Origin of the sequence: Bacillus salacetis (genome assembly GCF_003581585.1) — a bacterium.
In the GTDB taxonomy this organism is placed as follows: Bacteria; Bacillota; Bacilli; order Bacillales; family Bacillaceae_B; genus Rossellomorea; species Rossellomorea salacetis.
The window spans coordinates 1-107,170 of the sequence record NZ_QXIR01000015.1; the positions used below are offsets into that span (position 1 = coordinate 1).

Annotated in this window: 113 protein-coding genes, 1 other RNA gene and 1 riboswitch; of the genes, 16 read left to right on the plus strand and 98 right to left on the minus strand. The window is 43.2% G+C overall.

The window, feature by feature from the left end; translation table 11 throughout:
• Positions 1-6: 6 nt before the first annotated feature.
• The 10 genes from D3H55_RS11805 to D3H55_RS11850 form a co-directional block, all read right to left on the minus strand.
• A complete protein-coding gene (locus D3H55_RS11805; RefSeq protein ID WP_119547122.1) occupies positions 7-780 on the minus strand; it encodes a class I SAM-dependent methyltransferase in 774 nt (257 codons plus the stop codon).
• Positions 781-863: 83 nt separating this feature from the next.
• Positions 864-1,298, minus strand: a complete 435-nt coding sequence (locus D3H55_RS11810) for a BrxA/BrxB family bacilliredoxin (protein WP_119547123.1) — start codon at positions 1,296-1,298, stop codon at positions 864-866.
• Between the two features lie 176 nt (positions 1,299-1,474).
• Positions 1,475-2,599, minus strand: coding sequence for a conserved virulence factor C family protein (locus tag D3H55_RS11815; RefSeq protein ID WP_119547124.1), 1,125 nt, complete (start codon positions 2,597-2,599; stop codon positions 1,475-1,477).
• A 76-nt stretch (positions 2,600-2,675) separates the two neighbouring features.
• Positions 2,676-4,568, minus strand: coding sequence for an ABC-F family ATP-binding cassette domain-containing protein (locus D3H55_RS11820; protein WP_119547125.1), 1,893 nt, complete (start codon positions 4,566-4,568; stop codon positions 2,676-2,678).
• Positions 4,568-5,212, minus strand: a complete 645-nt coding sequence (locus tag D3H55_RS11825) for an HD domain-containing protein (protein ID WP_119547126.1) — start codon at positions 5,210-5,212, stop codon at positions 4,568-4,570. The genes D3H55_RS11820 and D3H55_RS11825 overlap by 1 nt, the downstream gene beginning before the upstream one ends.
• Before the next feature lie 235 nt (positions 5,213-5,447).
• Positions 5,448-6,287: a DegV family protein gene (locus tag D3H55_RS11830; protein ID WP_338067937.1), complete on the minus strand. Its 840-nt coding sequence runs from the start codon at positions 6,285-6,287 to the stop codon at positions 5,448-5,450.
• A 63-nt stretch (positions 6,288-6,350) separates the two neighbouring features.
• Complete coding sequence (locus D3H55_RS11835; protein WP_119547128.1) at positions 6,351-6,836, minus strand: hypothetical protein; 486 nt, start codon at positions 6,834-6,836, stop codon at positions 6,351-6,353.
• A gap of 27 nt (positions 6,837-6,863) precedes the next feature.
• The gene (locus D3H55_RS11840; protein WP_119547129.1) at positions 6,864-8,549 is read right to left on the minus strand and encodes a formate--tetrahydrofolate ligase; all 1,686 of its coding nucleotides are present in this window, start codon (positions 8,547-8,549) and stop codon (positions 6,864-6,866) included.
• A 525-nt stretch (positions 8,550-9,074) separates the two neighbouring features.
• Positions 9,075-9,773 carry an AIM24 family protein gene (locus D3H55_RS11845; RefSeq protein WP_119547130.1) on the minus strand — a complete coding sequence of 233 codons (699 nt, stop codon included), beginning with the start codon at positions 9,771-9,773 and terminating at the stop codon, positions 9,075-9,077.
• Positions 9,770-10,465 carry a class I SAM-dependent methyltransferase gene (locus D3H55_RS11850; protein ID WP_119547131.1) on the minus strand — a complete coding sequence of 232 codons (696 nt, stop codon included), beginning with the start codon at positions 10,463-10,465 and terminating at the stop codon, positions 9,770-9,772. Before D3H55_RS11850 ends, D3H55_RS11845 begins: the two co-directional genes overlap by 4 nt.
• Before the next feature lie 186 nt (positions 10,466-10,651).
• On the opposite strand from D3H55_RS11850, the gene D3H55_RS11855 reads away from it, so the two are divergent.
• Entirely contained in the window at positions 10,652-10,870 is a 219-nt protein-coding gene (locus D3H55_RS11855) for a DUF3892 domain-containing protein (protein ID WP_168413055.1), read from the plus strand.
• 255 nt (positions 10,871-11,125) lie between these two features.
• On the opposite strand, the gene mntR is transcribed toward D3H55_RS11855, so the two are convergent.
• The gene (gene mntR, locus D3H55_RS11860) at positions 11,126-11,548 is read right to left on the minus strand and encodes a transcriptional regulator MntR (RefSeq protein ID WP_119547133.1); all 423 of its coding nucleotides are present in this window, start codon (positions 11,546-11,548) and stop codon (positions 11,126-11,128) included.
• 330 nt (positions 11,549-11,878) lie between these two features.
• Here mntR and cspD point away from each other — a divergent pair, with 330 nt between their 5' ends.
• The gene (gene cspD, locus D3H55_RS11865; RefSeq protein ID WP_119547134.1) at positions 11,879-12,079 is read left to right on the plus strand and encodes a cold-shock protein CspD; all 201 of its coding nucleotides are present in this window, start codon (positions 11,879-11,881) and stop codon (positions 12,077-12,079) included.
• Between the two features lie 478 nt (positions 12,080-12,557).
• Here the strand turns inward: cspD and D3H55_RS11870 are convergent, their stop codons facing one another.
• Both D3H55_RS11870 and D3H55_RS11875 read right to left on the minus strand, forming a co-directional pair.
• Positions 12,558-12,725, minus strand: a complete 168-nt coding sequence (locus D3H55_RS11870) for a zinc-finger domain-containing protein (protein ID WP_420808750.1) — start codon at positions 12,723-12,725, stop codon at positions 12,558-12,560.
• A 41-nt stretch (positions 12,726-12,766) separates the two neighbouring features.
• Positions 12,767-13,420 carry a reverse transcriptase-like protein gene (locus tag D3H55_RS11875; RefSeq protein WP_119547136.1) on the minus strand — a complete coding sequence of 218 codons (654 nt, stop codon included), beginning with the start codon at positions 13,418-13,420 and terminating at the stop codon, positions 12,767-12,769.
• A 246-nt stretch (positions 13,421-13,666) separates the two neighbouring features.
• On the opposite strand from D3H55_RS11875, the gene D3H55_RS11880 reads away from it, so the two are divergent.
• The 3 genes from D3H55_RS11880 (at position 13,667) to D3H55_RS11890 (ending at position 15,977) form a co-directional block, all read left to right on the plus strand.
• On the plus strand, positions 13,667-14,344 hold the full coding sequence (locus D3H55_RS11880; protein WP_119547137.1) for a queuosine precursor transporter: 678 nt from the start codon (positions 13,667-13,669) through the stop codon (positions 14,342-14,344).
• A gap of 333 nt (positions 14,345-14,677) precedes the next feature.
• Entirely contained in the window at positions 14,678-15,076 is a 399-nt protein-coding gene (locus D3H55_RS11885; protein ID WP_119547138.1) for a reverse transcriptase-like protein, read from the plus strand.
• Positions 15,069-15,977 carry a DMT family transporter gene (locus tag D3H55_RS11890; protein ID WP_119547139.1) on the plus strand — a complete coding sequence of 303 codons (909 nt, stop codon included), beginning with the start codon at positions 15,069-15,071 and terminating at the stop codon, positions 15,975-15,977. Before D3H55_RS11885 ends, D3H55_RS11890 begins: the two co-directional genes overlap by 8 nt.
• A gap of 194 nt (positions 15,978-16,171) precedes the next feature.
• Here the strand turns inward: D3H55_RS11890 and D3H55_RS11895 are convergent, their stop codons facing one another.
• Positions 16,172-16,450 carry a DUF6123 family protein gene (locus D3H55_RS11895; protein WP_276310235.1) on the minus strand — a complete coding sequence of 93 codons (279 nt, stop codon included), beginning with the start codon at positions 16,448-16,450 and terminating at the stop codon, positions 16,172-16,174.
• 272 nt (positions 16,451-16,722) lie between these two features.
• Positions 16,723-17,208: a divergent PAP2 family protein gene (locus D3H55_RS11900; protein WP_119547140.1), complete on the minus strand. Its 486-nt coding sequence runs from the start codon at positions 17,206-17,208 to the stop codon at positions 16,723-16,725.
• A 313-nt stretch (positions 17,209-17,521) separates the two neighbouring features.
• On the opposite strand from D3H55_RS11900, the gene sspL reads away from it, so the two are divergent.
• A complete protein-coding gene (sspL, locus tag D3H55_RS11910) occupies positions 17,522-17,662 on the plus strand; it encodes a small, acid-soluble spore protein L (protein ID WP_119547142.1) in 141 nt (46 codons plus the stop codon).
• Between the two features lie 73 nt (positions 17,663-17,735).
• Here the strand turns inward: sspL and D3H55_RS11915 are convergent, their stop codons facing one another.
• The 7 genes from D3H55_RS11915 to D3H55_RS11940 all read right to left on the minus strand — a co-directional run bounded on the left by D3H55_RS11915 (position 17,736) and on the right by D3H55_RS11940 (position 25,805).
• On the minus strand, positions 17,736-18,644 hold the full coding sequence (locus tag D3H55_RS11915) for a 5'-3' exonuclease (RefSeq protein ID WP_119547143.1): 909 nt from the start codon (positions 18,642-18,644) through the stop codon (positions 17,736-17,738).
• A 207-nt stretch (positions 18,645-18,851) separates the two neighbouring features.
• Positions 18,852-19,688, minus strand: a complete 837-nt coding sequence (locus D3H55_RS11920; protein ID WP_119547144.1) for a sulfurtransferase — start codon at positions 19,686-19,688, stop codon at positions 18,852-18,854.
• On the minus strand, positions 19,675-19,884 hold the full coding sequence (locus D3H55_RS11925) for a hypothetical protein (RefSeq protein WP_240628558.1): 210 nt from the start codon (positions 19,882-19,884) through the stop codon (positions 19,675-19,677). Before D3H55_RS11925 ends, D3H55_RS11920 begins: the two co-directional genes overlap by 14 nt.
• A 5-nt stretch (positions 19,885-19,889) precedes the next feature.
• Positions 19,890-23,540, minus strand: a complete 3,651-nt coding sequence (locus D3H55_RS11930) for a dynamin family protein (RefSeq protein WP_119547145.1) — start codon at positions 23,538-23,540, stop codon at positions 19,890-19,892.
• A 178-nt stretch (positions 23,541-23,718) separates the two neighbouring features.
• The gene (locus tag D3H55_RS24270; RefSeq protein ID WP_168413057.1) at positions 23,719-23,883 is read right to left on the minus strand and encodes a hypothetical protein; all 165 of its coding nucleotides are present in this window, start codon (positions 23,881-23,883) and stop codon (positions 23,719-23,721) included.
• Positions 23,884-24,165: 282 nt separating this feature from the next.
• Positions 24,166-24,735 (minus strand): isoprenylcysteine carboxyl methyltransferase family protein, encoded by a 570-nt coding sequence (locus D3H55_RS11935; protein WP_119547146.1) that lies wholly within the window; start codon positions 24,733-24,735, stop codon positions 24,166-24,168.
• Positions 24,732-25,805, minus strand: a complete 1,074-nt coding sequence (locus D3H55_RS11940) for a type III polyketide synthase (protein WP_119547147.1) — start codon at positions 25,803-25,805, stop codon at positions 24,732-24,734. Before D3H55_RS11940 ends, D3H55_RS11935 begins: the two co-directional genes overlap by 4 nt.
• 256 nt (positions 25,806-26,061) lie before the next feature.
• Between D3H55_RS11940 and D3H55_RS11945 the strand changes: the two genes are divergently transcribed.
• Positions 26,062-26,520, plus strand: a complete 459-nt coding sequence (locus D3H55_RS11945) for a chemotaxis protein CheX (RefSeq protein ID WP_119547148.1) — start codon at positions 26,062-26,064, stop codon at positions 26,518-26,520.
• 68 nt (positions 26,521-26,588) lie between these two features.
• Here the strand turns inward: D3H55_RS11945 and D3H55_RS11950 are convergent, their stop codons facing one another.
• The 3 genes from D3H55_RS11950 to D3H55_RS11960 form a co-directional block, all read right to left on the minus strand.
• A complete protein-coding gene (locus D3H55_RS11950; RefSeq protein ID WP_119547149.1) occupies positions 26,589-27,359 on the minus strand; it encodes an SDR family NAD(P)-dependent oxidoreductase in 771 nt (256 codons plus the stop codon).
• A 1,278-nt stretch (positions 27,360-28,637) separates the two neighbouring features.
• A complete protein-coding gene (locus D3H55_RS11955) occupies positions 28,638-29,933 on the minus strand; it encodes a nucleobase:cation symporter-2 family protein (protein WP_136035691.1) in 1,296 nt (431 codons plus the stop codon).
• On the minus strand, positions 29,930-30,514 hold the full coding sequence (locus tag D3H55_RS11960) for a xanthine phosphoribosyltransferase (RefSeq protein WP_119547228.1): 585 nt from the start codon (positions 30,512-30,514) through the stop codon (positions 29,930-29,932). The genes D3H55_RS11955 and D3H55_RS11960 overlap by 4 nt, the downstream gene beginning before the upstream one ends.
• A 122-nt stretch (positions 30,515-30,636) precedes the next feature.
• Positions 30,637-30,738, minus strand: a riboswitch (purine riboswitch).
• A 255-nt stretch (positions 30,739-30,993) separates the two neighbouring features.
• Between D3H55_RS11960 and D3H55_RS11965 the strand changes: the two genes are divergently transcribed.
• Genes D3H55_RS11965 through D3H55_RS11975 form a run of 3 tightly spaced genes read left to right on the plus strand, consistent with a single transcriptional unit; the run spans position 30,994 to position 33,284 of the window.
• Positions 30,994-31,143, plus strand: coding sequence for a cytochrome c oxidase subunit 2A (locus tag D3H55_RS11965; protein WP_119547151.1), 150 nt, complete (start codon positions 30,994-30,996; stop codon positions 31,141-31,143).
• A 19-nt stretch (positions 31,144-31,162) separates the two neighbouring features.
• Positions 31,163-31,642, plus strand: a complete 480-nt coding sequence (locus tag D3H55_RS11970; RefSeq protein ID WP_119547152.1) for a cupredoxin domain-containing protein — start codon at positions 31,163-31,165, stop codon at positions 31,640-31,642.
• A 1-nt stretch (position 31,643) separates the two neighbouring features.
• A complete protein-coding gene (locus D3H55_RS11975; protein ID WP_119547153.1) occupies positions 31,644-33,284 on the plus strand; it encodes a b(o/a)3-type cytochrome-c oxidase subunit 1 in 1,641 nt (546 codons plus the stop codon).
• An 88-nt stretch (positions 33,285-33,372) separates the two neighbouring features.
• Here D3H55_RS11975 and D3H55_RS11980 read toward each other — a convergent pair whose 3' ends face one another.
• The 15 genes from D3H55_RS11980 to D3H55_RS12045 all read right to left on the minus strand — a co-directional run bounded on the left by D3H55_RS11980 (position 33,373) and on the right by D3H55_RS12045 (position 47,109).
• On the minus strand, positions 33,373-34,887 hold the full coding sequence (locus D3H55_RS11980) for a carboxypeptidase M32 (protein WP_119547154.1): 1,515 nt from the start codon (positions 34,885-34,887) through the stop codon (positions 33,373-33,375).
• Between the two features lie 526 nt (positions 34,888-35,413).
• The gene (locus D3H55_RS11985; protein WP_119547155.1) at positions 35,414-37,318 is read right to left on the minus strand and encodes an ATP-dependent DNA helicase; all 1,905 of its coding nucleotides are present in this window, start codon (positions 37,316-37,318) and stop codon (positions 35,414-35,416) included.
• A gap of 238 nt (positions 37,319-37,556) precedes the next feature.
• Positions 37,557-37,742, minus strand: a complete 186-nt coding sequence (locus D3H55_RS23840; RefSeq protein WP_136035693.1) for a hypothetical protein — start codon at positions 37,740-37,742, stop codon at positions 37,557-37,559.
• 129 nt (positions 37,743-37,871) lie between these two features.
• Positions 37,872-38,045, minus strand: a complete 174-nt coding sequence (locus D3H55_RS11990) for a DUF3976 domain-containing protein (RefSeq protein ID WP_119547156.1) — start codon at positions 38,043-38,045, stop codon at positions 37,872-37,874.
• Between the two features lie 45 nt (positions 38,046-38,090).
• On the minus strand, positions 38,091-38,468 hold the full coding sequence (locus D3H55_RS11995) for a permease (RefSeq protein ID WP_119547157.1): 378 nt from the start codon (positions 38,466-38,468) through the stop codon (positions 38,091-38,093).
• 18 nt (positions 38,469-38,486) lie between these two features.
• A complete protein-coding gene (locus D3H55_RS12000) occupies positions 38,487-38,690 on the minus strand; it encodes a helix-turn-helix transcriptional regulator (RefSeq protein ID WP_119547158.1) in 204 nt (67 codons plus the stop codon).
• A gap of 299 nt (positions 38,691-38,989) precedes the next feature.
• Positions 38,990-40,129 carry a THUMP domain-containing class I SAM-dependent RNA methyltransferase gene (locus tag D3H55_RS12010; protein ID WP_119547160.1) on the minus strand — a complete coding sequence of 380 codons (1,140 nt, stop codon included), beginning with the start codon at positions 40,127-40,129 and terminating at the stop codon, positions 38,990-38,992.
• A gap of 340 nt (positions 40,130-40,469) precedes the next feature.
• Positions 40,470-40,853: RNase P RNA component class B (rnpB, locus tag D3H55_RS12015), an RNA gene on the minus strand.
• A 72-nt stretch (positions 40,854-40,925) separates the two neighbouring features.
• The gene (gene gpsB, locus D3H55_RS12020) at positions 40,926-41,234 is read right to left on the minus strand and encodes a cell division regulator GpsB (protein WP_119547229.1); all 309 of its coding nucleotides are present in this window, start codon (positions 41,232-41,234) and stop codon (positions 40,926-40,928) included.
• A gap of 71 nt (positions 41,235-41,305) precedes the next feature.
• The gene (locus tag D3H55_RS12025; protein ID WP_119547161.1) at positions 41,306-41,863 is read right to left on the minus strand and encodes an SLOG family protein; all 558 of its coding nucleotides are present in this window, start codon (positions 41,861-41,863) and stop codon (positions 41,306-41,308) included.
• A 105-nt stretch (positions 41,864-41,968) separates the two neighbouring features.
• A complete protein-coding gene (locus tag D3H55_RS12030) occupies positions 41,969-42,277 on the minus strand; it encodes a CotD family spore coat protein (protein WP_119547162.1) in 309 nt (102 codons plus the stop codon).
• 79 nt (positions 42,278-42,356) lie between these two features.
• Positions 42,357-42,506, minus strand: coding sequence for a hypothetical protein (locus tag D3H55_RS24275; RefSeq protein ID WP_168413056.1), 150 nt, complete (start codon positions 42,504-42,506; stop codon positions 42,357-42,359).
• 169 nt (positions 42,507-42,675) lie between these two features.
• Complete coding sequence (locus tag D3H55_RS12035; protein ID WP_119547163.1) at positions 42,676-43,923, minus strand: ribonuclease H-like domain-containing protein; 1,248 nt, start codon at positions 43,921-43,923, stop codon at positions 42,676-42,678.
• A gap of 17 nt (positions 43,924-43,940) precedes the next feature.
• A complete protein-coding gene (locus tag D3H55_RS12040; RefSeq protein ID WP_420808748.1) occupies positions 43,941-46,187 on the minus strand; it encodes a DEAD/DEAH box helicase in 2,247 nt (748 codons plus the stop codon).
• Between the two features lie 136 nt (positions 46,188-46,323).
• Positions 46,324-47,109, minus strand: coding sequence for an alpha/beta fold hydrolase (locus D3H55_RS12045; protein ID WP_119547165.1), 786 nt, complete (start codon positions 47,107-47,109; stop codon positions 46,324-46,326).
• A gap of 139 nt (positions 47,110-47,248) precedes the next feature.
• Here D3H55_RS12045 and D3H55_RS12050 point away from each other — a divergent pair, with 139 nt between their 5' ends.
• The gene (locus D3H55_RS12050) at positions 47,249-47,692 is read left to right on the plus strand and encodes an Hsp20/alpha crystallin family protein (RefSeq protein ID WP_240628559.1); all 444 of its coding nucleotides are present in this window, start codon (positions 47,249-47,251) and stop codon (positions 47,690-47,692) included.
• A 422-nt stretch (positions 47,693-48,114) separates the two neighbouring features.
• Here the strand turns inward: D3H55_RS12050 and D3H55_RS12055 are convergent, their stop codons facing one another.
• Positions 48,115-48,603, minus strand: a complete 489-nt coding sequence (locus D3H55_RS12055) for a YppG family protein (RefSeq protein WP_240628560.1) — start codon at positions 48,601-48,603, stop codon at positions 48,115-48,117.
• Between the two features lie 244 nt (positions 48,604-48,847).
• Here D3H55_RS12055 and yppF point away from each other — a divergent pair, with 244 nt between their 5' ends.
• A complete protein-coding gene (gene yppF, locus D3H55_RS12060; RefSeq protein WP_119547167.1) occupies positions 48,848-49,039 on the plus strand; it encodes a YppF family protein in 192 nt (63 codons plus the stop codon).
• A gap of 77 nt (positions 49,040-49,116) precedes the next feature.
• Here yppF and D3H55_RS12065 read toward each other — a convergent pair whose 3' ends face one another.
• From D3H55_RS12065 to D3H55_RS12075, 3 genes are all read right to left on the minus strand, one after another.
• A complete protein-coding gene (locus D3H55_RS12065; protein ID WP_119547168.1) occupies positions 49,117-49,470 on the minus strand; it encodes a YppE family protein in 354 nt (117 codons plus the stop codon).
• A gap of 67 nt (positions 49,471-49,537) precedes the next feature.
• Entirely contained in the window at positions 49,538-49,795 is a 258-nt protein-coding gene (locus tag D3H55_RS12070) for a hypothetical protein (protein WP_119547169.1), read from the minus strand.
• 414 nt (positions 49,796-50,209) lie between these two features.
• Positions 50,210-51,232: a DUF2515 family protein gene (locus tag D3H55_RS12075; RefSeq protein ID WP_119547231.1), complete on the minus strand. Its 1,023-nt coding sequence runs from the start codon at positions 51,230-51,232 to the stop codon at positions 50,210-50,212.
• Between the two features lie 92 nt (positions 51,233-51,324).
• Between D3H55_RS12075 and recU the strand changes: the two genes are divergently transcribed.
• Together recU and D3H55_RS12085 are read left to right on the plus strand one after the other, a co-directional pair.
• Complete coding sequence (gene recU / locus D3H55_RS12080) at positions 51,325-51,930, plus strand: Holliday junction resolvase RecU (protein WP_119547170.1); 606 nt, start codon at positions 51,325-51,327, stop codon at positions 51,928-51,930.
• 102 nt (positions 51,931-52,032) lie between these two features.
• Positions 52,033-54,699: a PBP1A family penicillin-binding protein gene (locus D3H55_RS12085; RefSeq protein WP_119547171.1), complete on the plus strand. Its 2,667-nt coding sequence runs from the start codon at positions 52,033-52,035 to the stop codon at positions 54,697-54,699.
• A gap of 44 nt (positions 54,700-54,743) precedes the next feature.
• On the opposite strand, the gene D3H55_RS12090 is transcribed toward D3H55_RS12085, so the two are convergent.
• From D3H55_RS12090 to D3H55_RS12180, 19 genes are all read right to left on the minus strand, one after another.
• Entirely contained in the window at positions 54,744-55,256 is a 513-nt protein-coding gene (locus D3H55_RS12090; RefSeq protein WP_119547172.1) for a YpoC family protein, read from the minus strand.
• Entirely contained in the window at positions 55,256-55,906 is a 651-nt protein-coding gene (gene nth, locus D3H55_RS12095; protein ID WP_119547173.1) for an endonuclease III, read from the minus strand. Before nth ends, D3H55_RS12090 begins: the two co-directional genes overlap by 1 nt.
• A 144-nt stretch (positions 55,907-56,050) precedes the next feature.
• Positions 56,051-56,758 carry a DnaD domain-containing protein gene (locus D3H55_RS12100; RefSeq protein WP_119547174.1) on the minus strand — a complete coding sequence of 236 codons (708 nt, stop codon included), beginning with the start codon at positions 56,756-56,758 and terminating at the stop codon, positions 56,051-56,053.
• A gap of 158 nt (positions 56,759-56,916) precedes the next feature.
• Entirely contained in the window at positions 56,917-58,209 is a 1,293-nt protein-coding gene (gene asnS, locus D3H55_RS12105) for an asparagine--tRNA ligase (RefSeq protein WP_119547175.1), read from the minus strand.
• A gap of 146 nt (positions 58,210-58,355) precedes the next feature.
• Positions 58,356-59,555, minus strand: a complete 1,200-nt coding sequence (locus D3H55_RS12110) for a pyridoxal phosphate-dependent aminotransferase (RefSeq protein WP_119547176.1) — start codon at positions 59,553-59,555, stop codon at positions 58,356-58,358.
• Positions 59,556-59,571: 16 nt separating this feature from the next.
• Positions 59,572-60,045 carry a cell wall elongation regulator TseB-like domain-containing protein gene (locus tag D3H55_RS12115; protein ID WP_119547177.1) on the minus strand — a complete coding sequence of 158 codons (474 nt, stop codon included), beginning with the start codon at positions 60,043-60,045 and terminating at the stop codon, positions 59,572-59,574.
• A gap of 12 nt (positions 60,046-60,057) precedes the next feature.
• Positions 60,058-60,228 (minus strand): YpmA family protein, encoded by a 171-nt coding sequence (locus tag D3H55_RS12120; protein WP_113928625.1) that lies wholly within the window; start codon positions 60,226-60,228, stop codon positions 60,058-60,060.
• A gap of 191 nt (positions 60,229-60,419) precedes the next feature.
• Positions 60,420-61,250: a ComEC/Rec2 family competence protein gene (locus D3H55_RS12125; RefSeq protein ID WP_119547178.1), complete on the minus strand. Its 831-nt coding sequence runs from the start codon at positions 61,248-61,250 to the stop codon at positions 60,420-60,422.
• A gap of 91 nt (positions 61,251-61,341) precedes the next feature.
• Positions 61,342-64,143 (minus strand): ATP-dependent DNA helicase DinG, encoded by a 2,802-nt coding sequence (gene dinG, locus D3H55_RS12130; RefSeq protein WP_119547179.1) that lies wholly within the window; start codon positions 64,141-64,143, stop codon positions 61,342-61,344.
• A gap of 330 nt (positions 64,144-64,473) precedes the next feature.
• Entirely contained in the window at positions 64,474-64,857 is a 384-nt protein-coding gene (panD, locus tag D3H55_RS12135; RefSeq protein ID WP_119547180.1) for an aspartate 1-decarboxylase, read from the minus strand.
• On the minus strand, positions 64,850-65,716 hold the full coding sequence (panC, locus tag D3H55_RS12140; protein WP_119547181.1) for a pantoate--beta-alanine ligase: 867 nt from the start codon (positions 65,714-65,716) through the stop codon (positions 64,850-64,852). Before panC ends, panD begins: the two co-directional genes overlap by 8 nt.
• Before the next feature lies 1 nt (position 65,717).
• The gene (panB, locus tag D3H55_RS12145) at positions 65,718-66,554 is read right to left on the minus strand and encodes a 3-methyl-2-oxobutanoate hydroxymethyltransferase (protein ID WP_119547182.1); all 837 of its coding nucleotides are present in this window, start codon (positions 66,552-66,554) and stop codon (positions 65,718-65,720) included.
• Between the two features lie 448 nt (positions 66,555-67,002).
• Entirely contained in the window at positions 67,003-67,983 is a 981-nt protein-coding gene (locus D3H55_RS12150) for a biotin--[acetyl-CoA-carboxylase] ligase (protein WP_119547183.1), read from the minus strand.
• Positions 67,968-69,149 carry a CCA tRNA nucleotidyltransferase gene (locus D3H55_RS12155; protein ID WP_119547184.1) on the minus strand — a complete coding sequence of 394 codons (1,182 nt, stop codon included), beginning with the start codon at positions 69,147-69,149 and terminating at the stop codon, positions 67,968-67,970. Before D3H55_RS12155 ends, D3H55_RS12150 begins: the two co-directional genes overlap by 16 nt.
• Positions 69,150-69,161: 12 nt before the next feature.
• A complete protein-coding gene (gene bshA / locus D3H55_RS12160) occupies positions 69,162-70,292 on the minus strand; it encodes an N-acetyl-alpha-D-glucosaminyl L-malate synthase BshA (protein WP_119547185.1) in 1,131 nt (376 codons plus the stop codon).
• A gap of 3 nt (positions 70,293-70,295) precedes the next feature.
• Entirely contained in the window at positions 70,296-70,997 is a 702-nt protein-coding gene (gene bshB1 / locus D3H55_RS12165; RefSeq protein ID WP_119547186.1) for a bacillithiol biosynthesis deacetylase BshB1, read from the minus strand.
• Positions 70,987-71,409 carry a methylglyoxal synthase gene (gene mgsA, locus D3H55_RS12170; protein ID WP_119547187.1) on the minus strand — a complete coding sequence of 141 codons (423 nt, stop codon included), beginning with the start codon at positions 71,407-71,409 and terminating at the stop codon, positions 70,987-70,989. The genes bshB1 and mgsA overlap by 11 nt, the downstream gene beginning before the upstream one ends.
• A 215-nt stretch (positions 71,410-71,624) precedes the next feature.
• Entirely contained in the window at positions 71,625-72,425 is an 801-nt protein-coding gene (gene dapB / locus D3H55_RS12175) for a 4-hydroxy-tetrahydrodipicolinate reductase (RefSeq protein WP_119547188.1), read from the minus strand.
• The gene (locus D3H55_RS12180) at positions 72,412-72,765 is read right to left on the minus strand and encodes a nucleotide pyrophosphohydrolase (RefSeq protein ID WP_119547189.1); all 354 of its coding nucleotides are present in this window, start codon (positions 72,763-72,765) and stop codon (positions 72,412-72,414) included. Before D3H55_RS12180 ends, dapB begins: the two co-directional genes overlap by 14 nt.
• A gap of 643 nt (positions 72,766-73,408) precedes the next feature.
• Here D3H55_RS12180 and D3H55_RS12185 point away from each other — a divergent pair.
• On the plus strand, positions 73,409-74,281 hold the full coding sequence (locus tag D3H55_RS12185; RefSeq protein WP_119547190.1) for a YitT family protein: 873 nt from the start codon (positions 73,409-73,411) through the stop codon (positions 74,279-74,281).
• Between the two features lie 43 nt (positions 74,282-74,324).
• Here D3H55_RS12185 and D3H55_RS12190 read toward each other — a convergent pair whose 3' ends face one another.
• The 30 genes from D3H55_RS12190 to D3H55_RS12340 all read right to left on the minus strand — a co-directional run bounded on the left by D3H55_RS12190 (position 74,325) and on the right by D3H55_RS12340 (position 102,677).
• Positions 74,325-75,005, minus strand: coding sequence for a zinc metallopeptidase (locus D3H55_RS12190; RefSeq protein ID WP_119547191.1), 681 nt, complete (start codon positions 75,003-75,005; stop codon positions 74,325-74,327).
• Between the two features lie 56 nt (positions 75,006-75,061).
• Positions 75,062-75,853, minus strand: a complete 792-nt coding sequence (gene ypjB, locus D3H55_RS12195; RefSeq protein WP_119547192.1) for a sporulation protein YpjB — start codon at positions 75,851-75,853, stop codon at positions 75,062-75,064.
• A gap of 85 nt (positions 75,854-75,938) precedes the next feature.
• On the minus strand, positions 75,939-76,526 hold the full coding sequence (gene lhaT / locus D3H55_RS12200) for a lipoprotein heptaprenylglyceryl N-acetyltransferase LhaT (protein WP_119547193.1): 588 nt from the start codon (positions 76,524-76,526) through the stop codon (positions 75,939-75,941).
• A gap of 129 nt (positions 76,527-76,655) precedes the next feature.
• Positions 76,656-77,426, minus strand: coding sequence for a menaquinol-cytochrome c reductase cytochrome b/c subunit (locus D3H55_RS12205; protein ID WP_119547194.1), 771 nt, complete (start codon positions 77,424-77,426; stop codon positions 76,656-76,658).
• 58 nt (positions 77,427-77,484) lie between these two features.
• Entirely contained in the window at positions 77,485-78,159 is a 675-nt protein-coding gene (gene qcrB, locus D3H55_RS12210; protein WP_119547195.1) for a menaquinol-cytochrome c reductase cytochrome b subunit, read from the minus strand.
• Between the two features lie 14 nt (positions 78,160-78,173).
• A complete protein-coding gene (locus D3H55_RS12215) occupies positions 78,174-78,683 on the minus strand; it encodes a QcrA and Rieske domain-containing protein (RefSeq protein WP_119547196.1) in 510 nt (169 codons plus the stop codon).
• Positions 78,684-78,828: 145 nt separating this feature from the next.
• Entirely contained in the window at positions 78,829-79,293 is a 465-nt protein-coding gene (locus tag D3H55_RS12220) for a YpiF family protein (RefSeq protein ID WP_119547197.1), read from the minus strand.
• Between the two features lie 482 nt (positions 79,294-79,775).
• Positions 79,776-80,318 (minus strand): ReoY family proteolytic degradation factor, encoded by a 543-nt coding sequence (locus tag D3H55_RS12225; protein ID WP_119547198.1) that lies wholly within the window; start codon positions 80,316-80,318, stop codon positions 79,776-79,778.
• A gap of 45 nt (positions 80,319-80,363) precedes the next feature.
• A complete protein-coding gene (locus D3H55_RS12230; RefSeq protein ID WP_119547199.1) occupies positions 80,364-81,623 on the minus strand; it encodes a tetratricopeptide repeat protein in 1,260 nt (419 codons plus the stop codon).
• 68 nt (positions 81,624-81,691) lie between these two features.
• The gene (locus tag D3H55_RS12235; RefSeq protein WP_136035696.1) at positions 81,692-82,423 is read right to left on the minus strand and encodes a hypothetical protein; all 732 of its coding nucleotides are present in this window, start codon (positions 82,421-82,423) and stop codon (positions 81,692-81,694) included.
• Positions 82,424-82,715: 292 nt separating this feature from the next.
• Positions 82,716-84,005, minus strand: a complete 1,290-nt coding sequence (aroA, locus tag D3H55_RS12240; RefSeq protein WP_420808749.1) for a 3-phosphoshikimate 1-carboxyvinyltransferase — start codon at positions 84,003-84,005, stop codon at positions 82,716-82,718.
• Positions 84,006-84,298: 293 nt separating this feature from the next.
• Positions 84,299-85,396: a prephenate dehydrogenase gene (locus tag D3H55_RS12245; protein ID WP_119547202.1), complete on the minus strand. Its 1,098-nt coding sequence runs from the start codon at positions 85,394-85,396 to the stop codon at positions 84,299-84,301.
• A 60-nt stretch (positions 85,397-85,456) separates the two neighbouring features.
• Positions 85,457-86,548: a histidinol-phosphate transaminase gene (gene hisC, locus D3H55_RS12250; protein ID WP_119547203.1), complete on the minus strand. Its 1,092-nt coding sequence runs from the start codon at positions 86,546-86,548 to the stop codon at positions 85,457-85,459.
• 260 nt (positions 86,549-86,808) lie between these two features.
• Entirely contained in the window at positions 86,809-87,894 is a 1,086-nt protein-coding gene (gene aroB, locus D3H55_RS12255) for a 3-dehydroquinate synthase (protein ID WP_119547204.1), read from the minus strand.
• Between the two features lie 5 nt (positions 87,895-87,899).
• Positions 87,900-89,072 (minus strand): chorismate synthase, encoded by a 1,173-nt coding sequence (aroC, locus tag D3H55_RS12260; protein ID WP_119547205.1) that lies wholly within the window; start codon positions 89,070-89,072, stop codon positions 87,900-87,902.
• A gap of 133 nt (positions 89,073-89,205) precedes the next feature.
• Positions 89,206-89,979, minus strand: coding sequence for a CheR family methyltransferase (locus D3H55_RS12265; protein ID WP_119547206.1), 774 nt, complete (start codon positions 89,977-89,979; stop codon positions 89,206-89,208).
• A gap of 684 nt (positions 89,980-90,663) precedes the next feature.
• Complete coding sequence (ndk, locus tag D3H55_RS12270) at positions 90,664-91,110, minus strand: nucleoside-diphosphate kinase (RefSeq protein WP_119547207.1); 447 nt, start codon at positions 91,108-91,110, stop codon at positions 90,664-90,666.
• 102 nt (positions 91,111-91,212) lie between these two features.
• Complete coding sequence (gene hepT, locus D3H55_RS12275) at positions 91,213-92,175, minus strand: heptaprenyl diphosphate synthase component II (protein ID WP_119547208.1); 963 nt, start codon at positions 92,173-92,175, stop codon at positions 91,213-91,215.
• A gap of 33 nt (positions 92,176-92,208) precedes the next feature.
• Complete coding sequence (locus tag D3H55_RS12280; RefSeq protein ID WP_119547209.1) at positions 92,209-92,916, minus strand: demethylmenaquinone methyltransferase; 708 nt, start codon at positions 92,914-92,916, stop codon at positions 92,209-92,211.
• Between the two features lie 3 nt (positions 92,917-92,919).
• Positions 92,920-93,738: a heptaprenyl diphosphate synthase component 1 gene (locus tag D3H55_RS12285; protein WP_119547210.1), complete on the minus strand. Its 819-nt coding sequence runs from the start codon at positions 93,736-93,738 to the stop codon at positions 92,920-92,922.
• Between the two features lie 161 nt (positions 93,739-93,899).
• A complete protein-coding gene (gene mtrB / locus D3H55_RS12290) occupies positions 93,900-94,130 on the minus strand; it encodes a trp RNA-binding attenuation protein MtrB (RefSeq protein ID WP_168413058.1) in 231 nt (76 codons plus the stop codon).
• Positions 94,131-94,437: 307 nt separating this feature from the next.
• The gene (locus tag D3H55_RS12295; RefSeq protein ID WP_113928653.1) at positions 94,438-94,710 is read right to left on the minus strand and encodes an HU family DNA-binding protein; all 273 of its coding nucleotides are present in this window, start codon (positions 94,708-94,710) and stop codon (positions 94,438-94,440) included.
• 431 nt (positions 94,711-95,141) lie between these two features.
• A complete protein-coding gene (gene spoIVA, locus D3H55_RS12305) occupies positions 95,142-96,620 on the minus strand; it encodes a stage IV sporulation protein A (RefSeq protein ID WP_119547212.1) in 1,479 nt (492 codons plus the stop codon).
• A gap of 233 nt (positions 96,621-96,853) precedes the next feature.
• Positions 96,854-97,561, minus strand: a complete 708-nt coding sequence (locus tag D3H55_RS12310) for a YphF family lipoprotein (RefSeq protein WP_119547213.1) — start codon at positions 97,559-97,561, stop codon at positions 96,854-96,856.
• 29 nt (positions 97,562-97,590) lie between these two features.
• On the minus strand, positions 97,591-97,788 hold the full coding sequence (locus D3H55_RS12315; RefSeq protein ID WP_119547214.1) for a DUF2768 domain-containing protein: 198 nt from the start codon (positions 97,786-97,788) through the stop codon (positions 97,591-97,593).
• Positions 97,789-98,203: 415 nt separating this feature from the next.
• Positions 98,204-99,244: an NAD(P)H-dependent glycerol-3-phosphate dehydrogenase gene (locus D3H55_RS12320; RefSeq protein WP_136035698.1), complete on the minus strand. Its 1,041-nt coding sequence runs from the start codon at positions 99,242-99,244 to the stop codon at positions 98,204-98,206.
• 18 nt (positions 99,245-99,262) lie between these two features.
• Positions 99,263-100,573: a ribosome biogenesis GTPase Der gene (gene der, locus D3H55_RS12325; RefSeq protein ID WP_119547216.1), complete on the minus strand. Its 1,311-nt coding sequence runs from the start codon at positions 100,571-100,573 to the stop codon at positions 99,263-99,265.
• 405 nt (positions 100,574-100,978) lie between these two features.
• Entirely contained in the window at positions 100,979-101,167 is a 189-nt protein-coding gene (locus D3H55_RS12330) for a capping complex subunit for YIEGIA (protein WP_119547217.1), read from the minus strand.
• Positions 101,164-102,060 carry a YIEGIA family protein gene (locus D3H55_RS12335; protein ID WP_119547218.1) on the minus strand — a complete coding sequence of 299 codons (897 nt, stop codon included), beginning with the start codon at positions 102,058-102,060 and terminating at the stop codon, positions 101,164-101,166. Before D3H55_RS12335 ends, D3H55_RS12330 begins: the two co-directional genes overlap by 4 nt.
• Entirely contained in the window at positions 102,057-102,677 is a 621-nt protein-coding gene (locus tag D3H55_RS12340; protein ID WP_119547219.1) for a YphA family membrane protein, read from the minus strand. Before D3H55_RS12340 ends, D3H55_RS12335 begins: the two co-directional genes overlap by 4 nt.
• 104 nt (positions 102,678-102,781) lie before the next feature.
• Here D3H55_RS12340 and D3H55_RS12345 point away from each other — a divergent pair, with 104 nt between their 5' ends.
• Entirely contained in the window at positions 102,782-102,913 is a 132-nt protein-coding gene (locus D3H55_RS12345; RefSeq protein ID WP_119547220.1) for a YpzI family protein, read from the plus strand.
• Between the two features lie 302 nt (positions 102,914-103,215).
• Here D3H55_RS12345 and rpsA read toward each other — a convergent pair whose 3' ends face one another.
• The 5 genes from rpsA to D3H55_RS12370 all read right to left on the minus strand — a co-directional run bounded on the left by rpsA (position 103,216) and on the right by D3H55_RS12370 (position 106,822).
• The gene (rpsA, locus tag D3H55_RS12350; protein ID WP_119547221.1) at positions 103,216-104,355 is read right to left on the minus strand and encodes a 30S ribosomal protein S1; all 1,140 of its coding nucleotides are present in this window, start codon (positions 104,353-104,355) and stop codon (positions 103,216-103,218) included.
• Positions 104,356-104,474: 119 nt separating this feature from the next.
• Positions 104,475-105,056, minus strand: a complete 582-nt coding sequence (locus D3H55_RS12355; RefSeq protein WP_119547222.1) for a lysophospholipid acyltransferase family protein — start codon at positions 105,054-105,056, stop codon at positions 104,475-104,477.
• Positions 105,056-105,733, minus strand: a complete 678-nt coding sequence (cmk, locus tag D3H55_RS12360) for a (d)CMP kinase (RefSeq protein ID WP_119547223.1) — start codon at positions 105,731-105,733, stop codon at positions 105,056-105,058. Before cmk ends, D3H55_RS12355 begins: the two co-directional genes overlap by 1 nt.
• A gap of 166 nt (positions 105,734-105,899) precedes the next feature.
• Complete coding sequence (locus D3H55_RS12365) at positions 105,900-106,082, minus strand: YpfB family protein (protein WP_240628562.1); 183 nt, start codon at positions 106,080-106,082, stop codon at positions 105,900-105,902.
• Between the two features lie 92 nt (positions 106,083-106,174).
• Positions 106,175-106,822: a flagellar brake protein gene (locus tag D3H55_RS12370; protein ID WP_119547225.1), complete on the minus strand. Its 648-nt coding sequence runs from the start codon at positions 106,820-106,822 to the stop codon at positions 106,175-106,177.
• Positions 106,823-107,170: the final 348 nt, after the last annotated feature.

The following is a 107,170-nucleotide window of genomic DNA, read 5'->3' on the forward strand; positions in this document are numbered from 1 at the left end:
GTTTTTTTAAATTTCTATAGATCCATAATGGAATTTAGCTGAGGGCCTTCTTTTGACATCAAAACCCAATTCTTCAAACAGAGGAGAGTTAAAGTGCTCCTTTAAGATCACTCTGCGCTTCGATACCCTCTTCGCTTCATCGATCGTATCTTGGTCAATAGACTCGTAAACAGCCCATTTCCGCATCGGGTTAATCCCAGCTGATGATTCGATCGGATCACCAAACATCGGATCAAAATATACTACATCATAGCTGTCATCCTCTGCTTGTCGCAGGAAGTCCAATGCATTATTATGGATGATTTCAATCCTATTCATGGCTTCATTCATCTCCCTGATACCTGAATCCCATTTTTTCAATCCGTCTTTTATGACATAGGATACAGCCTTGCTTGCTTCGATGCCTGTCACCTTCCCGTCAGCTCCTGCCACATGGCTTGCCACTATGCTGTCGGAAGCCATGCCCGCTGTACAATCAAGAAGGGACATACCAGCCATTAAGCCTGCAGCTTCAATGAAAGGATCTTCTTCATTTTGCATAATCCTTTTCAGCCGGAAGGAAGCAGAATTGGGATGAAAGAAAAAGGGTTCATCAGAATCAATCGAAAACAATTCCAGCCGTTCCTTGCCTACTACCAGGAAATCTTCTGAGTAAAGCTCCCTCAACCCTTTAACCGTTCTTTTTTTCCTGTCAATATAGGACACCCCCAACTCATCGGCAATGTCCATTGCTTTCTCAATCATTGTTTGATTTGTTCTGCCGGCTGTGGTTACTAACAAATTGCCGCCTCCATCCCTTTGTACGGAAAAAAATCCAGGGAGACAGACTGATCAGTCTGTCTCCCTGAAATCAGAGCTTAGGATTATTTAGTCTTTTCCAGTCCTTCTTTGATTTCCGCCATGATTTCTTCAATTGAATGATCTTCGATGTTTTCTCTAGGAATGAAATGTACCACTTCTTTCCCTTTCATGATTGCCATTGAAGGGGAAGAAGGTTCATATCCCTTAAAATATTCACGCATCTTCGCAGTTGCCTCGCGATCCTGACCTGCAAAAACTGTCAGAAGCTGATCAGGCTCGACTTCCGTGTTCAATACAGATTGAGTGGCAGCGGGTCTGGCCAATCCGGCTGCACAGCCGCATACAGAATTCACGACTACGAATGAAATGCCTTCAGCATTTTCCATTGTGTCCTCGACTTCTTCTTCTGTTACCAGCTCTTTAAATCCGGCTTGAGTCAATTCCGCTCTCATCGGTTTTACGACCTGTCTCATATATTCCTCATATGCCATTGACATGAATAACCATCTCCTTTTTACTGATTGTATTTAATTGTTTGCTTGAAAACCATTTCAGGCGCGCGCCTTCGCTGGTCCGACAGGAGGTAAGTCCACCTTCAACTCCAATCAAACAAAATGAAGTTCTCATGTAAAAGAAGGACAATGTTGACTCCCTCGAAGTTAAATAACCATTTCTACTGCTTTCTTGCTTCTGTCATCTGCTTCCACACGGAGCCTTTTGCTTCTTCTCCGCCTTCGATTCTTTCAATAGCCATTTTCACCTGGAGTTTAACTTCGAATTCAGAATCGTCCCCGGCTTGTTTCAAAGCAGGCAGCACGCTTTCGTCCCCTTCTTCATAAAGGAACATGGCTGCCCGCCAGCGGACTAATTTGCTTTTGTCGGATAAGGCTTCTGCCATTTCACCCATCGCTTCTTTAAATCCAAGGTCTGACAGGCAGTCCCCTGCTGTTCTTCTGACCGTCACGGTTTTATCTTTCAGCCCTTTATATAATAAAGGCAGCACTTTCTTGTCCTCGATCATTCCGATATAAACCACTGCTAGCCTGCGGATCGATGCTTTTTCATCCTCCAAAGCCTTTTCGAGAAGCGGAAGGTCATCAATATCAGGATCTTTCATGCTGTCCAGCAGCTGATATCTTGTTTGCCAATCCGGAGCGTTGAACTCTTCCAAAGTTAGTTTTTTGCCTGATTTAGCTGCTTTTTCTTCGATCCGTTCAGGGTTCCGGGCTTTTTTCACAAGTGTGTCTATCCGTTCCGGGGGATAGGCTGCCATCAGCTCTTCAACAACGACTTGACCGATTTCCTCCAATTCGCCATAACGAGCTCCCTGATCCTTCCACTTCCGCAGGAGTACAATATTGTCTCCTTCAAGCTGTGCTTCCCCTATTGCCTTTACAAATCTCTCCGGGAGGGAGAACCTTTTTTCTTCGGACTCGGTCGCCAACTTCACCTGCATCGGAATTCCCTTGAATTCCTGAACGCTTACAGCCACTTCGCCAAAATGTTCATCCGCCTGGACTGACCGGCCCCCTGCTTCTCCTTCTTCCCCAAACGCTTTCCGTACTCTTGCCAGAAGTTCCTGCCAGTCAAACTTTGCATTTCGTTCGACAGCGAGGAAATCAGCTACATGATACACGCCTTTGATTCCTTCAATCTCCAAGATGTCTTTTATTCGCTTTGGTGCTGACGCTGCATCTTCTTTTTTATAATTGTTGCTTTTTCCGCCAGCCATTTCTTCATCTAATATGATTTTCATTGTATTAGGACTTGGCGTTGGTTCGATTGATTTGATTTTCATATCTCTGACCCCTTTCTAGTCCCTTGATTTCTTACTTCATTTTAACATAGACGGCATTCGAACCTAATCTATGTGCTTAGCTCTCTGCAATTTCAGATAAATACGACCAGCGTTCAATCAATGTTTCCAAATCCGTATTATATTCTTCGATCTGCTCCATCAGCTTTTGTGCTTTTTCAAAATCGCTTCCTACCGATTCAAGATCAGCCTGTGCACTTTCCAGCTTATCTTCGGTATCAGCGATTTTTTCATCAATTGCTTCCCATTCCCTTTTCTCGTTATACGTCATGCGTTTTTTCTTTTCCTGTACAGCAGGCTTGGGAGCAGCTGATTTTTCAGCCAGTTTCTTTTCTTTTGGTACACTCTCTTCTTCCGCCTTTAGGGCAAGGTATTCGGTATATTCCCCTAAGTATCTTCCTATACGGCCTCCGCCTTCAAGCACAAGAAGCTGGGAAGCCGTTTTATCGAGGAAATAGCGATCATGTGAGACAGTGATGACAACCCCTGAGAATTCGGAGATATAATCCTCCAGTACTGTCAGCGTTTCCGTATCAAGATCATTGGTCGGCTCATCCAATAGAAGGACATTCGGCTTTGTCATCAACAATTTCAAGAGAAACAGCCTTCTTTTTTCACCGCCTGAAAGCTTTCTGATCAATGTTCCGTGAGATTGCGGAGGAAACAGAAAACGCTCAAGCATGCTTGCTGCAGATATTTGGTCCCCGCTGTCTGTTGTGATCATTTCAGCTGATTCCCTTATATACTCGATCATCCTTTTATTTTCATCCATCTCTTCATGCCCTTGTGTATAGTAAGCAATCTTTACAGTCTGCCCCTGGTTGAATTCTCCTGAATCGAGAATGTCATTTCCGGCAAGGATGTTCAGGAACGTCGATTTTCCGCTTCCGTTCCTCCCAACCACTCCAATCCTGTCTCCAGGCTTGATGAGGTAACTGAATTCATCAAGTATCACCTGACCGGGATAGCTCTTGCATGCATCTTTAAATTCAAAAACCTGTTTGCCGAGACGGCTGCCTGAGAGGGACATTTCGATGCCCGCGGAAGCAGAGGATGATCCCATATTCTCCTCTAGGTCTTCAAAACGTTGGATCCTGGCCTTTTGCTTGGTGCTTCTTGCTTTGGCACCCCGCCTCATCCAGGCAAGTTCCCTCCGGTATAAATTCCTTTGCTTCTCGGCCATTTGTTTTTCCTGCACATTTCTCTCTGCCTTGGACTCAATGAATGCCTGATAATTCCCTTTGTAGGAGTAAAGGTTACCTCCATCCAATTCAAAGATTCTATTTGTGACCCGGTCAAGGAAATATCTGTCATGAGTGACCAGAAGTACAGCACCCTGATATTTTGAAAGATAGTCCTCAAGCCATTTAATGGATTGATAATCAAGATGGTTGGTTGGTTCATCAAGGATGAGTAGATCCGGCGTCTCAATCAGAACCTGGGCAAGCGCGACACGTTTTTTCTGGCCGCCGGATAGTTCGCCCACCTTCCTGGAGAATTGAGAAATCCCTAGTTTCGTCAACACTGCTTTGGCATTCGCATTGGCATCCCAAGCGTTGTGGATGTCCATCTGCCTTTGTGTTTCAAATAGTTTTTCCTGGTTCACCACATTCTCAGGATCCGCCTCTAAATCAAGCAGTGCAGTTTCATATTCACGCATGACCTTGATCACTTCCGCATCGCTTTGAAACACCTGGTTGATGACTGTCAATTCAGGATGGATTTCAGGCTCTTGAGCAAGATAGGAGATGACATAATCATTCGGTTTGGTCATCTCTCCTCTGTCTGCATCATCCAGGCCTGCGATGATTTTCAGCAGGCTTGATTTCCCTGTCCCGTTGACCCCGATCAGGCCGGCTCTCTCCTTCTCTGTAATCGTGAAGCCGATATCTTTAAAAAGGGTCTTTTCCCCATATGATTTTGTAATATTTTCTACTGTTAACATTCTCATTACTGACCATTCCATTCTTTATAAAATTGCTTTAGAAACAGTTCCATGAACTTATGGCGTTCTTCTGCAAGTTCCCGCCCTGTCCTTGTACACATCAAATCCTTGAGCAATAACAATTTTTCATAAAAGTGGTGTATAGTGGAGGACCTGCCATGACGGTACTCTTCCCTGGTCATATTTTCCCTGACCTGCAATGAAGGATCGAACATGGGGTTTCCTTTCATCCCGCCGTAAGCGAATGTGCGCGCAACTCCAATCGCTCCCATGGCGTCCAACCTGTCAGCATCCCTGACTGCCATTGCCTCCAATGTATCCAGTCCTGCTTCATTTCCTCCATGGTAGGAAACCTTTGCTGCAATATCGAGAATCTTTTCTTTTTCTTCATTATGTAATCCTAAACTATTTATTATTTTTTCCAGCTTCTCCTGTCCTTCACGTTCACTTTCATTTAACTTCTCATCCGATATATCGTGAAGGAGCGCAGCAGCTTCAATTCTTCCCAAGTGAGGGCTTCCTTCATTTTTCCCAATATAAACGGCAAGGTTACGGACCCTGTCAATATGATACCAGTCATGTCCGCTTGGATCATTTGAATGGACATCCTTGACAAGCTTCTCAATCTTTTGGATCATCCGTGTATCCATACCAACGTCCCCCTTTTTCTTTATTTTAACAGAATCCTGGTGGATATGGTGCTAGACGGGAGAAGTATCCGCTGGCTTCTGCAATAGCGACCCTTCTTTTCTAATCCCCGGTAGAGGGCAGTATGTCATATCCATACCGTTTTCAAGCTCATACTCTGTTCCAACAGATATGTTCTTTTACAATTGTCGAGATTTCACATTCAAAACAGCAAAAAAAGAGGGAAACAACCCTCTTTCATTCCGCAAACCAGCTGATTCCCAATGTATTCTCCCCGGCATGAACCCCTATCACCGCTCCCAGCTCGTGTGAAGAAAAGGAAATTTCCGGATATTTACCTGACAAATCTGCCACCCACGCATCTGCTTCTTCTTTGTTTAAGCCGTAAAGGATATAGACTTCTTTTATATTTTTGCTTTGCAGTGCATGGTCTAAATAGTCCCTCATCCGGCTGTATCCTTTCGGGATGCTCCTTACTTTCTCTTCGACTTGAAGTTTGCCGTCCTCTATAAGCAGGATCGGTTTGATTTTCAACATCGACCCAAGAAAGAAGGAGAGGCCGTTCATCCTGCCGCTTTTGTGCAGCTGCTCCAGGCTGCCTACCATGACGAAGGTTTTTCCGGTATTTAATTTCGCCTCCAGAAATTTCTCTATCTCAGCCGGGTCCAGCCCTTTCTCAGCTGCCTCCATTCCATCCAGGATCAATTTGGTCAAGGGATAAGATAATATCTTCGAATCTATAACTGTTACCGGGATATCGACCAGCTGGGCAGCCTGCTGAGCAGAGGAAAACGTTCCGCTGAATGCTAGCGAGACATGGATGGAAAAGATATGGTCATATTCTTCCTGAAGATTGGTATAGAGTTCTTGAAAAATGCCAATTGACGGCTGGGATGTCTTGGCGTCTGCACCGTTTCCTTTTAATAACCGGAACATTTCCTCTGGAAAAAGATCCACTCCATCCTTAAATTCCTTATTTCCGATCAGTATATTCATTGGAACAATATAAACGTCTTCGTTGTTTCTGATACCTTCCGACCGGCAGGCTGTACTATCTGTCACCCAAGCTATCTTCAAGTCGCTCAACCCCTTTTTTACTATATGTATGTCCAAATCTATGAGCTCTATGATTCATGCCAATTATATTTTTAATAAAGAATTGCCTATATGTACCGCTACTTCTTCCAGTTCATCAACCATATCCTCTGTTATGATCCGGTTGAAATCAATTATTGCCTGGTGACGGAAGGGTACACTTGTTGAAGAGATTTCCCGCCACTCTATAGATCGCCGGGGACCCCACCACTCTGCCAATTCTGATACGAAGTCCTGCCGGAACCGGCTCCCCTCAGATTGATAAACAACCCCAAGAATTGCACCCGGTTCTCTTCCGGGTTCTGGATATGCTTCAGCGTTCCACTCTCTTATGCCGGCACTCAAGGTGACCATGGCTGTGAGATCAGCTTTGTCCGGGTTGCAGAGAGTCAGGGCAAACCTTCTATCAAGACTAGCAAGATCTACAATATCTTCTCTCCTGGTTATCTTTAAAGATCCCATCAAGTCCAGCTCATAAAGCGCACCTTGCAGAACGACTTTCAGATTTTCATATGCTGTAGGATCAAACATGTCCGCCATCCTCCCTTCAGAATCTACCTAGTACAATCCACTTACATTCCCGTTTTCATCCACATCCATCCCATAGGCTGCCGGTTTCTTCGGCAGACCCGGCATTGTCATGACTTCACCTGTCAGCGCGACGATAAAGCCAGCGCCAATCTTTGGCCTTAGTTCTCTAATATGAATTGTGAATCCCTTCGGCCTGCCCAGTTTTTTCGCATCATCCGATAGTGAATATTGCGTTTTTTCCATGCATACAGGCAGCTCACCCCATCCAAAGTTTTCAACCTCCATCAATTGCCTTTCTGCTTTGCTTGAGAACTTCACATCTCCGGCTCCATAGACATTGTAAGCAATTGTCCTGATTTTATCTTCAAGTGAAACATTTTGATCATAAAGCCTTCTAAAAGACTTCTCCCCTTTTTCAATTACGGCTGTTACTTTTTCCGCAAGTTCGACTCCGCCTTTTCCGCCATGTTCCCAGACTTCTGTAAGGGCGACTTCCGCCCCGTTGCTTTCACACCAATTGGTCAGGTATGCCAGTTCAGGTTCAGTATCTGTGACGAACTTATTTATCGCTATAACAAGAGGAACACCAAACAATCCAATCGTCTCCATATGCTTCTGAAGGTTTTCCAGACCCTTTTCAAGGGCGGGCAGATTTTCAGCAGCCAGATCCGTTTTCTTCTGTCCGCCATGCATCTTCAGCGCTCGCACCGTCGCTACCAATACAACTGCATCAGGACTTGCTCCCAATGCTTCAGTTTTGATATTGAGAAACTTTTCTGCACCAAGGTCAGCACCAAATCCAGATTCTGTTACAACATAATCTGAAAGTTTCAAAGCGGTGCGTGTTGCAATAACCGAATTACACCCATGAGCAATATTTGCAAAGGGTCCCCCATGTATCAGTGCCGGAGTATGCTCGATGGTTTGGACGAGATTCGGCTTGAGCGCGTCTTTCAATAACATTGCCAGTGCTCCTTGGGCCCCGATGTCCTGCACTGTAACCGGAGCTTTTGTTATGTCATAGGCAACAACCATCCTTGACAGGCGTTTCTTTAAATCGTCCAGGCCGTCAGCCAGACACAGCACCGCCATGATTTCGGATGCGACGGTAATATCAAACCCGTCTTCCCTAGGTACTCCCTGTACCGGGCCTCCCAATCCAATGACGATCTGCCTAAGTGCCCTGTCATTCATGTCCAATGCACGCTTCCATATTATCCTCCGCTGATCTATACAGAGTTCATTCCCCTGATGGATATGATTGTCTACCATTGCCGCCAATGCATTATTTGCTGTGGTGATGGCATGGATATCCCCTGTGAAATGCAAATTGATTTCTTCCATAGGCAGAACTTGGGCATAACCTCCCCCTGCTGCTCCGCCTTTCACTCCCATAGTAGGTCCAAGTGAAGGTTCCCTTAGAGCAATCATGGCTTGTTTCCCGATTGAATTCAATGCATCCCCCAAGCCTACTGTGACAGTAGATTTCCCTTCTCCTGCGGGAGTGGGATTAATGGAAGTGACGAGGATCAACTTTCCACTCTTTCTTTCTTCGAGTTTTTTCAATGAGTCATATGACAATTTAGCTTTATACTTTCCATATAACTCAATGTCTTCGTCTTCAAGGCCCAACTTTTCAGCTATACTTGTGATGGGAAGCATTTCAGCCTTCTGGGCAATTTCGATATCTGCCGGTACTTTTTTCTGATTCATATGTAACTCCTCCTAACGAATAAGGAACTTGTGATTTTACTATGTAAACGGCCGTTTATTCTTGTGGCAACATCCTTAGATACATTTATACAGAATGGCCATTCAAAAGTCCATCTATTATCAGGTGCATAGGGTTATACCATTTAGAACACGGCAAAAAATCCCTCCCTAAAAAGGAAGGGCAACTTTAGGAAGAGGAAGCCTGATGTACTGTCATTTCATCCGCTGAACCTTCCTCCCCGCTGGTATAGTTGGAGTTTCTCCCAGGCTGATTTTTTTTTGCAGATTCTGCAGCTATTTAAGAAATGCCTGAATATCCCAAGGTTTACTACCTTGTAAAAGAAAGAGCAGCTCTTTTCTTTCCTGCTTACAGGATTTTTCCGGCGAACTACCAGAATATTAATTGAAATTCATATTGAATAGCAACAAAGTTTGCGAAAGTGCTTAATAAAGAGAAAAACCTGCTCATTTCAAGGAAATTAGAATTCGGTGATATTCTTGAAAAAGTGCAGCCTTTTCTTAAGATTATGATTGCTGTTCGCTGTAATACACTTCTTCAAACGGCTGAACGACTACAAATCCTTCGCCTTCAAATTTCATTTGTACAGATTCGCCGCTTCCCCGGCCAAAAAATGTTTTGAGGGACACATCGGTAACAAAGTCAGGCTGCAAATTCCCGGACCATGCCACTGTGGCATTTGGATCGGTATAAACCGGGCTTCCCGGCTTTACTAAAAGTGTCAATGGTTCATAGTGGGAAGTAATTGCTGCCATTCCTGTTCCTTCTATCCGGACATTGAACAGGCCACCCGCCATCATTCCGGCAACCCTTCTCATCAATTTAATATCCCAGTCCAAACCAGGCTGAAATGCAAGCAGATCATTGCCATTAACATAAATCGCTTCATTGTTAAGATGAAGGATGGATATCTTCTTTCCTTGATCGGCCAAGTATAGTTTTCCTTCGCCGTTGGCTTTCATTAAAGCAGTACCCTCTCCGGTCAGGGCTTTTTTAAACAACTTGCCCAATCCGTGCTCGAGGACTCCTTCTCTTTCAAACTTGATAGCACCCCGATAAGAAACCATAGAGCCCATCTTTGCCCACACTTCTCCATCCAGGTTCACTTCCAGCATCCTTGGCGTTTCCAACTCAAATAAACCTTCGCCTTTATCTTCCTGCTGAGTCTGTTTAATGAATTCATCAATTGAAAAACGTTGATTCATCTTACCCCTCCATTCAGTGTTTTTCTGAACATGAACAGCGTCATGAAAGTCAGTGCCTGCTTCAGCTCCAGAGATAAATTCTCTATAAGTTTGGAAGGGACACCCTTCTTGAATACCCATGCTTCGTCCTCTTTCACCATTCCATTGTCAGCTGCCAATTTCTCCAGTTCCCAAGGCATCATTGTATTGCATATTACATCTTCCCCATGCAGCCTCGGTAATGAATTCTCCCGCGGATGGGCCGTTGGGCCAAGAATACCGATACATAATCTGCCATCCACTTTAATGATGTCTGATGCTTTCCTTAAGGCTTCCAATGGATCCTGTGTCCACTCCAGGGAATTGATCATCATAACTGCATCGAATTCACCTTTTTCAAACGGTGGTGATGAAAGATCGCCTTGAAGGAAGTTCAACCCTTTCCGTTCTTGCTTCTTTGCAAACTCAACCATTTTTTCAGACAAGTCCATACCTGTCACATCATACCCTTTACTGTTCAGTAAAAAGGAGCCGAATCCATCACCGCAGCCCAGGTCTGCCAGGCTGCTTCCGGACGGGACATTGCGCATGATGAATGGTACAATATCCTTCCTGCTCCCCTCTGTCCACATCTGTACACTTCTGCTGTGCCAGCTGCCCGCGTTATCATCCCAACGCTCCCGGGCGCTGTCATGCCATTTCCTGCCAGTCATATGCCACCTTCTTTGCACTACCTTATGTAGTAATTATAGTAATTCCGTATATGTAATCATTTCTCAATTAACAGGGCAAAGTCCTTCTTATTTCCCGGAGATAATAGCGAAAGTTTGTAAATCCGCTGTTAAAATCTGCTTTTTTGACCATACTAGGGATGAGAAAATTTGTAAAGGGGTATGCAGATGGAGGAAATCACTAAGATACAACGTCATCCGAACGGGCAGATCATCAGTTTTCAAACTTCCACGGGGAGAATCATTTCTTATCAAAAAGCGGTTATGGAAGCTAATGAAGGTTTGTTGGCAGGTGTGAGTGTGGATTTCGACGAAGAGGGATTTTCCCAGCTCGCAGACAATTATAATCAAGGCAGCGCTTTTTCAGATCTTCCTGAAATATTTTGAGCTTCTAAATCAGTTTTTAATACAAGGCTGTGTTCGCATATTTTGTGGCTTTCGGAAAAATCCCAGGCACCGGATTTTCCCCTTGTATCCAAAGGTTTTACGTTCAAAAAAATGAGCAGCTCTTTACCCTGCTCACCGGAATTTTTACGAAGATCTACAGAATATTAATTGAAAGTTATATTGAATAGCAACAAAGTTTGCAAAAAGATCCTGATACAAACATATAAAAGGACGATTGTACCCCAATCGTCCTTTTTACCCGTCTGCATTTTTGGTCTGTATATCTCTAAGGCTTTTAAGAAGATCATCATTTTCTTCGAATAATTGGACAAGGTCCCCGATCCTGTCGATGGAGTCCCAGCTTAGATGATGTTCTATTCCTTCAACATCTTCATAAATATTTTCTTCCTTCACTCCGATTAAATTCAGGAATTGTTCCAGGAGTTCGTGCCTGAAAACAAGCCGTTTTCCAATTTTGTTCCCTTTGGAAGTCAATACCAGACCTCTGTACTTTTCATATACGAGGTAATCATCTTTATCCAGTTTCTGTACCATTTTGGTTACTGAGGAGGGATGGACTGACAAGGCATCAGCAATATCTGAAACTCTGGCATATCCTTTATTATCGATTAATAAATAAATCTGTTCTATATAATCCTCCATACTTGGCGTTGGCATATTGAACCCTCCACGTTGGTAAAATATCATTAAAAGTTTACTATATAAAATGATTGAATACAACCCAAACTGCCTCTTGGCATTTAGAACACCCGATATTACACTGTTTTTGACTATCCGGCAGTGCTTTAGTATCACTATCTGAAACCGTTTAAATTTTCTTACAAAAAGTGCTCTAACATTCTTGACTATACTTTGGTCAGTATTGTATATTAAAGACATCATTTAACGGAATTCTTTGTTTTCTAACATGACTGCAAAAGGTTCTTATAATGATAATATTTCCATAAGCACTAAAATGTGCTTGAAAGATTTAGGAGGAACAGAATTATGCAAAACGGTAAAGTAAAATGGTTTAACAACGAAAAAGGTTTTGGCTTCATCGAAGTTGAAGGCGGAGACGATGTATTTGTTCACTTCACTGCTATCCAAGGTGACGGTTTCAAATCATTAGAAGAAGGTCAAGAAGTTTCTTTCGAAATCGTAGAAGGCAACCGCGGACCTCAAGCTGCTAACGTAACTAAACTATAATTTTGACTATAATAGATAAAGGAAGCCGGCTGTGCCGGCTTCCTTTTTTTATTTCATCTCATCTTTGTAAACCGTATGATAAAAAGAACCTATTTCATCTGAGACTGGTTAACAATAAAATAGAAGATATCCTCTTTCTTTTTCAGGGAGGCTTCCCGGCTATAATGAAAAAAAACCTTTTCTTCATGATTTCATGCAATAGGAACAGCAGTTTTTATTTTAGGCTCTTTTCGTAATCTTTGCCGCTATTCAATATTAATATCAAATAATATCCTGGTAATTCCTCGTAAAACCCCCGGTGAGCAGGAAAGAAAAGAGCTGCTCGTTCTTTTTCGAGTGTAAAACCTTTGATAACAGGGGAAAAAGTCCGGCACCTGGGATTTTTCCGAAAGAAACAATAAATGCGAAAACAGCCTAACCAGCCTAATATTATCAAAATTCCAGCAGAGAGAAGCCTTTACGTTTTCCCTCCAGGCCATTATGATAAGTTCTTTCCCAATTCCTTGATCTTTTGTCCCACTGTACATTGCTCGATGCAAAAACGATGGGCATGTTTTTTACCATGCTCTTTTCTAAAGTGGGCTTTCAATAAACAATCCTCACAATAGGCTGCCAGGATTTCGTCGAGCTTGTCAATGACCTGTATGCGCTCCAAAGAGTTTCATCACCTTTCTATAGTCCGGTATTTCACTTTTTTGAATGACTGTGGATAAATGTATCTTGAAGGGCTTGGTTTGCCAAATTATCTGCTTCTTTATTTTGTTTCCTGTTGATCGCTTCATATTGCGGTTTTAACCCCATCGATTTCATTTTCGCCTCAATTCGATCAAGCCAGCGGTTCAATGTATCCTCATAGCATGGCCATTCCCCTTCAAGTTGTTTCAAAACCACTTGTGAATCCCCTTTTATAAGACAGGGAATGTTACGGACACCAAGTTCTTCCAACAACTGGATACTGGAAAAAAGGGCGGCATATTCAGCTTCATTATTATTTTCCATTTCTTGGATTTTCTCGTTTTTGCGGATTCTGTAATCCACTCCGCCTTTCTGATAATAAATCACCATCCCAAGTCCTGCAAGAGCTTTGTCCTTATCGTATCCTCCGTCGAAATAGACAACAATATCTTCCGGCTCCTGTTCCAGCTCCTCACTAAGCTTAAGAAATTCTTTCCGGGTCCACTCATTTTCCATCTCGTCACGTATTACAATATTTCCGGCTCTTCCCGTCTTCACTAGATCCTCTATAAGATAATCCACGTATCTTCTGTTCATCCACTCCGATTCAAAGATTATTTTATCAGGTATCTTTCCGCTGTATGTCCAAATCACCTTCATTTTCATGTTTTTTCTCTCCTTCCAGTCACTTCTATTGTCCATTCAATCCTTACTATGTATAATGAACAAGGTCATTTTTTTTGCTGTTTTGTTGAAATTTTGGTTTTTCATTCGTTCCTTAAAAAACAATCCGCTGCATACCGAAAGAAATCCTTTTAAATTGAGCGTATACGCGGGAGGCAAAGTAAACAATATATATAAGTTGTCTTTAGTATATGCATTTTCTCACTATACTTTCAGGGAGTGAACAATATGTTTAATGAATGGTTCGGCCTTTTTTTTGTTATTGTTAATTTCATATTGGTCTTGACCATGTATAAAATTTTTGGCAAGACCGGCTTGTTTGTATGGATCGGCGTTTCAACTATATTAGCCAATTTACAGGTGATTAAAACAATAGAGATTTTTGGATTGACAGCTACTCTGGGGAATGCAATGTACGGTACAGCCTTTCTCGTTACAGATATCCTGAACGAGAAGTACGGAAAGAAAGAAGCGCAAAAAGCCGTATGGCTGGGATTCTTCACCTTGCTGGTAATGACCATAATCATGCAGATGGCTCTTGTATTCCATCCGCACCCCGATGATATTGCGCAAGGCTCACTCGAAACCATATTTGGTATGATACCCCGAATAGCAATCGGAAGCCTGGCTGCTTATCTGGTCAGCCAATTTGCGGATGTTTATATTTTTTCGTTTCTTAGGAAAAGGTTCCCAAAAGATTCACAATTCTGGATCAGGAATAATGGCAGCACTATGATCAGCCAGCTGATTGATACCCTGGTGTTTACCTCCATTGCCTTTATGGGTGAATTTCCGTTTGATATATGGGTGCAGATCTTCCTTACCACGTATATTTTAAAATGGATCGTTGCCTTGATTGATACACCGTTTGGATACCTTGCCAAGCGAATGAATGTAAAGGATTGACGAATATCATGCTTGAAACGGGCAGCTGCCTGTTTCAATTTTTTTTGCAATTTTTGAAGATTTCATCTTTATAAGTTGCTCTTTTCTAAAATTTGCTGCTATTCAGTATATATTTCAAATAATATCCTGGTAAATCGCCGTAAACATCCTGGTAAGCAGGAAAGAATAGAGAGGCTCGTTCTTGTTCGAGTATAAAACCCAGAATAAAGGAGAAAATTCCTGCACTTGAGATTGTTCCAAAAATAACAATATCCGGGAACACCCTTTTAAATTGAAGTTTTTCCAAATCCTGTTTAGACTTAAAGATATGATAAATTGTTTTGAGGTGAAATCATGGTAGAAGTATACATAGATGGCGCAAGTGCTGGTGATCCCGGGAACAGCGGAGCCGGTATAGTTATTAAAGGCAGCGGGGAAAACCTATCTTATTCCCTTCCACTCGGGATTAAAGAAAATCATGAGGCAGAATATCTTGCCTGTATCAAGGCCCTGAAAATCTGCAAAGAAAAAGGCTTTAAAGTCCTTTCATTCAGAAGCGATTCCCAGGCTGTTGTCAATGCAGTTGAAAAAGAGTTTGCCCGCAATAAAAAGTACAAACAGTTGTTGGAAGAAATACTGCAGCTTGCTGGAGAGTTTGATTTGTTCTTTATCAAATGGATTCCAAGCAAAGAAAATAAACGGGCAGATGAACTTGCCCGGCAGGCTATTCATCTGAACACAGCTCATGAATAAAAAGAAATGGGCAGCAGATTTTTCCCTGCTTTCAGTTGCCTTTATATGGGGAACCACGTTTGTCATCATCCAGAATGCCATTTCCACCCTTCCTCCTTTCGCATTTAATACAGTAAGGTTCACTTTAGGAGGACTGTCTCTTCTGCTGCTTTTATTGATAAAAAGCAAAGGCCGTATAAGTTTCCAGCGAAGCAGTTTGCTGCCGGGTGTTATACTTGGCTGCTTTCTTTATGCCGGATATGCTTTCCAGACTTTTGGACTATTGTACACCACGCCCGCAAAGGCAGGATTCATTACAGGTTTAAGCGTTGTTCTTGTTCCCTTATTAAGCTTTGCAATACTGCGACATAAACCCCGGACCGCAGCGGCCGCAGGGGCATTATCCGCCGTTCTGGGTCTGTATTTATTAGCTGCCGGGCATGCACAGTCGCTGAATCTTGGAGACCTGCTTGTCATGATATGTGCATTTGGATTTGCTCTTCATATCATTTTCACTGATAAATATTCAAAGGCTGCTTCCGCATTACAGCTAACAATCATCCAAATCCTTACAGTTGCAGGGTTGTCTTCAATCTCCATGCTGTTGTATGAAGATTGGCAGGGTGCGCTGGCTATTTCGACCTTGCTCAACCCTGAAGTACTATCAGCGTTACTCATAACAGCCCTGCTGGCTACCTCAGCAGCATATCTGATTCAGACTGCCGCCCAGCGGCATACCACTCCTGCAAGGGTGGCCGTCATCCTGACTATGGAGCCCGTGTTTGCCGCCATCTTCTCTTATATATGGATTGGCGAAGAACTTACACCCATCGCAGCCACGGGCTGTCTACTGATCTTCCTGGGTATGCTGATGGCGGAATTGCCTCAGCTGTTTAGAATGCTGGTTAACAAAAATACCTGAAGGTACTAAAAAAGCAAAGACACCACAGCCGCTGTCTTTGCTTTTTGCTTTGTACAAGCCATCCGGCATAAGGGTACAAACATTAGATCTTCAAATGCACCTTTGGCATTCTCTTGAGTTTACATACTCCGGCACAGCCAAGACATCGGCCGGCATTTCAAAAGACCAACGGTTTCACCTTCTAAACATTTTCATTAAGCCAATAATTGAATGCTTTCTGCATATCTCCATGCTTCCTGGTGTGTATTGATGTTATTGGCATGCAGTGTTTCCAGCAAGGACATATAGAAGCTGTTGTCGAATCTTTTCTGTGCTTTCAATGTAATCTCAATGGCTGTATTAACAATTTCATCAGAAACATTCACTGACCTTTTTCCAAAGTAGATAAAGCCGATTGCATCTTCCCCAAATTTAAATCCTTTATTCTCTAAATGCATAAGAAAATCTTCGGTTGTTTGTTTATTATATTTCACAATTTCCCTCACCCTGTGTCAGAAGTTCTTTGTTTGTTTGCCATTAACGTGTTTCCTATATCTTTTTTACCTTTTAAGGAGGCAGTACGCCTCTGAACGGGGCACCTGCGCTTTTGGTTCGGCCAGCTCCGGTGCCCCAGCGGCTAGCTAACTCCCCTCCTTCTTCTTGCGATAAGTCATCATCGAATCGCTCTGCTCTTCGTGATTCCTTTATCTCATGCGAAGGCGGTCGAGTTTGTACGCCGCTGAACAGGGCACCTGCGCTTTTGGTTCTATCTTACAAAAAATCTTTTCTTTTGACTATCTTTTTTTCCGAGGAGGAAGCTTGTTCCGCCTATGACTGAGCCGAGTATTGCGCCGCCTATTACTTCAACGGGCTGGTGTCCCAGCATTTCTTTCAGCCTTTTAGGTTTTTCTTCAAAAGGAATCGGCTCATCATCGTGCGCTTTTCGAACCAATTCGTCCAGTGAGTTCACTTTCAGAGTCAGTTCACCGGTTTGTCTTCGTATACCTTGGGCATCATACATGACAATCAGCCCAAAGATGAATGACAGTGCAAAATCGATTGTTGAAAGGCCTTTTTTCAATGCAATAAAGGTGGTCAGTGACGAAACACCCGCTGAGTGTGAACTTGGCATGCCGCCTGTTTGAAAAAACAGCATAGGTTTCCACTTTCCCGTTTTAATGAAGTGCAAAGGAATTTTAAGTGCCTGTGCAAAAAATATGCTGAAAAGAGCTGTTACTATTCCTCTATTCATCTGTTCTCCCCCCTGAAATATTATTCAAAACCAAGCATGGTATTAGTTTATCCAATAGATCTTTTTACATTAGGCTGTTTTGGCATATATTGTTGCTTTCGGAAAAATCCCAGGTGCCGGATTTTCCCCCTGTATTCAAAGGGTTTACTCTCGAAAAAGAACGAGCAGCTCTTTTCTTCCCTGCTTACCGGGGCTTTTACATCGATTTACCAGGATATTATTTGAAATTATTATTGTATAGCAACAAAGTTTACGAAAAGAGCCTTACATTAAAAACACCTTGTATGGTGAAGATATTAATGGAGGTGACAAGATGAGCAAAGAACATAATAAGAACAGAGGCACTAAAGCTCAAGCAGTCAACCCTCAGGGGTTTGCTCAAGACGGCACCAGGACTCCCGATCCTAAATCAAGGCTGGAAAACAGAGCTAAAAAGTCGAATACAAAGATTTAATACAACGTAGAATAAAACAGGGATTTATCAGGGGCAATCAACCCCTGATAAATCCCTGTTTTAGCATACTTGCTCATGCGTGCTGGCTGAGCAAATGATCTTTTCCAATCAGGAACCGGCGCAAGGCCCTGAGTTCCATTTCTTCCATTAACAAAACGGCTTCCGATGCAATCGATCCCCATTTTGCCGCTTCCATCTGAAACTCCAGAGGCACGTCGCATTTGATTTCAGCAAGCTGCCGTGAAAGATGAAGCATATCCAGATCTGCTTCGATTTTTTTCCTTTGTCCAGGTGTCAGAAGATGCAGGCTTTCCAGGATTCCCTGTATGTGCTGATGCTCCTGAATCAATTTTATGGCTGTCTTTTCCCCAATGCCTTTCACTCCAGGGTACCCGTCGCTGGTGTCTCCCATCAATGCTTTCACATCGATGAATTGCTCCGGTGTCAGTCCCTTTTCTTCTATGAAATACTCCTTGGTATAAGTCAGATAATTGCCAAATCCCTTTTTCAATAGAACCACATCGATATTATCGTCGAGCAGCTGAAGCAGATCCTGGTCGCCGCTCAAGATTGAAACTTTTGTGCTTTTTGGAGCACTCTTGGCAATTGTCCCTATACAGTCATCAGCCTCAAAGCCGCTCATGCCGATATTATAAAGGGCAAATCCTTCAGCAACCTCTTTTGCCAAATCAAATTGAGGAATCAATTCAACCGGGGGAGCATTTCGGTTCGCCTTGTAGTCTGAGTATATTTCATTTCTGAATGTCGCGCTTCCCATATCCCAGCAAACGGCCGTATGGGTGGGATTGATATGTTCTACAGCCATCAGCAGATGCTTCATGAAGCCCTGTACACCATTGGTAGGCTGTCCTTTTGAATTTATCATGAATTGTCCAGAAACAGCTGTTGCGAAAAATGAACGGAATAATAGTGCCATACCATCGATCAATAATAGATGTTCATTGTGTTTTTCCACAGTCATCACTCCTTTGTCCACTATGCATTATAACATATTTCAGTAATTTATTTTTTTGAAATTCTTAGGAGGGACATTTATACCATTTGCAGCATCCTTTTCCCATAATAAAAACCATGAAGCCTTTTACTGAGTCATAATTCGGCTAAATCTATCAAAAGAGAATTCTAAACCAAAGGGAAGACCTGTTCCAATCAGGAACAGGTCTTCCTTCTAGTTTTCCTTTGTTTCCACTTCGTGTCCGTCGTAGGAAATCCAGTCGCTGTAGCTCCCCGGATAGAGCTTCGCCTTTTGATGGCCGGAAGACCATAAAGACAAGATATTGGGGACGGCTGTTACACCAGAGCCACAATATACGATAAGGGGCTTTTCTTTATCCAGGTGCTCCCACCTTCTATGCTGGTCTTCATCGGAAAGAAAGCGGCCATTTTCAAGTGCTTCCGTCCACTCATAATTTACAGCTCCAGGTATATGTCCGGGTACCTTATCGATAGGTTCTACCAATCCAAGGTAGCGGTTTCTTGACCTTGAATCAATAAGGATGCCTTCGGATTCCTTTCGTGAGACTTTCCTGACATCTTCGACTGTGGCAACCATGCCTTCATTCAAATGGGGAGCAAATTGTCCTATGTTATAATAAGGGACCTCTTTAGTAACAGGCAGATTGCGTTTTTTCCAGGCTGGGTATCCCCCGTTCAACACGAAGGCATCCCTGTGCCCGATATATTTCAAAAGCCACCAGCATCGTGAAGCAAACGCTTCCTCCCCGCCGTCATATATAACAACCACTGTGTCGTTCCCGATTCCTGCCTTTTCGAGTTTGGAAACAAACTCTTCAATCTTCGGAAGGGGATGCCTTCCGCCATGCTCCTTAACCTTTCCAGACAAATCTTCTTCCAAATCAAAATAAACCGCTCCAGGAATATGGTCTTGTTCATATTTCCTTTTACCATAGTCAGGCTCATCAAGTTTATAGCGGCAGTCTATAACCCTGACTTCTCCGCTCAAATAATTCATCTCCAGCCAGGAAATCTCTTTAGTGTTCTCCATTATCCCTGTCATCCTCCTTTTTCATCAGCTTCCTGATATGATCTTTTGGATTCCAGCAATTGAATTGATACTCGGGCTTGGTTTCAAAACCAAGCCGTTTACAATGATAAAGCATTTTTCCATCCATTCTTTCCGCTGAGAAGTGTCTGCAGGTGGCACAAGCATGATAACGGCTGTCCTTCATCTTCTTATCCATCACTCTTACCGGTTAACTGACAGCCTTGCATAGATATTTTTCCAGCTCTGCAGATTTTCGCTTGATTTCAATGCATCGAGCCATGAATCGATTTGTGCCGCAGACTCTGCTAATACCTCTTTTGTCATCCTTGAATGTTCTTTTTCCAGGAATTCCACCGCCCAATCAGTGATTTGCTGCTTGGAGTGTGACAAATAGTCATCCGCTGGTTCTTGAAGAGTTTCGTTCAGCTTTTCCGCCATCTTTTTCTTGCCGTTATTTTCGAAAAAATCCCTTTGGTTCCTGAAGTCTTTCATCACTGGCTGGAAACGTTCTCTTTCTATAGTTGAGAACGCATTTGAAAAGCTTATTTCCGATGGCCTTCCGTATTCATAGGGAGTGAATACCAGGTTCCCTTCCATCTTGTTTATCTTTTCGCTATACATTTCAAATTGTGAAATCAATTTCTTTTCAGCAAATTTCTCTGCTCTTAATGTCGTTGCACGCATTTCCTGTGCAAAATCGAATCCCAAGGATTCCAGCAGTTCTTCCAATGCTGCTTGCAATGCTGCTTGCAATGCTGCTTTTGCTGAAGAATGCTGTGAGAAAACAGCAGGATGGAATGCTTCTTTGAAGAAGTCTGAAAAGCGAAGAAACACTCTTTGTTTCACATAATGAATCAATTCTTTTATTTCCTGTGAAACACGAAGCTTAAGGCTTTCAGGGGCTTCGCCATTCAGGAAAGAATGAATCTTTTCTTTTAACTCCTGCAATTCCTCTATTCTTGCATCGCGTTTTCTTTTATCGAGGGAAGAGTTCTCAATCAGAGTCTTCAAGCGGTCAAGGCCTCTATTCCATTCTGCTTCTGCAGACTGCGCAGCAATCAATTTCAACTCTCCGTCAATGAATGTATCAAAGTCCTTCTTGAAAGATTCTATTCCGGAATCGATTCTGTTTTCCTGCTCCATCGCCTGTTTAGAGGATACCCCGAAAATACGCGGAAAACGGATCCCGTATTCCACCAGCTGCCCTTGAACGTAATCGATGACATCCTGTTTCTCTTCCTGGTCCTTTGCTAAATCGACAGCATTTACTATGAAAAACATTTTATCAAGCTCAAAGGCATCTTTTACCCTTCCAAGCTGAATGAGGAATTCACGGTCCGCTTTTGCAAATGCATGATTATAATAGGTTACGAACAGGATTGCATCCGAGTTTTTTATATATTGGAAAGCGACACCGGTATGCCGGGCATTGATGGAATCAGCACCCGGTGTATCCACGAGGGTGATTCCCTGCCTAGTGATCGGAGAGTCATAGAATAGGTCAATGGACTCTACATAACATGACTGGCTCTCATTTGCTACAAATCCCCTGAATCCTTCCAGGTTGACCTTCAATACTTCTCCAAGCTGTGAATGATAATCTTTGTATCCTTTTAAAAATGCGGCAAGAAAGGAAAGGTGGATCTTTTCTTTTCCTTCTCCATCATTCCTTTTCAACAGATCAGGAATACGCTGTGCTGCCGACTCCAGGGATTCAGCTTGCTCCCCAAACACCTTCATTGAATTCTTGACGTCGATCAACATCTGCTGTTCTGTCTTCAGGTACACCAGCGCCGTTTCGTGTTTGTTCCCATCCATCGGCGGCCTGATGCGGTTTATGGAGGCTGTGGTCGGATTCGGGCTTACAGGCAGCACTTTACTTCCGAGAAGCGCATTGGCAAAGGAGGACTTACCAGCGCTGAATGCGCCAAATAAGGCAATCGTGAAATGCTGGTCCTGCAGTCTTTCCGCTTTCCTCTTCAATACTTGTGCAGTCTGCTTCAAACCCTGGATTTCCTCGTAGCTCTCCGCCATTTCGTTCAGGCGGTCAATCAATGGTTCCATTGCGATTTGCTGGTTTTCACTCTCATTACCGACGGCTTCTGTTTCAGCAATGGGAGCTGACTCTTGCTGGATTTCTTCTTTTTTCCCAGCATCGGAGTACAGGATATATTCATTCTCGTTTTCTTCCCACTTATCTTCCCATCCAATGACGGTCTCATCGGAATTCACATTTACCGTATCTTCTACGACGCTTTGCAGGTTGCTGGTCTTGATTTCTACGTCTTCTTTATAAAAATCCAGTTCTTTAAGGGCATCCGCTTTTTCTTTGATCAGCTTATATTGTTCTGCAAGCGCTTCATTTTCTTCGGTTTTTTCTAACCCCACAAGTTCCGTCAGCTGCAGCTTCAAGCTCTCTGTCTCTCTCCGGGCCTTCCTCTTTATTCTTCCTGCCAGCTCCTCACAATAATTCAATACATACTCGCCTGTCACCCTGGCACCTGTTCTTGCCGTCTCTTTAAGATCGGATTCTGTCAACTCGACTGTCAGGCCTTCAGAATCGGCCAAAAGGCCCTCATCATGGAATCCTGCCTGCTTCATTACGAGACTGCCCAACCCTCTAAGATGCCACTCAAGCTGGGACTCAATTTTGCTATTTAGATCCTTCAGAAATTCATGGGCCCGCTGAATTCTCTCTTCTTCTGTCTTCTTCTTTGAAAAGAACATCCCTACTTTGAAGTCATCCTGGAGGGACTCAAGATACCTTTTGGCCAGTTCCCTCGTTTCAAAAGGCATTAAATAGGCATTATCAAGGATTTTTTCTCTTTCTTCCTCGAAGGTTTGTATATATGATTGTGAATTGTTTTCAGCGATTTTCTCCCGTAACTTGACTTCTTTTTCAATGATTGAGTCTGCATTTTCTACATCTTCCGTGGAGATTACCCTTGAGAGTGAATCCTGCTGTTCCTTTAAATTGTCTTTCAGCCATTTTTGGTGATCGCTGACCAGCCGGCTGATCCCTGCTGAGAAAGATCGCTGCAGAAGCTCATCTTTATGTTGAAATTGGCTGTTAATTAAATCCCTGACTTCAGAAAACTCATTATGCGGGTTGTTTTGATCCCTTAATGATGTGAAAAAGATCCTTTCTGGTTCCACCTGCCAGGCTGCAAAAGATTCTGACACAGAATTCTTGAAATGTTCAAAAGATAATTCTTCCTCATCATGCTTATCAATCTGATTCACTATCAGATACAGACGGACGCCATGCTCTGCAAGCTCCCGGGTATACTCAAAATTCAACTGTGACTGTACATGATTGTAATCCATCACATAGAACACGATATCCGCCAGGTGAAGTGCAGACTCGGTGGAAATACGGTGGGCGTCATCCGTACTGTCCACCCCCGGAGTATCGAGCACAGTCACTCCGTCGGGAAGCTTTGAATCCTTTTTACCGATTTCGATACTTTGAACATTTTCCCCGTCTTTGCAGTATCTTTTTACAATATTAAAATCATACGCTCCGTCAAAAAGGACCGGCTGCTTATCATGATAATGAACCTTGGCGAAATCAGAATCAGCCTTGTGGAGCCTCACCAGGTTTGCCGAGGTTGGAATAGGGCTTGACGGCAGCAATTCCTCTCCTGCCAATGCATTGATCATGGTCGATTTGCCTGCGGAAAAATGACCGCAGAAGCCGGCGATGAATTCATTTTTCCAGAACTTATGTGCAAGCAGTTCTGCTTTGGATGCCGCCTCCATGTCACCGCTTTCCCTCAGGGTTTCATATAAAGAGGCGAGCTTATTTATTTTCTCATCAAATGTTGTCTTTGTTTGTGATAGCGATTGCAAACGAACCTTCCCCTTACACCGTTAAATTATATTGATCATTTTTATGCCAAGTTTATTTTATCTTATTATTCACTCCATTCCTATTAAAACATAGCTGAAAATGGAACCTTGCCACAAAAAAAGGACTCAACATTCAAGCTGGTCCTTGAACGTTCAGTCCTTTTTTGGAAGCAATCCATTACCTTTCATAGACTGGAATTAAATCTGATGACTGTTCTCCAGCCGTCTTTCCTTCAGAAGCAGTTACTGCTGTCTTGCTTTTGGATACAAATGTATTCGTCAATACGTACTTCATTAACAAGCCGTATACCACTGCTGTCAGGACAACCAATAACAAAATCATGCCGGAAACCCCTGCCTTTCATGCCCGTCTTGAGAATAATTTTCATCTTCAATTAGAATTTTATCAAAAGTGATAATCATTTTCAATACTTTGTTTTATGCGCTTTCCGTAAACTTCGCTGCTAAGTAATATGAAGTTCAAAAGATATCCTGGTAATTAGCATCAAAACCCCGGAGCATCATAGAAAAGAACAGATCTTTTTTTCGAGAGTAAAACCTTGTAATACAGGGGAAAAATCCGGCACTCGGAACCTTTCCGGAAACAACCATGTTTTACAATCATTCAATCAATTTCCCCTTTTTTGATAACAGGGATAAACCGTTGCTTCCCCTGGTGTATTTCGTGATAGTCGGTAGTATCCGCCAACGCTCTCTCTTCAACAGGTATACGTATCGATAATATAAATTGATTGAGCAGAGCAAAGATAAAAAGTGTCCAATAGGCATTGAAGATCAATGGTATCACAATCAGCTCGACTGTCACTATAAGATAATTGGGATGTTTAATGAATTTGTATGGACCTTTTGCAATGATATCAGCCTGCGGCAAAACGATGATCTTTGTGTTCCAGTAACGTCCAAGAGAGGCAATCACCCAAACCCTTCCTGCCTGGGCAGCCAGAAAAAGGATAAATAATGAAGGCCAATACTCATTGAGCTCCTGCCGCCCCACTGACTGTTCCGCCAGCAGGGAAGTAAAGAACAGCAAATGGATCAGTACCATCAACCTATAATGGTTTTGACCGTACTCCCTGGCCCCCTTTGCCTTCATCCACTTTTCATTTCGTTTCGCAATGATCAATTCGACCAATCGCTGAATGGCGATCACCGAAAACAATAAGTAAAACATCATTCCCACCTCATTAGCAGTAATTCTGAACTGAATCCGGGGCCAAGCGCCACACCCAGTCCTATTTCTCCAGGTTGAGCAGCTTTAGTTAAGTGATCCTTTAGTACATATTGAATTGTGGCAGACGACATATTCCCGAACCTTCTCAAGATTTCTCTTGAACTATCAAGGAGCTTGGGATCGAGTCCCAGAGAAGAGCCGTACGCATCCAATACTTTTTTTCCTCCTGGGTGAGCTATGAAGTGTTTGATGTCCCCTAAAGATAAATCATAGTGCATCAAAAGTTTCTCCACGTTCGGCTTTAGCCAGCTTTCAACGATGGCAGGTATGTCCTTAGAGAACACGACGAAAAGTCCATCATCTTTGACATCCCACCCCATTACATCCAATGAATTTTTCATTGTAGTCGATTGGGTTCCAAAAATCGCAGGAAGCGGTCTGTTCACGACTTTCAATACAGGGCTGTCATCTCCACAGACCAAGGTGCAAGCTGTCCCATCAGCAAACAGGGAGGTCCCTATCAAGTTGCTTTTTGACCTGTCACCATGTTGAAATGTCAAAGAGCAGAGTTCTACCGTCAAAACAAGCACATTCGCTTTTGGGAAAGCGAGGCAGTATTCATACGCTCTAGAAAGTCCGCTCGCCCCTCCCGCACACCCGAGACCCCAAATGGGGATCCTTTTAACCTGTTCCGGAAAAGGAAGGTTGTTCATGATCCTGGCCTCAAGGCTTGGAGTCGCAAGCCCGGTTGAACAAACGGTTATAATCGCATCAATATTTTCGTAGTCAACTGAGGGGCTATTTTCGATACATTTCCGTACTGCTTCTGTTCCTAATTCAACGGCATTACTAATAAATGAATCATTTTTTTCCTGGAAGGACCTCGTACGCTTGAACCACTCCAAATCATGGACGAAATGTCTCGCTTCGATGTCGCCGTTCTGAAAAACAGGCATCAGCCGTTTAATATCCCGGAAGCTTTCCGAAAATAAGTTCTCTGCAAAAATGGCTGCTTCAGCCTGTTTTACACAATAGGGAGGAATAGCAGTTTCAACATTCACTATTTTAGGCATCCAAATCTCTCCTTACATCAGTAAGGATATCTTTTCCATTTCAGAAAGATTCATTCATTTTTCTACGAGCAAAAAATTAAACAGATTGCTGTTGGTGTCGATAAAAGGAATGTAATCATTTTTACTCATGATCGCTATGAGTCATAAGGACCAAACAAGCTTCAAACCGGGTTATTCGATTGGCGAAAATTCAAAACAATCATTCTTTATACCCTGTTTCTATGCTAAGATTAAAAAAAATACTGGAGGAACTGACATGACTACTACAACAAAAAGTGTTACCGATATTTTAAATGGTACGATTCAGTCTATTAAATCGGTCATTCCCCTCCCTGTAAAAGTTGATCAGCCTTCACTTATTACTGAGCCGGTGAAAATACATAGTATGGGCGTTCTGATCGGGCTTACCGGCGACATTCGGGGACAAATCATTATTGATGGGCATGTTGAAGACTTTCAAGGTCTCGGGGCTTCCATGTTCGGAATGCCGCTTGAAGGGGAAATGCTGGAATCCTTTGCAGGGGAACTCGGCAACATGATAGCCGGGAACCTTTCAACCCACATCTCCCAATTGGGCCATTCAATGGATATCACACCGCCAACTGTCATCGTCGGTGAATCGAAGTTATCCGGATTTGACAGAGCCCTGAGGCTGCCACTTTCGTTAGAGAACGTTGGTAAATTCATCGTTGTCATAATGGTGGATACCGCCTGATTTCCTTGGCAAAGAGAGAAGGCCTGCCGCTCTTGCTGGCAGGCCTTCTCTCTTTGTTTATTCAACTATTAAAATCCCTGAATGGTCATTCCTCCATCTACGAAGAGTGTCTGTCCTGTGACATAATTACCTGCATTTGATGCAAGGAATACTGCGGGACCTACCAGCTCTTCCAGTTCCCCAACCCTTTGAAGAGGTGTAACCGCCAAAATATCACTGACATACTGCTCGTCCTGCAGGAGCTTTTCTGTAAGCGGGGTTTTAAAATACCAAGGCCCAATACTGTTCACATTGATGTTATATTTGCCCCATTCAAAAGCAAGAACTTTTGTCATCTGAATCAATGCAGCTTTTGTAGCAGCATACACAACACCTGTCCGAAGTGCAACATGGCCGGCAACCGAAGCAATCGTGATGATTTTTCCGCTGTTCTGCTCTTTCATGATCTTTCCTGTTTCCTGGCTCATCATGAATGCTGACTTCAAGTTGGTATCCATGATTTTCTGCCATTCCTCGTCCGTCACATCAAAAGCTTGCGAGCGGATATTCATGCCTGCATTGTTGACAAGGATGTCTATGGCTCCTGCCTGTTCCTTAACACTAGCAACAGCCCTTTCAACCTCTTCCCTGGACGTGACATCTGTGCTGATTATGTAAGCATTTCTCCCTGTCTTTTCGATATGTGAGGCTGTTTCCTTCAAATCTTCCTCTGTCCTGGATAAAAGCGCAACATCAGCTCCAGCCTCTGCCATACCGATTGCAATCGCGCGTCCGATGCCTCTCCCTGCACCTGTAACAATCGCGGTTTTCCCTTTTAACTCAAATGAGGGTAAAAACATGCCAATCTCCCCTTTCAACGTTACCTTATTTTAACACATACTTGAAGCTTTTCAGGGGGAGATTGCTTTCTGACATCATTCCCCTTTTTGAGGGGGTTTTTGATATAAATTTTGAATCATTATTTTTTTGGTGGCCACTCTGCAAATATCACAAATATTTTCCTGTTCAAACAGGCGCCGGCATTGTTCGCAATAAAACTTTTCCATTACAAAAACCTCCAAGAAATCGTTCTTCTATTTTATGCGCGACGGCTGTATTTGGTGTCTGGAATTTTACTTGTGGGTTTCTTCACTGGAATGCGGGTTCAGGGTCTGGCTGGAATCGTACCCTTTTGGACTTGAATTTCTTCTTGTAGTGGTACGTTCCGCAACTAATCGTATCCCTTGGACCTTGGTGTCCCTTCTGTAGTAGTACGTTTCTGTTCTAATCGTACCTTTTGAATAGGGGTTTCCCTCTTCTAGTGGTACGTTTGGCCGCTAATCGTGCCACTTGGACCTTGGTGTCCTTTCTGTAGTGGTACGTTCTTTTGCTAATCATACCTTTTGAGTCCAGGTTTCCCTCTTATAGGGGTACGTTTGTGGCTAATCGTACCCCTTGGACCTTGGTAACATTTCTGTAGTGGTACTTTTCTTTATTAATCATACCTTTTGAATACGGTTTCCCTCTTATAGCGATACGTTCCGCGGCTAATCGTTCCCCTTGGACCTTGGTGTCCCCTCTGTAGTGGTACGTTTCGCAACTAATCGTACCCTTTCGACCTTGGTGTCCCTTCTGTAGTGGTACGTTTCGCAACTAATCGTACCCTTTCGACCTTGGTGTCCCTTCTGTAGTGGTACGTTTCGCAACTAATCGTACCCTTTCGACCTTGGTGTCCCTTCTGTAGTGGTACGTTCCGCAACTAAACGTACCCTTTCGACCTTGGTGTCCCTTCTGTAGTGGTACGTTTCGCGGCTATTCGTACCCTTTCGACCTTGGTGTCCCTCCTGTAGTGGTACGTTTCGCGGCTATTCGTACCCTTTCGACCTTGGTGTCCCTTCTGTAGTGGTACGTTTCGCAACTAATCGTACCCTTTCGACCTTGGTGTCCCTCCTGTAGTGGTACATTTCGCAACTAAACGTACCCTTTCGACCTTGGTGTCCCTTCTGTAGTGGTACGTTCCGCAACTAAACGTACCCTTTCATGCCCGTTGCTCGCCCAGTAAGGGTACGATTCCCGTTGCAAACAAGATATCAACGAAAAAAGCAGTCCCGGGAACCAGGACTGCCAATCTCATATAGTTATGAAGCTTTCTGCTCAACCACTCTTACCGATCTTTCTGGCTTTCTTACATTGAAGACGATGTTCAGAAGAATGGCGGTTAAGCTTCCTGCAACAATCCCGTTGCTTGTCAGGATCTGCAGGCTGCCCGGCAGCTGGCTGAACATGTCAGGAACCACTGTTACACCCATTCCCATTCCAACTGAGCAAGCAACAATAAGAAGGTTTTCTTGTGAATTGAATTCAACACGGCCAAGCATTTTGATACCATAAGCAACCACCATGCCGAACATGGCGACCATCGCTCCGCCAAGAACAGCGGAAGGAATGATGGTTGTCAAAGCACCGATCTTCGGTACCAGGCCAAGAGCCACCAGCATGCCGCCAGTCAAATAGATGACATTTTTCGTTTTCACCCCTGATAGTTGGGTCAACCCGACGTTCTGAGAATACGTTGTGTAGGGAAACGCGTTAAACAGCGCTCCCAGAACAATCGCTGCTCCTTCAGCACGGTAACCCCTCGCGACATCATTTTCGCCGATTTCTTCTTCACAAATATCACTCAGCGCAAAGTAAACCCCAGTCGATTCAACAAGACTCACCATCGCAACCAAAACCATCGTTAGGATGGCAGTGAGATGAAATTCAGGCATTCCAAAGTAGAAGGGCTGTGCCATATGGAACCATGAAGCTTCCATGACAGGCGCAATGTCTACCTTGCCCATGAATGCTGCGGCCACCGTACCGCCAAGCAGGCCCAACAGAATGGCAACGGCTCTTACAAAACCTTTGAAGAAACGGAACAATAGTATGATGAAAGCCAGCGTCCCAAATGCCAAACCGATATTAGAAAGCGAACCGAAATCGGCTGCTCCCTCTCCCCCTGCCATATTGTTCATGGCAACCGGGATCAGTGTGATTCCGATGATTGTTACAACAGAGCCTGTCACTACAGGCGGAAAGAAACGGATCAACTTGCCGAAATAACCCGCAATCAGCATGACGAACAAACCGGATACCAAGATTGACCCGTAGATTGCCGGAATCCCGAATTGTCCTCCAATCGCGATCATCGGCCCTACTGCTGTAAAAGTACAACCCAGTACAACCGGGAGGCCGATACCGAAGAAGCGATTCTTCCACACTTGCAAAATGGTAGCGACTCCGCACATAAGAATATCAATCGAAACCAGATACGTTAACTGCTCCCCTGTCAGTCCGAGTGCACCGCCGACAATCAAAGGAACAATGACAGCACCTGCATACATGGCAAGAACATGCTGGATGGCAAGCGAAGATAATTTCAGTCTGTTCATACTAATACCTCCTCTGAAAACTCCACTCTGCCATTTTTTAATGATTTTATCCTTGCAAGGGATTCGACCCTGTAGCCTTTCTCTCTCAAAAGTTTTCCGCCGTCCTGGAAAGCTTTTTCTATTACGATTCCAATACCGGCAACCAATGCCCCCGTTTGTTCCACAATAGAAATCAAACCCTCTACCGCTTGTCCATTGGCTAGAAAATCATCGATGATGAGCACGGTATCTTTTTCATTTACATATTTTTCAGAAATGGTTACAGTATTGGTTTCTTCTTTAGTGAATGAGTAGACCTCCGCTGTCAGCAATCCATCCTTTAAGGTAAGGGATTTGCGTTTTCTGGCAAATATGAGGGGAACATCCAGGATAAGGGCAGCCATCACCGCCGGGGCAATCCCGGAAGATTCCAGTGTGACCACTTTCGTAATTCCTTTGCCGGCAAAGCGGCTGGCAAACTCCCCGCCTACCTCTTTCATCAATACGGGGTCCACCTGATGGTTCAAGAAGGAATCCACTTTCAGAACTTCGTCAGATAATACGCATCCTTCTTCGATGATCTTCTTTTCCAACATTTTCATGTCCATTCTCCTCCTTCCGCCCTTCAGGCTATAAAAAAAGCTCAAGGGCATCACACTCAATATAAGTGAGACAATGCCTTTGAGCTTTATTAAAAAACCAAAGAAAAACAGAGTGGGGACCATTCCGTTCATTGCTCACCCATAGTCGGACGATTCACGGTCATCCGGTAGAAACTTGCGGGCCATATCCCCGCGATTATATGAGTAAGTGATATGAATTTAATTACTAGTATAGCAGGTACTTTCAGGAATACAACCCTTTTTCACAAAATAACACGAACATTATAATTATTTTCAAAAATATCATTCGTTTTTGGAGGTTGATTCAACAATTTTCGCTAGTAAAATTCACCTTTTCACCTTCACACATTCTTCACAAATAGTCTTCCCAGGTGTGACATTTATCACAGATAGTTATTCCGTTCATCCTTATTATGAAGATAACAAGAAAATGTTACGCCGCGAAAGGAGTGAGCCGCATGGCAAACCCGCAGTTACATCATAAAACGAAGGTAAAAGCTGAAGATTCTTCATCACTGAAAGGCACTTTGACTGCAGTATTGATTCTTGGTTTGTTTTTAATTTTCAGCTGGTTTGGAGTATTTTACATTTTCATAGATCGTTTCTAAGTGGAAGGGGAAGATTTTTATGCATATGCACCGTTATGAAAAATGGTGGCTTGCTTTAGGTACTGGCTCTCTTATTATTTTCTTAATCATTTTAGGAATCAGCGCATTTCATTCTGGTCATACACCTCCGAGTGCCCAGGCGTATATCGATCCTGAGCAGGTGGACCAAATCGCTCCGTTCAGTGAGCCTGGATTGAAAAAAGTAGAAGGCAGGGACTGGGATTACGAATTGGTGGTTGTCGGTTCCGCTTTCTATTACTTCTCTGGGGAAGAAATAAAGGTCCCTTTAAATTCACGGGTGAAAATTATCGCGACGACCAAGGATGTCGTGCACGGTTTCCAAGTGGCAGGCACAAACATCAATATGATGCTGGAGCCCGGCTTCATCAGTGAGTACGTAACAACCTTTGACAAGGCCGGTGAATACCTCGTTTTGTGTAATGAATATTGCGGGGTTGGTCACCATACGATGAAAACAATGATTAAGGTGGTGGAATAGCATGCTGGCTAAAGTAGATGTTAGAGATGCACGGTTGGCAATGGCTCATTTATATACAGCGTTCATCGCCCTCGCACTAGGGGGCCTGGCTGGTTTACTGCAGGTATTAGTAAGATCAGGAAGATTCACCCTTCCAGCGAATATCGGTTACTATCAGGTATTAACAGTTCATGGTGTTCTATTAGGACTTGTACTTACTACATTTTTTATCATAGGTTTTCAACACGCAGCTATTTCACGGACTTCAGGTACGTATCGAAAAGGCGCAAGATTGACCGGATGGATTGGATTTTGGGTTATGCTGCTTGGCACAGGAATGGCTGCAGTAATGATCCTTCTGAATGAAGCAACAGTCCTTTATACTTTCTATGCACCGCTTCAGGCTCACTGGATCTTCTATCTTGGATTGACCTTCGTCGTTATTGGAAGCTGGATTGGCGGAGCCGCCATGATTGCTGAATATATCAATTGGCGAAAACAGCACCCTGGACAAACCAGCCCGCTGCTCACCTTCATGGCGATTATCAATATGGTTTTGTGGATTGTCGCCACTCTGGGTGTTGCTGGTACAGTGTTATTTCAACTGCTTCCCTGGTCACTTGGACTTGTCGATGAAGTCGATGTTCTTATCAGCAGGACCTTATTCTGGTACTTCGGCCACCCGCTCGTATACTTCTGGCTTCTGCCGGCTTACATGGCCTGGTATGTCATCATTCCAAAAGTCATTGGCGGTAAAATTTTCTCAGATTCCCTGGCTCGGTTGTCTTTCATCCTGTTCCTGCTGTTTTCGATTCCAGTAGGTTTTCACCATCAGTTAGTTGAACCGGGTATTGATGCTGCTTGGAAGTTCTTGCAGGTCACATTGACGTTCATGGTTGTCATTCCATCACTTATGACGGCATTCTCATTATTTGCAACGTTCGAAATGTACGGCCGCTCCAAAGGGGCCACCGGGTTGTTCGGCTGGTTCAAAAAGCTTCCTTGGGGAGATGCCCGATTCTGTGTCCCTTTCATTGGAATGGTCGCTTTCATCCCTGCTGGTGCAGGCGGATTGATCAATGCTTCCAATCAAATGAACCAGGTTGTCCACAATACCATTTGGGTAACCGGACATTTCCATTTGACACTGGCCACTTCTGTTGTACTTACTTTCTTTGGCATCGCCTACTGGCTCGTCCCCCATTTAACTGGACGCGTCCTTACTAAGGCCATGAACAGATTAGCGATTGTTCAAGCCATTACATGGGCTGTCGGTATGAGTATCATGTCTGGCGCAATGCACGCTGTCGGTTTGCTTGGGGCACCAAGACGTTCTTCTTACTCAACTTATGGTGATGCGCAGCAAGCCTTGGACTGGATTCCTTATCAAGTAGCACAGGCAGTCGGCGGAACAATTCTTTTCCTTGGAATCATCCTGATTCTCTACATCTTCATCAATCTCGCATTCTTTGCTCCTAAAGGCGAGGAGGAATTCCCGATTGGCGAAACAGCCGATGAAGCAGAAAAGACACCTATGGTTCTGGAAAACTGGAAAATCTGGCTTACCGTTTTAACAGCCCTGATCTTAGTAGCCTACACGATTCCATTTGCGGAAATGATTCAAAATGCGCCTCCGGGATCCAAAGGATTTAAATTATGGTAGATAATAAAAACAGGCATCCAATTTGGATGCCTGTTTTTATTGGTGCATGGTTCGGATTAAAAAGGAAAAAAAGCCGGCTTTTATTGCATTAAGATAAGTTATATACACCAGAGTATTTCTCTGTCAAGTAGTTTACAAGGTGAGCGGCGTTCAGCCCTTCCCCTGTTACTTCTGTCAGGATCTCAAGCGGTTTTTTCATTTTTCCCCACTGGTGGACATTCTTTGTCATCCATTCGCGGATCGGGGCAAGGTCCCCTTTTTCTAGTAATTCATCATAGTGAGGAATATCTTTAATCATAGCCTGCTTGAATTGGGCTGCATACATGTAGCCGAGTGCGTAGGATGGGAAGTATCCAAAGCTTCCGCCTGCCCAATGGACATCCTGCAGAACCCCTCTCGCATTCGTTTCTGGACGTATTCCCAAATATTCCTCATATTTGTCATTCCAGATTTGCGGCAGGTCTTTCACTTCGATTTCATCATTGAAAAGGCCTTTTTCAATTTCATATCTGATCATGATGTGGAGCGGATATGTCAGTTCATCGGCTTCAATTCTGATCAAAGAAGGCTTTGATTCATTGATGGCACGGTAAAATTCATCAAGTTCCACACTATCAAACTGCCCATTTCCATACTCTTTAAGGAGAGAGTAGTTCTTTTTCCAGAAGGAATAGTTTCGTCCTACGAAGTTTTCATAGAATAGTGATTGCGATTCATGGATCCCCATGGACGTCCCGGTAGCCAGAGGAGTCCCTGTTAAGTCGCTTGAAATATTTTGTTCATAAAGTGCGTGGCCGCCTTCATGGATGGTTCCAAATATGGCTGTCCTCCAGTCACCCTCATCGTATTTCGTTGTAACCCTTACATCCCCCGGATTTAAGCCGATGGCAAATGGGTGGACCGTTTCGTCCAGTCTGCCTGAATTGAAATCATAGCCCATTTGTTCAAGGATTTTCAGGCTGAATTCCTTCTGGTTTTCTTTAGGGAACTGTTCAAAGATGAAGTCCGTTTTTGGCTTGTTGCTGCTTTCACTGATACGCTGCACAAGCGGAACGATTTTTTCACGAAGTTCCCCGAACACTCTGTCCAGTACCTCGACGGTGACACCTGGTTCATACATGTCAAGCAATGTATTATATTTATTGCCCTCGTATCCCCAATAGCCAATGAATTTCTTGGTTATTTCCACCAATTTTTCCAAGTAAGGCTGGAAGGAATCGAAGTCATCATTGGCTTTGGCACCTTCCCAGGCACTTTCTGCTTTGGATTGCAGGACAACATATTCCTTGTATTCATCTGCAGGGATTTTTTTGTTCCGGTCATATTCTTTTTGGCATTCTTCCAAAACCTTAAGGGCCATTTGTGATAGTCCATCTTTTTGTGTGGATAATTTAGCTATGTATGCTGCCATTTCTTCACTGGTTGACATTTGGAATACTTCAGAAGATAGCAGTCCTATGACTTCTGAGCGCTGTTCAACCCCGTTCTTAGGAGCCCCTGTCCTCAAATCCCAAAAAATAAGACCCAGTGCTTCATTATAGGCTGACATCTTTTTCACATATTCTAAGAAGTCTTTTTCAATCTCTTTAATTTCTGTTGTCATGTTACTCCCCCTAATCTCTAGCGTCTTTCCAATTTTATCATATTTTTCAGAAAAATACCCGTAAATCCACTTATAAGCCGTTTAGTATTTTGGAAACGAATTGTTAATTTCCGCTACAGGCGCACGGCTCCGCGGGGCGGGCGGTGAGCCTCCTCGGCTGCGCCTGCGGGGTCTCACCTGTCCCGCTAATCCCGCGGGAGGTCGTACCCCTTCCGCTCCAATTAACCCTTTATAACTAAAGGTAGGTTGAAACCATTCCTTTTGAAAAAAGTGCGGAAGAAGTAACATGAAAAGTTAATACAAAAAAATTAGCCTACAAAATTGAAATGATACCTTTGGGTAAGATGTGAAATTAAATCTTCAAAATTACATTGAATGGGAGTCATTATTACTAAAATCTGACTTAGACCGGTCCAGGCCTATAATTTATAATCAACAAACCCCACTCCGATCTCGGAGTGGGGTTTGTTAAAAATCTGAACGGAAACTATTAGGAATATCTTCAGCTTTTTTCAGTTTTATATACTTAAAAAGGGAGTACAGCCTTGATTTGCTGCATCCAGGCTGTTTCACTTTCCTTAAGCATGATGGCGACCTTGCCTTCGTCTTCTGTGGTCCTGATCAGCCGTCCGATTCCCTGTTTGAGTCGAAGGAGCATGTAGGGCAAGTCCACTTCTTCAAAAGGATCGGCTGCATGATTACGTTTGGCATCAAATACCGGATCCTTTGGCGGGAATGGCAGAGAGTAGATCAATACCTGGGATAATGATTCTCCAGGGATATCGAGGCCTTCCCACAAGTGATAGGAACACAATACACTGTCCACTTCATTTTGGAACCGCTCAACGGTTAAGCTGATTTCCTCGTCCCCCTCAAAATAAACGGGGTAAGGAAGTTTTTTATCCTGCAGATAATGCTTAAATGCTTCAAGTTCCGATTGCGAGGAGAACAGTACAAGTGTCTTCCCTTCGTTTTCCACTATTTTTTCAAAGCTGTATAAAGACTTTCCTTCTGGTTGTCCAGAAGTGAAAACCGGTACATCGATCGCCATTTTCTCTTCGTATTCAAATGGGGATTCAACCGAAAAAGACTCATAGTGATCAATCCCAAGACTGTTCGCCAAATAAGAAAAATCTTTGTTATTTGAAAGCGTAGCGGAAGAAAAAATGAACGGAATCTTTTGGTTGAATACTTTTCGGCGGAGAATTTCCTCTACCAATCTTGGCATGATGACAAGCGTTTCATTCCCGCTGCTGCTTTCCAGCCAGTTGATCCCCTTATTTTCTTCCAGGAACAGCTTCAATGAATAAAGGATCTGTTCCAGATATTCTTCAATCACCTTAAGCAGGTACTCATCCATTACATACATCTCGGATTCAAATACAAGTTCCTCAGTAAGCTTTTCAATCAAGTCGATAAGCTTGCGTCCTTCTGACATAACCGCATCTGTTTTTTTGACATGAAGGCGGAAAGCATCTTCTTCTTTCACAGATGCCCTATTTAATTCATGGAACCATTTTTCATTCTGCGTAATGATATCCTCGATAAGGTACATGGTGTTTTCACGCATGTCGCTGGCTGTCATTTTTTCCAACAGGCTTTCCAAAGTTTCTTTTTTGATTCGGTATGTCAGTGCCTTTTGAGAAGCAAATTCAAGCAGATGCCCTTCGTCAAAAATAACAGAGCTTGCCTGAGGGAGAAGAGGAAGCTGCCCTTCTCTCACACGTGAATCCTTCGTCCAGATGTGTTCCATATAAAAGTCATGTGAACAAACTATCAAATCAGCCGCCTCACGGTAATGATCGCGGTTAAGAGTTTGGCCGCAGCGATGGCGCTGGGAGCAGGACATACAATCCTGCAGATTATCCCAGCCTACCTTTTCCCATTCTCTATCTGTCAGCTGGCTGTATTCTTTACGGTCGCCATAACGATGATATTTTGTCATGGACGCCTTTCCATGAACGAATTCAGGAAGTGTATTAAACACCTCCATAAGTTTATCATCCTCAAGCATTTCGCCTTCGAGCTTCTGTAAGCAGAGATACTGCTCCCTTGATTTTGCCAGCCTAACGTCCACTTCCAGGTTCAACGCCTGCTCTATTTTTCTGATATCGCCTTCTTTTTTCACGATCTGTTCAATCAGCGTTTCATCTGCACAGGCAATGATGGCAGGCTTACCTGTGTATCTTGCATAAGCCAGTGCATAGAGTAAATAGACCAGTGTCTTTCCGGTCCCTACACCTGCTTCAGCAAACATCACTTTTTTATCTTTATAAGCTTTCAAAACCTGAAAGGCCATGTAGATTTGCTCATCCCGCAATTCAAAGCCCTTTTCAGGAAGAAGATCGTAAAAAACATCCCCGATCCAGTCGCCCAGTCCCTCATAGAAAGACTGCTCCTTTGATAACGCAAATGGAATTTTCCCTCTCATAACTTCCTCCAACCTTCATATATCTATTAATCCCGGCAAAGCCAGGTTAGAAATTAAAATAAACCACAAGTAATTAATTGTATACTTCTGCAACAGAAAACGCAAGCATCTGCTGCTTGCGCTTTCTGTGTTCCCATTTTGTAAAATGTCTATCCACTCTTAAATTATTGCTTTTGTTATTCCTCTTTTGGAAGTATTCTAAAACAGCAAAAAAAGAGCTTTGAAACAAAAAACAATATTACGGCTGATTTCGTGGATTGCTGTAGAAAAGTTCATAGGCAAGAGCATTTGTCAGATCTTCCTTGGCTGACATCAGCCCTCCGATGACTTGACTATCAATCTTTGCCTTTTCTTGTTCTATCATTTCCATTGTTGACTGTAACGCCTTAGATATACGATGAAAGTCGATTGACGATCTTTGCACTGCGTACCACTCCCTGAATTTGTATATTGAGTATTATACACAGATTTCATCATTTTTATGTCTTGGATAAGTCTCATTTTGTTAGCGGCTATTCATTTCTCACAAGTATACCGCCCTTGCTCTTAATGATCAGCGGGTAAAATAAACCGTGCCAAAAGATGCGAGAAACAGGACAGCAAGGACAATCAAAATTTTGACGAATCCTCTTTTGGTAAGAGAACCATCCGACTCTTTTTCACCACGGACTGCAAAAACTGAAACAAGAACCCCAACGATGATCATCACTGGGAAAAACCACTTCATTCTGCCATCCTCCTTTTCTAGTAACCGGATACTAAGGGAATGATATCAATATATTTTTGAATACACTACAAATGATATAAACACTGTAGAAATAATCATAGCTGTTAGAATCTGGATAAGATCAGCCGCAGATACCTGCAATATTCCCGTTTGAAGTCCGAAATTTAATAATATGCAGTAGGCAAACAGGGCAATGAATGTCGCAAACATCCCTTTTTGGCGTATCATCCTCATGCGTTCATCCTTTTGTTTGAATTGGGGATAAAGATAACTGAGGCAAAAGCTCATAACAGCCATTGATAACAGAATATAGGATCCAGAGGGCGGCGCTGAACCAGCCATCATACTTGCAAACAGGATGAATGCTATCAAACAAAGAAAGAGCACTCCAAAAACAAAGAAAATCTTTCTATAATAATCCATCAATAGCTCCCCTATCCATCAGATTTCCCTGCCTTCATAAATAAATAGTTCCTCGATCGTAGTGTTAAAGGTCCTCGCCAGTTCAAAAGCCAGAGGAAGGGATGGCGAGTATTTCCCTTTTTCAATAGATATTATTGTCTGCCTGGATACACCCAGTACGTTAGCCAGCTTATCCTGAGAAAATCCATATTGCTTCCTGAAATCGACAAGCCTGTTTTTCAAGCGTTTCACCTCTTCATAAGTGCATTATACTGTAAAGGTAACTTTACGTCAAAGAAACTTTACATGTATTTAATGGGCCACTTCGAAAAATCTCACCCAGGAAACAACCTTTTTTTAAGTTTGCTGGCTTCGAATAGACAAAAAAGAACCACCCGAAAACAGGCGGTTCTTGATAGTAAGAAAATGCGGCTTAATTTAACAAAATTCACTCGGTTATGGTACCTCTCCAGTGAAAAACCCGCTTTTGAAATTCATCCAAAAGCAGCAATCCAGGCGGAGAAAAGCCTGAAATTTCCGAATTAACGGTCTTTCCTTGGAGGTCTTGGACCCCAGTATTGGTAATAATCAGTCCTAATGAACCCGTTGAAAAGCTTTCGTTTCTTCGTAGCTTTTTTTCCGTACACTTCTTCAAAACCTTCGTGGGAGGTCATGATGTATTTCGACCAAGTTTCCATTTTATCAAATGCTGCTCCCATGGCTTTGTACATCTGTTCGACTTCTTTTCGTTCCCCGATTCTTTCGCCGTATGGCGGGTTCCCGACAATGACTCCATAGCTCTTGTCGCTATGGAAATCTTTGACCTGCATTTGTTTGAACTGAATCAATTCACCCAGCCCTGCTTCAAATGCATTGTTCTTGGCGACTTCGACCATCCTGTGGTCAATATCGGTTCCCATGATTTCAAGAGGCTGATCATAATCAGCCAAATCTTCCGCTTCCATTCTCACTTCGTCCCAAATATTTTCCGTCATCCAAGTCCATTTCTCGGAAATGAATTCACGGTTGAAACCTGGAGCGATATTCTGCCCGATCAATGCAGCTTCGATAGGAATTGTACCTGAACCGCAAAATGGATCGGCAAATGGCCTGTCCGGGTTCCATGTAGTCAACTGGATCAATGCCGCCGCAAGGGTTTCTTTCAAGGGAGCTTCCCCCTGGCCGATTCTGTAACCGCGCTTGTGCAGCCCTTGCCCGCTGGTATCGATGGTCAGCGAAGCTACATCTTTATGGATGGCGACTTCCAGTTTAAATACTGCTCCGCTCTCATCAAGCCAGCTAGTCCTATGATAAGCGGTTTGCAGCCTGTTCACAATGGCTTTTTTGACAATGGCCTGACAATCAGGGACACTGTATAATTTAGATTTCACCGATTTTCCCTGTACAGGAAATTGCGCATCTACAGGCAGATAATCTTCCCACTGAAGAGCTTTTGTCTTCTCGAATAATTCATCGAAGGAATATGCTTTGAATTCCCCGACCAGTATCTTCACACGGTCAGCTGTACGCAGCCACATATTGGCACGGGCAATCGCTTTTTCATCGCCTTCAAAGATGACTTTCCCGTTTTCCACTTCACATTCATAGCCTAGATCCCGCACCTCTTTGGCAACAAGAGCTTCCAGCCCCATCGCAGCTGTGGCAATCAATTTAAATTTCATGACAATTTCACCCTAACCTATCCAATATCTTTTCAAACGCACCACCTTCATTCGCGGGTGCGCGGTGTATGTATTTAGTTTTTCATACTAAGTGTAACCATTGGCAGCGACTTTAACAACAGATAACCCAATAAATGTTTTGATACTTTCCCTGGTGCCCCGACAATCTTCCCAAACCTTCTGCCTGCAATCTAAATGACCCAAAGAGGAGACCTGAACATACCTCTGCACATGAAGCCAAGGCTTCAGCCTACCCAGACAAAATCTACATCCTCTATAAAAACAAAAGCCCTCCTATATCAGGAGAGCGTCGTTAATCAATTATTAACCCGTGATAACATTCTGTAAGCCATGTTTTGTTCCTTCGTACTGCAAACGATGGGTAATCTCGTACTCCGGCGGCAATCATCTATCTACGAAACCAATGTTTCGTCCTTCTTCTCGTTCAATTCCTCAAAGAAGATGCCCCTACCATATTTTGGGTTTCTCGCTCGTGGGGTTTACCTCGTTCCACTCTTGCAATTTCTTGCAAGACTCCGTCACTGTGGCACTTTCAAGGTATTCATACCATATCCAGAGGACTTAGGTATTTTCCCTGCCGTCAATCTGCAATTGCAGACTGCCCTAGCTTATGAATTGGCTAGGCACGAACACTACGGGCATCTCAGCACCGTGCGAGCATGGACTTTCCTCTACAACAACGTTGCAGCGATTACCTGAATGCTATCAAAAGTATATCCAGGAAGTAATTATACACAAGTCTTCATCATTGTACAAGCGGTATTAAATACCATTATCAATCGTACAGTTTGTTTCCGAATACATGCTTTTCAAGATTGGATAATCTTTTCAGGATATCGAAATTAGTCGTGCCTGTTTGCTGCTGCTGTTGTGCAGGCGCACGGCGATTTGTATCTTCCAGCTGTTTCCTGAGTCGCATGTTGTCCTGCTGAAGGTCTTCAATTTCCTGGTGGAAGGTTTCATAATCCTTAATGATTAAATCCAGGAATTTGTCAACGTCTTCTTGTTTGTAGCCGCGCATTCCCGATTTGAATTCTTTTTCAAGTATGTCTTTTGCGGTTAATTTCACTTTATCAGATATCATATTTTCACCTCTAAATTCAACCAACATCAAGTATATTTTTTCAAAAAAAGCTCTATTTGTCAATTTTTCTTTCAATCCATAGTATTGAACTGTTCTTCCTCGACTATCCATTGCAGATCCATGAAAGTAATCTGCCGGATTTCCAAAGGGTTATTCTCTTTGTATTCCTTTGCCGCTTTGTAAAAATACTGTGGAGAGCCCTCTTTTTCTTCATCATAAAGTATGACGACAGCGTCACTCTTATGTAAGAATAACTGATCCCTGTTCCTGAATTGGGCGGGACTTGTGTATGGCTGCTTGGAAATGCTGTCCACAAAGTCGGCTTGGGAGATGATCATTTCATAAAATTCTTTATTATTATCATTCCATTTTTCTTCCTGGTCCACAAACGGAGTCAATACTGCCAGCTTCAGATCAGGATATTCCATCTGAAGATCGAAAACAACTTCTGCAGCCCATAATTCCGTTCCCATCTGTCCGCTGATAATGACCCATTCAAGCCCGTCTTCAAGAAGGGATTCAAGCTGCTTATGAATGGCTGCCTTTATATATTTCAATGCAGGTTCATCCTCTTTGAAGATGCCAAGCTCAAAAGATTTATACCCTGTTACGGCTGCAACAGTTCCCACTTTTCAGACCTCCTTGAAGAATGTTGATGTTCTCTACACTATAATAAAATGCATGCCCTTTGTAAATAAAAACAAGGGCACATTTGCGCCCTTGTTTCGAAATCATTATCTTCCTGGTCCAAAAGGCCCGAATCCTGGACCGCCCATTGGTCCCATAGGTCCCATAGGCCCCATCTGACCAGGGGCTCCTCCTGGTCCTGGTCCTTGGCCGCAGTTGAAGTGCTGGTGGGAAACGCTGTCCACCATTGACTGGCTCTGCGGGAAATAATGCTTGTGCTGATACATCTGGTTATTGACTATGGTTGTATGCTGCGGATGCACGTGAGGAACCTCATAAGTTGAAAAGGTATCCACCTTACAGCATTTTGTCGGATGCATAACTGTCGGAAGAACTTGATTAGGTCTGCAATGCATACTAATTTCTCCTTTCATCTTTGTATCGGTACATTAACAGGCTATGATGAAAGGTGGGAACATGTACTAATGCAAACACCTATTTTTCAAGTGTTCCGCTCAATGAAATTTCCTCAACGTTAAAGACAGCCGATCCAAGGGATGTATAGGAACCATCTTTCATGTTAGAAAAGATGAAGACGGTTAAGCAAATGACTACGAAAAACAGAAAAACTAAAGCTCTACTCATCAATTTTTCATCCTATCCTCTTATATTTATAATCTGCGAATTTCAACACAATTCAACATTTTACAAAAGTACGAAGGATTCCTCAACAAGTAATTGATGGATTTGGTGAATTTTTTGTCAATTATAAAAAATTAATAGCGAAACCTGCGGTTGCCTGGGAAATTTTCTTTTATTTCGCTAATTTTCTTTCAAGGCGTTCCATTCTCTTCTCCAAGCCTTTTACAATCTTTTCATTTTTAATATCTTTTCTTATCAATTCCTCATAAGCCCTTATACTGAACTCCATCGCTTGTTCAGGGTCCTTGAATTGATGTTCCTTTATTTTAGCAAGTTCGATGCACGCTTCCACTTTTATATTTTCCGATCCCTGTTCCGCTGCCTCAAACCAGTAGTCAAACGCCTCTGTATACTTCTTTATGCGTTTATACTGAAATGCGAGGGAATGCTTGGCAGCTAATGCCTCTTTACCATTTGATTCATTCACCAGCTGCTCCAGCCGGCTCACAGCTTGCTCTGAATCCCCCAGATAGTCGAACCATTTACCAATAAGCAGTTTCTCTTCAGAAACTTGCTGAGGGTCAATCCCGAGTATCTGAAAGCTGAGGTGGCAGTATAGGACGACCAATGAGAGGATATCCAGCTCATTATGAAGAAGAACCTTCAGCATGCCTTCCGGGTCTTTCCTTTCAACATAATCAAAGAAGATCATGGGGGCAAGGTAGCCAGGAACATCATCTGTTCTGTGAAAGCCGAGAATCTCTTTTTCCACATTGCTGAGCTTTACTGAATCCATTCTCGATTTCCAAAGCCGCCTGCTGCCATGAAACAAATCAAAATGTCCAAATGAAGGCAGTTTTGGCACGTGCTCCCTGATCAATGTGTGCCTGGTCTTTACCTGCGGCCAATCAAAAGCTTTTCCGTTATAAGTGACCAGTGTATTATAGTCCACCTTTTCAAGAAAGCTGTGATAAAGCGGGATTTCACTTCCTGGCTGGGGAAGGATATGCTGCCTCAAGATGAGTTTATCCCCAGCCACTCTTGCGTATCCCAACAGAAAAATCGTATTTCCTGTCCCTCCTCCCAGTCCTGTGGTCTCTGTGTCAAAGAAAAATAGATCTTCAGCAGTGAGCCCTTTTGATGACAAAGGGTGACTTCCTTCAAACTGATGCCACGCCTGAACAGCTTCCCTGACACGGCCAAGCTCATATCTACCGTGAAATTCAGACAGATCGTATACTTTCTCCCGGATCAAACAATAATCTTCATCCATATAATACGGCTTCACACCGTGGAGCGACCATGTATCCATATATGGTATATCAATGGGCTTGATGGGCTCAGCCTGCTTTGGTGCAGAGTCTGCCGTATCCCTGACAATATGGCTCTTCATCCGATTCAGTTTGTTTTTCAGCGACATTTTTGCCCCTCCCGGCCTTATTGATGACTTTCCAAAAACATGTCCAGCAGCCTTAATGAATCACCCTTCGCTTCTTCAGAAGAAATATCTGTTCCGATGCAAGATGGACAGCCGCTTTCACATCGACAGCGGGAAATCAACCTTCTTGCTTCAAGCAGGATCTCGTACATCTGATCAAAAACTTTTTCACTTAAGCCGACTCCCCCTGGATAACGGTCATATATAAAGATGGTCGGTTTCTCATTGTGAGATGCTTTCACTTGGGGAACCACAAAGACATCACTCGGATCACACATGACAAACAAAGGTACAATAGCCTTGAGACTTTGTGCAAGGCCGATTAATCCCTGCTCAATTCTATCGGTGGAAAGGTTTATTTCTTTCTTTAACGATACCCAGGTTGAATTGGTATGCAGTTCTTCCTCAGGTAAATGTATCGGGCCAGAACCTATATTTTCATGGGTATCGAACTTGATTTTTTTGAAAATGGTGGCCATGGCTTGAACAGTCACATCGCCGTAAGCTGTTTCTGAGGCCTCGCTGCTTTTGGATTTATCCTCTTCCAGGACCCTGAGCTGAACGGCGAGATTCGCGTCAGTAAAGTAATCCACATCCACTTCCCTGACAAACGCTTTTTTCTCTTCCCAGTCTAGCAATTCCACTTGATACTGGATACCTTGATGTAAATAGATCGCTTCATCATGAAGCAGTGTCATGGCGGAAAACCTGTCCATCTCTCCAATCACCTTTACATTGGCAACATCACTTTGATCGATGATGATGACATTTTCCTGGGATGCTGACCTCAAGCTGATATTGTGGGCTGGAAACGAATCATTCATCCAGTACCATTTTTCACCATTTTTGTGCAGCACCCTCTCCTCGGAAAGGAATTCAAGTATATCTTCTATATCAAGGCCGCCAAACTGCTCCCCTTCTGTAAAAGGCAGCTCATATGCTGCACATTTCAAATGGTCTATCAGGATGATCAGATTATCAGGGTTTATTCTGGCCGTTTCAGGTGAATTTTCAAAGAAATATTGCGGATTTTCTATTATATATTGGTCCAGCGGGCTCGAACTGGCAACCATGATGACAAGAGATTCATCCTGCCTTCTTCCTGCACGTCCAGCTTGCTGCCAGGCGCTCGCAATCGTTCCGGGATATCCAGTCATGACACAGACCTGCAGCTGTCCAATATCGACTCCCAGTTCCAAGGCATTGGTACTGACCACTCCGTATATTTCGCCATTGCGCAGTCCTTTTTCAATTTCCCTTCTTTGTGTCGGTAAATACCCTCCCCGGTACCCGCGAATGGATTTCGGACCTAATTGGGATTTCACCAGTTCCTGCAGGTAGGTTAGAATGATTTCCACCCTCACCCTGCTCCGTGCAAAGATGATTGTTTGAATCTTGTTTTTCAGGAGGGAACCTGCAATATCCCTTACCTCCAGGGTGGCACTTCTCCTGATGTTCAAAGGTTTATTTACGATCGGCGGATTATAGAATACAAAGTGCTTTCTTCCGCTGGGAGCTCCATTGTTGTCAATCAGTTCCATCTTCTTTTCTGTCAATCCCTCAGCCAATTCATTGGGATTTGCAATGGTGGCGGATGTACAAATGAAAATAGGATCACTTCCATAGAAACGGCAGATCCGCCTCAGCCTCCTGATTACATTGCTGACGTGGCTTCCAAATACTCCCCGATAAATATGAAGTTCATCTATCACCACATATTTCAGGTTTTCAAATAGTGAAACCCACTTCGTATGGTGAGGCAGGATTGCAGAGTGAAGCATATCAGGATTAGTGATGACAATATGTCCCGCTTTCCTTACCTTCTGGCGTATGTTGGCAGACGTATCCCCGTCGTATGTATAACTGTTTATCGCGGCATCCGCTTCAGCTATGATTTCATTGATTTCACTTTTCTGGTCCTGGGCCAGTGCCTTTGTAGGAAATATATAAAGCGCTCTCGTTTCCTTATTTTCCAATATCGACTGCAGGACCGGCAGATTGTAGCATAGGGTTTTACCTGATGCAGTAGGTGTGACGGCCGTAAAACTCCTTCCGCTCATGGCAGTGTCGAATGCAGTTGCCTGATGGGTATAAAGCTTTTGGATCCCCCTCTTTTCAAGCGCCGTTTTCAGTTTGGGGTGGATTCGTTCCGGCAAGTCTTTCTGCCGTGCTTTTTTTTCTTCAATTGTATGCCAATGGACAATTTGTCCATTAAGTTCTGATTGCCGCTGAAACTGATGGATCATTTCTTGTAAATTTCTTTTCCGAAGCATCTTTTTCACCTCTACTCCTATTTTAGCGAATAAACGTTCGAATAAAAAGAGAAAAAAATGCCAGGCATAAATTGGCTTTCTGCCAACTTGCCCAGCATTTCAATATTTCTTATTTATTATCTGAAATAAAGCTTTTCATTTCTAAGGAAAGCTTTTCAGGTTCTTCGTATAATCCCATGTGACCCGAGTTATCCAGGACAACCGTCCTGATGTGTTCACCTTCTACCGCAAAAGTCTTTTCCTGTGGTATTATCTGATCTTTTGCTCCCGCAACCAGCAGAATCGGAAGCCTGCTGTCCTGGATCACATTCCTGCGGTCTCCCCGGCTCCGCATAGCCTTCAAAGTTTCCTTGGCTCCTGCGGGACTCGTATCATATCCTATTTGTTTAGCTTTATCTATTTCTTCGCTTTTATCTTCCAATCTGTCCTGGTTGAACAGTTTAGGAACGAGTTCATCTATAAAGGCTTCCATTCCTCTGGAATCTATTTTCTTTATGGATTCCGTTCTCTTGTCTTTTCCGTTTTCATCATCCGGCAGAGGGGTCGAGTGGATCAATCCAAAACCTTTCAGCTTTTCAGGGAATTGTTCAGCAAAGGACAATGCAACATACCCTCCAAGTGAATGTCCGAACATATAGACGTCCTTGAGCTGCTTCTGATCCATGAAATAATTGATGTCAGCAGCCATATCTTCAATTGAAAAACCACCTTCAGGAATTCCGGACTCCCCATGGCCGCGAAGGTCAACGGTTATTACCCGGCACTCATCAAGAAGAGGCATTACTCTTTCCCAGTATTCGGAATTGCCGCAAAAACCGTGCAGGAGAATAACCGCTTGTCCTTCTCCATGATCTTTGTATGCAAGTTCATTCATGCCGACACGCTGAGTATCCATAATTCACCCCATCCTTATTGAGAATCTATTTTGTATATTGCCCTAATGGAAACCGAATAAACACAGGTGGACATTTAACCATTTTGTGCCGAAACACATAAGCTAGTGGGTGAATACGTTCTGAAAGGAGACAAGTATGATGGAAGATAACCTGCCTGAAAAAAAGAAACCTAAGTTCGGTGAATTTATGGACACTTTATTCCAAGAAAAACCAGTAAGAGGAATTTTGGGAAGTATTGACGACTTTTTTTCCTCTCCATTCTCTTTTGGCGGCTTCCCGGTCGATCTTAGTGAATCAAAGAACAGCTATACCATTACAGCAAAGCTCCCAGGAGTTAAGAAAGACCAAATCGATATCGATGTTTATCAGAACTATGTAACGATCTCGGTCCAAAACCTGGAAACCCATACAACCCAGGATGATAAGTCCAAAGTCTTCTTCAAAAAACAGCTGAAACAGCAAAACTCCAGATCCATACCTTTGCCAGGCATGGTGGACGAGAGAAAGGTCAAAGCCGAATATGAGGATGGATTGCTGACCCTTAAACTGGGAAAATTAAAAGGAAAAAAAGTTGAACTCTAGCTGGCTCCTTATACTTTAATACTATCCAGAGCAAATTTAAATCATATTCAGTCCCATCACCTTTTGAAAGCTGCAAGCGAAAACGAAATGAAGGTAGGAGATCATATCCCTTTAGTGATAAACTATTTGGATCAATCAGAGAAAACGCTTAGCCGCAAGCCATCTATCTAAAAAGCTCTTTTTCGTAAACTTTGCCGCTTATTCAATACTGTAAAAACCCTGGAAGCAGGAAAGAAAAGAGCTGCTCTTTCTTTTTCGAAAGCAAACCTCGGAATACAGGGGGAAAATCACGCACTTGCGATTTTTCCAAAAGCAACAATCTATGTGAAGACAGCTTTTTAAAAAAGCAGCAATATAAGCGAAAAACGCATAAACAAAAGAAGCCCGGGGAAGTGCTCCCCGTGCTTCTTTTATATGAATATTCACAACTTGAACATACCGCCAAGCCCCTTCACCATCGAAGACACCTGGTTCACGGCGCTCATCATTTGTCCCGCAGTATTCATCATTTTATTGAAGTCCAGTGAGCCGTCCTGCGATTTAAAAGAATTCATGATGGATCCCATCCCAGAAGACTGGGGCTTAGCCATAAAATTCCCTTTTGGATAAGGGTTTGTCATGCCTTGATAATCATTATAACCGCCTTGCTGTTGATAATGGTTTGTTTCATCAGGCTGGAGCGGATTTTGAAAATACTGGCTGCTGTAGGGTGCCTGCTGGGCATATTGGCCGTAACCGCCCTGATGGCCGCCATAATCCGGGGCTGGACCATAGGGAACAGGTGAACCGTACTGCATCTGCTGAAAATGCTGGCCATTCGGGTATGGCGGGACAGGCATTGAACCTGGGTAGCCAGTTTGGTAACCATTGAAACGGGAAGCCGGGAATCTTCTATTAGTATAGTGATACATTCCATTCATCCTCCTGACAAAGGAATCTCTGCTACAAAATATGTTGCAGACAGAAAAATGTGCAGATGCCCGGTGCTGGAACGAAGTAAATCTATAATAACATCATTCGACAAAACAACATTATTTTGTCGGAAGTTCCATTTTTCTTACAACTTTAAATATCCGAAATCCATGTTAGTATAACGTTATAAGGGGAAGCGGGGAAACCCGCCTTATACAAACGTAACCAGGGGAGGAATCAATAATGAATTTAGAAGAAATTCAGCAATTATTTCATGAGAAATACCATTTTAAACCTGCCACGTTAAATGAACTTTTGACTTTTGCCCGAAAATCCTACATTGTGAACGACATCAGCATCAATGAATACAGGCAGCTTGTTAAAGAAATTGAAGCAGCCTATCCATTACCAGAGTCTCCAACCGTTCCACAGTAACTATACAGATAGAACACGGGACAGATCATTTTGATCTGTCCCTCCTTTATTTGACTCCTCCAACAGGAAGATTATTTTCAGCATTTAGATAGTTGGTCCAGTGCAGTTTTCAAAACATAATGAATGGATTGTGAGTGACTGATGAACCTTTTATAGCTCGCTTTTGGAAAGAATGCTTGAATCGAAATCATTTCCAGGTTCTCAGCAGTGTTCATGATTTGGCTTGGGTGCAGGTTTTTTGGCCTGTCCTCCTTCATCCATTGAAGAGCCATGTCCCGCCAGCGGTCGATTCTTTCCTTGGCATCATCAGCAAAGGGTTTCACTTCGTTATAGAAGTCACCTTCTTCTCCACGTTCTCTGGTTTCTTTATATATCCTTAAGATCTCCTCATTCATTTCAAGGAGTTCAGAAGTTAATAGCTTAAGGTCCATCTCTCGGCTTCCTCCTTTTTCAAACGAAAAAAAAGCAGCTTAGCAGCCACTTCGATCTTTTCTCATTTTATGTGGTTTTATAAGATAATTCAAGATTATTGAAATGATTTGCCTTTTCGTGCGGTTCCCCATAAAGGCTTAACTTGAAAAGGACTCTGGTTTCCGCCTTGGTATATCTCTTTTCTGCCCTTGCCAGCCTCAGTTTCCTTTCGGCCACCACAGCAGTTCTTTCCTCATTTACCCTCACATTTATCTTTGTTTCCAGATCATTCAATTGGTTTTCAATTTCCGTCAGCAGCAAGAGCAGGTCATTTTTACTTTCCATTTTACAGCCTCCTCAAATTTAGGTTACTTAAAGTATTCTGCTTTCATTTGAAACCACCTTCATACTTGACAAAACTAGTACTCTTTCGGCAAAGAAAGTCCGAATAGTACATTCTGCATATAGATTTTCGACAGATTTACTGCATGAAACACAGAGGTATTTAGAACAATATGAAGAGGAGGTGTAATATAGACATGAAGAAGAACGATAGTAAAGAACAACAGATCAAAGAATCGAAACGCAAGCAAACGAAAGCAGGGCAAGGAAACCCTAAATTAGAAGGTCCTGACCGTCCGTCAACTTAATATACTGCTGTCTTGAAAAAAAGTGTCCGGGGCACTCATAACGGGTGCAGCCGGTACTTTTTCAGCTCATATCTTATCGTGCTGTTATCTATAAGCATGGCGTATGACATTATTCAGTTAGGAATTCTTTCATCTTGATCATCTTATGGAGTTGTCTCTGCTTGTTAAAATACCACCTGGTCAAATGAACAGGCTCTTTAACCTTCGCCTTTTTGAACCACCTCTTCTTGACTCCCTTCCTTTGTGACCAGTCGGACGGCTGTTTATGTATATGATGTTGCTTCACTTCAAATACGGTTCTCAGAATGGGCGTGCCCGTTTTTGGGGCTCCTTGGCAGAAGCGTTCATAGTCCCTTCTGGAACCTGTATGTTCAACCGAAAGAGCGAAATCTTTGAAGTGATGGTACAGATTTTCCTCGAATAGGATTTGAGACAGTCTGTTCCCAAGTGATATACGGCTGTCCAATTTTCTAAAGTCACTTACACTCGCTCCATATAAGTTCCCGGCCTTGGTAGGAAAGATCACAGAACTGAAATGCAAATGATCCTCCAGAAAGAACAGCCAGGTCTTAAAGACCTTACGTTTATAAACAGGATGTTTAATGACTGGTTCCTCTATTACGTTCTGTTCATTGATGATCAAGGACTGCATTAGTCTGGCGATATCCCCTCCGTTCCAAAAACGTTGCCATTCTTCCTGCATAAAGGCAGACACAAAAAATTCACGAAATAAATGAAACATTTCCATGTTCAATTCCGTCTTATAGTGATGGATGAGCAACTGTGGAAACACATCATGGAAGATGAGCCAGTTTGCTCTTTCATAAGTATAAAACAGGTTCCTGCGTGTTTTTTCATCCAGCACTGCCGGAAACCAGGGGCCCTGCAAGTCGCACATATTCCAGCCGGCATTCCTTGACACCATAGAGGCTAAAAAAGACCATTTTATTTCTGGGTGTATTAGGTAATACTCTTGATAAGCCTTTGTTCTTGATATATTATCCAGATTATACTCCAGTGTCTTTTCCCGTATTACCCTGGCTAGCTCTTCAGAAGTTTCGCATAGGGAGCAATCGGGTAAAAATGGTTGAAAAAAGGATTTTTTGTTCATATAAACCGCCTCGTTAGTCATTATAGGGTTATGATGACGAGATTTGGGCAAATTTATTCACCCATCTTCTTGACGTATCTGATATGATATAGATTAGTTTGTGAGGTGTGAATATGAACTTCCATTACCCGAATGGAAAGAAATTTAGTCCAATTGCTTCATCCGCCGGTAAAAAACCATCTGGAAAAAAAGTTTCATACAGTAACCGGGGCATGACGCTGGAGGAAGATATCAACGAAACAAACCAATATTATCTGGCAAACGGCATTGCAGTTATCCATAAGAAGCCGACACCGGTTCAGATTGTCGATGTACACTACCCTCAGCGAAGTGCAGCTGTGATTAAGGAGGCCTATTTCAAACAGCCTTCCACAACAGACTATAATGGTCTTTACAAAGGAAGATATATCGACTTTGAGGCAAAAGAAACGAGGAACAAAACGTCGTTTCCACTGCAGAATCTCCACGCTCACCAGATCACCCATATGCAGCAGGTGGATGAGCAGGATGGCATTGCATTCATTTTAATACGATTTGCATCAACAGAAGAAATTTTCTTCATGAAGTTCAACGAGCTTTATAAATATTGGGAGAGAATGGAACAAGGCGGAAGGAAATCAATCACAAAAGAGGAAATTGAAAAAGATGGAGTCAAACTTGCTTTAGGTTTGTATCCACGCATTGATTATCTTAAGACCGTCCAATCTTTATATTACTGAAATCAGGTTGTCTCTTGTAACAGCTGCAAACTTACTTCAATTAATACTATAGGCAGCTGACACTAATTCAAAAGGGATAGATGAAAGTGAGGAAAACAATCTATGTCTGGTCAATATAAATCCAGGGAAGAAAAACGCCTGGCACAGCAAAAGGCTAAAGGAAAGGGAAAAACAAAAGGAAAGGGCAAGAAAAAATCCTTTTTCGCCAAGGCAATCATCAGTTTATTTATCATTGGAATCATCGGCATGCTCTCAGGTGCAGGCCTTTTCGCTTATTATGCAAGCAAAGCACCTAAATTAGACGAGTCACTGCTGAAGGATCCGATCGCTTCAGAAATTTATGATATGAACGGCGACTTGATCACCACCGTTGGTACGGAACAAAGGGACTATGTCAATTATGACCAAATACCTCCCCTAATGGAAGATGCCATCCTTGCTACGGAGGATAACCGTTTCTATAAACATAACGGAATTGATTTAATCCGTCTTGGCGGTGCTGTGATAGCGAACGTCACAAATGGTTTTGGATCAGAGGGTGCCAGCACACTGACACAGCAGGTCATCAAAGGTTCATTCCTGACTCCTGAGAAAACGCTTGAACGTAAAGCACAGGAAGCCTGGCTTGCAGTCAAGTTAGAGCAGGATTACACCAAACAGGAAATCTTTGAAATGTACTTCAACAAGGTATACATGTCATCGGGGATCAATGGTTTTGGAACTGCTGCGACCCACTACTTTGGGAAGGAATTGAAAGATCTTGAACTTCATGAAGCAGCTCTGTTGGCAGGGATGCCTCAAAGCCCTAATAACTATAATCCTTTCGATTATCCGGAAAAGGCTGAAAAAAGAAGGAATATTGTTCTTAGCTTGATGAATCAGCATGGGAAAATCACCAAAGAAGAAATGGAAAAGGCTCAAGCCGTTCCTGTAACAGATTCACTTGTTTCAGAGGAAACACGCGAAGAACGTTCAGTTGATAAATATGAAGCATTTGTTGATGTTGTCATTGATGAAGTTGCCGAGCTTGGCGACTACAATCTATTCACTGACGGATTGAAAGTCTACACCACGGTAGATCCCAATGCCCAGCAGCGGGTGGAAGCAATTCTAGCAGGGGAAGCGATTGACTTTGCCTATCCTGATAGATTTGAGGAGATCATGCAGGCTGGAATTACCCTTCTTGACACAAAGACGGGTGAGATACGTGCCATTGGCGGCGGACGCGGATATGGCGAGGAAAACAAACGTGGTTTCAACTTTGCTGCCGATGCAAAAAGACAGCCGGGATCGACAATTAAACCATTGCTGGATTACGGTCCCGCCATTGAGAATCTAAAGTGGTCAACTTATCACCAAATTAAAGATGAACCTTATCAATATACTGATACAGATATTAATATTAACAACTGGGATAAGAGGTTCAAAGGGAATATATCGATTCGTGAAGCACTCTGGGATTCCCGCAATGTACCTGCGGTTAAAGCACTGCAGGAAGTCGGGTTGGAAGAAGGAGGCGATTTCCTTCGAGGTTTAGGGATCAACTTTGAAAACACCTTTGAAGCTTACGCCCTAGGGGGAACACCTGGTGTGAACTCCATCCAAATGGCCGGAGCCTACGCTGCATTCGGTAATGGAGGCGTGTATAACAAACCTCACTCCGTCACAAAAATTGTCCTTAGAGACGGGGAAACCGAAGTTAATGTAGACCCTGAACCCAAGACAGCCATGAAAGACTACACAGCCTACATGATCACTGATATGTTAAAGGATGTGCTAAAGCCTGGAGCAACTGGTGTCTACGCAAATGTACCAGGGTTGGCTATGGCAGGGAAATCCGGAACCACGAATTATACAGATGAGGACAGATCAAAATATAATGTTGCAGCTAATGAAGCACCTGATTCCTGGTTTGTAGGATACACGACGAATTATACCGCTTCAGTATGGACTGGTTACAGCGACAGAAAATATCCGCTGAACCCGCAGGAACGCCATATAGCACAACATATCGTCAAGGACCTGATGAGCTATGTATCACAGGATATCGATACTCCAGACTTCAAGAAACCAAAAAGCGTAGTGGAAGCACCAGTGGAGAAAGGCTCTGCCCCTGCCCGCCTCCCTAGTGATTACACACCTGAAGACAAAATCACTTACGAACTATTTGTCCGCGGTACAGAACCGAGCAAGGTTTCTGAACAATACGATAAGCTTCCAGGACCTTCAGGCTTGAAAGCAGAATTTGATGATGACAAGAAAACCATCACCCTCACATGGGATTATAAGGATGAAGATAGAAAACCAAGCTTTGAAGTGAAAGGCTCCTTTAATGGTGAGGAAGCAAAAGTCCTTTCCACAACTTCAGAAAAAGGTTTGATTGTTGAGAATATCGCTGCTGACGGAACCTATAGCTTCACTGTTACCGCTGTCGAAGGGGAACAGCGCAGCGAGCCGGCTGCCGTGACCTATACTGTGCAGAATCAGGAAATACCGGAAGATGAGCAAGAAGAAGAAGGTACAGAGGATAACCCTGAAGATGAAGAAAATCAAGACGGAAATGATGAAGAGAACCAGGGTGAAGACGGAGAAGGAAACGGCGGTAATGGTAACGAAGAAGGCCAAGGCGGAGACAATGAGGACGTAAACAATCCTCCTGCCGAAGATAATGGCGGCGATGAAAATGATGAAGGCAATGGCGAAGTCCAAAGCCAGGGTAATGGCAATGCCGGTAACAATTCGGGGAACAACACGAATAACCAGCAATAATAATAAAGACAGCATCTGATCTTTCAGATGCTGTCTTTTTGCTGCTATTCATGAGTCGCCAGATACTTGGCAAAATGTTTCATTTGTTCAATAAATAATTGATTCAGTTGTTTATAAGAGTGAAATAAAGATGGCTGCGTCAATATAAACTCAAGTCTTTCTTCCGCATTTACAGGCTTGATGGCCATTCCTTTCAGTTCTTCTTTCCAGCCGGAAGGATTAGCAGGCAGACCATTTGTCCAAAACAGATACATCATAAACAGGGCGGTCGCCTTTTTCATTAATAAAATGATATCCCGACCGCTTCTTTCGGAGAAGGCCGCATTCAGATTGTCCCGAATTACTCGCCACTCCTCTTCTCCCCTCTTAATGGCTGAAAGGTCTTCCCAAGGAAACAAAATTCCTGAAATACCATTATAATAAAGGATTTCATAAGAGAAACAGGGATTCAAAGGTTTTGGATTTTCATAATTTACCGAAATCACTCGATCGGTTTCCGTAAAGAACAGTGGATGCCTGACCTCCCGGGGGACCGGTACAGATTTAAGACTTTCCATCATTTCTTCCTCTTCATACGTTTTTGACCTTCCCGGCATAATTCAAGGAGAGGACATATCCCGCATTGCGGTGATTGGGCTTTACAATGATACCTTCCAAAAAAGATCAATCTGTGATGGGTATCTGACCATTTTTCCTTTGGGATTTTACGCATCAAAGTTTTTTCAACCTCTAAAACACTGTCTTTCCAACGGCAGATTGCCAGCCGCTTACTCACCCTTTCAACATGGGTATCGACAGCGAGAGCGGGTTCTCCGAATGCAACGGAAACCACAACATTTGCGGTTTTACGGCCCACACCAGGCAATTTAACAAGCTCATCTCTCGACTGGGGCACTTCCCCGCCATATTCCGTCAACAGCAATTCACACAGGCTCCTGATGTTCTTTGCCTTGTTTCTGTAAAGACCGATGGAACGTATGTCCTGCTGAAGCTCTTCCAAGCTGACGGATAGATAATCTTCTGGTGTACTATATTTTTCAAAAAGGTTCTTTGTTACTTTATTGACCAGCGCATCTGTACACTGTGCTGACAAAAGAACCGCAATTACCAGATCGAATGGATTGCGGTGATTCAATTCACAATGTGCATCAGGAAACATTTTTTCCATTTCCGCCAGACAATACTCTATTTGACTTTTATTCAACATTTAAACTCACCACTAGTTCATTTGAATTTTAGTTCGTATGTATTCATTTTCCTATCAGATTCATAACAGGGAATGTCATTAACTTAATGACATTCCATCTATGCTGAAAATTCTTGGTTGATAGGAAGATGTATTGTACCCTTTCTATTGTTCAAGCCAGTTATAAAAAGGGACTGTTTTTTTATCCGATTTTACAGTCTGTGCAGCTGACTGCATTTTTTGGTGGGGACGGAACCTCTCACCATGTTTCTTCGCCTGTTCAATGGTTTTGACACCGTTCTTTTTCCATTCAAACAGGATGCGGTCAATATACCGGAAGTTTAATTTACCGGAAATGACAGCCTCCCTAAGTGCTGCCTTAATGATAACGACAGTATGTTCATCCTGATCAATCCACATCGCAAGTGTTTCACATTCCAATGGTGAAAGCGGCCTGCTGAACTCTTGTTCGAATACAGTATAAAGGTCCGTTTCTTCAAGCAGTGTTTTTTCCATGTTTTCCGATTTGCTTTCTGAAAGAACAAACTCAGCCATTTTGGCCCAAAGCGGTTTTAAAGAATATTTTTCATAAAGGATTCCGCTGGAAGAATTGCCTTCTTCTATGGAGATAAATTGATTTTGAACGAGCCTTCTCAGTATTGAGGAACATTCCTCACTGGAAAAACTCATTTGGGAGGAAAGTTCTTCTGGAGTAGGAAAATTGTTTCCTTTTTCTATAAATGAATAGACTTGGAGCAGCAAAACAAATTCCGATTCACTTAAACCAATCTTATGATAATTTGAAAGCAGCAGTTGAGGAATGCTGACTGTGCCTTCTTCCATCCAACTGACCATTAATTGTTTATAATCCATAATACGCCCACCTCACATAATAGTATATCATGATGAAAGAACCACTGAACATGGAAAAGACTACAAAGTAACAAGCAAAAGCGTAAGCAGCTGTAACGCGTGGAAGATAAAAACGACTGCCTTGTTCTGTAACAAGACAGTCGTTTTTCATTATTTGATTAAGGATATAGACGGTTTAATAATCTTGGGAATGGGATGGTTTCGCGTACGTGTTCCACTCCGCTGATCCATGCCACTGTCCTTTCAAGTCCAAGACCGAAACCTGAATGAGGCACAGAACCGTATTTACGCAATTCCAGATACCACTTGTATGCCTCAGGATCAAGATCATGCTCATTGATACGCTGGCTTAGGATATCATGGTCATGGAGGCGCTCGGAACCGCCGATGATCTCTCCATATCCTTCCGGGGCGATTAAATCCGCACATAGTACAACGTCTTCTCGGTCTGGATCAGGCTGCATATAGAATGGCTTCAATGAAGTTGGATAATGCGTGATGAAAACAGGCTTGTCGTAGCTCTCCGCAATAGCTGTTTCATGCGGCGCACCAAAATCATCTCCCCATTCTATATCATCAAATCCTTTCTCCTGAAGGAACTTCACTGCTTCATCATAAGTGATGCGCGGAAATGGAGCTTTGATGTTTTCAAGCTTGGAGGTATCGCGTCCCAGCCTTTCCAACTCAAGACTGCAGTTTTCCAAAACAGATTGAACGATATGGGAAACATACTCTTCCTGGACTTTCAGACTGTCTTCATGCTCATAAAAAGCCATCTCAGGCTCTATCATCCAGAATTCGATCAGATGGCGCCGGGTCTTGGACTTTTCAGCACGGAAGGTTGGGCCGAAAGAAAATACTTTTCCTAATGCCATTGCGGCTGCTTCCATATAAAGCTGTCCACTCTGGGAGAGGTAAGCATCTTCTTCGAAATATTTTGTATGAAACAGCTCGGACGTTCCTTCTGGTGCACTGCCTGTAAGGATTGGCGGGTCCACCTTAACGAAGCCTTCTTTGTTGAAAAACTCATAGGTAGCGCGGATGATCTCGTTCCTTACTTTCATGACGGCATGCTGACGCCGGGAACGGAGCCATAAATGGCGGTTGTCCATCAAGAATTCAGTTCCGTGCTCTTTAGGAGTTATTGGATAATCAACAGACTCATGGATGACATCCAGGTTTCTCACCTGCATTTCGTATCCGAAAGGAGAACGGCTGTCCTCTTGGATGACACCTGTAACATAAAGGGAAGTCTCCTGCGTAATGGATTTTGCTTTTTGGAAGATCTCTTCTTCCACTTCTGCCTTCACAACAACTCCCTGGATGAAACCTGTCCCATCCCTTAGTTGAAGGAAAGCGATTTTGCCGCTGGACCTTTTATTCGCAAGCCATGCCCCGATTGTTACTTCTTCTCCAACATGCTTACTTACTTCTGCTATGGTTGTTTTCACATTTATTCCCTCCAAAAACTATAAACACACTTATGTATCAATTTCTTTATATTATACATTCCCATGCAAGCCCTAGCAACAGGGAAAGCTGCACCCATATATAATAGAAACTGCGGCGGCAGCCAGTGCTGTCACCGCAAGGAAGCTCATTTAGTTTCTTCGATTTTTCTATTAACAAATGCGCTTATTCTTTCTAAGGCCTTTTCGAATAAGTCCAGGGAAGTGGCGTAGGACAATCGGATATTGTCCTGGGATCCAAATCCTGATCCTGGAATGACAGCTACCTCTGCCTCTTCAAGAAGAGCCTTTGCGAATTCGTCCACTGTTTCATAACCTGTCAGCGAAACTGCTTCGCTCACATTCGGAAACAAATAGAAGGCACCTTGTGGTTTGATGCAATGAAAGCCGGGAATTGCATTCAACTTTTCGTAAACAATGTTTAAACGCTCTTCGAATGCCTTCCTCATCTCCTCCACAGGCTCCTGAGTCCCATCATAGGCAGCGATGGCACCATGCTGGGAGGTTGTCGTAGGGTTTGATGTAGAATGACTTGCAAGATTGGTCATCGCTTTAATAATCTTCGCGTTCCCTGCTGCGTAACCAATTCTCCACCCTGTCATGGAGTGCGATTTGGATACCCCGTTTATGACTATTGTATGCTCTTTCATTTGCGGGGAAATTTGAGCAATCGAAACATGGCTGTTTCCTTCATAGACCAGCTTTTCATAAATTTCGTCCGATACAATGAGAATATCATTTTCAAGGCAGACCTTGCCGATGGCATCCAATTCTTCTCTGCTGTAAAGCATGCCTGTAGGATTGCTTGGTGTATTGAGGATCACCGCTTTTGTTTTGCCTGTAACAGCTTCTTTTATTTGTTCAGGGGTGATTTTGTACTCATTCTCTTCCTTTCCTTCAATGAATACGGGTCTGCCTCCGGCAAGTTTCACTTGTTCAGGATAGCTTACCCAATACGGGGTGGGGATGATGACTTCATCGCCTTCATTAAGGAGGACCTGAAACAAGGTAAATAGAGCGTGTTTTGCCCCGCTTGTGACAATCACTTCTGTATTGTCGTAAGAGAGCCCTTGGTCTTCCTTGAACTTGTTGATGATGGCCTCTTTCAATGGACCCAACCCGCCGGCAGGAGTGTATTTGGTATGCCCTTCATTCATTGAAGCAGCTGCAGCAGAAATTATATGATGCGGGGTATTGAAATCCGGTTCTCCTGCTCCAAGGCCGATGACATCGATGCCTTTGGATTTCATTTCTTTTGCCTTTGCAGTAATTGCAAGGGTGGTTGATGGGGTTAAAGCGCTGACCCTATCGGCTAATTCCCATTTCATAAGCGTTTCCTCCTAATTAGAGATTTTCAATCTTTCTCCACCATTCCCCGGTTTCAAACAGAAGATAGTAATAGTTCAAATGATCGTTTTCATCAAGATATGTCATTTCCCATACAGGGCCGACACTCTCCATCCCTAATTTAACCGAGAGGATTTCGTTTACATCGTTTTCTTCATTCAGTTTATTAATGGCAGCCTTTTTTGAAATACCATCTGCCCATTTTTTCACAATGATCTCGTCATCTTTTTCAGGGACCCATACGACGATTTTTTCATCAGATGAATTTTTTCCGGTGATCACTACATAAGATTTCTTTCCATTATACAGGGATACATCATCCGTTGCGGCCAGATCAGATTCGGCTTCCGCTCTTTGTATTGCGGCATCCGCACGATCATTAACTGGTGCCCTGGCTTCCAGGAATACGGCCGTCATGCCTCCAATTATTACAATTGCTGCTATTACTGCTAAAAATATGATTTTCTTCATTTCATCACTTCTTTATGTACGATATATCGTAAAGACTGCCTGTTCCTGGTCTTCAGGATCCAAAGCCAGTCCAAACATAAGATCTCTTTCTTTCAGGGTACGGTTTAATGCATCGACCACTTTATAAAAGTCAGGTGAATGCTGGATTTTTACTGTCGACAACACTTCGATTTTGCTTTCCAAAGAAAATCCCCCTTACATCACAAATATTGTTATAAATATTGGGTCAGGATTAAGACACAATAACAGTAGAACCATTACCCATTATAACAGCAAATAAGCTTAATCCGAACACATTCAAACAAAAATAAATTCTATTCCACACACTTTTCTTCAGGGGGCTGTCCATGCAGTCCTCTCCTCAGTTTCCTTGATCATCCAAGGATTTGATTTTCTTCCGGAAAGGTGATCACTTCATAGTTATTTTCATTGAATTTTATCGTGATAAGCCCGTGCTGCCCTGTAAAGTATACATCGATCCAGCTTTCATGAAACAGCTCGAGTAAATCGGTATGAATGAACTTTTTCTTTTCACGGTAAAAAATGGCTGTCTGCGGATCAATGTGGGTCAGCAGCCTTTCAGATAGCAATTCTGTTTTGTCGTATAACGGGACCTTCAATATATTGACGTCGCTTAACTTTTCATTAATTAAAGAATCTTCCGCTGCAGGAGAATGTGAGGTCATCCATAGAAATCGATGGGGCAAGGAAGTGACAGTGAAATCCAGCCCTTCGTCATTGCCATTTCCTTCGAACATCACATTTATGGCAACCTCCTGATTCAATGAAAGCTTTTCACCTTTTCTCAAAGCATGGAATCTCTGATCTCGGGAACCAAATCTTCCAACAAGCTCCGAACCTGTTAATATTTCTTCCGCTCCCCATTTTTCAATGATCTTACTGAGGGAATCAGGGTGATATTCCTTCTGGTCGGTAATGATGATCCCCTTGATTTTTTTAATCCCGAACTTGTCCAGGATGGCCTCAAGGTTGTTAACCTGATCAGTTTCCCCGGTGTTCACTAAATAGTTTATCCCCCCGGGGAGGTGAATTATGGCAACTTCCCCCTTTGCAAAAGGCAGGAATGATAAGGCAAATTCTTCAGGTTTCAGCTTCAAGTCAACCTGAGGTTCGGCTGCTAGTATATTCCCTTCTGAAGATAGAAAAAACATCATCATCAGGACTGCCGTTATAAACCGTTTCATGATGTAACATACCCCCCAATTACTTCTACATATAGAGTACGTTAATCATGAAAATTTATCCGGATGGAATTCTGGACTGTGCTGCCACTTCCTATAACCACTCTTCAATCAATTCCACCATTTCATGGAGTTCCCCCTGGCTTACCGGCATATCGGGAATGGAATCGAGAAATGCCCTTCCATATCTGGCCGTAATGATCCTCCGGTCAAACACAATGACGATGCCCCGGTCAGTATTCCGTCTGATCAGCCTGCCGACTCCTTGTTTAAATCGGAGGATCGCTTCTGGAAGGGAGTACTGGGAGAACGGATTTTTGCCTTCACTTTTTAAGAACTCGCTCTTGGCCTGCGCGACAGGTTCATCCGGCGGCGAGAAAGGCAGCCTCACGAGTACAAGGCAGGAAAGGTCCTCCCCCGGGATGTCCACACCTTCCCAGAAGCTGCTCGTCCCAAAAAGGATAGCTTTGTCGAATCTTTGGAAATTTTTCGTCAGCCTTGTCCTGCTGCCACTGGAAATTCCTTGGGCCATGAGGACGAAATCTTCCAGGAGGCCGCTGTCTTTCATCAAGTCATGCGTTTTTCGCAGCATATCGAAAGCAGTGAACAATACAAGCATCCTTCCTTTGGTTGCCTGTGCCACCCCTATCAGATGCGTAGCAATTGCTTCAACATAATCATCAAGTGACACATTTTGTATCTCAGGGACATCTGTAGGAATGAATAACTTGGTCATTTCACTATAATTAAACGGAGAGGTTATGCGTACAGTATCTGCATCATGTCCGGCCAATCCGACCTCCTCTTGAAAGTACTTGAAAGAATTCTGTACGGTCAAAGTCGCAGAGGTCATGATCACAGTTTCCTTTTGATCAAAGAAAGACTGTTTAAGTTTTTTTCCTACAGAAGCCATCTGAGATTGGATCACCAAACTGTTGGGAAGGGACCTAAGATCTCCTTCCAGCCAAATGACATCCTTTTCTTCAGCAGATAAAAATACTTCATGGAAATGGGATCTCAACTCACTCCATTCACCCATAAAACTATAGAATTCTTCCAGTGAAGCTTTTTCTGCGTCATTCAGCGAGTCCTCTTTCTCCTTCAATCCCTTTAGGCGTAACCCCATTTCCTTTTCAAGCTTTTTCATTTGCGAGATGACTCTTTCGACACTCATGACAGCAGGCATCCATTCAGGAGATGTCAAAAGTGAATGGGTCAGCCTCATCTGGATTTTCTGGATTCCCCTTCTCCTTTTGGATTGCTTCAGGAATAAGGACGTAATGACCGTGAAGCATTCCTCGATTTCCCTATAAAAATGACTGATTTCCAGATCCAATTCAAATGAATGAAGGTCAGCCTTAACCGAATATTTTTCCATCATGTTTTCCAATTTATAGAACAGCTGCTTTTGATCGAGGATCCCTAATTGGCCAATGACAAACTTAACAGATAAGTAATCGATGATTTTTCCGAAGTGGTTCCTTGCCGACTTCTCCAGATGATGTGCCTCATCGATAATGACAGTCCCATAAGAAGGCAGTAATTTCCCATCACTGACCAGGTCGGAAAGAAGCATGGAATGGTTGGTGACAATCAAATCCGCCTTCTTCGACATATTGCGGGCATGCAGATAAAAATCTCTGCCAATCCATGGATCTTTTTTGATATGCCATCCGTCATGCCTGATTCTGTTCCAGAACAGCCTCCCGCCGCTGGTCAGATTCAGTTCATCCACGTCGCCTGTATCAGTAGTTGTCAACCAGACAAGGATTTGCATTTTCGTAATTGCAATATCATATTGGTTTTCTTCTTCTGTCAGGCTTTGTTCAAATTTAAATAAATTCAGGTAGTGATTCTTCCCTTTTAACAGAACAGCGTTAAATGAAAAATCAAGCATTCCTTTCAGGAAATTAATTTCTTTTTCAAGAAGCTGTTCCTGAAGTTGAATGGTATATGTACTCAAAACCACGGGCTTCCCTGCCTGTTTGCTGAAATACACAGCAGGAAGAAGGTAGCCCAGGGACTTTCCAACCCCTGTCCCTGCTTCAATAATGATGTGTTTATTAGATGTCATCGCCTCATGAACCTTATCCATCATTAAGAATTGCCCGTCCCGTTTTTCGAATCCGGCTAAAGAAGCGGACAGTAATGCAGACTTTTCCTTTTCCCCTTGAGGATATACAGCCTCTGTTGATCCAGTCTCGTTTTGAGGGATATCCAGCTTCTTTTTCAAGGCAATTCCCCTGAACACTTCCAGGCCGGGATCGATGTCCGCAATCGACCTCCTTTTTTCTGCAAGGATACTTGAAAACAACAACGATAAGTCACTTTTCAACCAAGATGACAGACTTTCCACTTGTTCAAGGGTAACGAGTGGCAGCCTTGCAAGTCTCTCAATAAAGTGAATCAGCAGTTCTGCTGTTACAAGTGCATCACTGTCAGCCTGATGCGGCCTGCTGTGGTTGAATGAGAACCGGTCTGAAAGTTCTGTAAGCTTATAACTGTCCGCAGTCGGCAGGGTTATTTTCGCAAGTTCTACAGTATCGAACGAAGGGCCCGAGAAAGGATTATATCCCGCTTCTTCCAGTTCGGATTGCAGAAAGCCCAAATCAAATTGAACATTATGTGCACAAAAAACAGCCCCATCCAGAAGCTCCAAAACCTTCGGGGCGATTTCGGAAAACTCAGGGGCATCTTCTACCATTTCATCATTGATCCCTGTCAATTCCTCAATAAATGATGGAATTGGCAAACCGGGATTCACAAAAGATGTATAGGAATCTACAATAGTTCCATCCTGCACGACCATTGCAGCCAATTGTATTATTTTGTCCCCCTTCTTCGGGGAATTTCCTGTAGTTTCCAAATCCACTACAACTATTTTATGGGGTACCATAATCACACAGCCTTTATTATCTCTGTATTTTTCTTACCAAGTGTACCATAATTCCCTTTAGCAGAGCCAGAAGAGGCCGGCCGTCAGCCTAAAAAAGATGTTTTGGTGCAGGAGACTGTTTCACCTCCAGGCACCAAGTAAAAGACACACCCATTTGAACACGGCACATGATTCATGAATTCTGTATTCCTTAGGAGGGCTGCACATCATCTTCCATTTAGGAATGGTTTTGGACTAGCCTTCAGGGCTTTGCAATAGTACAGCATTATGGCTGGCGAAAAAAGCTATAAAAAAAAGGACGAGTGTGAATCACTCGTCCTCCTGATTGGTTTAATATACTGTGGCTTCCGGTTCGGTCCCCAGCATTTCAACGACTCTATTGTTTTCATCCATGATGGCGACCTTCGGCACATGGTCAAGGACATTTTCTTCCGCTACGAGCTTGTAGGAAATGACGATAATGACATCCCCGGGCTGAACCAGCCTTGCAGCTGCACCATTCAAGCAGAATACCCCGCTCCCTCGCTCACCGGGGATAATATACGTTTCCAATCTCGCACCGTTATTATTATTGACAATTTGAACTTTCTCGTTCGGAAGCATGCCGACCTTATCCAGAATATCCTGATCAATCGTGATGCTGCCAACATAGTTTAGGTTCGCTTCCGTAACTGTTGCTCTATGGATCTTACCGCTCATCATCGTTCTAAACATTTTGCTTCTCCTCCTGGCTCTTCTTGATGATTATATTATCGATCAGACGGGCTTTCTGAAATTTCACTGCCAATGCTATGATGAATTCTCCCTGAAGGCTGTGGATATCCTCGAGTTCAGGGAATGAATAAATTTCTATATAATCAACAGTACCGCTGGTTTCTGAGTTTATCCTGTTTTGAATATGTGAAATGATTGTTTGAGGAATGGACTTCCCTTCTTCAATCAACGATTCGGCATCCTTCAGACTGCTATATAAAACGGGTGCTTCAGCTCTCTCTGTCTCGGATAAGTAAACATTTCTTGAACTTTTTGCCAGTCCATCTTCCTCTCTTACAGTCGGAACACGGACAATGTTCACTGGGAAATTCAAGTCATGGACGAGCCCTTCGATGACGGCAACCTGCTGTGCATCTTTCAAGCCAAAGTAAGCATTGTCGGGACCTATAATATTAAACAGCTTGGAAACAACTGTAACGACACCATCAAAGTGCCCGGTTCTTCTGCTTCCGCATAATACATCCGTCCGCTCCGTGACATGCATCTTTATGGAAGAACCTGAATACATTTCGTCTGCTTCAGGGAAGAACAGAATATCGACACCGGCTGATGCGGCAAGTGCTGCATCCCGTTCCGGATTGCGCGGGTAACTTTCAAAATCTTCATTCGGCCCGAATTGCAGTGGGTTCACAAAGATGCTCATCACGACAATATCGTTCTCCTTCCTTGCCGCTTCTGCCAGGGTCAGATGACCCTCATGAAGAAAACCCATGGTAGGGACAAACCCAATTTTCTTCCCTTGCCGCTTTTCTGATAGTAGATACTCCTGGACGGAGGAGATGTTTGTCATCTTTTGCATTTTATTTACTTCCCCCATACAACGATTGAAGTTCTTCTTCCTTCATAGTGAACGTGTGGCCAGCTTCAGGGAAACTTCCCTCTTTGACCTCATTATGATAGTGCGCCAGACCAGCCAGCGCTATTTCATTGAAGTCACCGTACTTCTTCACAAACTTTGGAATCCTTTCGACTCCGTAAGTCATAATATCATGGAAGACGAGCACCTGGCCATCTGTGTCCCTGCCGGCTCCTATTCCAATGACTGGTATGTTAATGCCCTTTGAAACCTCAGCAGCAAGCTGACGAGGGATACATTCGACTACAAGGGCAAAAGCACCGGCTTCTTCGCATCTCTTCGCTTCTTCAATGAGCCTTGCTGCTGATTCAGCTGTTTTCCCTTGCACTTTATAGCCGCCAAGTACTCCAACCGATTGAGGCGTCAGCCCCAAATGTGCGACGACTGGTATTCCAGCTGCTGTCAAATCGGCAATCGTGTCGATCACCTTCCCCCCGCCTTCAATCTTAAGGGCATGAGCTCCGCTTTTCTGGACGATTTCCATAGCAGCCTGCATTGTGTCCCGCTTGGAGAGGTGATTGGTCATGAACGGCATATCTGTCACAATGAAAGTGTCAGGAGCCCCTCTTCTTACCGCCTTTGTATGATGGATCATATCCTCGAGGGTCACCGCTACAGTGGATTCATACCCCAGGACGACCATCCCCAGGGAATCCCCCACCAAAATCATATCCAATCCTGCTGATTCCGCAAGCTTTGCAGATGGATAGTCATATGCAGTCACCATCGAAATCTTTACATTTTCTTTTTTCATTTTGATGAAATCGGAAGTACTTTTCATTTTCGTTTCCTCCTTTTAATCAGAGGCGGCGAAACATGCAGCAAAGTAAGGCTGTTTTCGAAAACTTTGTTTCTCTTGGAATGCAACAACATTTACGAAAACAGCCTCGACAAAAAGGGACCCTTCAATAGGCAGAAGGATCCCGTTAAGTTCAAATTGTAAGTTTCGACCCTCCGTCCCTGTCCAACCGGATCAAGGCAGAAATTAGTGATTATCATTATTCAGTTGATCATTGCGGTGCAGTTCATCATCGATACTGCCCTTCACTAAAAGATTATATCAAATGGAATCTGGAATTCAATAGTAAAAAAACTGACTTGATGGATTGCGTGCTATATAAATAAGAGAGTGTTAGTGGAAACCGGCACTTACGGAAACTTTTTTAACAGCAGGATTCCCCCTGGATACCGAAATCTGCAAACGGCTTCAAAGCCTGTCAGAAGCAGTTTCAATTTAATTCGATATCAGCAGAATATACTTCGTGAATCGTTCCTGCTCCATCTTCAATCCTTAATACACCATCTTCATTGATGCCAAGCGCTTTTCCATGGATACTGCCTGTAATTGTCCTTGCGGTTATGTGTCTTCCAATGCTGACCGCATAACTTTCCCACAACAACTTAATTGGAGTGAAGCCCTTTTCCATGTATAAATCATAGTACATTTCCAGCTTTTCCATAACCTTTTGGATAAGTTGGACCCTTGAAATCTTTTCTTCCTTTTCCAAAGCCAGGGATGTTGCGATGGATTGCAGTTCTTTCGGAAAATCCTCAGCCTTTTGATTGACATTCATCCCTATTCCTATAATGATGGAATTGATTTTGTCAGCTTCCGCCTGAAGCTCTGTAAGAATGCCGGTCACTTTCCTGCCATTGAGCAATATATCATTCGGCCATTTGATTTCCGGACTTAGCCCGCATACTTCTTCAATGGCCTGAACCACTGCCACAGCAGCAATCAGCGTGAATTGAGGCGCTCTTTGCGGGGGAAGCTGAGGTTTGAGGATGATGCTCATCCATATCCCTGTCCCCCTGGGAGAATGCCAGCTTCGCAGCAGTCTTCCCCTGCCTTCAGTCTGTTCATCGGCAATGACCGCTGTTCCTTCTTCCGCTCCTTCTTGAGCAAGGGTGTGCGCGATTTTTTGTGTCGAAGGAACCGATTCAATATAATGTATCGCCTTTCCTATAAATCTTGTCTTTAAGCCTGGTTTTATTTGTTCTTCGCTGCCCCTGTCAGGGGTCTTTACAATCCTGTATCCTCTTTTTTTGACAGCCTCGAACTCGAAACCTTCTTTGCGAAGTTCTTCAATATGCTTCCACACAGCTGTTCTGGAGCAGCCCGCAATATCAGCTAAGGCTTGTCCAGACAAAAATTCTCCTTCAGCCTTTGTGAACGCATCCATTAATTTTTTTCTTATTGGTGATTGCACAGCCCTAACCACTCCCTTATGGTTGATTTCTGATTGGGGATTTCACCTCTAATAACCGCTTTCTCGGTCTTTTCAAGGATTTCTTTGATCCATGGTCCTCCCGTTTTTCCGGTCCATTTCAATATGTCATTACCGGTTATCGCCAATTGGCTGCGATTTTTGATCGGGAGAAGTTCATACTTCCTTTTCAGGTCATCCTCCTGGATGGTATGAATCTGGTTTATCGCCCGGCATGCCTCCTCGACGTCCAGCGCCATTGAAAGACCAGCAGCATAGAGCGATTGACAATCCCATTCTTTTTTCATCCTGTCACCCATGAAAGTGACTGCTTTTGAAATATACTTTATCTTCTTGACAGGAAGTCTCCAGTTCCTTATCAGGCTTTCGCATTCATCTGAAAGATAACATAGAAGCATCCACATTTGTTCATTTGTCAGCTGGTTGACGGAAAGTTCTTCAAGTGACTTTAACACCTCATTCTTCAATCCCGGAAGGTATTGGTAAAGGCCGGTCTCCCTCAATGAAGCGATCGATGTCTTTTTATACCTTCCGTGCAACAGCTTTTCAAATTCTGCTGACAGTCTTTCAATGGAAACATGAGTGATTTTGCTCCCATTTTGTTTAATGCTCTCAAAAGTGTCTTTCTCCATTTCAAAACCGAGCTGGGACATGAAACGGACAGCCCTCATCATCCTGAGTGCATCCTCTTTAAACCGTTCCTCTGCCGATCCTACAGTCCTGATCACCTTTGCTTTTATATCCGATTCCCCGCAGAAAGGGTCATGAACCCTCCCGCTGCTATCCATAGCGATGGCGTTAATCGTGAAGTCACGCCTTTGCAAATCTTCTTTTAAAGAAGTAATGAACGTGACGGATTCCGGCCGTCTATAATCTTTGTATTCCTTTTCACTTCGAAAGGTGGTGATTTCGTATGGTGTACCTTTGTGTAACACCACTACCGTACCGTGTTCAATGCCTACATCGATTGTTTTTGAAAATACAGCCTTCACTTCTTCAGGAAGTGCTGAGGTAGCGATATCAATGTCATTTGTTCTTCTGCCTAAAAGCAGGTCCCTCACGGCGCCGCCAACAAAATAACACTGATACCCTGCCTCTTCAAGTTTTTTCAAAACAGGCAGTGCCTGCTTAAATAATGCTGGCAGCATAATCATCGTCACCTATCTTTCTGCAGTTAGCTTCCTGTATATTTGTTCATACTGATCGACCACTTTGCTTGAATGGAACTTTGTCCTGGCTGTCTTAAGGGCATTTTCAGAGAACTCACTGTATAGTTCTTCCGATGTCAGAAGTGACACTGCTTTCTCTGATACTGCTGCCACATCGCCAAGAGAACAGATGAAGCCATTCACCCCATCTTCAATCACTTCCGGTATCCCGCCAATATCCGTACCAATACATGGTACGCCGCATGCCATCGATTCCAAAGCCACAAGGCCGAAGCTTTCCTTTTGGGATAATAGCAGCATCAGGTCACTTAATGAATAAAGTTCTTCCAGGCTGTCCTGTTTACCCAGGAAAAGAACCTTCTCTTGCAGCCCAAGTTCCTTTACCAGCTGGCAGATCACAGTCATTTCAGGCCCGTCGCCAACCAGAAGCAGTTTTGAAGGCACCTGCTCATTGATCCTGCTGAAAGCTTGCACCACATCCTCAACTCTCTTGACCGCCCTGAAATTGGAAACATGTATGATGACTTTTTCTTCTGGTGAAATGCCGTATTCGTTTCGCAGGTGAACAGAATCAACTTTGCGGTAGACCCGCTCATCTATAAAATTGTAGACCGTTTCTATATCCTTGTCAGGTTTAATAAGACTGTGCGTCTGGTCCACCAGCGCATGAGATACGGCTGTGACATGGTCTGAGTGTTCAATGCCGAAACGGATTGCTTCTGTCAATGAAGGATCATATCCCAAGACAGTTATATCCGTCCCATGAAGGGTGGTCACGATCTTAAGGTCGGTATCTGCCATTTGTTTTGCCAAAATTGCACAAACAGCATGAGGTACCGCATAGTGAACATGAAGAAGGTCGAGTTTTTCTCTTCTTGCTACAACAGCCATTTTATTTGCCAGTGCAATATCATACGGAGCATGCTGGAACACAGAGTATTGATTCACCTCAACTTGATGGTAATAAATATTAGGGTACATTCTGTTCAGCCTGAAAGGAACACTGGAGGTAATAAAGTGTATTTCGTGTCCTTTTTCCGCGAGAAGCTTCCCAAGCTCTGTAGCCACTACGCCTGACCCTCCAACTGTCGGATAGCAGGTAATCCCTATTTTTAATTTCATAAGCTATTCTCCTAATAAGTCCTTGTCTACAATCAAAGTGGAGTGGGCAAGGAAGCCTTCTGCAAATGCAAGTCCGGCTGATTTCCCCATGATCCTTTCCCTTGCCTCTACCGATTCCAGATACCCTTCTGTCAGAGGGGTCTGCACACTTCCTTCTGAACTGGTAAATTGGCTTTGATATGCTTCCAAGCTTTTAATTTTTGTATTTATGTAATCTTCTATATCTATGACAAAGTCCGGATGGTGAAAACCGTTAATCATGTAAAAATATAACGCAGATGGTTTATGGGAATCACCTAAGGCAGCTTCTCCGTATTTCTTTATCCCTGCCGAGAAGAAGGCTTCCTTAATAAGAGCAGAGGCATTTCCATGGTCGGGATGCCTGTCAACTTCAAATGGAGCAAAAACGATCTTGGGTTTGTATCTTCTGATTATACCTACAATCTTGTCAATATTTTCTTTATTTATGTATAATCCCCGGTCAGGCATCCCGAGATTTATTCGTTTATGGACACCGAGAATGGAAGCAGCTTCTTCTGCTTCCTTTATTCTGGATTCAGGGGTTCCATTTGAAGACATTTCTGCCCTGGTCAAGTCACAAATCAGGATTTTCTTTCCTCTGGCCGCATATTTGGCCAATGTACCTCCCATCCCGATTTCCACATCATCGGAATGAGCCCCGAATGCAAGTATGTCAACCTTCATTACTATTCTCCTCATTTTCCTTTGCAATTTCACGCCACTGTATATCGCCCCGCTCAAGTCCTTTAACAAGCACTTCGGCCGTTCCCATATTTGTGGCCAATGGAACAGAATAGACATCACATAACCTGATCAGAGCAGAAACATCCGGCTCATGCGGCTGTGCAGTCAATGGATCACGGAAGAAAATCACGACATCCATTTTGTTATTGGCTATAAAAGATCCAATTTCCTGGTCTCCGCCTAAAGGACCTGACTTAAACCGGTGAATCTCCAGCCCTGTTTCTTCATTAATTCTTTTACCTGTTGTCCCGGTAGCAAATAAGCTGTGTTTCTGAAAGGTTTCTTTATATGCAAGAACGAATCGAATAAGATTATCTTTCTTTTTATCATGAGCAACCAATGCGATATTCAACACAATCACCTCTTTTTTATAGATCAGTTCCCTTAGCAAGGGTCACTGCTTTCAGAAATATCCCCAGTGCCAGTCATGGTTTTTCCTCTTGTTATCCAGGCTCCCGGGTGCACATTAGAGCATTTTCCTCAAACAAAATATATACTTTTTCAGTAAGTGGTGGAGCCAGATGACCTGTCCTTTCATCCGCTTGAATGACTTGCCTCTACTGAATGTCAATCCAAAATGTTCTCTAACCCGTAAACTAAAGTATCAAGTTTAATGACGGTCTCAACACATACTTTAACTCCCGACATAAAGGAAGACCTGTTGTAGGAATCATGCCGGATTGTCAAAGTCTGGCCGTCTGCTCCAAACATGACCTGCTGGTGGGCAATCAAACCAGGCAGTCTGACACTGTGAATATGCATTCCTTCATAATCCGCGCCTCTGGCTCCTCTTATCGTCTCTTTCTCGCCTGGATGCCCTTGGGTTTTCGGTTCTCGCTGGGATGCAATCATCTCCGCAGTCTTTACTGCTGTTCCAGACGGGGCATCAAGCTTTTGATCATGATGAAGCTCAATGATTTCTACATCATCAAAATATTTTGCAGCCATTTGCGAGAACTTCATCATCAAGACCGCTCCTATCGCGAAATTTGGTGCAATAATGCAGCCAATTTTTTTTTCGGCGGCCATCATCTTCAATTCCTCTAACTGCTCCGTTGAGAATCCCGTGGTTCCCACAACCGGCCTCACACCATATTCCAATGCTGTTTTAGTATGTATGTACCCTGTTTCCGGAGTGGTAAGGTCTATTAAAACATCCGGGGTTTCCTCTTCGAAACATTCGTTGATGTCCGTGTAAACAGATACTTCTGAATTCACAAATCCTTCTATATCACTGAGCTTCTTTCCATTATTCTTGTTGTCCAGGACACTTATCAGTTTGAAGCCTTCCGTGTTCTCTGCCATTTTGACCGCTTCTTTTCCCATCCTTCCCCTTGGTCCGGCTATCGTCACTTTAATTGGTGCCATGATTGTCTTCCTCCTCTTTGCGTGTCCAGCGATCCCTGTCTCTTGTATTGAATTTATCCATTACGGTATCATGTGCTTTTTCAAGATCAATTCCTAACGAATTAGCCAGGCATGTTACCACAAACTGTATGTCGCCAAGTTCTTCTTCAATGGTATTTTCCTTCTCTGTACTCTTCTTCGGTTTCTCTCCATAATAATGGTTTATTTCTCTTGCAAGTTCGCCCATTTCTTCCGTCAATCTTGCCATCATAGCCAGAGGGCTGAAATACCCTTCCTTAAACTGGCCTATATATGTATCTACTTCCTGCTGCATTTCTTTGATGGTTTTATGATTATCCATAATAACACCTCGCTAATTTCTTATATTATGTTAGCTAAGAAAGTGGTTTTTGACAAATAATTAAACTATACCAATTCCGGCTCAGCCGATTGCCTCGCATTTCAATTATAACAGTAAACCTGCCAATCCCAACTTTATTAAAAAAGGGCTTATTGATAGTTTCTATAGGTTCCTATATAATTGCTCTGGTGTAACACAAAGGCTGTTTTCGCATATATGGTTGCTTTCGGAAAAATCCAAGGTGCCGGATTTGTTCCCATGTTTCAAAGGTTTCACTCTCGAAAAAGAACGAGCGGCTCTTTTCTTCCCTGCCCACCGGGGTTTTTACGGCGATTTACCAGGTCTTTATTTAAAATTTAAAGTGAATAGCAACAAAGTTTACGAAAAGAGCCAAGACAAAGGCTGAAGCAGCTGATCAGCGCCGAATGGACTGGAGGAGCAACTTCAGTATGAGATAAAAGGAAGAGCAAATTGATTCAAAGATCATTTCCAGATTATCCATTTGAATGGTCACGGGCTGCTTATAGAGTGCACTGCTCAGCAGTCGAGAAAAAAAGGAGCATGGAAGTCATGCCATCCAAGCTGAAGAATCCACTTATCCTTCAGAAAACTAAATACAAGAACGATCGGAGGAATTAAAACAATGAAAATCGGACTCAGGTATAAAAATATTTTCTTCATCATACTGGGGTCTGCCATTTTTGCATTTGGGCTTGTCCACTTTAATATGCAGAACGAATTGGCAGAAGGCGGGTTTACAGGGATTACACTGCTATTATATTTTCTTGCCGGTATCGACCCTTCTTATTCCAATCTTGCCTTGAACATCCCTATCTTTTTTATCGGATGGAAGTTTTTGGGCAGGAGGGCATTTTACTATACCATTATCGGGACAATAAGTCTCTCAGCTTTCCTTTGGATCTTTCAGAGATATCAGATGAGAATTCCTTTGGAAGGAGATTTATTTCTGGCTGCACTTTTTGCAGGCGCCTTCCTCGGTGTCGGACTCGGGATAATCTTCAGATACGGAGGGACTACTGGCGGAGTAGATATCATTGCAAGGCTGGTCCATAAATATGTGGGCTGGAGCATGGGGAAAACGATGTTCATGTTTGATGCTGTCGTCATTTCTGCTTCCCTAATAACCTATCTGGGTTACAGAGAGGCAATGTATACCCTTGTAGCCGTTTTCGTCGGGGCCAGGGTCATCGACTTCATGCAGGAAGGTGCCTACGCCGCCAGAGGTGCCATGATTATTTCCAGCAAACATGAAGAAATTGCCGACACTATCATAGAAAAAATGGACCGGGGTGTCACTGTCCTTAAAGGACATGGCTCATTTACAAAAGAAGACCGAAACGTCCTGTATTGTGTAGTTGGCAAAAATGAAATTGTCCGTTTAAAGAACATCATCAGTTTTGTGGACCCGCACGCTTTTGTATCGGTGACAGTCGTCCACGATGTATTAGGAGAAGGATTCACACTGGATGAAAACAAGAATCCTCTGGAAGATTAATGTTACAGCCATAAAAAAACTTCCCGGATTACGGGAAGTTTTTTTATTCTTCACCCTGCATCCCTGTAAATATAAGGACAAGGCGAAGCAATTCGATTATTGCTACAGCAGCAGCGGCTACATACGTCATGGCAGCAGCGTTAAGTACTTTCTTGGCATGGCGTTCTTCTTCATTGCGTATCAGTCCAAGGGATACAATTTGATCCATCGCCCTGGAGGATGCATTGAATTCAACCGGAAGCGTGATCAATTGAAACAAGACTCCGGCTGCCATCAAGACAATCCCTAACAAGAACATACCGGATAGTCGGCTAAAGATACCTATCATGATAAAAACCCAAGATAAATTGGAACCCAGATTAGCTACTGGAACAAGCGCATGCCTGAACCGAAGGAAACTGTAATTCTGGCTGTCCTGTATGGCATGTCCAACTTCATGTGCTGCAACAGCGGCACCCGCCACAGAATGGCCATGATAGTTATCCGGTGACAATGCAACAGTTTTATTTAAAGGGTTATAATGATCGCTTAGAAATCCACGGCCTTCAACCACTTTCACTTGATGCAATCCGTTGGCATCCAGTATTCGGCGGGCCATTTCGGCGCCGGTCATTCCGGATGTCGTTGCCACTCGTGCATATTTGTTGAATGTCTTTTTGACATTCATGCTTGCAAGTACTGGAATCAGTGAAATCAAAATGAAATAAAGGATTAACCCTCCCATTTCAAACCTCCATCTAGTTGTAGTTACTCAAATTTTATCTCCAGCCCATATGGTTGTCAATCCTTTTGCCTTTCTGACTTGGAATGCTGCGATTCACCCCTATATTTTCTCCAGCCGACATAAGATAATGTAAGGATAATGATACTTCCAGTTGTTGTGATCACCCACCAAAGTGAAGGATCTGCCTCGTCTTCGGTCAATCCATCGAACAAATCTTCCAGGTCATTTTCCAATGTATTCAGCTCATTCATCGTTTCTTTAACACTGCCGTCTTCGTTTCGATACCGGTCGATGAAGGTAATCCTTGAATCAAGCTGCTGAACTTTTTCTACAGGTACATCAAGTTTGATACTTGGCTGGATAATACTATATTTTGTCAAAAACTGATTCAATCTTGTTTGATATTCTTCTGCATCCCCTGTACTTGCGGCATCCTGAACCTGTTGAAAAGCTGACATGATCGGTTTTTCCATCTCTGTCCACAGGGGTTGGTGCTGAGAGTATATCGTATCCATAACAAGTCTGAAGGTAATGACTGAATTCATTCTTTGCTCAATTGATTCAGAGGAATTAGCAAGCGATTGTAGAGCACTTTCATGGGAAACCGTCAGAATCCTCAGTTCATCCATGGTAAAGGAACGGTTCCTGGCGTTGACTTCAGCGAATTTATCGGAAAAATATTGTAATAGTTGCTTTGCTTCATCATATCTGCCGGATTTGGCCATCTGTAAGGCCTCATCCGAGATGCTATCCAGTTCTGATAATGATGTCCCTTCTGCAGAGGAATGCAGCGGTGAGATCATCAAAAAAATGAGCAGCGCCATAAAGATCGATCTGAATAATTTCATACTTGTCCCCCCTCAAACTACTAATAAATTGTATGAGGGCTTGGACAAGAGTAGACCTTATATTTGTTAATACCAAGCTGAAAGCCTATACAAGATATCGCCTTTCCACTTTTCTTGTAAAATAGTAGCAGAGTAAGAGGGAAAGAATACTCAGCCAAAAGGTGAAATACCCTATCTCCCTTATATAAAGATGAAGCTGTGAGTAAACAGGGAACTGCATGAATACGTAATCAATGATGTCATTATGAAGCGTCCATATCGCAGCCGCCATTATATGCCATACCTTTACTCTGTAATAAGGAGAATACAGAATTCCCTGAACAGCCATGGCGAAGTGTGAACCAATCAGCATATACCCCTGCCACGACAAATCACCAGAGACCGACAGCGTAAGCAGGTTCATAACCACCGCCCAAATTCCATATTTAAACAATGTTACAAGTGCTAACGCTTCCATAAGCGGCCAGTTCCTTTTCATCAAAAAGGCTGCTACCACAAAACAAAAGAAAAGGCTCGCGGTCGGACTGTCAGGAACGAAAATCAAAAAATGAGGTTCGGTTCTTTCCAGTTGCGGCAGATACCATATATATCCGTAAATAGTACCGAGGACGTTTATGACCAATAGCAGGGTCAGGAATGATTTATGAGTGAGATAAGTAAAAAGTTGATTCATGCTTTCTCCTTTAATGGTGTGAATTTCATAACTAACTTAGATTATAAAGAAATCCGGAAAGATTATCCACAAATCTCCACATAACAGATAGAAAGTAAAAAAGACCCGGCAGCATGCCGGGTCTTTTCATCATTCTCCTCCAAGCTCAGAGATGAATGTTGCGAGCTTATCAAGCTCTTCTTCAGTACCTTTGAACTGGCCGGCAGGCATTCCTGGCGGCTTACCGTTCACTGCGATATCAGCGATTTCTTCTTTGCTCAGCTCAATGCCAGCTAAAGAAGGTGCAGCTGCTCCGCCTTGGAGAGTATCCCCGTGGCAGTTGATACAGCCGTTCTCCTGATAAATCTTATATCCTTCAGCTTCCGTGTCAACTTCAACTTCCTCAACAATCTGCCCCTGCTTTTCAGCTGCTTCCCAGTCATGGTTGACAACAGATTCCCAGGTAAGGAATACTGTCGCGGCAAGAGCCAAAAGCATGAATCCTGTCGCGAAAGGACGTTTAACAGGACGGCGGTGTGGACCGCGGTCGATGAATGGAGCTAGAAGAAGAGCTCCGAAAGCAAGTCCTGGAATAACAAACGCTCCGATGACATTATATGGACCGGATGCATAAGTATACTTCAATAATTGATAAAGAAATAAGAAATACCAGTCAGGTAATGGAATATATCCCGCGTCCGTTGGATCGGCAATTCGTTCTAGCGGCGATGGATGTGCAACCGTCAAACAAAGATAACCGATAAGGAATACCGCCCCAACCAACCATTCCTTCAATAGGAAGTTTGGCCAGAAGGCTTCCGTTTTTCCAGGGAACTCGGAATAATCTTTCGGAATATTAGGCTTACGTTCTGCAGGCACACGAGAGTCGCCTACGAACTTCATCCCTTTTCCTCTATGCATAGTGTCCCCTCCTTATTAATTAAGGTGATTCAATCAATAACCTGTTGAATCGAATATCTTACAATGGGCCTGAAATCCCTTGTTTACGGATCATCAAGAAGTGAGCTCCCATCAATCCAAGCAATGCTGCCGGAAGGAAGAACACGTGGATGGCAAAGAAACGAGTAAGCGTCTGCGCACCGACAATATGAGGATCACCGGCAAGAAGCGTCTTGACCTGTTCTCCGATAAACGGTGTCGCAGCTGCGATTTCAAGACCAACTTTTGTCGCAAACAGCGCTTTCATATCCCATGGTAATAGATATCCTGTGAAACCAAGACCAAGCATTACGAAGAAGATTAACACTCCGACTACCCAGTTCAATTCACGAGGTTTTTTGTATGCTCCTTGGAAAAAGACACGTAACGTATGTAAGAACATCATTACAATTACCAGACTAGCTCCCCAGTGATGCATACCGCGGACGATTTGTCCGAATGCCACTTCATTTTGAAGGTAATATACAGATTGCCAAGCGTTTTGGATATCCGGAACGTAGTACATAGTCAGGAACATTCCAGATAAGATCTGAATGACTGTCACGAAGAAAGTCAAACCGCCAAAGCAGTAAACGAATGCAGAGAAATGATGTGCAGGGTTAACATGCTCAGGCACTTCATGATCAGCGATATCGCGCCACAAAGGCGTAATGTCCAAACGCTCATCAACCCAATCATACATTTTGTTCAGCACGGATTACGCCTCCTTTACTTTACTAGATTATTTGGTTCTGCTTTTCCGAGGTATAAGATACCGTCATTAACTTTTGTTGGATATACATCCAATGGTGCTGTCGGCGGTGTTCCCGGGATGTTCTTCCCGTTCTTCTCGTAAAGGCCGCCATGGCAAGGGCAGTAGAACATGTTTTCATGGTTCTTGTCCCCATTCCAGTTAACTGTACAGCCCAAGTGTTTGCATACAGGTGAAAGTGCTACAATTTCACCATTTCCATCTTTGTAAACCCAAGCAGTCGATGTTACTTCAGAAGTGTACCATGCATCTACTTGTTCGTAGCTGAAATCTACACGTACAGGTTCATTTGTTAATTCATCAACTTTTTGCTTCGTTGCAATGAAGTCCCCTCCAGCTTCTGCTTTCAGAACAGGATCCACTGCGAAACGAACCATTGGCATCAACATTCCGGCAGCCATGAAACCGCCTACACCAGTTAGCGTATAATTAAGGAATTGACGTCTTGATACACGTTGTTTGCTCATCCTTATCCCCCCTCTATCATAAGGTCAGTCCGACGGACATTTTTCGCACAAATATAAAACTAGGACATAATAATGATATATTAATCTCTCTATGAGGTCAATAACTCGACCTTGAAAAAGATGTCAACAATGTGACTTTTTTAAGTCAAGCCTCTGCCTGCCATTTTTTCACGATAACATTCAGGAGCTGTTTCACTTGGTCTTCCATGATGGAATGCTTATATTTTTCATCCATATTATCCAAAGGGATGGATGGAAGCCACATAAGGCTGCGCTCAAGCTCCTCGCTGCTGAAGCGCCAGTCACTGTCGGATGTAAGAAAAAATACGTATTTGAACCCAGCATTTTTCATTGCAGATTTCCAATCATCCAATCTCTTTTCTGCAATAGTCTTCTCTTCTGTGTTCAAGTAAGTGAATGCCGGGAACAGCATCAGCCTTCCCTTAAATTGATGCTCCAAGTGCATTGATAATAGGGAGATGAACTCCCCTTGAGCCGCGAAAGTCCTCATATCCTGTTCGAAGCCTACAGGCAGGAGAGGGATGACCGCAGTGTCGATAAACTTCTTTTCTTTAAGATAAAGATCTGCTTCTTTGCTATTCCAATTCAATATTCTACACCTCTTATTCGTCCTTATTCCCGATTATGTTATCACTAAATGAATAAGGATGAAAGTTTGAGACAGTGGAATAAGATTCGTTTTCATTACTATTTTATGGATTAGTATACTCATACTCTTCAGGAAGATTCATTAACTCGTTAAAGTCAGATTTTCGTTGGGGCTGGCAGCAGATTTCCACGGGGTTATTTGTTTAATGTCCTTACGATCCGTACTTCAGTCATTGAACAGGTTGTAACATAGGGATGGTTTCACATATTATTGTTGGTTTCGGAAAAGCCAAGTGCCGGATCCCCCCCCTGTAATACAAAGGTTTTACTCTCGAAAAAGAGCGAGCATCACTTTTCTTTCCTGCTCACAGGGGGTTCCCCGACGATTTACAAGGGTATTATTTGATTATATTGAATAGCAACAAAGTTAACGAAAAAAATAAAAAAGCTGACATGTCTGCCATGTTCAGCTTATCCGGATGATTACCCGGGCATATTCTTCAATTGTGAAGTCAGTCTTCTGAAATCTTCTTTATCATTCCGATCCAAAGCTTCATCGATCGCATCAAGGAGTTTCTGCCTTTGGTATGTTTCAATACTGCTTTTCAGGAACTGCTCTGCGATAATCCTGTCCTTTTCATTGATCAACAGGTACTTCGGCATAAAAGGGTTTTCCTCAAGCACAGCTGCGTATTGGTATGAAGCATTGGATTTGCTGAAGTTCAACTGGATATATATATCCTCATCTTTATTCAGCCTGATATCATGAAATGATTTTTCCGCATCCGTCGTCATAATATTCTCTTTATAAAACCTGAACGGCACTTCCTCCACACAGTGGGTGGACATGATCAACCCTCTTGGACAATACTGCGCTTCCTCTACAAAGTGTACTTTTTTCATTAACTGGTCGTGACTCATGAGATAATTTAATATCCAGACACATTCACGCCTCTTCAGCTGATATCGATTCAAGAACCACCGGATGAATTCCTTTTTCTCGTTGACAGATACAGGGGTCTTCATTTCTTTCCCTCCTCTGCGTATTATTACCCGCCAAAATTCAGTGTGTTATTCTTCCAATCTTTCGATGACCATGGCCCATTCTTCATTAGAAGGATCTTTCTTTAATAGTTCTATAAATACTTCTCGCGCCTCTTCGTGTTTTCCTTCCTCGATGAGAAAATATCCATATTCCTGAAGGAAATCCGGATGATCTTTAAAGAAAGTATATGCAAGACGGTATTGTTTTAATGCTTCTTTATAATTCTCGGTTTTCTCATATGCGGCGGCGGCATCCCAATGAAGCTGAGGTTCCTCCTCCCCTTCACTCTCCATGATATTGAAGATTTCGAGGATATCCCCATACCTTTCCTGCTGAAGGAAAAGTTTATTAAGAGTCAAGGCTGCTTCCATATATCCCGGGTCAAGGGCCAGCGCCTCACGCAATAACCGTTCCGCCTCGGGTTCATTAGCAAGTTTGAGGCATATCTTTCCCCCGTGGAACAGCAGCTCTTTATTGAATTCATCATGACCTATTCCTTCTTTGACTGTTTCCAGGCTCTTCTCAAGCTCTTCCTCATGTTCATAGGCTTTGGAAAGAAGAAGGTAAACCGAGGTATAATCAGGATCCAATTCCTTGACTGCTTCAAGCTTCTCGATTGCCCTTGCATAATACCCTGCTTGATAGGCAGTGAAAGCATATCCAAACAATGTATTGATTTCCAGGTGCTCATCCAAAGCTTTTTCATAATGATCAAGTGCCTGTTCAAAATCTCCTCCTGCACTAAGTGCCTCTCCCATCCTTTGATGGACATCGACTCCGCCCACGTTCGTTTTTCCTGACTGGAGGACACTTTCATAAGAGCGGATGGCTTCAAGGAACTTACCTATTTCAAGGTACAGCTCACCCAGCGCAAAATCGATCACCGGCTCGTCAGCCAGTAAATTCTTTGCCTGTATCAGCTTTTGCTCACTGACTTCAAACAGGCCCTGCATCTGGAACAAGTCGGCCTGCAATAGCAATGCCCTGGGATAATCCGGGTCCGTTTCTCCCATCCCGGACAGCAGGTCAAGTGCCCCTTCTTCATCATCAAGCTCCACATGGACTTCCGCAAGCATGACTATCAATTCTCCCTCACCAGGGTACTTGGCCAGAAGAATTTCAAGCAGCTCTTTAGCTTCCTCCAAAAAACCCAAATGGTGGAGGTTCTCAGCAAGTGTGAATTTCTCTTCATCTGCACCTAGATTCTTAACCCGCTTGAAATGTTTATTTGCACTATCCAAATCTCCATTTTTCAATGATGTAAGCATTTCTTCAGCATAATTCATGTAATAAAATCCTTTCTTCTACAATCACTTTATAGAAGGGTTTCTTTATGATTTATATCAAATAATGATCATGTTAAAAAGCCGGGAGTTTTAATAACCAATTCTTCCCCTATCCCCGGCTGAAAGAAACATCGGCCATTAGACATAAGTACTTTACCCTTGTGTACTGTAAGTATCAACATATGATTATCATAAAGAATTGACTGGCTTTCATCAACTATTTCAGAGGCTGGGCTTTTATATAGGTTATAACTTATTTCTCCGCCCGCCCTGAAATTCCCTTTAAGAGGGTATATGCCAATTAATTTCAAAATCTGCAAAGGCAAAGGATTTTTTGGCGTAATTGGATGGTGTACATGGGGAATTCCTTCGGTTTGTAGTATTTCATGCCACCCTTTCAGCAATTTTGTCTTTTCCCTCTTGTCGAGTTCTAAGGGAATATAGGGACAAAAAACCAATGGATATCCATAGAGGGCTTGTTTTATCCATCCCCAGGCCTTTTTCTCCAGCTCTCCAATCTCTGAAAATTCAACGAACACGGCAGGAATCCTGTTTCGTTTCATCAGCCTCAAGAGCTCAGGTGATACCAGCCCTGCCTTGCATTTCAGAACCAGGCAATAATCAATTGGACAATTAAGCAATTCCTTCCTTTTGCTGTTGAGACTGGAATGGAATTGTGAAAGGTACTCTATTGAAAATGAAGTGATAAGAGTCGTGCAGCCTCTCATTATGAACTCTGTGGCAAAATAGGACTTGAATTGTTTGAATTCAAAAAAATTTGGAAGTTCAAGGTCTGCCATGACATGCACAGGTGACATTACAAAAGGGGAAATGTTCATTCGCGGGACGGTATAGCGTTTATAGTTCAAATTCACCGATTCTATCTCGTTATCCTTTACTAGCATGGATATATTCCTTCTGCCCCCATATTCAATGCAGGGAACGTCATCAATTATATAGGTCATGTTTGAACTCTCCCTTCGTCTCTTAAGACAAGCTATGAAGCAAAGGGGGAGGAAATGACAAAAACTGTGAAACAGAAAACAAAAAGGCATCTCAGATTCAGAACGAAAATGAAATACCTTAGTGTATTTATCCTAGTGACAGAGAATGCAAATCCGAATAAAAGGATGGGTAAGATATATTGACCGCCCCGGCATTCTTCAGCAGCACTTCCTGTTTGCTGAGAAGAGCAGCCACAGCCAGTGTCATGCCGATCCGGTGGTCCCCGAGTGAGTCCACCGTACCTCCATGGAGGGCTGCCGGACCATTAATGACCATGCCGTCATCGGTACTTTCAATGTCTGCACCGAGAATCCTCAACTGCGAAACAATGGCATCGATGCGGTTCGTTTCCTTTACCTTCAGTTCTTCAGCATCTTTGATGACTGTCCTGCCTTCAGCTTGTGAAGCAAGCAGGGCTATGACTGGAATTTCGTCAATCAAAGCAGGTATGAGGTCCCCGCTGATTTCAATTCCTTTCAACCTTGAGCTTTCCACTGTAATGGTGCCTGTTGGCTCGAATTCGTCATTGTCATCCCATTCCACAGAGATGGAAGCGCCCATTTCTTCAAGCACTTTTATGATCCCGGTTCTAGTGGGGTTAAGGCCGATTCCAGGGAGGACCAGCTTACTTTCAGGAACCAGTGCACCTGCAGCCAGGAAAAATGCAGCTGATGAAATATCACCAGGAATCTTAATTTCCTTCCCACTGAATCTCTGGCCTCCCGCTACCCTGATTTCTCCGTTTCTACTTGAAATGTCCCCGCCAAATTTCCGTATCATTGTTTCAGTGTGATTTCTGGTTGGGACTTTCTCTGTTATGACCGACTCCCCCTCTGCTTGCAATGCAGCCAGGATCAAGGCTGATTTCACTTGGGCACTGGCAACAGGCAGTTTGTATTCTATGGAGGAGAGCTTTCTTCCCCTTATTGACAAAGGGGTATATTCACCATGATTTCTTCCATCAATGGCAGCTCCAAACAGGGCTAGCGGAGCGGTTACACGTTTCATAGGCCGTTTCGCAATCGACTCATCCCCGACTATCACTGAGTGGAATGGACGGCCGGCCAATATTCCGGACATCAAGCGGGCAGTTGTCCCAGAATTGCCAACATCAAGAATGGTTTCGGGTTCAACAAGGCCATTCCACCCTTTTCCATGGACAACCACTTTGTCGCCATCATCCTGTATATTCACTCCCATTTTCTTAAAGCAGGCCATTGTACTCAAACAATCATCCGCTCTCAGGAAATTATGTATAACTGTCAGACCCTCTGCAATTGCCCCAAACATAATGGAACGATGGGAAACAGATTTATCCCCGGGAACGTTGATGTTCCCTCTCAATCCCTTGCTATTAATCATTACTTTCTTGGACATTACCATAGCAACCATCCTTAACTACATATTCGCCAATAATTTTAAAGGCTGTTTAGACATAAATTGCCGCTTTCGGATGAACATTCTCCCAACAGAGAAAGCAGCAGTTCTCTTTCTTGAGCTGGACTGGAAATGAATTCTACGGATGATGAATTGATTGCTGGAACATAAAATACAGCAAAGCCTCCGCATGGCTGTTTTCGCAAAATATTGTTGCTGTCGGAAAAATCCCAGGTGCCGGATATTCCCCTTGTATTCCAAGGTTTTACTCTTGGAAAAGAAAGGGCAGCTCTTTAAAACACTTCAAAAAGAGTCTCTTTGCTTAGAACATCTTTTCCTTTCTCCAGGTCTGCATGACTTTGAAAACTGATGACGAGCCTGCCGACAGCATCCTCCCTCATCTCCAAAATCCTGAGATTTGTAATGCTTATGTCATTTTTGGCCAGAATGGCAGTGACTTCCGCAATTACACCGGGATGATCAGGAATATCTACATACAGATCATAAAAGGCCGGGATGGCTCCTTTGCTTTTAACTGGAAGGCCGTCCCTGAAGGCCTTTGCTTCAGAAAAAAAGCGGAAAGTCTTTTCGTAATCCTGACGCTCAACGATTTCCAGTAATTCATCCGCCGTTTCTTTCCACTCATTCAACAGTTTGATGAGCACCCGGCTATTCTGCAAAGTGATATCACTCCACATTTGGGGGTCCGCAGAAGCAATCCTTGTCGTATCTTTGAACCCGCCGGCAGCCAATCTTGAAATAAATGGAAAGTTTTTTTGGGCTTTCTTTGCTGTATGGACCAAGGATGAAGCAACCAAATGCGGAAAATGACTCACCGCACCCGTTAGTTCATCATGTTCTGCTGCATTCATTTCAAGAAACTTGGCACGAGTTCCTTTCAGCCATGTTTTAAGTTCCGCCAGTTTGTCTTTTCCTGCTTCCCTGCCAGGAGTAAGTATATAATAAGCATTTTCAAAGAGCAGGTCCTTTGCTGCCTTAACACCGCTTTTATGGGACCCTGCCATAGGATGCCCGCCTATAAAAGAAATCCCCTTATCACTGAGGTTGCTGGAGGCCTTCATGATTGGATTCTTTACGCTGCCTGCATCGGTAACAAGGACATTTTTCTTCAGACCAATCCTTTGAAGAACTTCCATCAATTTTATAATTTGGATTACAGGCACTGCTAAAACAATCAAGTCTGCCCCAGATGCCCCTTGTTCGAAGGAATCCGCCTCTTCATCTATGATGCCCAGCCCCTTTGCAAGGTTCATCTCCCTTTCACTTCTGTCATATCCGACAATCTTTGCTTCCGGATGTTCTTTTTTGATACTGATGCAAAGAGAGCCTCCAATCAATCCTAAACCGGCAATCAGAACTGTACCTTTCAACAGGCTTCACCTTCTTTTCCCAGTTTGTTTTCACCAGCGCTCGCATGAAATGGCTAAGTTCTAAGTTCTATCCAGAAAACCCCTGATTGTTTCAATCAGCCCCCTGTTTTGTTCAGGAGTTCCAATTGTGATCCTGACAGCGGATGGGTACCCAAGAGCTTTTCCTGAGCGCACAATATATCCTTTGCTTAAGAGATATTGAAAAACTTCATCGCCATCGATACCGAAATCAATCACAATGAAATTCCCCTGAGATGGAAAATACTTAAGACCTGTTTCTTTACATAATTCATAGAACATTTCCATGCCTTTCCGATTATCAGTACGGCATCTATCAATGAAATCCTGATCAGTCAAGGCAGCGGCAGCAGCTCCCTGTGCCACAATGTTATTATTAAAAGGTTCACGAAGGGGTTCCAGTTTGGAGATGATGCCTTCGTTCGCAATCCCATAGCCCACTCGCAGTCCTGCAAGTCCGTAGGCCTTTGAAAAAGTCCTCATTACCAGCAGACGGGGATACTTTTCAACCAATTCAACCGAGTCATAATAATCCTCAGCTGTAGCATATTCAAAGTATGCTTCGTCCAGTACTGTCAGCACATGGGACGGCACCCTATCAAGAAAAGAAATTAATTCATCTTCCCTAATATACTCCCCACTGGGATTATTGGGACTGCAAAGCCAGACTACTGAAGTATCATCATCAATTTCAGCGATCATTTTCCCCAGGTCATGCTTACCGCGGTCATCCAGTTCAACTTCCTTCACCGTTGCTCCTTCTATGACCGCATTGTGCTTATATTGCGGAAATGTGGGAGCGGGCATAATGGTGTTTGTTCCTTTTTGCAGCAGTCCCCTGGAAATGATCTGGATGATTTCATCGGAACCATTGCCAAGAATGATCTGCTTCTCCTCTATGCCTAAGTGTTCTGAAAGAGAGTTTCTCAATGTTTTTGCATAACCATCAGGGTAAATGGAAAAGGTGAAATCAGCTTTACTCAAATATTCTTTCACCCGGACTGAAAACCCGTATGGATTTTCATTTGAAGATAATTTTACAATTGAATCAAGACCATACATTTTCTTAACATCATCTATTGTTTTCCCAGGCTGATATGCTTTCAAGTTTTCTATCTCTGTTTTCCAGTTCACCTTAGCTCCACCCTTTTCTTCAGTTCTCTAATGCGTTATCACGTTAAAGCGTTATAAGGTTATCCTAACATACTTTCCTTCAATTAATCTACACCAAGATGCAAGCGTCGATGAATACTGGATGCCGCCCCTTTTCAATCATTTTTCCAAGATTCCAGCTGCAGCACCACTAGGAAAGTGTGCGGTAATTGCACTGAGAATCACAAGGCAGGTCAACCAAGACAGGACCGCCCTGGAGATATGTAACATACACATCACTTTCAATCTCCTTTGATGGCGGAAACAAAATCGTGGGCTTCCTTAAGGTCCATCCGGCTTACCTCCTTCAGGAGTGGCGTGCCAATGTCACTAAGAAGGACAAACTTTGGGATTTTATTGGCGGCTTTTTTGTCTCTTGTCATAACTTCATATATATCCTCAAACAAGTATTTCTTTGAAAACGAAAGGGGATATCCGAGTTCTTTCGCCCACATAATGAATTCTGAAAGATCAAAGCGGAGGCAGGAAAGCCTCTTGCTTAAAAAGAGTGCAAATACCATCCCGGCCATCACAGACTCACCATGGGAGATTTCCTTATATCCCCCCAGGTTCTCCAAAGCATGCCCGTAAGTATGGCCAAAGTTCAAAAAAGCTCTTATGCCATTCTCCCTTTCATCGTTTGCTACTATACCGGCCTTGACCGCAATTCCCTGTTTCAAACAGTTTATTAAAAATTCTGGTTCAATAGTAGAAAATGACCTGATATTGTTCAGTAAATTCCTGTAAAATTCTTCATCTGAAATAAGTGAATGCTTGATGACTTCGGCCATCCCGGATCTAACCTCCTTTAAAGGGAGGCTCTTTAAAAATGCTGTATCATAAAAGACTGCTTCAGGATGATAAAATTGGCCGATCATATTTTTTCCAAGCTTATGATTTACCGCCACTTTGCCGCCGACCGAGCTGTCATGCGCGAGGATAGTTGTCGGTACGCCGACAAACCTGATTCCCCTCATATAGGTCGCTGCCACAAAACCTGCTAAATCGCCGCATGCTCCTCCTCCGAAAGCCAGTATACAAGATTGACGGTCCAAGCCTTTATTGATGGCAAAGGTCATGCATTCATCATATACTTCAAGCGTTTTTGCTGCTTCCCCAGCCGGAACGGTGAACACAGATACTTCCAGAGATTCAGGCAGATGCTGCAGCAGAGTCTGCCCATGCAATTCATTCACTCTTTCATCGGCAATGACCATCAAATTAGAGATACCTCCCGCAGTTAAAAAAGATGCCAGATGATGCAATATTCTGCTGCCTATGTACACTGGATATTGTTTCGTTTCCGTTTTGATTTGCAGAATGTCCATTGTATTTAAAACTCCTTTGATTCACGGCGGTATTCATCTAACGCATCTCTCAAGCTGTCAAATCGATCACTGTTGAACTGCTCTGTCAGTGCATTTGCCAGTTCCCAGGCCACCACTGATTCAGCAACCACGCTCGCAGCAGGGACTGCGCAGCTGTCAGAACGTTCGATGCTTGCTGTAAACTCTTCTTTGCTGTCTATATCAACGCTTTTTAACGGCTTGTAAAGCGTCGGAATCGGCTTCATGACACCCTTCACCACTATCGGCATCCCAGTGGTCATCCCGCCTTCAAATCCTCCAAGCCGATTGGTTGTGCGGCTGTAGCCATGTTCCTGGTCCCAAGCAATTTCATCATGGACCTCACTGCCTGGTTTTCTTGCCATTTCAAAGCCCATCCCGAATTCCACTCCCTTAAAGGCATTGATACTCATGATGGCCATTGCTACTTTGGCATCCAGCTTGCGGTCATAATGAACATAACTCCCGACTCCCGGAGGCATCCCTTCCACAACCACTTCTACAACACCACCGATTGAATCACCCGCTTTCTTGGCTGAATCGATGGCAGCCATCATCTTTTGGGCAGCCTCTTCATCCATGCACCGCACAGGAGAGTTCTCTGTTGTTTCTACTAGTTCATCTATATTTTCATACTGAATATTTTCAGCTGTGATTCCGCCTATCTCCCTTACATGGCCTGCAACTTTTATGCCAAGCAGGCTTAACAGCTTTTTAGCGACGGCTCCTGCCGCCACTCTGACAGTTGTTTCCCTTGCTGAGGATCTTTCCAGAACATTCCTCAAGTCGCGGTGGCCATACTTGATTCCTCCATTCAAGTCAGCATGCCCTGGTCTCGGCCGGGTAATCTTCCTCTTGATCTCGTCCTGCTCATCTTCCGTAATCGGTTCAATCCCCATCACTTTTGTCCAGTGAGTCCAGTCCTTGTTTTCGACAATCAGAGCCAGAGGGGAACCAAGGGTCTTTCCGTGCCTCACACCTCCTGCAATGTTGACACGATCTTTTTCTATCTGCATCCGCCGCCCGCGTCCATAACCCTTCTGCCTTCTTGCAAGTTCTTGATTGATGTCCTCGGCACTCAGCGGCATACCTGCAGGAACTCCCTCCAGCACTGCAGTCAGCTGAGGGCCGTGTGATTCTCCAGCTGTTAAGTATCTCATATGAACTACCCCTTCCCGGCGTAAATATTTTTGTAAACCAATATAACACATTCCGGGCGTGAGTACATAGAAGATTCGCTCTATTCGTGGAAAGAATTAAAAAAACACCGGGAAAACTCCGGTGTCCGCTTCTCTATTTTTTTCTATAAAAGAAAGTGTCTTCTGTCTCCAACCCGTATTTGGCAGGATTGAATATTTGCTCTGTACTTCCGACGAACAATACCCCGCCAGGCCGAAGCGCTTCACTGAATTTGTGATAGATCTCTTCCTTAGCCTGTTCAGTGAAATAAATCATGACATTCCTGCAGACAATCAAGTCATGGTTGGGGTCATAATGGTCTGCCAGCAGGTTCTGTTTCTTGAACGTGACCCTGTTTTTGATTTCCGGTGATACAGCGTAAAAGTTCCCATCCTGTGAGAAATACTTCTTCTTGATTGCTTCAGGCACCTCATTTAAGGATCGCTCTGGATATACTCCAAGCTTGGCTTTTGCTATGGCATTGTCGTCTATATCCGTCGCCTTGATTGATATTTCCGATAGAGGAAGGTAGTTCGAAAGAATCATGGCAATTGTATAAGGTTCTTCACCTGTGGAACAGGCGGCACTCCAGATTTTCAAATTCTTATTTTGATTCAGGAGCCTGGGGATAATCTTCTCATTAAGAACAGCCCACCGCTTCTCATTTCGATAGAATTCCGTGACATTGATCGTCATCCTGTCAAGGAACTCATTCAATAACTGCCTGTCTTTCTCGATCGCTGTATAAAAATCTCTGAAATTTGAATACCCTTTTTTCTCATAAAGTGAGGTCAATCGCCGCTTCATCTGTGCTTCCTTATAAAGAAAGAGATTGATACCCGTTTTTTTATGTATGTCCTTTGTGAATTGCCCATAATCATATGCCATCTTTAATACACTCCAGCCTTCGAAATCGCGTTGCTTATTTAGTATATCGGAAAAAGCAGGGTGAAGATGAATCTGTTCCTGAAATTTTTTTGCAATATAGTGCCAGGATTCCAGCCTCGGGGAGCATTTTGTCTCTCTGTAGACTTTATAAGACAAAAAGCCAAGTTAAATTTACACCAGGGGTTTCATAGGGGTTGAAAAGAACAGCATTATTCCTTAAGGGCAGCTGATCGAGGATTCATAAAGCAAAATAAGCAGCGGATACTTGATCAGGGTGATTTATGAAGATTTCATGTGACAAAAAATGCATCAGAAACCAGTTTAAAGCGGCTTATGGAAGTCTTAAAAGAAAAGATAGCACTGGACGATAAAACCCCAGCCGGGTACCTCAGGCGCCAGAAGCTAATTCCTCACCCTTATTGAAGTTTCCCATCCACGCTGATACTTAGTGTTGAAGTGGGGCGGAAAACACCTCCCTACTCTATCAAACAGCCGCTTAAACCCTCAAAACGGAATGGATTTCAGCACCTATCCCTCTGCCATATTAATGTTGCACCAATTCATAGCAGAATCACCAAACTATTCCATTTCAATCACCAGCCTTGGAAGAAATACACCTAACAAACAAAAAAGCCTGAATCCGGAAGGCTCCCCAGATTCAGGCTTCAAGGCTTATATCAATTATTAATAGATCCACTCGTTCATAAGCTTAGAGTATTCAACCAATTCTTCCTCTTTGAAGAATAGGCCGATTTCTCTCTCTGCACTTTCAGCAGAGTCAGAACCATGGATGACGTTCTTTCCTACCGTGATGCCGAAGTCTCCGCGGATTGTGCCAGGTGCAGCATCCTTGGGATTAGTAGCACCCATCATGCTGCGTGCAGTAGAAATGACATTCTCACCTTGCCATACCATTGCAAACACAGGACCGGAAGTGATAAAGTCCACAAGCTCTCCGAAGAAAGGGCGTTCTTTGTGTTCGCCGTAATGTTCTTCAGCCAATTCCTTAGAAATGCTCATTAGCTTAGCGCCAGCAAGCTGGAAACCTTTTTTTTCAAAACGAGAAACAAATTCAGCAATTAATCCGCGTTGAACGCCGTCAGGCTTTACCATTAAAAATGTCTTTTCCATTTATCCCACTCCTAGATATGTATGTATGGGTCTCTATTCGATTGCCCACAAAAAATGGTATCATTGATTTCACATTTTGGCAACGTTTCCATTTGAAATTTTCTAAAATTTTCGCTTTCCGATGAAGTTTGCGATGTCCCTTAAAGTTTTGTTCGCACTAGTCTTTGGAAGTCCTTCAAGTTCCTCCAACGCCTTCTTCAGATAACGGAAGCTTAGTGCATGGGATTGTTCGATTGCTCCGCAGCCCTTGATATCTTCAATGACCTGTTTCAGAATGGCCCTGTCAACTTCTTCATTGACATTGATGATTCTCTCTTTCAAACGGGGATCATTCATGGCATATAAGACAGGCAGGGTAATATTCCCTTGAAGGAGGTCGCTGCCAGCAGGCTTTCCCAATTCTTTTTCGCTTGCTGTGAAATCAAGGATATCATCAGTGATCTGAAAAGACATCCCTACGTAATAGCCGAAGCGGTATAATTTCCTATGGATCTCGGAAGGAGCTCCTGCTGCTATCGCACCAAGCTGGCAGCTTACAGCAATCAGAAGGGCTGTTTTCCTTTTGATTCTTCTCAAATAATCCTTTAACCCCTGCTCAAATCGATATTTATCCTTTATTTGTTCAATTTCCCCAACAGTGAGTTCGACAATCGCATTTGAAAGAATTTTGTGGGCCTCTTCGTTCTCGATTTTGGTCATGTACTCCAAAGAACGAGCAAATATGTAATCCCCTGTATACATAGCCGTCTTATTATCCCATTGTGATTTAATTGTCGGCTTTCCCCTTCTCAGGTCTGCGTCATCAATGACGTCATCATGGACCAGTGACGCACTATGGATAAGTTCCAAGGCAACCGCTACATTCTTGATGCTATTGATGTCATAGTCACCAAACTTGGCAGACAGCAAAACAAATACAGGGCGGATTCTTTTACCGCCCGCGGATAACAAGTGAAGGGATGCTTCATTTAAAAGGGGAGAGCGGGAATCGATGGCCGTCTTTAATTCTTTTTCAATGAGGTCGATATCCGATTTCAGAAACGAATATATCATTTTAAACTTCATTTCATTTCCACCCAGTTATTATTTTTCTCTTGATCAATTCTTTTTGAACCCCATATGCATGGCAGCCACTCCGCCAGTATAAGGCTTGTACTCTACCTTCTCAAAGCCGGCATTGCGGAACATTTCCGCCAGTTCCTTCATTCCTGGAAAGTCTTTCGCCGATTCCTGGAGCCAGGAGTATTCATTGTAGCTTTTGGCAAATACCTTTCCAAACATAGGCATGAGAAATTGAAAATAAAAGTAATATGCCTGGCGGTAACCAAACATCGTCGGTTGGGATGTTTCAAGACAAACGGCCATTCCCCCGGGCTTCAGGACACGGTTCATCTCTTTTAAAACATGAAGATAGTCAGGTACGTTCCGCAGACCGAAACCAATGGTGACATAATCAAATGTATTATCTTCAAAAGGAAGTTCCATTGCATTCCCGTGGAGCAGCTCCACTTGTTTCATCCCTGAGTCTTTAACCTTCTGTTCCCCTATCTTGAGCATGTTTTTACTGAAGTCGAGCCCTTTGACAGTGCCTTTCTCACCGACTGCATCCGCCAATGCCAATGTCCAGTCGGCAGTTCCACAGCAAACATCCAATGCAGCAGCTCCCTTTTTGACGGCCATTCTTTTCATGGTATCTTTCCGCCATCTCTTATGCTGTTGAAAACTGATAACCGAGTTCATCTTGTCATAATTTCCGTAGATTTTCTCAAAGACAGTGTGAACTCTCTGCTCTTTTGACTGGTTCATCCATTAACCCTCTTCCGCAAAAATTTTCGTGTATGGCCTGGTTTGTTCTAACAACGAAAGAATCCGGCCTTCTATGAACTGGCCGTCAAAGGATTCACTTCTCATCATTTTTGAGATTCTATCTCTCGACTCTAATATATATCCGGTAAACACTCTTCCCAGCTTCTGTTTCTGTAAGACAGGCAAGGGAGGAGATGCTTCACCGGCAGATAATGCTGTATTCAGAGATGGGAGAAGCGGGGTGATAACGCCCTGTTCCAGCTTTCTCTCCTCATGGACCAGCCTCTGCAAAAACAATATTTCCCTGACCAGCTCCTGCCATTGCGTGTTTCCATAATGTTCAAGGAAGCTGTTGATGACCGCCGACTCGATTGTCTTTACACTATCCATGATCTGCTGAACATTAAGAAATTCATTTTTGTATAGTGAAATCTTGCTTTCATTCACGGTTTTGATAGCTTGCGCCAGAAGGGTGATCAAGCTGACATTTTCCAGCTCGGAAAGGATTTTGTAATATTGGCCGCTGAAATAAACGCCTGCCAATACAGTCAGCTGCCTTTCCTTAAGTGAATCCTTTGGTGAGTTTGTTACTTTTTCATGGGTATCCAGGCCGATTTGGATCAACATGACAGTTGAAATCAAACGGATGACTTCCTCATCATCCAATTCTTTCTCCTTCGTGAAAGGAAGGAGCAGAAAGCTGATCCTGTCTTCATCAATTTGCGGAGAATCAATATACTGTTGCAAATAAGAGTAGGATAACTTCTCTTCGACATAGTGTTTTATTGATGCTTCAAGATGAAAACAGTCCAAATGTTTCATAAACCTAAATCCCCATTTCGTATATGTATCTACTTAGTCGTTTCAGCAACAAATATTATAACATAATAACCCAAGCCGGGCGAATACAACAACTCCCCCGGTTGTGAAGAAGGATGCTTCCCTTTAAGGCATGGGGGCAATTGCCCAGCAGAGACCCCGTGTTATTTTTCTTTAATATCGCTTTCTATTTCCCCATTTCCGGTAATGATTTTCGCTTTGCCGCGGACCTTGATAGCCGAGGTATGCTCAGTGAATTGTGCAATCATCACTTCGCCCTTATCCAGCTTTTCGGAATGGTGGAATTTAGTATCCGTCCCTCTGGTCAGCCCTATTACATTTACACCGTCTTCTATCGCTTTTATAACTATATAATCTGATTGGCTGTTTGCCATTTTCTTCACTCCATTCATCTCCATTTGTGAACAATTTCATCTTACCGAATATTGTATCAAAGATCAGCATCGTTCATAAGCTATATGCTTCCCGGTAAGCCTGCAAACAACAGATTTTCTTAAAGTATAGCCGTTCCCGAAATTTGCTGCCTTCAGGAAAATTCAACTCTCGAAATATGCAGAGCAGCTCTTTTCTTCATACTTTCAGGATTTTTCGGTTAACTGCCAGTATACAGTTGAGGAGCTTAAATAATAGAAAAAAGAGCTGCACGGATTGCAGCTCTTTTTTCACGCTAAAGGTATGTAATTATTTTACAGCATCTTTAAGCGCTTTACCTGGTTTGAATGCAGGCACCTTGCTAGCTGAGATTTCGATTTCTTCTCCAGTTTGCGGGTTGCGTCCTTTGCGGGCTGCACGTTCGCGGACTTCGAAGTTACCGAAACCGATCAATTGTACTTTATCACCATTTGCCAGTGCGTTTTGAATACTTTCAAAAACGGCATCAACTGCTTTTGTAGCATCCTTTTTAGAAAGCTCAGCAGCTTCAGCAACAGCATTGATTAGTTCTGTCTTGTTCATGCCATTCACCTCCTCCCAAAGGAAATGTTTCAGTCATGATTCATATAACTGTCTTGTTACATTTGTGAACATAATTTTCGGTTTCTATACCTGGTCAAACATAAAAACCGTCAAAAACGTTGTAGAATCAATGTTCGACATCAATTCTGTTAAAAGATTATCATATAAAAATAAGGTTAGCAAGAATAATTCAATAATTAATGGGAATCTTTTCTTTTTCAGGGGTGTAATTCTTTTTAGAGAACAATTTCTGCTGTTATTTTCAAATCCCTGGTCCTCTTTCACTTCAAAAACCCCTGAACAAAAGGGTTATTAGATTATAGCCATATCATTTGTTTCTTAATAAAGCAAAATTCACTCCACATCGAGAAGCCTCATCCACGAGAAATATCCAATCCAATAAAAAAAAAGACTCTCAAAAAGAGAGCCTTCTATAAGATAATGGCGATCATTCCGCCGGATCCTTCGTTAATGATCCTTTCAAGGGTATCCTTAAGCTTGTATCGGGCATTTTCCGGCATCAGCGACAACTTTGCCTGTATGCCTTCCCTGACGATGGAGCTCAGGCTGCGGCCAAAGATATCGGAATTCCAGATGGACAGCGGATCATCTTCGAAGTCCTGCATCAAGTACCTGACCAATTCTTCGCTTTGCTTTTCTGTACCGATAATCGGTTCGAACTTCGACTGAACATCCACTTTGATCATATGGATGGATGGGGCCACAGCCTTCAAGCTGACACCGAAACGGGAACCCTGGCGAATGATTTCCGGCTCATCCAAACTCATATCGTTCAATGATGGAGCGGCAATGCCATAACCTGTTTGTTTCACCATCTTCAGCGCATCTGCCACTTGATCATATTCGCGCTTGGCATGAGCAAAATCCTGCATCAATTCGAGCAGATGATCCTTGCCCCGGATTTCGACTCCGACAATTTCTTTTAATACCTCATCATATAGTTCATCCGGCGCATACAGATCAATTTCTGCAACCCCCTGCCCCATCTCGATCCCTGCCAATCCGGCTCTTTCGATATATTCGAACTCACTGAAATAATGGACTACACGGTCCACATCCCTTAACCGCTTAATGTCTTTGACCGTTTCTTTGACGGCTTCCTGATAATTTTCCCGCAGCCAGTGATCTTCGTTCAGTACCATTACCCAGCTTGGAAGGTTCACATTCACTTCGAGCACAGGGAATTCAAATAGTGCTTCCCGAAGAACATTCAGAACATCTGAATCTCTCATACTTTCAACACTCATGGCGATAACAGGAATATCATATTTCTCTTGAAGTTTCAGACGAAGATCTTCCGTTTCAGGAGCATGAGGCTTAACGGAATTAATAACCATGATGAAAGGTTTTCCAACTTCTTTCAGTTCTTCTATTACTCTTTCTTCCGCAACCAGATAGTCGCTTCTCGGAATTTCACCGATGGAACCATCTGTTGTGACCACAACGCCTATTGTCGAGTGTTCCTGGATGACCTTGCGAGTTCCGATTTCAGCTGCTTCATGGAACGGGATTGGTTCTTCATACCATGGCGTATTGATCATTCTTGGTCCGTTCTCATCCTCGTAGCCCTTTGCCCCTGGAACCGTGTAACCTACACAGTCCACAAGGCGGATGTTGACGTCTAGTCCTTCATCCACATGTACGGAAACAGCCTGATTCGGGACAAATTTCGGTTCAGTCGTCATGATGGTTTTTCCAGCTGCGCTTTGCGGCAGTTCATCCTGGGCACGTGCGCGTTCAGACTCACTTGAAATATTAGGAAGGACGACAAGCTCCATGAATTTCTTGATGAATGTCGATTTCCCTGTTCGAACGGCTCCTACAACACCTAGGTAAATATCTCCGCCGGTTCTTTCTGCAATGTCTTTGAATAGATCTACTCTTTCCAAGAGATTCCCTCCAATCTTTATCTTCCAGGGATGTTTCATCCGGTTAGCTGTTTGGACATTCTATATTTATGATGTTGTCCCAATTACTTATGACTATTAATATGTTTTTTTTGTCTCCTTATTACTAAAAAAGGAAAAATTAATAGGATATGAGACAAAAAGTTGAGACGGGAAACGAGATAATGAAAAAACCCCTTTCCTTACAAATATATTTTGCAGGAAAGGGGTTATGCCTATTTCATCATAAAGACTGGTTCTTTCTTTTCATCAACAGTATACGGTGGAGAATAAGCCGGCACAAAAGATGAGTTTTCCGTCAAAATCGGACGGATATCCTCCCCTTCTTTTACGCTGTAATCGTTTTCCTTAAGCGCACTGTTCAAGTCATTTCTGTAATCAACGAAAATCTCCCCGCTGCCGTTAATCAGCAATGGCAGGTTCTGGTTGGAGTACGGACTGACCACGAAAGGTTCTTCCTTATAGCCGATCTTTGAATAATCGAGTGTATAAACATTATCTGCTATACTCTCTTTAAAAGGCGGGTAGCCTGTGGATTGAATCCTGATATTGATTTCGCGTATCTTTTCGGCAATCCTTAAATCAAAAATTTTCACAGTCGGATTTTCTTCGACATCAATCAGGACATATTGGAATACACCGCCGTTTTCATATGCATTTCCGGGAACCTCGGAAAGGAACTTACCTTTCAGTTTGTTAAAATCGATTGGATATTTTATATAGATAGGTGTATCTTCATCTCTAGTTTTAATCGGAAGGATTCCGCCATTATCTGACTGGAACTTCTCGACTGCAGACTGAACAATTTCTATTTGGTCTTCATGCGGCAGCTGATTTTTTTGAAGCTGGTCCTCCGGGTATAGACAACCTGCCAAAAGAGAGGCTGTAAGCACCATGAGGAGCACAAGTTTCAGTTTTTTCAAAAATAACACATCCTTAAAGCATAGCTTATCTAATTTGTCGGTCCGCTCAATACGATATAGGCCATCATCAATCCGCCGGATATCATTAGTACATATGCAATCAGTGCAGTAATAAAGCGGAAAAAGCCTTTTTTCAATTTATATCTGCTCACGTAGATCGTTAATATCGCAAGGATCATAAAGCCCATAGAAGCGAATGAAACCCACATTTTCATCATCGAAGACATTGGACGTCCCTCCTTATTTGTCGAAAGTATTATATCACACCATTTGTGAAAGTTAATAGCGAGGGAAAATAATTCACTTTAATGTCGTTTTTACATCCTGATGCTGAGGTGCCATGAAGGGATATAGGAATCTGGAAAGATGTTATATCCCTGCCCTTCCTGCAGCCGGCCATCCGGCCATTTTTTCTCAATGATTATCGTAAAATCTTGATGATGGTCAACAGTCTAGTCTATAAATACAGTTCTGATTAGCACTTGAAAGCCTGTGAATGTGCAAAAAAAAGACCGAAGCAAGGGAAGAATCCCTCCTTCAGTCCACATGACAGTTACCCCATCCAGGTTTCAAGCTGTTTATGTTCCATTCATCGTATGCATGAAAAGGATAAATGCACCATCGAATGCCCATTTAAGTGAATTATTCCGTCATCTTTTCGCCTAAGATATTGAAAAGGTCTTCCATCTCATGGGTCTTCATCCGCCCCATCAAGGAATCAACTGCCTGTTTAGGAGGTACGTCATTGAAAAGGACCTCATACAACGCTTGAGTAATAGGCATCTGTACATTGTATTTCCGGGCAAGCTGGTGGGCCGCTTTCGTAGTCCTTACCCCTTCAACGACCATTCCCATATCGTCCAGGACATTTTGGAGTTTCATACCTTTGCCGAGCTGATTTCCGGCTCTCCAGTTTCTGGAGTGAACGCTTGTACATGTGACGATTAAATCACCTATGCCGGTTAACCCCGAAAATGTAAGCGGGTTGGCACCCATCTTACTTCCCAGCCGTGCAATTTCCGCCAGTCCCCTTGTGATAAGCGCCGCCTTTGCGTTATCCCCGTAGCCGAGGCCGTCCGTGATCCCGGCAGCAAGAGCGATGATATTCTTTAAAGCCCCTCCGATTTCAACTCCGACCACATCAGGGTTTGTATAGACCCTGAAATGCTGATTCATGAAGAGATCCTGTACATGCTCAGCAGCTTCCATATTTACAGAGGAAACCGTAACAGTTGTTGGATGCCTCAGACTTACTTCTTCAGCATGGCTTGGCCCTGACAGCACGACTACATCCCTGAGTGAGCGGTCATCCATTTCTTCTGTGATCATTTCTGATATCCTCAGCAGCGTATCAGGTTCGATCCCTTTACTGACATGCACAATTATTACAGGGTTTGACACCGTCTTCTTCACCTTTTGAAGCACTTCCCTGACAGCTTTTGTCGGGACGGCAAGAATGACCGTTTCCACGCCTTCCAAGGCTCCACTAAGATCTGAAAAACCTTTGATCCCTTCAGGAAGCTTGATGCCCTTCAGATACTTTTCATTGGTATGTTTGGAGTTGATTTCTTCCATTTGTTCAGCTTTATGGCCCCAGAGATTCACAGTATGCCCGTTATCAGCAAGGACCATCGCGAGTGCTGTTCCCCAGCTTCCCGCTCCCAGTACAGTGATTGTTTTCACTTTTCTCACCCTCCAGATTTATTTTCGTGCACGCGCGATAATTCGGATCGGTGTCCCTTCAAAAACAAATGCCTCTCTTATCCTGTTTTCAAGGAAACGTGCATATGAAAAGTGCATCAATTCTGGTTCATTTACAAAAACAACAAAAGTAGGCGGCTTGACTGCCACTTGGGTTGCATAGAATACTTTGAGTCTCTTCCCTTTATCAGTAGGTGTAGGGTTCATAGCCACGGCATCGGCAATGACTTCATTCAGGATGCTGGACTGGACTCTTAATGCATGATTCTCACTTACCTGATTGATTGCCGGAATCAGTGTGTGAATCCTTCTTTTCGTCTTTGCAGATAAGAAGATGATTGGAGCATAATCAAGGAACAGGAAGTGCTCTCTGATATTCTGCTCGAAATTCTTCATCGTTTTTTCATCTTTTTCAACGGCATCCCATTTATTGACGACAATGATGACACCACGCCCTGCTTCATGGGCATAACCAGCAATCTTTTTGTCCTGCTCAATGATCCCTTCTTCTCCATCTATAACGACCAGGACAACATCAGAACGTTCAATCGCCCTTAAAGCACGTAGTACACTATATTTTTCTGTCGATTCATAAACTTTTCCTTTTTTCCTCATGCCTGCTGTATCGATGATGACATATTCCTGCCCGTCAACCTTAAGCTTCGAGTCTATGGCATCCCTTGTTGTGCCTGCCACATTGCTGACAATGACCCGGTCTTCACCAAGCATCGCATTGACCAGGGAAGATTTGCCGACGTTTGGACGCCCAATCAGCGAGAATTTGATAACATCCTCCGCATAAGCTTCTCCTGAATCTTTGTTGAAGTTTTTGGCTACCTCATCAAGCATGTCCCCAAGGCCGATTCCGTGAGATCCAGAAATAGGAAACGGCTCTCCGAAACCTAAAGAGTAGAAGTCATACACAAGTTCCCTCATTTCAGGATTATCTATCTTATTGACTGCCAGAACGACCGGCTTTTTGGAACGGTAAAGGATTTTTGCCACTATTTCATCTGCAGCTGTTACACCTTCCCGACCATTGGTCAAAAAGATGATGACATCGGCTTCATCAATCGCAATTTCAGCCTGCTGCCGGATTTGCTCAAGAAATGGTTCATCCCCGATTTCGATTCCCCCGGTATCAATGATATTGAAATCATGAGTCAGCCAATCAGCTGAACTGTATATCCGGTCTCTCGTCACTCCCGGCACATCTTCCACGATGGAAATTCTCTCCCCGACAATTCGGTTAAAGATGGTGGACTTCCCAACATTGGGACGCCCTACAATTGCAACAACTGGTTTTGTCACATTGTTCACCCTTTCTATTAGTTAAGTGCAATAAAGGCCGTTTTCAAATGTTTCGTTTTTAAAGAAGAATTACTTATTATGTTAATTGCAGGCTTTTTCCATGTGGGTTTGCCGCACGTTCTCTCCATTTATCAATAGTTCAGAAAAAGAGCCTGATTTCTCAATCTTCATATCTTCAACGATTCACAATGCTTGTCTTCCTTTGACTTCGGCTGGTATTAAGGAGAATTATCCAGTGATTGAATATAAATGAAAAACTGACCCTTTAAGGTATTTTGTCTCCTTACAGGCCAGCCCCCTTAACTTCGTTATTTTATCAGTAAATGCAATTTCTAGCAATTAATCTTAAGAGTTTCCTGCTTTATTGCAGGCCGTCCAGGGAAAAAACCAATCAAAATGGCTCACTCAATGGCGGACAATGATGAACAACCCATCGTCCAGTTCATGAGCGATCCCGTCCAGTATGGCTTCTAGATTTGCCGATACCTTCTCCAGCTCCTTTTGAGTCTTGCAATGAAAAACAGCTGTTCCGCTTGGTATCTTCTCCGGATAGGTGGTCACAGCTGCAAGGATGAACTTATCTACAGTACTCATTTAAGCTTTCTCCCCTTTTCATTTGCTTTAGATTCAGTCGGCATGCGGATGGCATTTTCGAGGGTCGGTACCTGCCCTAGTACAGCAATCGCCTTTTCAACATCCTTCTTTTGAGGGAGGACGAAAACCCCCACCCTTCCGTCATCCAGATCTCTCTTAGCCAGAGGAGTCAGTGCCGGAGTCCCGGAATCCTTATATATTCCAAGCGTTGTAGAAACGTCATGCAAAATCGCCTGCCTCTGGCCCAGGTTTGCTATGGTCGATCTCGAATCAAATGATTTGGGGGTTAGTATGAAACCCATCCCGTATCTTAATATTTCCTCTTGGCGGGCAGGAAGACCGATATTCATTATATAGATATTATCCACATACAGGCCAGCCCCATCAAAATGTGGTTCTATAAATTCTATATCGACTATATCCTTCAGCTTCCCTCCAGCCATGAGCATGTGAGCCACCAAAATACTAATGATCCCCACTACGAGGGCTCCCCAGAAGTTAACGATTAAATAGGCCAGAGTCGTGAGCAATGAAGTGAAGATCACAAGGTAGTTCCTGCTTTCAAACGCCACAGCTATTCCTTCTATGTATGTAGCGCCGCGAGGCACCAGCTCAAAGGCATCCAGTTCAGTCAATGTGTTCCTTTCCATATTCCGTACATCCCTGAACTGGGAAGCAGCAACAGTCAAGAAGGTTATAGCTGTGAAATTCTCTTCCAATAAAGCCGGGACAGCGATTGTTCCTAAGCCTGCTGCAATGAATCCCAAAGCAATATGTATGATTTTCCCATGTAAATAGGTTGGATACTGCCGGTAATCCGTTCTGAGCATGTAAATGCGTGTTAAAGTTCCTATCAGTACTCCGAAAACAACCGGGTAAACATATTCATTCATATATTCTTGACTTCTCCTTTTTTAAGTGCAGATTTGATGAGGCTGGATTGTGTGTCTGTTAAGGACTGGACCAGATGCACGGCACATCCGCCGACTACTAAAATGGAAAGGACATCAAGAAAAAAATGGGTTCCTATCTGGTAAGGCAAATTCGATTCTAAGAAGACCGCTCCCGTCAGGAAGTCCCCCAAGATCATTCCAATGATTATAGCCAGCAGCCTCTTTTGTGAGTATTTCATCCGTCCATACATGAGTAAGGATAAGATAAGGATGATGACAGTCACCATTATTTTTTTGTCGACAACCAGTATGACCGGGTCATAAAATGTTAACAGGGAAAAACTGGAGTATGACATTGCGATTATAAAGCTGCACAAAAATAAATAGACCTTTTCAGATAAGGAATACCTTCTGATGAACATCATTGAAAGAAGAAATATAAGGACCGCAGTAACACCTGTTTGATATCCTGGCAGACTAACTCCAAAGGGAAAACTAATGATCAATATAAGAGCTGCTACTGAACTCCTGAACCGCCAGTAATTGTCCTTGTTCAAAAGAAACGTACTAATGATCCAGCCTGCCCACATCAGCCATAAGAAAAACGAACCTTCCATGTACCTACCTCCTATTATTCCATTATGGAAAATCTTTATGTAATCCATTCATGCATACTTAAAAACTTTTAGAAAAAATTAAAATTACAGGAGGTGTTGTTAAAATGGGAAAAGATCGCCAGGAGAAAAAACTGAGAGAAAGCGGAAGAGTTGAGTCTGACAGAGATCAATCACTTGAAAAAGCAGGCTCTACCCGATTGGAAAGCCCTGAGGAATCGAGAAGGGCACAGAGGTAAGAGCTGCGATAAGCCCTGCTGAAGCTGCTGAAGCAGGGCTTCCATTTGACTCCAATATGACTAACCCTGCTCCAGCCTTAAGGTTGCAGCGGGGTTTGTGATGATAATGCTGCTGGTTATCCTTGAAATCTTTTTTCGGAAACAAGCATGGTTCATGTTTAATTGACAGCTTCAAATTACAATTCCGCTTTTTACAAATTTCGCTTCTATATTACTGCTTCCATTAAAAATACCGTGCACATAATTTAGTTGTGTAAGAAACACAAAAAAAGCCGGCCATTTTACCGGCCGGCTTTTTCAAATTATTTTTTGAAGTTTTTTAACTTGTCGCCAATCATATCACCAAGCTGGAAGCCTGTGTTTTCTTCAGGCATCTCATAGTTATCATAATCATCAGCAGGCTTTTCTTCAAGTTCTTTGATGCTTAGTGACAGACGCTGTTCGCCTTCATTCACATCAAGTACTTTGACTTTTACAGTCTGGCCTTCTTCAAGAACTTCATGAGGAGTTCCGATATGCTTATGAGAGATTTGTGAGATGTGTACCAGTCCTTCGACCCCAGGGAAAACCTCAACGAAAGCTCCGTATGAAACAAGACGTTTCACTTCACCTTCCAGAACTTCCCCTTTAGGCGCCTTGCTGGAAATATCATTCCATGGTCCAGGCAGCGTTTCTTTGATGGAAAGGGAAATCCTTTCATTGTCACGGTCCACTGACAGCACTTTCACATTTACCTTTTGCCCTTCAGAAACTACATCCGACGGTTTCTCTACATGCTCATGTGAAAGCTGGGAGATATGCACCAGCCCGTCGACTCCTCCGATGTCAACAAACGCACCGAAATCAGTGAGGCGCTGAACAGTCCCTTCAAGGACCTCTCCTGTCTGGATTTTATCCAGTACTTCTTTCTTCTGCTCTTCCTTTTGCTCTTCGACAACTGCACGATGAGAAAGGATCAAGCGGTTCTTATCTTTTTCCAATTCAACAATTTTAAAAGTCAACGTTTTTCCTTTGTAATCACTGAAATCTTCAACGTAGTGATCTTCAACAAGTGAAGCAGGCACAAATCCGCGCACTCCAAGATCTACTACCAGGCCGCCTTTGACTACATCCTTCACTTCAGCTTCGAAAACCTCTCCGCTTTCAAATCGGCCTTGCATTTCATCCCATGCTTTTTCAGCGTCAACTTTACGTTTGGAAAGGACAAGAAGCTCCTCTTCCACTTTCGTTACGATTAAATCAAGTACATCGCCTTCCTGGCATGCATCAGAAGCTTTTTCAATATGGAGGCTGGATAATTCACTGATCGGAATAATGCCGTCCACTTTGCTGTCTTCCACATCAACAAGGACTTGCTTTTCTTCTACTTTCGTGACTGTTCCCTTAACCTTGTCACCAACTTCAAGGTTATTTACTTCCACTTGGTTCATGTCTTCTACCATATGTACTCCTCCTTAATCCTTGACTGCTAATCATTCTAAAGTGAGTGAATTCACTTATCTTTAAAAATATTCTTTCTACTAACTTCTAATAAATGGCTTCATTTGTCAAGCAGAAAACCTTACCGATGCTCATCCAAAAGTTTTTGGATATCGCCCATTATCTCCGCAGTGACAGCTTCCGCATTTGCCTTTTCCTCTTTCAGCCTTTCAAGGTAAACCGGCGGCCCGAATACGACCTTAAGCTTCCTGAATGGCTTGTAAGAACCGATAATCGCACATGGCACTACCGCAGCATCCGTCCTCATCGCAAAGAACCCTGCCCCTGCCAAGCCTTTTCCTAACTTACCGGTTTTACTTCTAGTACCCTCCGGAAAAAGACCTAAAACATTATTTTCCTTTAAAATTTTCATTCCTGTCCTGAGTGCCTCTCTGTCACTCATCCCGCGCTTTACCGGGAATGCATGGACATGGGGAAGGATCGTTTTAAGGATTGGCGCCTTGAATAATTCTTCTTTCGCCATGAACGCCACCGGTCTGGGACAGCTGATCCCCACAACAGGGGGATCCAGATTATTAATATGATTGCTGCAGAGCAGGACTCCGCCGTCTTTCGGGAAATGCTCCGTTCCCTGTACCTCGATCCTGTAGAGAGGTCCCAGAATGCTTTTTACTACACCTCTTGCAAAATAGTAAAACTTCATTAAGAGCCAGTCCTTTCTGCCGCCAGAGAAAGTATCTTGTCAGCCACATCGTTTATCCCCAGTGAAGTCGTATCGATTTCAACTGCATCATCCGCTTTTTTCAGCGGGGAAACCTCCCGTTCAGAATCAAGCTTATCCCTTTGGGCAATTTCGGATTTTAACTTTTCCAAATCCGATGGTATATTTTTCTTCTTATTTTCACTGTGCCTTCTTTTTGCCCGTTCATCAACACTGGCCAGGAGAAACACCTTTACTTCCGCGTCCGGAATGACATGCGTGCCGATATCCCGTCCATCCATGACGACTCCTCCTTCGTTGGCCAGTTCCTGCTGTCTTTTGACCATCTCTTCACGGACCAGGCGATGTTTGGCCGCGATCGATACAGAATTTGTCACTTCATTCTGCCTGATTTCACCAGTTACCTCCCGGCCGTCAACGTACACCAGCTGTCCGTCAGATCCGGGAGCCAGCTCAATCTTGGTTTCCAGGAGAAGTTCATGAAGGTTTTCTTCATCATTTAAATCTACGCCGTTTTCTATAGCTTTATACGTAATTGAACGGTACATCGCCCCGGTATCAATATATACATAAGATAATTTCTCTGCTACGATTTTGGCCACAGTGCTTTTCCCAGCAGCAGCCGGTCCATCGATTGCGATTCTAAGTTTCTTTTCCATAATATTAAAACACCCACTTTATCATTCTATAGCTTAAATTCTCGTATATTTTATCATAAAAAAAGAAATACACACATAGAATGTTCAATTCGATTGAAGTTTGCTTGAAGCCAGATACCACATTTCCCGGCAAGAAAAAAAGAGAGAGCATTCAATCTCCCTCTGGTTAAGGCCGGATGCGGGCATTAAAGACATCCACGATTTCTGTATGCTCCTGCTTGTTTACCCCTTCATAAAATGCCAGTTTATTCATCTCGGGCAGAAAATCCAGCCCGTGGAAAATAACTTGGGCAATGACCAGTAGTACAAAGTGGAACAAAGCCAGTTTAATTAGTATGCTTTCAATCATGTTCAACTCAATCTTCCATCCTTTAGCAGTTTACTAAAAGTATGGGTTGTCAGGACGCCTTTTATTCCTGTATTGTTTTTAGAATCGATAATTTATTCAATTAACCCCTTATTTCTCAATGCGAGCTGCTTCTCAAAACAGAAGCGGAGAATTGTCTGCTGCTCAAGATCCTTTAATTGTTCGAACTCCAGCGAGGCAATTCTGTATGTGCTTTTCTCCCAGACCCTCACGACCCGTCCAGGAACATTGAAATAATGGCAGCCTCCTGCCTGCATTGGCAGGACCAGCAGAATTTCCACATCCATACCTGCTTCATATTCATGATTCTCCTGAACCTTGACCGCGCACCCCCCGGCACTGACATCCGTTGTAATGGTCGAATATGAGCCATCAGCCGTCATGATTGCAGCGTCGACTGCAGCGTCCACCCGTACGAATTGCCTTCTCTGGACTTTTATAAGTTCGCCGTCACCAGGGTAGTGAAGGCAGACCATGGGAATATTGCTTTTTTTCCTGCCTGTCACTTCTGTTTCGAATGAAAAAACCGTTGTTTCGTTATAAACAAAACTTACTTTCAACTGAGTTCCGTCGATTAAAAAGACTGTCCTGTCTGTTTCTGTATGTACAGGATAATCAATGTAAATTTTTGAATCCTTCTGTTCAACAAGCCTGCATCTGTATTTTTCTGCCTTATCTGCCTGAACAGGCTCAAGTGTCATGATCGTTCCGATTTTTAACATAACTACACTTCCTATATCATTTGCATATCAAGTTGTCATGAAATTTTTAAAAATTCAACAAATATGTATATAGGTATATTATGGCATGATTTTCTAATTTCGGCTATAGTTTTTATTCTGTAAAAGAAGTTTATCCTTAGCAATCAAAGGCTGTTTTCGAATAAATTGTTCCTTTCGGAAATTCCGGTACCGGATTTTCCCCCATCATTCAAAGGGTTCACTTCAGAAAAAGAACGAGCAGCTCTTTTCTTTCCTGCTTACCGGGGTATTTGCGGTAATTTATCAGGATATTATTTGATATTTATATTGAATAGCAACAAAGTTTACGAAAAGAGCCTGATCAAAAAA

Excerpts from the sequence above, each read along its gene's own strand:
- D3H55_RS11825 (WP_119547126.1), bottom strand. The coding sequence starts at position 5,212 with ATGGATACACGGATGATCCAAAAGATTGAGAAGCTTGTCAAGGATGTC.
- aroB (WP_119547204.1), bottom strand. The coding sequence starts at position 87,894 with ATGGACATTCTGCAAATCAAAACGGAAACGAAACAATATCCAGTGTAC.
- D3H55_RS11980 (WP_119547154.1), bottom strand. The coding sequence starts at position 34,887 with ATGACAACAGAAATTAAAGAGATTGAAAAAGACTTCTTAGAATATGTG.
- panB (WP_119547182.1), bottom strand. The coding sequence starts at position 66,554 with ATGAAAAGTACTTCCGATTTCATCAAAATGAAAAAAGAAAATGTAAAG.
- D3H55_RS12115 (WP_119547177.1), bottom strand. The coding sequence starts at position 60,045 with ATGAAGAAAATCATATTTTTAGCAGTAATAGCAGCAATTGTAATAATT.
- D3H55_RS12285 (WP_119547210.1), bottom strand. The coding sequence starts at position 93,738 with ATGAAACATTTGGACTGTTTTCATCTTGAAGCATCAATAAAACACTAT.
- D3H55_RS12225 (WP_119547198.1), bottom strand. The coding sequence starts at position 80,318 with ATGAAGACCCCTGTATCTGTCAACGAGAAAAAGGAATTCATCCGGTGG.
- D3H55_RS12280 (WP_119547209.1), bottom strand. The coding sequence starts at position 92,916 with ATGAACCAGTCAAAAGAGCAGAGAGTTCACACTGTCTTTGAGAAAATC.
- rpsA (WP_119547221.1), bottom strand. The coding sequence starts at position 104,355 with ATGGTAGAAGACATGAACCAAGTGGAAGTAAATAACCTTGAAGTTGGT.
- mtrB (WP_168413058.1), bottom strand. The coding sequence starts at position 94,130 with ATGGCAAACAGCCAATCAGATTATATAGTTATAAAAGCGATAGAAGAC.
- recU (WP_119547170.1), top strand. The coding sequence starts at position 51,325 with ATGAACTTCCATTACCCGAATGGAAAGAAATTTAGTCCAATTGCTTCA.
- D3H55_RS12030 (WP_119547162.1), bottom strand. The coding sequence starts at position 42,277 with ATGCATTGCAGACCTAATCAAGTTCTTCCGACAGTTATGCATCCGACA.
- D3H55_RS11890 (WP_119547139.1), top strand. The coding sequence starts at position 15,069 with ATGAATAAAAAGAAATGGGCAGCAGATTTTTCCCTGCTTTCAGTTGCC.
- D3H55_RS11970 (WP_119547152.1), top strand. The coding sequence starts at position 31,163 with ATGCATATGCACCGTTATGAAAAATGGTGGCTTGCTTTAGGTACTGGC.
- D3H55_RS24275 (WP_168413056.1), bottom strand. The coding sequence starts at position 42,506 with ATGAGTAGAGCTTTAGTTTTTCTGTTTTTCGTAGTCATTTGCTTAACC.
- D3H55_RS12230 (WP_119547199.1), bottom strand. The coding sequence starts at position 81,623 with ATGAATTATGCTGAAGAAATGCTTACATCATTGAAAAATGGAGATTTG.
- D3H55_RS12365 (WP_240628562.1), bottom strand. The coding sequence starts at position 106,082 with ATGATTGAAAGCATACTAATTAAACTGGCTTTGTTCCACTTTGTACTA.
- D3H55_RS12110 (WP_119547176.1), bottom strand. The coding sequence starts at position 59,555 with ATGAAATGGGAATTAGCCGATAGGGTCAGCGCTTTAACCCCATCAACC.
- D3H55_RS12315 (WP_119547214.1), bottom strand. The coding sequence starts at position 97,788 with ATGTCTTCGATGATGAAAATGTGGGTTTCATTCGCTTCTATGGGCTTT.
- D3H55_RS12335 (WP_119547218.1), bottom strand. The coding sequence starts at position 102,060 with ATGAATGAATATGTTTACCCGGTTGTTTTCGGAGTACTGATAGGAACT.
- mntR (WP_119547133.1), bottom strand. The coding sequence starts at position 11,548 with ATGCCAACGCCAAGTATGGAGGATTATATAGAACAGATTTATTTATTA.
- D3H55_RS12180 (WP_119547189.1), bottom strand. The coding sequence starts at position 72,765 with ATGGATAATCATAAAACCATCAAAGAAATGCAGCAGGAAGTAGATACA.
- D3H55_RS12215 (WP_119547196.1), bottom strand. The coding sequence starts at position 78,683 with ATGAGCAAACAACGTGTATCAAGACGTCAATTCCTTAATTATACGCTA.
- D3H55_RS12345 (WP_119547220.1), top strand. The coding sequence starts at position 102,782 with ATGGGAAAAGATCGCCAGGAGAAAAAACTGAGAGAAAGCGGAAGAGTT.
- D3H55_RS11885 (WP_119547138.1), top strand. The coding sequence starts at position 14,678 with ATGGTAGAAGTATACATAGATGGCGCAAGTGCTGGTGATCCCGGGAAC.
- D3H55_RS12265 (WP_119547206.1), bottom strand. The coding sequence starts at position 89,979 with ATGGCATATGATTATGGGCAATTCACAAAGGACATACATAAAAAAACG.
- yppF (WP_119547167.1), top strand. The coding sequence starts at position 48,848 with ATGAATTTAGAAGAAATTCAGCAATTATTTCATGAGAAATACCATTTT.
- D3H55_RS12340 (WP_119547219.1), bottom strand. The coding sequence starts at position 102,677 with ATGGAAGGTTCGTTTTTCTTATGGCTGATGTGGGCAGGCTGGATCATT.
- D3H55_RS12085 (WP_119547171.1), top strand. The coding sequence starts at position 52,033 with ATGTCTGGTCAATATAAATCCAGGGAAGAAAAACGCCTGGCACAGCAA.
- D3H55_RS11935 (WP_119547146.1), bottom strand. The coding sequence starts at position 24,735 with ATGATGTTTTACTTATTGTTTTCGGTGATCGCCATTCAGCGATTGGTC.
- nth (WP_119547173.1), bottom strand. The coding sequence starts at position 55,906 with ATGTTGAATAAAAGTCAAATAGAGTATTGTCTGGCGGAAATGGAAAAA.
- cmk (WP_119547223.1), bottom strand. The coding sequence starts at position 105,733 with ATGGAAAAGAAACTTAGAATCGCAATCGATGGACCGGCTGCTGCTGGG.
- dapB (WP_119547188.1), bottom strand. The coding sequence starts at position 72,425 with ATGGCACCAATTAAAGTGACGATAGCCGGACCAAGGGGAAGGATGGGA.
- D3H55_RS11915 (WP_119547143.1), bottom strand. The coding sequence starts at position 18,644 with ATGACTGTGGAAAAACACAATGAACATCTATTATTGATCGATGGTATG.
- aroC (WP_119547205.1), bottom strand. The coding sequence starts at position 89,072 with ATGAGATACTTAACAGCTGGAGAATCACACGGCCCTCAGCTGACTGCA.
- D3H55_RS11965 (WP_119547151.1), top strand. The coding sequence starts at position 30,994 with ATGGCAAACCCGCAGTTACATCATAAAACGAAGGTAAAAGCTGAAGAT.
- D3H55_RS12185 (WP_119547190.1), top strand. The coding sequence starts at position 73,409 with ATGAAAATCGGACTCAGGTATAAAAATATTTTCTTCATCATACTGGGG.
- D3H55_RS12205 (WP_119547194.1), bottom strand. The coding sequence starts at position 77,426 with ATGCATAGAGGAAAAGGGATGAAGTTCGTAGGCGACTCTCGTGTGCCT.
- D3H55_RS12370 (WP_119547225.1), bottom strand. The coding sequence starts at position 106,822 with ATGTTAAAAATCGGAACGATCATGACACTTGAGCCTGTTCAGGCAGAT.
- D3H55_RS11995 (WP_119547157.1), bottom strand. The coding sequence starts at position 38,468 with ATGGATTATTATAGAAAGATTTTCTTTGTTTTTGGAGTGCTCTTTCTT.
- sspL (WP_119547142.1), top strand. The coding sequence starts at position 17,522 with ATGAGCAAAGAACATAATAAGAACAGAGGCACTAAAGCTCAAGCAGTC.
- cspD (WP_119547134.1), top strand. The coding sequence starts at position 11,879 with ATGCAAAACGGTAAAGTAAAATGGTTTAACAACGAAAAAGGTTTTGGC.
- D3H55_RS11810 (WP_119547123.1), bottom strand. The coding sequence starts at position 1,298 with ATGTCAATGGCATATGAGGAATATATGAGACAGGTCGTAAAACCGATG.
- D3H55_RS12330 (WP_119547217.1), bottom strand. The coding sequence starts at position 101,167 with ATGAGTACTGTAGATAAGTTCATCCTTGCAGCTGTGACCACCTATCCG.
- D3H55_RS12010 (WP_119547160.1), bottom strand. The coding sequence starts at position 40,129 with ATGAAATTTAAATTGATTGCCACAGCTGCGATGGGGCTGGAAGCTCTT.
- D3H55_RS11820 (WP_119547125.1), bottom strand. The coding sequence starts at position 4,568 with ATGAGAATGTTAACAGTAGAAAATATTACAAAATCATATGGGGAAAAG.
- bshB1 (WP_119547186.1), bottom strand. The coding sequence starts at position 70,997 with ATGAAGGTTGACATACTTGCATTCGGGGCTCATTCCGATGATGTGGAA.
- D3H55_RS11850 (WP_119547131.1), bottom strand. The coding sequence starts at position 10,465 with ATGACTGGCAGGAAATGGCATGACAGCGCCCGGGAGCGTTGGGATGAT.
- D3H55_RS24270 (WP_168413057.1), bottom strand. The coding sequence starts at position 23,883 with ATGATTTTGTTATTGGTTGTCCTGACAGCAGTGGTATACGGCTTGTTA.
- D3H55_RS12090 (WP_119547172.1), bottom strand. The coding sequence starts at position 55,256 with ATGGAAAGTCTTAAATCTGTACCGGTCCCCCGGGAGGTCAGGCATCCA.
- D3H55_RS11925 (WP_240628558.1), bottom strand. The coding sequence starts at position 19,884 with ATGGATAAGAAGATGAAGGACAGCCGTTATCATGCTTGTGCCACCTGC.
- D3H55_RS12355 (WP_119547222.1), bottom strand. The coding sequence starts at position 105,056 with ATGAAGTTTTACTATTTTGCAAGAGGTGTAGTAAAAAGCATTCTGGGA.
- D3H55_RS12155 (WP_119547184.1), bottom strand. The coding sequence starts at position 69,149 with ATGCTGCCAGCATTATTTAAGCAGGCACTGCCTGTTTTGAAAAAACTT.
- D3H55_RS12075 (WP_119547231.1), bottom strand. The coding sequence starts at position 51,232 with ATGACTAACGAGGCGGTTTATATGAACAAAAAATCCTTTTTTCAACCA.
- D3H55_RS11990 (WP_119547156.1), bottom strand. The coding sequence starts at position 38,045 with ATGAAGTGGTTTTTCCCAGTGATGATCATCGTTGGGGTTCTTGTTTCA.
- D3H55_RS11880 (WP_119547137.1), top strand. The coding sequence starts at position 13,667 with ATGTTTAATGAATGGTTCGGCCTTTTTTTTGTTATTGTTAATTTCATA.
- D3H55_RS12295 (WP_113928653.1), bottom strand. The coding sequence starts at position 94,710 with ATGAACAAGACAGAACTAATCAATGCTGTTGCTGAAGCTGCTGAGCTT.
- D3H55_RS12055 (WP_240628560.1), bottom strand. The coding sequence starts at position 48,603 with ATGTATCACTATACTAATAGAAGATTCCCGGCTTCCCGTTTCAATGGT.
- D3H55_RS11815 (WP_119547124.1), bottom strand. The coding sequence starts at position 2,599 with ATGAAAATCAAATCAATCGAACCAACGCCAAGTCCTAATACAATGAAA.
- D3H55_RS11945 (WP_119547148.1), top strand. The coding sequence starts at position 26,062 with ATGACTACTACAACAAAAAGTGTTACCGATATTTTAAATGGTACGATT.
- D3H55_RS12065 (WP_119547168.1), bottom strand. The coding sequence starts at position 49,470 with ATGGACCTTAAGCTATTAACTTCTGAACTCCTTGAAATGAATGAGGAG.
- D3H55_RS11985 (WP_119547155.1), bottom strand. The coding sequence starts at position 37,318 with ATGAGAGGGAAAATTCCATTTGCGTTATCAAAGGAGCAGTCTTTCTAT.
- D3H55_RS12040 (WP_420808748.1), bottom strand. The coding sequence starts at position 46,187 with ATGATCCATCAGTTTCAGCGGCAATCAGAACTTAATGGACAAATTGTC.
- D3H55_RS12100 (WP_119547174.1), bottom strand. The coding sequence starts at position 56,758 with ATGGATTATAAACAATTAATGGTCAGTTGGATGGAAGAAGGCACAGTC.
- D3H55_RS12035 (WP_119547163.1), bottom strand. The coding sequence starts at position 43,923 with ATGTCGCTGAAAAACAAACTGAATCGGATGAAGAGCCATATTGTCAGG.
- gpsB (WP_119547229.1), bottom strand. The coding sequence starts at position 41,234 with ATGATATCTGATAAAGTGAAATTAACCGCAAAAGACATACTTGAAAAA.
- D3H55_RS11960 (WP_119547228.1), bottom strand. The coding sequence starts at position 30,514 with ATGAAAATGTTGGAAAAGAAGATCATCGAAGAAGGATGCGTATTATCT.
- D3H55_RS12190 (WP_119547191.1), bottom strand. The coding sequence starts at position 75,005 with ATGGGAGGGTTAATCCTTTATTTCATTTTGATTTCACTGATTCCAGTA.
- bshA (WP_119547185.1), bottom strand. The coding sequence starts at position 70,292 with ATGAAATTAAAAATAGGGATTACCTGCTATCCGACAGTTGGAGGGTCA.
- D3H55_RS11845 (WP_119547130.1), bottom strand. The coding sequence starts at position 9,773 with ATGAATCAACGTTTTTCAATTGATGAATTCATTAAACAGACTCAGCAG.
- panC (WP_119547181.1), bottom strand. The coding sequence starts at position 65,716 with ATGCAAAAGATGACAAACATCTCCTCCGTCCAGGAGTATCTACTATCA.
- D3H55_RS11855 (WP_168413055.1), top strand. The coding sequence starts at position 10,652 with ATGGAGGAAATCACTAAGATACAACGTCATCCGAACGGGCAGATCATC.
- D3H55_RS11875 (WP_119547136.1), bottom strand. The coding sequence starts at position 13,420 with ATGAAAATGAAGGTGATTTGGACATACAGCGGAAAGATACCTGATAAA.
- D3H55_RS12045 (WP_119547165.1), bottom strand. The coding sequence starts at position 47,109 with ATGGATACTCAGCGTGTCGGCATGAATGAACTTGCATACAAAGATCAT.
- ndk (WP_119547207.1), bottom strand. The coding sequence starts at position 91,110 with ATGGAAAAGACATTTTTAATGGTAAAGCCTGACGGCGTTCAACGCGGA.
- hepT (WP_119547208.1), bottom strand. The coding sequence starts at position 92,175 with ATGAAGTTTAAAATGATATATTCGTTTCTGAAATCGGATATCGACCTC.
- D3H55_RS11950 (WP_119547149.1), bottom strand. The coding sequence starts at position 27,359 with ATGTTTTTACCCTCATTTGAGTTAAAAGGGAAAACCGCGATTGTTACA.
- D3H55_RS11975 (WP_119547153.1), top strand. The coding sequence starts at position 31,644 with ATGCTGGCTAAAGTAGATGTTAGAGATGCACGGTTGGCAATGGCTCAT.
- D3H55_RS12125 (WP_119547178.1), bottom strand. The coding sequence starts at position 61,250 with ATGAAACGGTTTATAACGGCAGTCCTGATGATGATGTTTTTTCTATCT.
- D3H55_RS12070 (WP_119547169.1), bottom strand. The coding sequence starts at position 49,795 with ATGGAAAGTAAAAATGACCTGCTCTTGCTGCTGACGGAAATTGAAAAC.
- D3H55_RS12235 (WP_136035696.1), bottom strand. The coding sequence starts at position 82,423 with ATGGCAGACCTTGAACTTCCAAATTTTTTTGAATTCAAACAATTCAAG.
- dinG (WP_119547179.1), bottom strand. The coding sequence starts at position 64,143 with ATGGTACCCCATAAAATAGTTGTAGTGGATTTGGAAACTACAGGAAAT.
- D3H55_RS11955 (WP_136035691.1), bottom strand. The coding sequence starts at position 29,933 with ATGAACAGACTGAAATTATCTTCGCTTGCCATCCAGCATGTTCTTGCC.
- D3H55_RS11835 (WP_119547128.1), bottom strand. The coding sequence starts at position 6,836 with ATGTTTGATCCTACAGCATATGAAAATCTGAAAGTCGTTCTGCAAGGT.
- D3H55_RS11840 (WP_119547129.1), bottom strand. The coding sequence starts at position 8,549 with ATGAATCAGAAAAAAGTACCGGCAGATATCGAAATTGCCCAGAAGGCT.
- aroA (WP_420808749.1), bottom strand. The coding sequence starts at position 84,005 with ATGTCCAAGAAAGTAATGATTAATAGCAAGGGATTGAGAGGGAACATC.
- D3H55_RS12050 (WP_240628559.1), top strand. The coding sequence starts at position 47,249 with ATGGAAGATAACCTGCCTGAAAAAAAGAAACCTAAGTTCGGTGAATTT.
- D3H55_RS11940 (WP_119547147.1), bottom strand. The coding sequence starts at position 25,805 with ATGCCTAAAATAGTGAATGTTGAAACTGCTATTCCTCCCTATTGTGTA.
- lhaT (WP_119547193.1), bottom strand. The coding sequence starts at position 76,526 with ATGAATCAACTTTTTACTTATCTCACTCATAAATCATTCCTGACCCTG.
- D3H55_RS11920 (WP_119547144.1), bottom strand. The coding sequence starts at position 19,688 with ATGGAGAACACTAAAGAGATTTCCTGGCTGGAGATGAATTATTTGAGC.
- D3H55_RS11900 (WP_119547140.1), bottom strand. The coding sequence starts at position 17,208 with ATGAATAGAGGAATAGTAACAGCTCTTTTCAGCATATTTTTTGCACAG.
- panD (WP_119547180.1), bottom strand. The coding sequence starts at position 64,857 with ATGTTTAGAACGATGATGAGCGGTAAGATCCATAGAGCAACAGTTACG.
- ypjB (WP_119547192.1), bottom strand. The coding sequence starts at position 75,853 with ATGAAATTATTCAGATCGATCTTTATGGCGCTGCTCATTTTTTTGATG.